Here is a 115,343-nt window from a genome sequence, read left to right as displayed (position 1 = left end):
TTCGTGCCACTCGGGATGGTCAATCAGTAGTTGGCAAGCTACTTGGTGTTTCATTTCGGTTAGAGCCTGCAATTTGGCATCTTCTATTGCCTGCTGCTGCTGGCGAGCTTGCATCTGTTGTTTAGCCTGCTGCCTTGCCTGATCTATTTGTGTATCATTAATATTGTCAGAGGCTGGTAATGGCGTATTGATCATTTTCTGTATATAACCCGCTACATTTTTAATTACTGTCCCTTGTCTTATTTGTTTCAAAGTGTAGCTTATAGCGGTACGTACTTGATCTTCCGAGGTTTTTTGAAGCCAGTTCACTACAACTTCACGTTTAACAAACTGGGCAACAGAAGCATACAATTGATCAGCAATATGCTCAATTCCAGAATCATTAGCTCCAATTATAACTTCTTGCTCTTCTTTAGTAATCTTATTGGCCTCTCTACTCTTACTGACTGAGATAGTGGGTTTGGCTGCTGGAAGTAAGGGTGAGGCTTGGATAGACATATGAAAGATAACGGCAGCAACTTTACGGTTACTACGCTCTTCTTTCATTTCATGAACACGAATATTCGTAAATGTATTTAGATCATTACAAGCTCTAAGTAATACTTTTTGCTTGAAATTTCCGTAAAGCGGATATTCTTTTTCACCAATTTCAAGGACATCTCGAAGCCGCTCCACAGTATAGCGAATAGAGGTCTTTTTTAAGTTCATCTGATGGCGTAGCATCATGTACAAGCGAATAGAAAACTGACTATGCACTCCTGAAAGATTACGTACGTCAAATTCAAGGTATTCCGAGCGAAGTTGAAGCAAATACGGTTTTAATTCAGGATGAAAAGTAACACGAATTGATTCAGACTTAGTATTGCCGATTTGTGAACTAGCACTAGTTAGAAAGGGAATAACTGTACGATACCGGTTACCATCTTCCTTTGTATGATAAAGTACCATTGTTTTGTTTACAAGCCGTTCCGCTGCATCTTTTATGCTTTCGTAACTGCGCCCGTCTCGACTTAAACTGAATAATCGGATAATATCTGCAACGCGTAGTTCATATTCACAGAAGGTTAAATCATCTGGACTAATCATAGTAAGCATTGTGAAAAACACGCGGAATTCCACTACGTCCATACGGTACGTAGCCTCTACGATACCGTTCTTACCCGCTTTCATTCGGGCGATTGTTCGTTCACCTATATCCGAGCGTCTTCGTAATGTAGTCTCCTTCGCCATACCACTAAATTTACTTAAAATTTATATCAACTTACGCTAATATGATTGGACTACAAAAATTTTGAGTTGACTTTTGAAAGCTGATTTAACCTAATTTTTTTAGACATACGTGTTTTAGGTTATGATTACGTGTTACTGGTTATAGTTGAGATGTGAGCACAGTAAGACTAAGTGAATTATTACACCTAGTTTATGTAGGTGCAGGAAAAACTAATGGCAGAAACTAGCTTTTTTGATTCATGGGGTATTCAAACTCATGAATATTAACCCAATTGGCGCTTTAGTGAAGGCGAGATATAGGTTATAAATCTATGTGAATTAGGTTATATTTAAACGAGAATCAGGTTATAGTACTACGAGATATAAGTTATATTTAGACGTGATATAGGTTATCTTTATGTCAATAACTATTTGAATTTCAATGATTTAGTTGCGTCTTAAAAGAAACATTTAGAAAGTAATAAAAAGTAACACACTAAAGAACTTATGTAGATGTTATCCGAAAAGAATTCTGTTATTATTAATGAAAAGTAACGATTTTACTGTGAGAGTTCAGATTATAGACACGTGAATAAGTCCGCAATATTTTGTCTAATCAAATTGCTGATAGACAGTCGGTTATGGGTGTGTTATCATTACATACTTACTCGTGCGGCAATAATATAACTGCGTAGTGGCTACGTGTTATAGGTTATAGTTGATGTTGGTTAAGATAGTTATCTATATGAAATGGGATGCATTAGGTGTATATCGTCAACCGAAAGTGGACAGATGCGGGCGGTCCGCCGCGGCGGTGAAAACAGAAGAGATACTTTTAAGTACTTTGTGTATATCGTCTACCGAAAGTGGACAGATGTGGGTGAAAAGAGAAGAGACGGTTTTAAACACGCTGTAGTTTCTGAAAAATATGACCACAGCGGTGGGCCGCTTTTCCGTCGTTGAGCCATCGTTAGCCGCTTGATTCTTTTACGCTCTGCCATAATTTGCTCTTGACGACCCCAGTAAGCATCGGCGGGACGTACATTCTCAAGTGATTCATGATACCGTTGGTGATTATAGTAATCTACCCACTCGCTTAGACGCTCCCGCAATTCATCGGGACTATAATAATGCTCCAGCAACAGCATGTTTTTCATGGACCGGTGATACCGCTCGATTTTCCCCTGTGTCATGGGATGAAACGGCGCACTGCGAATATGCTCAATGCTTTCCCCTTTCAGATACTCTTTTAAATACCGAGACACATACGCTGAGCCGTTGTCCGACAACATACAGGGCCGCTGATCAGCCGTTAAGCTACTGGCTTTTAGAGCCGCTTGCACGGTTTTCTCCACGTCCGTGGCTTGCATACCAGGACACAGTTCCCACGCCAAGATATAGCGCGAGTAGTCATCCAGCACCGTCGAGAGGTAATACCAACCCCAGTTCTTGATCTTAAAGTACGTAAAGTCTGTTTGCCAGAGTTGGTTAGGGACTGTCGTGGGATTATAGAACTGATCAGCCGCTTCCATAAGTCGGTAAGCTGGGGTTGTGATTAAGCCCCGACTCTTCAGGATACGATAAACCGTAGACTCCGAGACAAACCACCCTTCATTATCAACGACATAGCAGGCCAACTCCCGGCAAGACAGATCGGGGTGCTCTAAGGCTAATTCCACAATGCGGCCCTTTTCAGCGGGTGGCAGTTGGTTCCAGCGCTGGTTCGACGATAAGCCGGATTGGCCAAGCCATCATAGCCATCCTGCAAGTACCGTTTGTACCATTGATAAAAGGTCGATCGATTGATACCTAACTCACGAAGGGTGGTCTTGACACTTAAAGCCGAGTGCTCGACCAGTGTGATGATTTCCATTTTCTCAGACTGAGTCATGTGATGGTAGCGATTAGTCGTCGGCTTTGAGCCGCGATGGCGGACCATCTTTTTTTTAATACCCTACTCTCCAGGCTCAATTCGGCCACCAGTTGTTTAAGGGCTTCATTTTCAGACTTGATCGATTGTACTTCGGGCGCGGTGGCTTCTCGGGTTGTATCGCCCGCCAATCGCTTTTTGCCCGCTTCGAGGAACTCTTTACTCCACCGATAATAAATGTTGGTGTTGAGTCCTTCCCGTCGACAAATCTCGGCTACTGACTGTTCGCCTTGTAGACCTTCCAGCACAATGCGAATCTTTTCTTCAGCGGAGTATTGCCGTCGGGTTTGTCGCTGAATGTCTTTGATAATGGATAAAGCAGGCTTGCGCTCGGTAGAGGTGGGAGATGGCGAGGCTGTGCGCTTGGCTTTGGAGGTTTTAGCCGAATTGGACATAATTAAGGAGGTTTGAGTGAAACAACCGGGTCGCCGGTGCGATTACTGAATTGTCTCTTCCCATTTCCGCCCTTTTTGTCCACTTTCATTTGACGACGTACACCTTTGAGCAAGTAGTCAGCTTGCCACTAGTTTCCACGTGTGCCCTTTACTCCCAAATCGAGACCATTCGCAATATTTATTTTCTGATCAAAAACCTTTACATGGTCGTCCAACATGGCCGCTTACTGGCGGATTAGGTACGCACGCTATCGCGTCATCTTGAAATTCTGATTGAAGGGTTAGACCCTAAGATTAGAGAGGCTGTAATGTCCCATTCATTGGAGGCTGAACAAGAGTAAATTCCATGAGTACTAAACCGCTGGATAAGTTTGTTTCAGTAAGCAACCTTGTCCGACTTATTCGCCGGATGGATGAATATGAAAACTGGAAGAGGGCGGTTTTTTTGCGTGATCGGTTCACCTGTCAGCACTGCGGGGCCAGAAATGGGCGTAAACGGGTTATTGAAGCGGATCATATTGTAAGTATTACCTTACTGGTCAAAGAAAACAAGGTAGATAGTGCAGAGTCGGCTAGTAGTTGTAATGCTCTGTGGGACAAAAATAATGGGCGGACTTTATGCCATACATGCCACGAGCAAACGGAATCCTATCCGGGACGTTTTGTTTCATATACAAGACATTGAAAATAGTTAAGCTAATATGACTAATGGGTAGGCGTTAATAGGCCTACCCATTAGTTAAAGCTGTGTCTATAAATTTAGTTAAGAAAAATGTTCCCAACCGTCGGGCGGCTCTGGACCCTTTGGTTTATCCGGTTTGGGGGGGGGCGTGGAAGAATCAGGCTTAGTCGGTTTCGTGTTCTCAAGCACTAGTTGGCGAACATCTTCCTTTATTTGCCGAAAATTGGCCCGCTTTTCCGCTTCGCTGACCGTCGTAAATGGCTCAATGGTTTTCGCTTTTGATTGGGGAGCCATAAACTGAGTCACAAACTCATTTGTGCTCCCTTCCGCAATGAAGCCCGCAAATTGGCCCGTTTGTAGATCCCGGATTGTTTGCATGGGCAGACGGTCCCGCTGCTGAATGGATGTGCTGGCATTCTGGCTACTGGAGGAACTTCGATCCCCAGTACTCTGACCCGATGAGTAGCTTAGATACTCCACATCTTGTTTGCCAAATAAAGTCGTTACCCGTTGCAACGTTTTGGGGTTGGTTGAGCGGCCATAAAACTGATTGGACAGGTTACCTAGTAACATCTCTGCATGCTGAGGCCCTAATTGACCTTCCATTTGGGAAATATCCTGTACGGCGTACACCGTGGCCACTTTACTAGAGCGAGCGGTGGCGGGTAGCTCGTGAAAGTTCGGAATGAATAGGGTAGGAGCCTCATCCAAAATAATGATACTAGGCAACCTGCCCGGTTTATTCATTCGCTTGGTAGCCGTGGCAATGATGAGGGAAATTAACGGGGAATACGTAGTGGGAAGGTCAGCATCATTGCCGACCACTAAAAAGCTTGGCTTGTCAGGATTGTTTAAATCAAAGGGGACATCATCTCCGCTCATTACCCAAAAGATTTCAGGTGTGTTTAGCACGGCCAAATAGCTTTGAACGGTTGTAAAAATGCTGGCCAGGGTCTTTTCTGAATCCTGACTACTGGTGATGGCAGCCACTAGCCCCCGTACTTCCTCATCTTTTCCTAGTAATTCCAGTAGCGTCTTGGTAGGCGTTTCGATAATAAGACTGCTGGCGTGGGGAAGAGTACAGAACTGAGGGTAGTTATTTCGCAAAAACCAAAGACTGCCGGTTAATAAGGCTTCGGCGGTCTGTAGCCAGATGTCCCGTTTTAAGCTCGATTTGTAATCCAGATTACTAAACGTGGTCAAGGCTGCTTCCCGGGCGTAGCTGGCGTTGATAATGATTTTGGGACTAACGGGATTAATCCGGTGGCTGCGCGTCAAATCCGTAAAATTCACATAGTAATTAGAAACGCTACTGACCCCATAGGCCCCCGCTACTTCATCAGCCAGTGTAGGAAATTTTCGATCATACAAAATACCTGTAAAGTTGGCGGCTGCGGATTGCTGAATAATAGGTTCAATGAGACTTTTGCTTTTGCCGGTGCCCGGACCTCCGCAAATAAAAATACCTCGAAAAATATTACGAAGCTCAAGGATACCGTCTACCGTCATAAACGAAAAGCGGGGCTGATCATCGGGTACCGGCTCGGGTTCGGTTTGCCAGCGAAACAGAGGCTTACCAGTATGTATCCAGTATCCATAAATACCCGTTACCACGAGGGTCATGTAAAACCAGGCTGTAAAAGTGGAACCCTTGCCCAAAAAGAACTTTAAAATAGGGGAAAGCATCATCCCACAAAAAATCATCACAAGGGCTAGTACGCCAAAACGCAACCACAGTTTATTCCAAAGTACGTGGTTATTAAAATGGGTTTTGCGGGTGTAGAAAACCATGCGCAGGGCCAAATCAGGAATAAAATCAATTCCCAATTTCCGAAGAAAACCCATCGCCATCATGATCAAATTTCCCGCAAGTATACCGATACCAATGGCATAAATTAATACAGTCATATAGATACTAAATAATCGTTGAGAAGAAGCTACTAGATAAAGATTATTACAGGGATAGGTCCTCTTTTTTTCGCTGCGGAATCTGTTCTTGTTCGGCTTGCTTGCTCTGTTGGGTAGACGAGTGCGAGAGGAGGTAATTAGGTTGTTGTCGTAGGGCTTCCAGCCGTAACGCGATGCGTTCTTCCTGATTGCCTTTCTGCAACCTGTTCGCGTACTGAAACGATTCGGTTAGGGGTCGGTCATAGCCAAACTGCCGGTCAAACTGGGCTTCGACTGCCTGCTTAAATTCGGTTCGGTCAAACCCCCCTTGCACGGCTCCCTGACTAGCCGCTCGGTGGTTGGTAGCGGGGCTTAGTTTCAGCGGATGCTTCCGGTCAATCTCGCCAGCCTGTTTTTTTTGCTGATACCGGCTTAAATCCTCCGTTCGGCTCACGATAATATGGACGTGGGTTTGGGAGCCTTCCTTGGATTCACCCTCGACGCGCTGTTGTTGTTGAACGGCTTTATCGGTATGAGAGAATGTCCGCGCTTGCTCGATCTTGGCGAACCAAACGAGGTCTCTACTTTCAATCCCCTTTCCAAACTGAGCAGCATATTCGTTCATTGCTCCTCTTGTGTAGGCTTGTAATTTGCCTAGGTCATTGCCTACATGATTTAATTCCGATTGACTCGGACTCAGGATGACTTGATAGTATTTATCGTCCTGTTGCCCTAAGTGCTTCCGATTCGCGTCAATGCTACTCGTTACCTGTGAAGCGTCAATATTCCCCTTGTCATGGGTAAACCAATTACCTTCGCCTTCCTTTTGCAAGTATTGTACTAATCCAATACAGCTTCCTTTACCTCCGTTCGTAATCTTGGCTATCATCTTAGGAAAATATTAGTCGATTAGTTCGTCTTTTTCATCAACTCCTCATAGACGGCCCGAAACCGTTCCGTTTGAAATTCGGGCTTAAACGCCCCACCAATCGTTCGTATCTGCGACTGCCGTAGCGTTTTAGGTAAGTCATGACTCACAAGTTGAAGGAGTAGTTTTATATCGTCGCTAATGGGTCGGAGCAGTTCATTTTCCTGTTGGCGAATAAAGGAGACCAATCGTCTATCCAGTGCTTTTATAGCGTTCGTTGGATTGTCAGCTTTGGGGTCTCGGGGGTCGGCATGGGTCGCTTTGAAGTAGAAAATCATGGCCTCTAACAGCCCTTTTTTTGACAGGCCGTAACTATCGGCCATCCGTTCAAACTCGGCAAACAAATCCGCCGAAATCAATATTTGCTTGTCTTTCTCCTTACTTTTTTCCATAAACTCAGTTAAGAATCAGTTTTTGACAATTGATAATCAGATAGTTAAATCATAAACTCAGTGATGAACTGAGTTTTAAATGCTACTCAATACATTCACATGAGTTTACAGTTCCGGCTAAGCAATTGAAAGTCAGTTCTTTAATAATAGTTCTACCCATGAAAACTGAGCGTGGTACTGTTCCCGCTCGCTCCTTAAATTAGGGAAAATTAGTAGCGGCTTTTACTGGTCTTCACTGTATTCCGGTTCGCTGTTCAGCGCATACGTTTGCTGCAGTTTAGCGAAGGCATCCAAGGTTTGGATGATATCTTCCTCTTCATGCAAGGCCGTTACAATGAGCCGAAGAATCAGGGTCCCTTTTGGCACAACAGGGTACACTACCGGACTACAAAATACCCGGTAGGTATAGCGAAGCTCTCCCAGAAAGGCAGTAGTTGTTTCTTCCGAATAGGTCAAGTAAATAGGGGTTATGGGACTACAGGTATTGCCAATATCGTACCCCAGCGTTTTCAAGCCTTCCTGTAATAACCGAGTATTTTTCCAGAGCTTGTTTCGTCGTTCGGTTCCTTCCTCAGCCAGCAACTTTAATTTGAAAAGCACACTGGCTACGGTTAGTAAGGGTAGGGTTCGACCGAATGTCTGCGAGCGTAAATTGTACTTAAAGTAGTCGATGAACTCTTTACGAGCCGCCACAAAGCCTCCCGTAGTGGCTAGTGCTTTGGCAAAGGTGCTGATGTAAATATCGACTTGGGGCATCAAGTCCCCCACTGATCCCCGTTCTCCAAAGCTCATAAACCCGTGGGCATCGTCTACCAGCAGGGTAAACTCATAGGTCTCTTTTAGCCTGAGAATGTCCGCTACGTTGGCCGTATCTCCTCGCATACTGAACACGCCATCGACTAAAACAAGTACTTCACTACCGGACTGCACTTTAGATAGGAGCCTTTCTAGTTGATGAATGTCATTGTGTTTATAGGAAAACTTTGGCCCCTGATGAAGCCTGACCCCATCAATCAAACTGGCATGTACTTGTTGGTCATAAATGATGGTTTCATGCCGGTCCACTAAGCTATCCACGACGGACATAATACCCTGGTAGCCGAAGTTGAGCAGCAAAACATCCTTGCCGATAAGTTGGCTAATTTCCTGCTCTAACTGTTCGTGGTAAACTGTATTTCCGGTCAGGAGTCGTGACCCGGCGGGGTAGCCAGAACCATATTTTTTAACGATCTCGGTCTCCGCTTGTATGACCTTATCATCCGATTGCAGCCCTAGGTAATCGTTAAAACTCCAGACAATAACCTCCCGGCCTTTGAAGGTCATACGGCTCTTTAAGGGTCCTTCTAGGATAGGATAAATGTATTCGCTTTGATACTGGCCATACGCACTAAGGCCACGGTTTTTACCGGTTAACTTTTCTAGTAAACTCATAGAACGTTGAGATAAAAAGATGGCCCATTTTCAGGATGCACATCAGGCAATATGAACTAACTGCCTTAAGGTCAGCTTTGACTATTTATTGTTAAAGACCCAAAGCTTTTCACATACTCTAAGTTACTAAAAATTGATTAAACGGTAAATAAAAATAGAAAAATAAAAGTGTAAACTATAAAAATAGTTATATAAAAATGACTTTTTGATAGAAGTCATTTATTCCATTTCATACAATTACTGCTTGGATAGGGGAGAGGGTGTACAGGGTCGCTCAAGATGATCGATGAGCTGCATACGCGTATATCTGAATGTTTTCAGATAGGTATGCCACTTCGGGCAAACATGAACGCTGAGGTGAAGAAACTGTACGAGTACCTTACGCAATCGCGTAACGAAACGATTTTATACGGACCTAAAAAGTAGCGACCGTCGCACGGTGGGAAACTGGGTGGCTGATGCCGATGATATGAAAGAATACGCTAATTATACGTTCGTCTTAATCTTGGCAGTAAGTCTCTGGTCCTGTGGTACCAAAGATTCACCCCCTATGCCCCAACTGCCTGGTTACCTCCGAATTCAAGCTACCTTGACCGGCTATGTTGGCTCCGGCCGCATGGCTATGAGCGGTGGCCTAAACCTGCTGGCCGAGGGTCCAGAGGCTCAGGATGCCTCGACAAAAACCTACACGGGTGTATCAGGCAAAATCGTTCTGGGGGATATCACGGCCAATTTCACCGTTGAGCAACCCAGAACGTTTGCGGAATCCTATGCCGTGCCAGCAGCGTATCAATCCAATGGGCAATTACTGGTTATTAACGCCATTGATACCGGCACGCAGACGGATCTGATCCTGAACCTGCCCGGGCCCCAGCTGTACCTGGCCCGATCGGGCACCTTGACAATCTCTGAATCGACGCTCGTTAAAGCCGAAGGCCAAAATAAGCTGTATCGGCTTCAGGGTACATTTCAGGCCGCCCTGTTTGGTACCGGCGTCGGTACTTCGTCAGCGAAGGATTACGCCATTACCGGCACATTTGATTTGCTGTTAGTCGAATAAAATCTCCTTACCCAGACATCGTCATGGTACCTATATTTTTACAAAAACGCCGATGGGGTGGTCCCGTTGCCCGGTTACTTGTGACCCTATGTATTCTCGTATTCGGGGTTGGATTTTCGTTACTGCTTTCGCTGGTTGTCGTCGAACGTAGTCTAAGTCGGAATAGTAAGTTGATCCTGATAACGATTGTTTTAGTTTTAACACTGCCCCTAATAGGTCTTTTTGAACGACTTAGGCGATAGGTAGGAATTCCTTGAAAATCAGTATAGGTTGGACATTGATGCAAATCTGTAACTAATACTGTGATATGAGTTTTAAACTCCAACGATTCTGCAAACTTGTAAATTTATAAAGTTGTTTACTATTCTACTAGTAAACAACTTTATAAATTTACAAGTTTGCAATTTCACAGATAATTCATATTTATGATAATACTGTTAATTGGATAGTTGTGCGGAAAAATTCGGCGCGGATGGTTAGTTCCGGTTCGCGAACCGGCTGCTGCCTCGCAGTGGCGCCCCACCCCCGTTAATACGTAGTTTGCACCAGCAGCGTACAAAGTCGTCTCACTTTGCGAAGCCTTTTATGAGATTGAGGCAAACGGCCATTCTCTGTTACAGGCACCATCCCATTTTCGTACTTTACTTCCCAAAGTACGAAACCAAACTATTGTGAAACAGCAAAATCGTCCCTAAACGCGGATCAGTATATAGTTCAAAAACCTATATTTATGCTATCAGGTAAACATATGGTAGATTATAATAATACCCATTACTAAGCAGCTATAACTGAGACGTACCTACAATGTAATTCCAAGCCTATAAACTATGAAATACCTATTCTTATGCTTATGCTTATGCTTATACGTATGGTTTCTAACATCTTTGCCCACCTTTGGTCAGCAATGGACTGTTAATGACATTAAGCAGCAGGCTCCGCTTATGGTCAATATTTTGGCAGTACCCCTGGGGGATAATAAGTATTATTTAACCGAGCAGTTTGATACGCTATCGCCAAACCCGCTGCTGGCTAAACTGGTGAAGAATCATCTGTTTTACTTAAGCTATCTTCTCAGCAATTACTCCCATATTAACTTTGACAAAATACGTGGATCTTGAATCGCACCAACAAAAGCCAAGGAAACCTTTCATGAAGAGCTGCTAAGTGATACACTGTTTAATCGCTGTTTTGTCGAGTTAGTCACGTATTACCTCCAGGCTCAAGGAGTAGTTGTCAAGGGATACGCACCTCCCACTAAACCAGCTCTTACTAAGCCCGCTTTGATGCAAATAGCGGTTCGCTTTTTTGATCGGTTAGAAGCTCAGGCCAATGAGCTGTTGCCTGGTATATAAATCTTAAAACGAATGCTAACTTTGACAAAACCGTAATCGGGAATCAGCCCTTGATCGAAGCCTTTTGCCATGAAGTTATTATGAAGTGGTCAACTACCTCAAAAAACTTGCGCTATGACAAGGAATTTTATGAAGAAGTTAGAAATCTTTCTAGTCGGGCAGCTTTGGTGACCAGTACAGCTAAGCGACTTCAAGTTGTACGATCTGCAATGCGTCATTTAATGATGAAAAGCAAAGAACTGGAAGAAGTATTACTAAGTGAATATCAACTTTCTAAAGACTGGTTAGGATTTACTCTCGTTCGCTAAACTGCCTGTTTGATTCAGTGTGTAGAGAAGTATTATCCGTTTCGTACTTTAAGAAGAAAGTACGAAAACCGGCACGCGTTTAGTTTCCCAGACCCTCTTGAAACTCGCTATTTGAGGGTACTTAACACATTTGTAGGGTTGTCTCCCCGGCTGGTATTCATTCTTCCGGCCGAATACCACGCCTTGCAAATGATACGGGAAAGCTTCAGCATAGCCACTGTACTGGCCCGCTATGAACGCTACATCGAGAAGTTAAAACGGCACGGGCATCAGGAAGCGATTGAGGTCGCTGAGGAAAGGCTACGAACGGCTAAAATACAGGCTAATAAGCCTTAGTGCCTGGGTACAATGATGGATAGATCTCCTCCTGTAGAATGAATGATCGGGCAGTCGTCGGACAACCCCAAAGCGGAGCCGTGGCACTATAACCTCAGCGTTTCCATCAATTGAGATGTAGTTGCCTGAGGCCATGGAGCTGTTGATTTAACTCATCGAGTTGGTTGGCCTGCCGTTGAATCATTACCCAATGCTCTTTGAGAAGTTGTTCCTGCTCTTGTTGCCTTTGGATGTGAACTAGTCGCTCAGCTTCTAGCCGCTCGGTATAGGCTTTCTTTTCGAGTTGTCGTTCCTGGCGAAGCACCGTATTTCTGGCGCTACATAAGCCACGATGTTCACCAATAGGAAGGCCACCCACTTGTCAAGGGAGGGCATATGGCTCAGGAAGTAGGTCAAAAACTCGTGCATGGTTAGTCTATTTTTAGCCGGTTGTCAAAGTGTACGTTGTTGGTTGTCGATCAATGGCTATGACACCCAGCTATCAATTTCAACCGTACTTCTTGTTTTTTCTCAAAGCTCTCGAAGATACAAGGTTGTGATGCCTTGTCGAAGGTGAATAGGATAGTTTTTCAATTCCCGATCGATCAGTTTATGATCATGGGGTACGGCTTCATTGATGTACTCGGGATCAATAAAGATGATGTTGAGCCGCTCATGGACCTCGTGGCCAACTCGCTCGGTGTGCTTGAGTAAATGTTCACTAGAGGTGGTGGTTTTCAAGGTGGCCAGATCGTCAAAATAGCGGTAGGTGCAATACCAATAGTAATATTTGTGGTGGTAATTGGAAAAGCAGGCCTGGTAGGCATCGGGTTGCTCCCGGATGGTGCGCAGCAATTCGTCGGTTTCCCTGAGTTCTTTGAGTTGGCCTACGCTGAGTTGCTCCATCAGGGATCGGTTTAGTAACTCATCCCGGTAATTCTTGATGTGCTGCACCACATCCCCATGAGTAACACTTCGTTCAATGGAGTATTTATGCTTGTAAAAGAAGGAAAGGGAGATGGCCGGCTTATCGTAATTGACGAGTTTTAGGTTTTTCAAGGGTTTACCGGGCCGGTTGTATGCCTGATACTGCTTCATATATTGCATGGGGATGAAGTAGTATTCTAAGTGGGGGTCCGCTGGGGGCGGATTGCTAATCTGGTTGATTCCCGGAGACAGCGTAACGGCCTGGGTTTTGAGGACGGTGCGCAAGCCCTCCAGGGGGGCTTCGTCGTTTCGTTTGGCGGGTTTTTTAGCCATGATTTCAAGTTCTAGATGTTAGTACTTTATTTACTATAAAAGTAAATAAGTGATTCTGTTTTTGCAAACGCTCTTTTTCCCCTTTTACACGATTCTTTTCGTTTTGATCCTTTATCTCTTTATCAATATTTTATTTGATTGATTTTAGTCCACATAACTATCTATATATCAATAACTTATTCGCAAAAAAACGAGGTTTAGGCGGTATAATAACGAGGTTTAGGCGAGAATATTAACTATCTATAACGAGGTTTAGGCGTGATCAAAACGAGGTTTAAGCGAGATTAAAACGAGGTTTGGGAGGGTTAGTTGTATGAAAAACGAGGTTTAGGCGGAGCAGAGAATTTCCATAATTGGAGCCTAAAATTTATCTCAATTCAGGCTGAATTTTGTCGATTTATTAATCTGTCGGACAAAAACACATGAATATAAGAAAAAAATAGAAGAGAAAAACGAGGTTTGGGCGGTGTACTCAAATGAGAAAAACGAGGTTTAGGCAGCAAAAAATTAAGTAAAAATCTATAAAAACCAGTTTGTAAAAACGAACTGGTTTTTATAGATTTGAACAAACTTACTGATAATCACCTTACTATTTCCGAAAATGCAGCAAAATCCTGAAGATCAGCTGGCCCCTTTATTCACCAAACGTCCGACGAATTACCAGCCAAACTTATTCACGGAATCGAAACAGGAGTTTACCGAGTTGGAAAAGAAGATTGTCGTTCTAGTCGTCAACCAGATAGGCCACATGACCTTGAAAGGAGAATTGCAGGAAAAAGCAAACGTTGTTTTCAGTATTCCATTTTCTGAATTAACCCGTGATCACCACAAACAGATAGCGGACGCGGCCGAATCTCTGCAATCAAAACGACTGATCTATCGTAATGACGCGAAAGGTAAGTTTGATTTTATTACGCCTTTCCCAAGGGTTCGTTCCGAAGTGATTGATGGCAAGCGAGTGATTGAGCTAACTATGTTTGCCGATGTAGTTCCTCATTTTGCTGAGCTTGGCCAGCGTTACACCAAATATGATATTGACGTAATGTTGTCGCTTTCTTCGGTTTACGCACAACGTATGTTCGAAATCGTTAGCATGTACCATAATCGTGGTCAGCGTGAATTCTCATATTCAGTAGACCGCTTGATGATGATGCTTAATTGTCCCAGCCGGTATACCTTCAATGATTTTAAAAAGAATGCCTTAGAAGTAGCCCAGCGTGAATTGCAACAGAAGGCAAACCTTTACCTGGAGTGGTCAGCTGCTAAAAAAGTGGGAAAGAAAATTATTGAATTAGCTTTTATAGTTAAAACCCCCCAACAGTTAGCTGCTGAAGCCGTTAGTCAGGATCAACGGACGGTTAATAACATGTCTATTAATGAAGCGTATACAACAGCATGGCAGTTAATGAAGAACTATAAGCTGAAAGGTTTTCAAAAAGATCGTATTTTGTCGGATCATAGCCTGCTGGATACCTTTTTCCGGATTGATTCTGAATTAGCCAATGGGGTTCGCCAAAATGTCAAGAATCCAACGGCTTATCTGGTCAAGTCGCTGGGTATCGATCAGTTGAAAGATCCCAAACCCAAGACCAAACCGGAGTCTAAAACAGTCCAATCAACGCTTTCACTTTTTCCTGAGGGACCAACCCTTCGAACTGGGTCAGTTAAATCAATAGGGGCCATTTTTGGGGATATGATTATGAATGAATAACTCAATAACGAAAAGAATTATAGAGAAATAGGTGGTCACTAGTACATATAGGACGCTCTATAATGTAAAAAAGCGAGGTAATTCACGCAGAGCTGCCTGAGGGTTCGTCTTGGAGTCGCGTTAAACTTGCGGTCATTTGGGAGAAAAATCAGTCTCACAAACTCAGCGTGGCTGTTGCACAACTCAGTTAAGGTCAAAAAGACTGCCACTGAAGTGTCTATCCTAGTAAATTATAGAGCATCCTGAACTCAAATCGAGCTGATTAGACCCCGACTGGGGGTTGTGCAACAGCCACCAGCGTTTTTTGAGAATAAATAAACTCAGTCTATACATTCTCAAACTCTTCCAATCAATGGTTTGTGAGGCTATTCGCTTCGTATGGACTGTACGGGATTGGCTAAAGCCGCTTTGACACTTTGAAAACTGATGGTTACCAGAGCCGTGCCAACAGCCAACAGACCGGCCCAAACAAATACCCACCAATCGATTGCTATTCGGTAGGCAAAGCTTTGCAACCACCGATGCATAGCATACCAAGCAATCGGGCTCGCCACCATAACAGCAATAAGCGCCAGGATTAGGAAGTCTTTGGCCAACAGGCTGATGATCTGAGTCACCGACGCACCCAATACTTTTCGAACGCCAATCTCCTTCGTCCGTTGTTGCGTGGTAAACGCCATCAAACCGAACACGCCTAAACAGGACAGCAGAATAATTAAGGCCGAAAACCATTGGAGGAGCGTTTCTCCTTTGGCCTCCTGCTGGTATTGTCGATCGAAACTTGTGTCTAGAAAAGCCGCTTCAAAGGGGTATTCGGGAATCAGTGAGGCCCACACCGACCGAACCTCATCCATCGCCGTGGGTTTGAGCCGAACCAGTACGTTCCATGGATTATCCCGTTGATAATATAAAATCAGGGGTTCAACCGAATTATGCAGGGAGGCGAAATGGTAATCCTTGACCACGCCGATCACCTGCTGAGGAAGAGAGTCCGTCGTGGAGGTCTTCACTGTTTGGCCAATGGCCTGATCCATGCGCCAGCCCATCCAATGCACAAAGCGTTCGTTAACCACGACCGCCCGGGATTTGTCACCCTCAGAACGGAAATTTCGCCCAACCCGTAACCGGATTTGTAGCAGCGGCAGATAATCTTCGTCGATATGCGCCGAAAAGACGAGCTGCTCGGTCCGCTGACCGTTTTTCTCCCGGATCACACTGGCTTTGGCTTCGTTGGTGATCGGACTCAAGCCTAGCGATACGGCTTCAATTCGACTGCTTTTTTCCAGGGTTGCCTTGAGAAGGCGCATCTTTTTGCGAATGGATTCGTCGGGGGGTACACCAATGACCAGCACTTGTTCTTTGCTGAAGCCCGGGTCTTTGCTACGCAGGTAATTGGTCTGTTGTCGTACGACTAGCGTACCGACGATAAACGTGACCGAAATCGTGAATTGCAGCACCAGTAGCGACTGGCGGGTCCACCCACGACCTAGTCCATAAGTCTGTCCTTTCAGCACCCGTACCGGTTGAGCGGACGACAAAAATAAGGCCGGATAGAGCCCCGTTAGCAGACCAACCAGTACTAACAGGGTGAGACCACCCGCAATCAATGATCCCTTGGGCAGCATTAGCGGAATGCCAGTTAACTGCTCAAACAAGGGACTAGCCAGGCCGATTATGACCACAGACAGTACACAACTCACCAGCATTAATAAAAGTGCTTCGCCCAGAAACTGACTCATCAACTGCCACTTACCAGCCCCCATTACTTTCCGGATACCCACTTCTTTCTGCCGCTTGGCCGCCTGCACTACGTACAGATTCATATAGTTGATGCAGGCCACCAGCAAAACAAAGGCCGCTATGATGGAAAAGACGACTAAATAGAGTCGATTACCTTTTGGCGTATCATCGAAGAGCCCTTCCACGAAGTGAAGCTCTGTCAGTGGTTGCAGTTGATGGTTAATTTGGATGTCATTGCCTAAGCCCAATGCCTTAATCCGTGGGGCCACCTGTAACTGATCAAATTGGGCCAGTTTCTGCCCAAATCGAACGGCCTGCGCTTGGTCGTTTAATAACACGTAGGTAAAACAAGAAGTATCGAATACGTCTTCAGGGGAGGGGGGGGCATCCTGCCAGGAAAGCAGCATACTAAATTTCAGGTCGGAGTTAACTGGTAGGTCGCGTAGTACGCCGGTGACGGTGTAGGGCTGCTTATTAACTAGTAGCGTCTTCCCCATCGGGTCGCCAGTACCGAAGTATTTGGTGGCCAGTTTCTGAGTGAGTACCAGGCTATAGGGCTTATTTAAAGCGGTCTTACTGCCCGAAAGCAGGTTGTAGGAGAAGACCTCAAATACACGTTTGTCCACTTGATACACATCACTTTCATTAACCAGACCAGTAGCGTTTCGTAGAATAGCCACCGGCGTAGCCTTAAAGCGGACTGTCTTCACTACTTCAGGATAGGTCTGCTGAAGGCGGGGCCCAATATCAGCACTCGACACGGCCAGGCCGTCATCAGAGCCGGTTGTTTTGAAGCGGGTAATTACCCGAAAGATCGAATTGGCCTGTTGGTGAAAATTGTCGAAGGTCAGCTCATTCCAAACGTAAAGCGTGATGAGCCAGCAAGCAGCAATACTGATCGACAAGCCAGTAATATTGATAGCGGTGTAGAGCCGATTTTTTACTAAGGCACGCCAGGCAATTTTGAGATAGTTCTGTAGCATAGAATGTTCATACCTTATAGAGTAACTAAGGTAGGTCTATAGCTAATAGACAAGCTGTTAAAGTTTGTTAAGCCTGTTATGCTACATATGAGAAAAGCCCTCCGTCTCGTGTAGGAGTGTATGGTGAGATAACCTAAAAATCAATTTTACCTTAAAGAAACGAATGAGAACCGCGATCTTTTCTCATTTCACTAAGCTCCGCCCTCCCATCGATCTGTTCATCGTCATCAAGCCGAACCGATCATCAGCTTAGCCGATGCCATTGTTGCCAACCCTGAATGCCTAAAGAGGAGGATGCTGCCAGCCCAGTGCGATTTGAATGGCCTGTTGAAGCGCAAAAAACAGAGAACGTTTGTTAACCTGGACCCCTCGCCACACTCGCAGTTTTGTTCCCTATTGGGTAATTTTTACCTGAATGACGTATCCTTACTCGTCGTGGCAGACCTAAATTTAGGCGTTTAAATGATTAATTTTCCACCCACCGAATGGTTTTACGGTAGCACAAGCTGGACTTCCGTCTTTTGCGGATCCCGGTACCTGTGTTTCCAGCACTAATTCCGAAGAGAGAATGACTTCTTCGATGGTATCCCAGCTAATTCCGCGGAGCGGCACTTTCAATCGCCCTCCCCAGATAGACTCCCTCTGCCCGGCGTAGGTACCGATATCGATATAAATAAATTTTTCCGGCGGAGGGCCCTGGACAAAAGACCCGGAAAAACCCGGTTTCTCATCGGTCTGCCGGTCGCCTTTGACGGTGACGGGGCACTCAAATCGAATGTCCTGCCCACGGGCCTGCTGAACCTGTACCGGTTCATAGGCATGTCCACTGCCCTTCTGGAGCCCGAAATCTACCCCGCCCGGCGGCTTTTGCAGGACAACTCGAACGATCAACTCGTGCTTCATACTAATTTATGACTCTGGTTCAGTACGATGAGAAGTTTTGATGGGATATCATTTACTGATCTCCCTACTGATTTCAATTCCACTCAGGTACGATTTATGTGTTTACCCTATTTTAAGACGGTTTCTAAGGGCGTCATACTGGTACATGGTACAGGGTGAGAAAGTTGTTCTATTCATAGCTTCTTAAAGCGCCCCATTATTGACGTATAGGTATGACGGGTATCTATTCGTCTCAGGCGGGAGGGTATTCTGAGACGTATCACATACAATTTGTGTCAAGAAATTTCAGTTGAAAACTTCCAATTGGGTAGTTGGAAGTCAGTTAAACGAAGCCCTGAACTCCAGCGGACTCTGGTTGGTCTTGGCTTTAAAGAGCTTATTGAATGATTGCGAATGCTCGAATCCCAGTTCATAGGCAATTTCGCTGACAGATAATTCCGTGGTTGTTAGGCGTTCTTTGGCTTTGGCAATCAGCTTTTCGTGGATGAGTTGCTGCGTGGTTTGTCCCGTGAGCTGCTTGAGTAAACTGCTTAAATATTTGGAGGAAATATGCAGCATTTCGGCAATCTGCTGAACCGTGGGCAACCCTTTGGCAATCAGGTTCTCGCCATTGAGGTAATCCGTCAGTATGTCGTCAAGTCGTTCTAAATGCTTACTGTTGGTTATCTTGCGGGTGATAAACTGACGCTCGTAAAACCGCTGCGCATAGGTGAAAAGTACTTCCAGATGAGCAATGATTACGTCCTGACTGAATTTATCGATAGTAGAATTGTACTCCTGTTGGATGGTGTCGATAATGCCCTTGATGAGGGTTTCTTCTTTGTCGGACAGAAACAAGGCTTCGTGGGCAGAGTAACCAAAGTAGTCGTACTGTTTTATTTTTCTGGATAGGGGCGTATTCCACAAAAAGTCAGGGTGAATGAACAGCATCCAACCGTCAAGCTGATGCGGTACACCGCCCTCCTCACCCCGCAGAATCTGACCGGGTGCCATAAAGGCCATCAAGCCCTCATCAAAATCGTATTTTTGCTGCCCATACAGCAGTTTGTCACAACCTCGTTTCATTGCCACTACGTACAGATCTAACATGACGGCCTTGATTTCTGGGGCCGCTTTAAGACTTTTCAGGTCGATTAGACCGATTAAGGGATGATGAGGTTTGGGCAGACCCATCAACCGATGTATTTGCGTAATCGATTCGATTCGATACGGTTTCGGCGTTGCCATGGTGCAAAAGCGGTTTTAGAATTTGAACGGATACGTCAACCAAATCAAAAGCAGCGGCATCGCCAGAAACGGAATTTCGATCAACGCCATCGATGTATTGCCGGCTCGCAGTGACAAAGCCATGATCAGAACAATGGTTACTGCGTTTAGTAGATTACTGATGAAGAAGGTCTGCGGAAAAAGCAACATCAGCCCGATAACGATGGATAATACGCCAAAAAACGGCATAATGGTTTTACGAATGCCTAAATCGGCCATCATTTTGGTTTGTTCGGCATTGGCAGGCTGAAAGGCATCCCAACCGTGTTTAATGCTCAGGAATGCTGAGATTAAAATAAGTACTATGCTTATGACTTTCATCGGTTAACTTGATTTACGGTTTACTGAATTCGTTTAAATTTAATAGTCTTCCCCAAGAGAGAAATGCCTAAGTAGCCACGAAATCCCAATTGGTTGATGCTTTTTATAACCTGATTGGACTGCCCGTTTTATTACTGATATATACAGTTTTTGGGGGGTACAAGATAAAAGCATCATGGAGACTATTCCGATAAAACCTATCCGTTTCATGGTGTTATTTGTGCATTACAAATTGAAAAGGAGAATCCGAAAAGGACTAAAAGTCAACTTTGGCTAGCTCTTGCGATATCTCCCATAATTTCAACGAAACATGTGCATCCTCCGCTTGTGCAGGTATTTTGGCGACAGATGGAAATCCCCGAGTCTCCATCATCTTGTTTGGTCCGTAATACACACCTCCCTCAGCCTCTGGAGCAGTAGCGGCATATAAGGTTGGCAAGGCTCCCTGTGCAGAGGGCTGAAACAAAAATGGAAGAAACGTTCTCGCCATGCCTGCGGCACTCCATCGCCCAGCCCCTGTAATAAGCAGATTGGTGCGGGAAACACCTGGATGGGCAGCCATACTCGTGATCCCCCAACCGTGTTTTTCACTTTGCCGCTGAAATTCTAAAGCAAACATCAGGTTGGCCAGTTTTGATTGACTGTATGCTTTCCCGGGAACATACGAAGAGGTTGACTGAAGGTCATCAAAAATGATTGTTCCTTCCCGATTGGCTACACTTGACAGGGTAACAACACGCGCATCGGGTGATTGACGTAATAAGGGAAGAAGTTGTGCGGTCAGGGCAACGTGACCGATATGGTTCGTGCCGAACTGTAACTCAAAGCCATCGGCCGTTTCGAGTCGTTTAGGTGGCGTCATTACGCCAGCATTATTGATGAGTAGATCGATGGCTTGCCCTTTTGAGATCATTCTCGAAGCAAAGGATCTGATTGATGACAGGTCTGCAAGATCTATTTTTTCAAAACTCACTTTGGCTTTGGGGTTACTCTGTTGAATGCTGGCAATTGATTCCGCTCCTTTTTGAGGATTACGTCCCATCACGATTACATTCCATCCCGCCGATGATAGGGCCAGTGCATCTTCATATCCAATTCCTTCGGTACTCCCTGTAATGATCGCTAAACCGCTGTTTCTTGGAGGAATATCGGCTATTGTCCAATTTTTCACTTTCTGCTGTGTTTACTGTTTTTGTTGAGGCAAAGGTGGGTGACATTAAAAAAACAGCTGTAGCCAAAAGTCGTATTGTTGTAGTGGAATGTACTGCATCAACAAAAACAGCCAATTTTTTGGGATAGCGTATTGACAGACTTGATGCGAGCGAAGTGCAGTATGTAAATTTTGGACAGATTTCCCGCGAACCTGATACCTAGTCGCTTTCAACGATGAACCTGGTTTTCCAAGCAAGGCGTTTTGTCGATGGTCATAGCTGACGGATTTTTGTCAATCTTCCAACAGGCATATTGACATGAGGACCTTTAAAAACGCCCTATTTATGGAGCAGATGTATGATGGCTCTATTGTCTCACTTTTGAGCCTTTAATGAGAATACGTCCCTATTCGTCACAGCACATACGTACGTATACAAAAAGATTGGTAAAATAAATGCCCCGAAGGGCATCTAATTACAGCGTACATGACAGATGTTTCGTGAAAGGAAAGTGAATGTTGCTCAATGCTGCCTATGTTTGCTTATCGCATTATTTATCAGATGATTTATGCGGTGAAATTAGTTGATTGATAAGGGTCATCTGCATCGAGACAATCTTCCATTCATCGTTTCTCTTTTCAAAAACATCAACTCTCCATTTATAATCGGTATCGCCTTTTTTGTATTGGCGAAAGGGTACACTATAGTCTTTGTCAGCAAAAAGGGTTTCTTCCGTGTAGACAATGACTACAGTAGAGGTTAGAAACCGCACTTGTTTAACGTCAAATCGCAAGGAGGTTGGCTCTAAGCAGCATGGACCCAGCAACTTGAAATGGGAAAGAATTTCTTGTTTGCTTTTCCAAATTTCACCCACAAAATTGATCAAGGTTCCATCCTCGGTAAAATAACTGCTCAAGGCTTCCCAATCATGTTTATTCCAGGCAGTCTGTTGTTGTTGAATGATACGCCTAATGGTCATTTCATCTTTTTCGTGGCTTTGGGCTAACACCGCCGTTGTCAGAAAAGCGAATACACAAGCGAAGAAGGTCTGTTTCATACGAGTTGTTTTTAGGACAAAACTAGCTCGGTAGGCTGCTCGCTGACTAGTACAAATACGACATTTTCACCTTAGTGAAATATGCTTTTCACGGCCAGGAAGGACTGCTTTTCAAATTCATCGGAGATGTCTTTGGGATTCGCATTGGCAAATACTTTAAAATCTCGGATCAAGTGCATCTGGTCGAAATAATGGCATTCGTAAGCTACCTGTGTCCAGGTAAGTTGAGGATTCGTTTCCTTGAGCAACCACGCCTTCCCAAATCGAACCAACCGACTATAGAATTTTGGCGAAACCCCCATTCTGTCTTTAAACTGTTAGGTTTGCCTCTCAAACAAAACCCAGAAAGACTGCTGGCCTTTGTCACTAAAAATCAAGACCTTTCAAAGGGTAGTAGGGCGAGCTAATCTTTAAACTAGGGACAGCCCTATCGGTGCGATATAGCTCCTACTAACCTTTGAATGCAGAGCCAGGAACCTATAGGAATTGAGGCATAAGGCCTACCATCACACCGGGCCGCCGGGCGGTTACGTTCAGCTGTCTGCTACTCATAGTGTATCACCTAAATCAGCCCTTACCCATGATCGCTTACAACTACTTTATTGGTACTGATATTGGCAAGACCACTAACGCCATTTGTGTGATTGACCAACTGGAAAATCGGAAGCTCGAACTAACCATTCCCAATTCCAAAACTGGGATGGAGACCTTACTCAAACAACTCAATAAACTGCCTGACTTCAGGCTAGAAACAACTTTGTTTTGTATGGAGCACACCGGGATTTACTGCCAGCCGATGGTTAATTTCTTTTATCCCATCGGCGCTAATCTTTGGTTGCAGTCAGCTGTCCACATCAAACACTCATTGGGTTTGAAACGCGGAAAAACCGACAAAGCGGATGCCCGGTTGATTGCCAAATACTGTATCCGCCATCAGCGAGATCAGAGGCTCTTTAGGCTGACAGATAAAGCATTATCTACGATTCGCCAGCTCGTCCAACAGCGCGAACGGCTGATGGAAATGGCCAAGGCCTTTACTGATTTGAGTCAGGACTATCAGGCGATGGGCCTACTGGCTGAACTGAAACTCCATGAGCAGACTAGTGGGGTAGCCTTAGCGGCCTTACGCAAACAACTCAAGCTGGTAGAGACTCAGATTGAATGCCACATCAAGGCTTCACCTGAATTAAAAACGAATCTGGATCTACTCATGAGCATACCGGGTGTGGGCCGACAAACAGCCCTATTCATGCTCATCTTTACAGGCAATTTTACGCGCTTTACGGACCCTAAAAAGCTGGCTAGTTATGCTGGGGTTGCGCCTTTCGCTTATGAGTCGGGCACGTCGGTAAGGGGCCGAACGAAGGTCAGTCAGATGGCGAATACAAAATTGAAACATCTCCTACATATGGCCGCCTTAGCTGCCGTTAAAGCCAAAGGGGAATTGAGGGATTATTTTGAGCGGAAAGTAGCGGCAGGGAAGCGCAAGATGAGTGTTTACAATGCGATTCGCAACAAATTGGTGCATCGTATGGTATCCGTCATGGATCGAAGAACGGCCTACACGGTGGTATATATAAAATAGAATAATTTTTAGATGACAGGGCTTGTTTTGTTCATAGGAATCGCTCGTTCAAACTGGCGGTTGCTCAGGCAGGCTTTTTTGACAAGGGCATCAATCTTGAGGGTGCCCCCGTACTTGATTAGTTCAGGGATAACGTAATCGATAGAAATAGGCTGTCTAATTTTGGAGAGTAGCGTGAACATAAATTCATCAGCCAACTTTTTCATATCAGTGAAGTCTGTGGTATTCCTTAAGGCGTCCAGAACAGACGTAACGGCGCTTCCAAACACGGCTTCACCATCATAGTCTATTTGGATCATTTCCTGCATCGATTGCCGCAATAACCGATAGAGCGTTCCCGGTTGAAGCCCGATCTTTATCATGAGGTGATTCGGCCCAATGGAGAGAATATGACGTTCGGTTTGAGGTCCACTGATCGTACAGCCATAAAGTGATCGAACTTGTTTTGTCAGGATGTCTTCTACTCTTGGCCTGTCAAAGGGATAAAATAAGATAGAATGTTCCGGTAAGGTGGTTATTTCGGACAAATTGGTTCTGAGCCACTTTTGGTGATGATAGTATGTTCATAAAGTATGCTATCATCCCTCCTGTTGCCATTTCAACTTGAAGTGCAAACGGTAACTTCACAACCTAACCTGGTTATAGTAGCACTAACCAATGCTTCCAGAGCCACTTTGGCTTTAAAGGCAGGCGAGTGCTGCTTGCGTTTTGCTTTCATTTTGAACCACTATTTACAGCTTGTTTTTCAACTTAGCTAGTGGTCCTAATTTGGGGGAGTACTATACTTTTTAAACGAAAAGAGCCAGGGAAGTAGACTTGGGTCAGCAAACGCATTGATCCAACTGTTGTGCATTACGCCTGGATATTCCGTGTACTTTACCTGCTTAGCCCCCTTCTTTTGTAAGGCTTTATATAAATCCCGATTGGGTTGTACAGGAATAACATTGTCGATCTCACCGTGAAAAATCCAAAGCGGGACATGACCTGCATTTTCGGTGTATAAGTTTACGTTGGCTTGGCCGCAAATGGAAAATGCGGCCGCAAAATAATCGGGATAATGAATCACTAAATCATAGGTGCCGAAACCGCCCAGTGAGAGGCCACCGATATACATTCGTTTCTTATTGGCTAGTTTATGGTCGACTAAACTATCCATCAACTGTTTGACCAACCGCTCGGGGGTTGTTAGCCCTGCGATATTTAAGGTACGGTTGTAGGCCTCTGTCGTATCGGATTTAGTGAGGAACCTGTTCCAGGTGCTATCGGTGGGGCATTGGGGGAAAATAATAATAGCCGGAAACTGGTTGCGCAGGGAATCGCTTAAAAATAAAGAGGCCCCCAGATCCAGCTGATGTTCATTATCATTCCCTCTTTCCCCCGCCCCATGCAGGAAAACGACAACCGGGTATCGTTTATTTTTTTTATATTTTTCAGGAAATAACATTCGGTAGCACAAGGTATCGGTCCCCTGAATAAAGACCTCTTTTTTGTATTTGCTGAAATCTTGGGCTTGTGTGAAGTAAATAGATAGTAATAGTATAAGTACAGAGCCGATTTTTTTCATACAATTTAGTTAGCACTACTTTTAAATCTGTTGAATACTTTACTGATAATGAGATGAGTTATTACACGCGGGAAAGTATAGTTCAGCTAACGGGGTTAAACTTCGTCAAATTAATGAGCTCAATTATTTTACCACAGTGGGGCAACGGTTCTGATATGCTCTAAGGAGCCTCTTGTTTGTCGATTCCGTACGATTTCGGACAACTTGACGTGGTAGTGTCCGCTCTACTAATTTGTGATCAATACGACTGGAATACCAGCCTAGTGGTATGTCCCGGTGGGGAACCACAGCTCAGTTCAGTTGATATTTCCCTCGCTAAATTCTGGTAGATTATGGTCTCTTTAAGGGCCCTATTTATGGATCAGATACATGAACACTTCTTCGTCTCAGATATGAGCCTTATTTGAGAATAGCTGATTGATGATATTCGCTCTGGAACGACTTTACTGGATTCACTAAAGCTGCCTTAACGTTCCGTTAACATTCTTTTACTAGCCATTAACAAAAAAGTAGAACAAAATCATATAGGTTTGTTGAAATTCCGTGGTAACTAAAAAAACAAAAAATGATGAAATACGCACCTGTATATGCTTTGCTATTTTTGTTTATTTTTTGCACCGCTTGGAAAGGACAAAACAAAACTGGTCTACCAGCATATCCTAGTAAGTCCGAAATCAAAGACGTAATTTCCTCTCACGGACTAACCAATAGGACTTCAACTCGCGCCAACTTTTCTGGTGAATGGAAATTGAATGAGTCAAAAAGTGAACGTGTTGGCCAGTTTCCACTTTGCATATTCGGAGGAGGGGATCGGATGAGATCCAAAATAATGAAAATAGCCGGTCATGTAGATTTTCTAACGATAGACGTAGCAAGCTCCTCTGTTGATGGGTCGCTGGTTACTAGACAAGAGAAACTGATCTTCGACGGGAAAGAAAGTAAAGCTACTTTTGTTGGAAGCCCAAGGGAGATATCTATGGCAAAGTGGTCAGATGACGGCCAAACGATGACAATTAACTCGGTTAGATTCCTGGATTCAAATCGTGAGAAAGCAGATTTTAAAGTAACAGAGGTTTGGACGTTGATTAATGATGGAAAGTCTATCTCTGTCCAGGTCAATTCGAGCTCAACCTCCCGCGAGAATACGATGAAGCTCGTATACGATAAGCAACTGGCGGCAAATTACCGCTTCTAAGAGGAAGAGTATAATCGGTTTCTAAATATGGTCAAAAGGCAAGCCCGACGTTTAGTGTTGGGCTTGCTTGTTTTAATTCCAAACGGTACCAACACGTCGTTGGTACACCCTATCTCCACCATATTGTCTTCACGTTCCTACTTGATCATAGCCGTGTTCTATTCGGAGTACCTAGATTAGCCGCAGAAAATAGCCCCTAACCCCTGGTATCAAACCAACTAGTCTAGCCATCAGTTCTGTTTGATTATCGGCTCCTGAAACGCCCCATCTAAGAAGCAGATATATGTATAATTCGTCGTATCACTTGGGAGCGTTTTTGTTAGACAGTTGTACAGGCAACATATTTGTTCACTACATCTAACTACTTAGGGACAGAAATCCACAGTAGTTAGTAAAAGCAGCTTTGGTAGTGTCTCCGTTTGATATAAAACAAAGCATGGCTGGTAATGGCCCCAAAAGCACTAACGGATAGTAGACTTAGTCTAGAACATTTTAATAGGATTATAATCTTTTCAATTCGCCAGTATAATTAATTTGTATATAGTATAATACGAGCATAGGCAGTGTGATAGATAATTTGCCGTTGGTACACAAGTAAAGGGATTCATCGCCTGGAGTTAATTATTATTACTGACTTCTCGAATCATTTTCATACTAAACACCTCGGCTGTGAATAAGACTCCTACGATTCGTTCACTGGGTTGGTTAATCGGGTTGATTCTGCTCTTCTCCTGGAACTTACAGGCGAAGAGCAAGCCTCCTCACCATTCAGTTCAATTCACGAAGTTCTTCAACGTACCGACTCCCCCCATCCCTCCTGACCCTGACCCTCCCATCAGCCGGACGGCCACCGTGGGGCAATCTTTTCGGCTAGAGCTGCCTGACTTACTCCCTAACCGAACGAACGAGCATATCGGTGACGGGGATACCCGCCAATGGCCTGCATTTTGAAACGGGCCTTCCGCCAGCCATCCAGGGTGTACCCCTGACCGCCGGGGTGATGAACTTAACCCTGGTCAACGGCACAGCCACTGCCACCGCCTGGCGAGCCATCATCATTACCGTCAACCCTGACCCCAACCCCCCTCTTCCTCCTGACCCTGACCCTCCCATCAGCCGGACGGCCACCGTGGGGCAATCTTTTCGGCTAGAGCTGCCTGACTTACTCCCTAACCGAACGAGCATATCGGTGACGGGGATACCCGCCAATGGCCTGCATTTTGAAACGGGCCTTCCGCCAGCCATCCAGGGTGTACCCCTGACCGCCGGGGTGATGAACTTAACCCTGGTCAACGGCACAGCCACCGCCACCGCCTGGCGAGCCATCATCATTACCGTCAACTCAGGGCCAGGAAGCGCCCTGACGCTGCTGGCCCCCACCTATAACTGTGCCACAGGCGTATTTCACTTCAACACCAGTGGGGGCGATGGTAGCCCCATCACCTTCTTTGCCATTGGCATCACGGGGCCGACGACGAATCCCGATCAGTTTGTGGATACTGATCAGCGCACGGCGAGCGATGCACCTCCTATCCTGCTTCAGGCCATGCAGAACGGCACGACCGTAACCTACCTCTGGGATATTCGCGCTCAGTGCCCGGTCAATCAACCAGGGGGAACGCTGTCACTGCTGGCCCCCACCTACAACTGTGCAACGGGTGGGTTCCGGTTCAATACCAACGGGGGCGATAATAGCCCCATTACCTTCTTTGCCATTGGCATTACCGGCCCAACGACGAATCCCGATCAGTTCGTCGATACGGGTCTGCGCACGGCGGCCGACGCTCAGCCCTTACACCTACAAGCCACTCAGAGCGGGGTGACGGTGACCTATGTCTGGGACATTCGGGCTCAGTGCCCCCTCACGCCCCCTCCGCCGGGGAGCGCTCTGACACTGCTAGCCCCCACCTACAACTGTGCAACGGGTGGGTTCCGGTTCAATACCAGCGGGGGCGATAATAGCCCCATTACCTTCTTTGCCATTGGCATCACGGGACCGACGACGAATCCCGATCAGTTTGTGGACACTGAACTACGCACCGTTAATGATGTTCAACCGATTCTGCTCCAGGCTACCCAGAACGGTACAACGGTGACCTACCTATGGAACCTGAAAGCAGCTTGTGGCCGGGCGCGGCTTAGTGCGTCTGAACCAGAGCGTAGATTGAGTGTTAAGTTATTAGGTAATCCCGTCCTGGGCGAGATGGTGCACATCGAGGTGAGCGGAGCGGAAGGCCAGCCCCTGTTAGTGTCTTTGATCAACCAACAGGGACGCCCCGTTAGCGAGACCCGTATTGTGAAGGCGACTGCCGTTGAGCGACTTGAGGTAAAGCTGGGCCGTTCGCCAGGCGTGCATCTGCTTCAGGTGAGTACTCTCGATCAAACGGAAGTGGTGCGTGTGGTAAAGACTGACTAATTTACCCAGTCTACTTTAGGAGGAAATGCCAAAGCCCGGATCGCTTACCGACTTTAACAGGAAACAGGATCAGAGATAGTATGTATAGCTGTTCCTTTAAACGCCCATTTCTTGAAGCACGTATATGAATCCTCTACCGTCTCACCTGGGAGCATTAATGTAAGACTGTTGGATATAAACAAAAAAAGAGGTGGCTAACCTCTGTCGCCCTACCGATGCTTTGGAAAATTTCCGACCCCTTTGACGGCCCAGCCGGCGACGGTTAGGACGGAACCAGGGGTATTCAAAAAGTCAATCGAGTATCTTAAGGCAAGTAAGGTGTACTGAAATAATCTGTTGATAGAAAAGCCTCGTCCGTTGAAACTGGACGGACGAGGCTTTGACTCGATGAAATACGTGCTGGGGTAATCACCTCATTAAACACCCTGCCTGGCGTTCTAGGGAACACCAGTTTTGTTCATCAAACTTCTGGGTATCATCCGGTCGGCCGGGCGCCAGAAGACGCTTAATCGTCACGAAATCTAGTCCTCAAAGAAAAATGCACTGACTTCGGTCGCCCATAAGGCCGGCACTTCCAGCGCGGCAAAGTGCCCTCCTCTTGGCATCTTCGAGAAACGCTTTACGTTCACCATCCGTTGGGCCCAGTCTTGGGGAGTCGGAGCATCCGCCGGGAAGATGGCCACGCCGGTCGGCACCTTTACATACTGAGTTGATTGGAGCCCCCCTTCGGTTGTATAAGCGGCCAGCATTCCTTCTCGATACGTTCGGATGGATGTATTGATCGTCTGGGTGATCCAATAAATCATGATGTTGGTCAGCAGTTCATCCTTCGTGAAGCTGTTTTCCAGATTACCCTGGGTATCGCTCCACCCGTAAAATTTTTCAACAATCCACGAGGCCAGCCCCACCGGCGAATCGTTCAGTGCGTAGCCAAGCGTCTGCGGCTTGGTCGACTGAATCATATTGTAAGCCCCTTCGGCATACCACCATTGTTGAATGAACTGGCCAAACTCTTGTTCAGCGGGCGACATCGACGACCCGTCTTCGGTGCCCATCGGATAACCCACGTCGGTGAGGTGAATGGCCTGTAGGCGGTCTGGGTATTGATTGGCCAACGATTTGGTAATGCCCATGCCCAGATCGCCACCGGCCGCGACGAACGTGTCATACCCCAACACCTCTGTCATCAACTTCGCCCACAGATTCGCCGTCGCATCCTCGTTGAGCGCGACGCGATCGGAAAACCCGAAACCCGGAATCGACGGCACGACCACATCGAAGGAATGCGCCGGATTTCCCCCGTGAGTCGCCGGGTCGGTTAGCATCGGAATGACTTTGTAGAAACGAACGAAGCTATCCGGCCATCCGTGGCTCAGGATCAGCGGTTTAGGGTTGTCGCCTTTACCCTTCGCGTAGACGAAATGGATGCTGACGCCATTAATAGTCGTTGTAAACTGCGGCAGTTCATTCAGGGCCGCTTCCTGTTTGCGCCAGTCGTAGTTGTTTTGCCAATACGCCACCAACTCACGCAGGCACTCAGGATTGGTACCGTAATTCCAATCCGCATTTTGGGGTTCATCGGTCCACCGGGTACGTGTCAACCGCTGCTGAAGATCGTCCAGTACGTCCTGGGGAACCTGAATGGTAAACGGATTAAGTTGGGCCATGCTCTTAAGGATTGTTATCGATTAAAGATACGGGCTGACTGTGACAACCCTATGTCAGCAGGAACTCGCTGGGAAGCAGAAAATAAACGATACTGGTACGTTGCGTTACGGGTTAAGCTGACCGAAAAACGCCCGCACATCCGACATGTCTCATTCGGGGCTTCCATCGTCGTAATGTGCCCACCCTTGTCGAACTCAGACCAGTGAGGCATGCTTCCATCCCGGTCGACCCACCGGCGAATGGTGTTGTCAGCAGCAAACACGGCGACTCCCATCGGCTTCCTGTTTGCGCCAATCAAATGCATACCGCCAATAAGCCGCCAGTTCCTTTATGTAACCAACCGGTACGCCCCGGCTCCAGTCATCAACGGGAAGCTGATTTGGCCAGCGGGTGTTGTCAAGGCGTTGGGGCAGATCATCGAGGGCAGTTGGGGGAACTTGGAGCGTGAATGGATGTACATTCTGCACAGGTGAAAAGGGTATGAGGTAAGGATTGCATCGGTTGCAACTTACACAGCCCTCAGGCAGACAGAATTGGCATAATGTCGGTTAAAATGGTAGTTTTTGTCCCAGTCCTCTCAGGTTTCAACAATCGGGTAGGTCTTCACTACCGTTTACTGCCTCCGGTACGCTAAGGGCGTCATCCCAACCCGGTTCCGGAACGCTTTGGTGACGTACGACGTATCGGCGTAGCCTAGGTAGTAACAGATTTCCTGAACATTCATGCTGGTCTGGCGGAGCAGGCTTTGGGCTTCCAGAAAAACGGCATCCTCAATAATAGTCTTGGCCGACCGGCCGGTTTGGGCCAGCAACACCTCGCTGAGGTATTTAGGGGTGATACGCAGCCGGGATGCATAGTAGGCAACCTCCTTTTTTGCCAGAAACTCCTGCGCAACCAGCCGGTGAAACTCCTGCACTAATTGGTCCGCAGCCGACAAAGCCGGGTTCTGCCTCCCCAGTTCTCCCTCGTGAATCTTACGCACCAACAGCAACAATGAGTAAGTAAGACTGGCTACGATATCCGGCTCATTGCTAAACTGGTTCAAGACCCGAAAAAGCCCTTTTACTTTAGCGATGTTCTCCTCGTCTAAGATGGTGACATGCTTACCGCCGGGCAGGAAAAAGGGCAACGAAGCCCAAAGTGAAGTAGTGACCAATGGGGTTAATAACTCGGACCGGAACAGAATGGTATCGGCGGGTATGTCAGGCGTGCCGTATTTCCACTGCGAAACGATGCCTGGCCCAATGGTGATCAACGAACCCTGCTGCATTGGATACTGCCGACTACCGACCTCGAACGAACTGCCCGATGCGTAGGTGAGGCCAATGCCATAAAAGAATGTGCGGAACGGAAACCGTATGGCGGCCTCGTGGTAGGTTAGGTGGTCGACCAGGATGTAGCCTTTGTCGGCATCAGATGTATGATTTGTTGTGATGTAGGCATAGACATCAAACGAATCGAGGTCCATTTTTTTATTCATTCGTTCACGGTCAGCTACCAGATTTTAGTACCCGCTTAGCCAACAGTTTACGGAATATCTCCTGTATCGACGTTGTTAAGCAAAAGAAGTAGAGGAAATGACTAAGTCTAAACTGTCTTATTCGTTTATGACATAGTCTGAACCACTCCTAGTTCCAGAGGTAGTTCGGGGGTTGACATATCAAGTGAATCGGCGAATAGGCTGTACAGATTGAATTAAATGAGTATTTCAGCCCAGCTTTCTGTGTTAAGTTCCATCATGTACCTTTTGAATACATACGGCCCACCGCAGTGACCGTTCTGGGTTGGACTCGGAATATTACCGACAGCCCGTACGCCGGAGCTGGCCGGCCGCCTGATTGGTAATGCCCAATAATAAGCGTTGAATAACTGGTAGGATGGCGTCTTCTCAAGCGCCCGAAAATTGAGGCATCACCGTTAGCCTCTTTCGTCTCATATGGGAGCGGTTACTGAGAAAACGCAAAACAGGGGTTACATACCAGGAAAGAACACTGCAAATCTGGTTCGGTAGTCTAATATAAAAGGTGGTTTAAAGGGTGATAAGATAAGTAGAACGAAGGCCCCGTAAAGCATCGAATGACAACGTGCGTTACTGATACCCGTAGATAGTTGTTGCTTTTCCTAGGTTGGCTGTGGTTTTATGAGTAGCTTTTTGTTTATTCGTAGGGCAACCCCTAAGAAGTTGAGATGCGTAGGCGTTCACCCAACCGCTTACAGGCCAGCTAAACGGGTACCCGATTCATTCGAAAAGGAACTGCTTTTCAACTAGCTCTAGGACGATGTTCATTCAGTTCTATCCACCCAAACCCCTGCTGGCTAGCTTTATAAAAGGCTATCAGATTGTGCATGTCCAAACGCCCACTGGCGTGCCCTTGCCAACCCATCCCTTTCCGCCCCATGCAGTACAGAACCTCTCGTTCTATCCCCGCGATCCAATCGAAGTCTTTCACTATGGAACCCGACAGAGGGCTACTGCGCCCAGCTGCATTATTGTAGGGCCACAGCTTTCCCGGGTTGACCTAACTATGGGGCGTGACCTGTTAATCGTGGCTACTTTTTTTCAACCCGGTGGCCTACATCGACTATTGGGTATTCCCATGAGTGAGCTGCTGGATCAGGCCCTGGATGCGTCTCTGCTTTGGAATGCCCAGATTCGACAAGTCGATCAACAACTGCGGGAGACGACCAATTACCCTCAAATGCAGCAGATCGTCGAAGCGTTTTTGATCCGTCGACTCCAGCAAAAACAGGTTGAGATGCGCCCGATTGATGCGATTTTCCGGCTTTTGGAAGACCCCACCCGTCCCGTATCGCTACAGTATCTGGCTAGTCAGGCCTGCTTGAGCCCCCGGCAATTGGAACGGAAATTCTATGAACGGTTGGGGCTGGGACCCAAAACGTTCACGCGCCAGGTACGCTTTAGTCAGGCCATTCGCTTAAAAGAAAAACAGCCTGATTTAGATTGGCTGGAGGTGGCGGTCTGCTGTGGCTACTACGATCTAGCTCACATGCGCCGGGACTTTACCGAATTTGCGGGCTCTACGCCAACCTTACTCTTGCAAGAAGAAACCCAGTCGCTCGTGCGGCCTTATACATCTCACAATTTTTAGGGACAACGATGTCGTTTTTGTACCCCTATGGCCGGCAAGAAGTAGGTAGGTTTGTGCCCATCAAACCTCGATCCATTATGAAACGATTCATTTGTTGGGTTCTACTTGTCATGCTATTTCCACCTGCTTATGGCCAATCGAAAGCAGCCGTGTCAATGGGACTAAACCAAAAAAACAAGGACGATCAACAAGCGATTGAGCGCCAGGTGGAGGCCTTCTTTACAAGTTGGAACAAGCATAATTTTGGGGATATGAAAAACTACATCGCTCCCGATTGTGATTTTGTCAATATTGTGGGGATGCATTGGAAAGGGCGAGCCGACATCCAGTACGCCCATCAAGTGTTTCATGACATCAGCTTTCACGATATACCCTTAGCCAAGCGGGCCGTATCGATTCGGTTCGTTAAGTCCGACGTTGCGATTGTTCATGTGTTGATGCACGTGATGAAGGCATACATTGCGCCCGATGGGTCGAAAGCGGGCGACAATGATGCGTTAGCTACGTTTGTTTTTGTTAAACGAGGGGCTGTCTGGCTGGTTGAGGCCGTCGAAAATGTGGTGGTGAATGAAGGGGCGCAAGCTGGAAACCCCATTACGGTGAGAAATCAATCAAAAAAATAGACCATCCGTGTAGTCTCGACTAAACTCTCTTTCGTTCACCGTAGCTTTAAAATGCCCATTTAGGAGCATATTCATGAACGTTCTGTCGTCTCAACTAGGAGCCTTTTCTAAGAAGCATTCATTGGTGATTCCAAAGAGGGTTTGCATTAGGGGCGAATCTCACCATCTTGGCGGGCTAGTCGATCCAGTACATCGTAATACTGATCCCGTAAACCGTATCGGGTCTGGATGGGAATACCCAGGTCTTGATAGACATTCGTCTTGGCGTTGTAGAGCGGCCAATAGGGCCATTTACGGCCACCCTTAGGACCATTTGGGCTCCCATGTTGGGCAAACGTGATCCAATAATCGCTTAGTGCATCGGCAAGCATGGCGTCATCAGGGGCTTGACCATCATTTACATAAGCTGTCCAACTGGCTGGCACTTGGCCAAACACAAAGGGCAATTCGGAGGTATGAACAGCGGGAATACGATCACTTGAAGCATTGGTAGAAACCCGGGTAAACTGATACAGATAAGCTTGCCCACCGGCACCGATCACCAGCCGAGCAAGTGCGCGAGCCGGAGCCCCGAAGCCCAGATCCCCCACTAGCTGCTGCGATTGGGTTACGAGCTGGGCAGTATCCTCAACCGGATATAAGCTGGCCAATGCCCCGCTTGTATCCCCTAAGTCACCCTGGCCCAGCAGGGTATAGTACCCCGAAAGGCTTTGGGTCGGAGCACGTGGCTGGAAACGGATGCCTTCGGCGGCTGTTGTACCCACCAGAATGGGTACCCGGTTCCAACGCCCCAATTGGATGGCTTTATCGAGGGGTAAAGGCAGCACCCTCCCATCCACGACGGGACCAAACCAGACCTGATAGCCCCGCAGTGGGCCTTGGTGGGGACGTGGGTAGGCGGCCACCAGCCGGTCTGTGGATACAGACCGGAGAGCCGAGGCTGCTGACGCATCGGTACCGTCTATACCTAGCGTTTTAGCGCCCATCAGCGCCAGTGCTTCCGCTTTTTGACGGCGAAGTATGCCATTATGAAGCCCAGTCCCACTCTGCAAAATGGCCCGGTGAAAAAGTCCTTTAGCCAGGGGGCAAGCCAGAAGTTCGCCCACCGCAAACCCGCCGACGGATTCGCCAAAGAGGGTTACATTAGCCGGGTCACCCCCAAACTGAGCAATATTTCGTTGCACCCATTTCAGGGCGGCAATCTGATCCAGAAGCCCATAATTGCTGCTACCTTGTTGGGTGGATTCTGCACCTAGCGCCGGATGGGCCAAATACCCCAAAGCACCCACCCGGTAGTTTATCGTCACCACGACGACGCCTTTGTGGGCCAGTACCCGGCCATCGTAGCCCCGGGCACTGCCCCCCAAATACCCTCCGCCGTGAATCCACACCATAACGGGGCGAGTGGGGCGCTTTGTGGCAGTCGTAAACACATTGAGTGACAGGCAATCCTCGCTGGTAGGTCCCCAACTCTGGGATTGTTGGGGACAAGCGGGACCATATTCGGTGGCCAGTCGCAGCTCCTTCCAGGAAGGAACTGGAAAGGGGGGCTGCCAGCGTCGGTTGCCGACGGGAGCCGCTGCATACGGAATTCCCCGAAAATTAGTTACCCCGCTGGCATCCCGAACACCTTTTACGTGTCCGGTTTCAAGCCTGACCAGGGGATCCGTTTCAGCAGTCGTACGCCAGGCCTTAAAGGGGACAACCCAGAAATCGTCTCCCCGATGATCGGTAAGCAGCAGTAACGGAAAAACAAGCCACCCACAAAGGGCTATCATCGTTCGCATAGGACTAAAAAGGTAAGGTGAGTGGTTGATACGCTTACCGGTTATATCGTGGTAATAAGCCCATATCGCTACGTTTCAGAACCGGAACCATCAAAAAGGCTTGTCAACAACCAGTAGTTTTGAACTCATGGTTCTAGGTATGTACAATCAGGGACTACCTGATTAATGATGAGTAAATCCACCATCGACATTGATCGTTTGGCCCGTAATAAAATCACTGTCCTCCGAGGCCAGAAATACCACAACTCCCGCTAAATCGGTTGGCTGCTGCCGACGTTTGATGATTTGTCCTTCAACCACCATCTGCTGAATATAGCCCACCGTTTCAGGGTCGGCCATTTGCTGCACGCCCTCCGTTACCGTAAAGCCCGGTGTGACGCAGTTCACATTGATGCCCGTGCCCGCTAACTCACGGGCCAGCGCCCGGGTAAACGCCAGGATAGCCCCTTTCGAGGCCACATACGGCAGGAGCATGGGGGTACCGGCCCAGACCGTATCGGACGAGATGTTGATAATCTTCCCTTTTCCCTGCTGGCGCATACTGGGTATCACCGCTTTACTACACAGCCACATGCTTTTCACGTTGGTGGCCATGACCCGGTCCCAAATTGCCTCCGAAACCTGGTCAAAGGCCGTTAATGGAGGAATCAGTGCTGCATTATTGATCAGGATATCAATTCGGTGGTAACGTTGCAGGACCTGGGCTATCATCGCTTCTACCTGTTGCGGCTCCGCTACATCGGCACTTATTTCCAGGGCCTGCCCACCAGCTTGGTGTATCTTGGCAAGCGTATCGGCACAGGATAGGATGTCAATGGCGATCAGTTGAGCCCCCTCGCCAGCGAGGGCCAGACAGTACTGCTGCCCGATACCACGGGCTGCTCCCGTCACAATGGCCACTTGGTTTTTTAGTCGCATGTCAGTTTTCATATAACCGGTAGGATGACCTGACGGCTATCCAATGGCCAATCCATGAGTAGCAACGAGCCAGGAAGTTAACCCAAAAATAAAAGGCGACAGGGCACGGAAATTGGTAAAAAAAGGACTTTCTCGAATCAAAATCGTAAGTCGATCCGCTCCTGGTAGAGTCGGTCCGTTAAGCCCAGTTGTTTCTCGGGGGACTGTGCCTCCAGCCGATGAAAGTCAATGGGTGTTAAGCCGGTAAAGTCTTTGTAATCTTTCGCTAAATGCTGATAATCATAGTAGCCACACAGAAGGGCAATGCTTAGCCAGTCCTTGTCGGGATGGGCATTTTTAAGTTGAAAGGCTTTATCAAAACGAGCCACTCTGGCCAGTAAAGAAGCGGGTATGCCCATCCGCTCCCTGAACTTGCGTTCGAATTGCCGTGGGCATAAACAGGATTGGCTGGCCAGCCAATCCAGGCCGGGCCAATCCATTGAAATTGACTGGGTGTTGTGCAACAGGAGTTTAGCTACTTTATCAATACCATGGGCATTCTTTATAGATCGTCTGATCAGTCTTACGACAAACGACTCTACCCTTTCAAGCATTTCAGCATACGAGTTGGCATTTTTTAACTGTTCCGTGAGCGTTCGTATGTCTGGTGAGAAAACAGCCTCTGCATCGATATAGGTGTTGGTTAGCTCGTAGGCGGGAATGCCCGTTAAGCGGAATAAAACACCGGGTTGAAACTTGATATTGAGATATAAAAATTCCTGTCCAACATGCCGATTAGTCACCAATGTATGTTGACCATGAATGAAAGCCTCTGGTCGTTTGGTTTTATTCGTTTCTCCTGGATATTGAACGTATTCAGGATCCCGGAGAAAAAATTCAATGGAGTCACCGGTTTTTGGAGTATAAGCTTTGACCGGGATGGGTTCATTGGGAGCAAATACCAGATGGACGATACCGATATTTTCGATGTACTCCCGTAAAGCAGGGCTGGGTAAAAAACCTCTCAGGAGCATAGGCCATCCTTGTTGATCAGACCACTAAATTTACATTGTTCGCACCATTTTTTCCCATTAGTATATCGCAACTATAAACGGAGTTTATCGACTCCCTTAGAAATTAATGTCAGTTTACATACTCATGTAAAACCTAGAAAACAAGCTTATTCAGGGACCTATTCCGCGTATCGCGAAACGCCAATTTCTTAAAATAGATATATGAATTTTCTATCATATCATGAAGGAGCGATTATTGAGACGAAGTTAAAAGGTCTACAATTTCCAATTTTTACACTCTTGTTTTGTTAGGCTGTTGAATAAATAGTGTCAAGCCACGCCTTGGGCAATACGATGCTACCAGCAGTGTTTAACTAGTCATGATTTGATTTTTCTAATCAGACTAATGATGGCAAAAATCAACCTCCGTTTAAAACCCAGTACAGGTATCAAGCCATGATGCTTCATAATGTCCTGTAGTTTGTTAAAATCCGGAAGTCCATCGGCATTCAATACCATAGCGATGTCTTCAAAATAGTCAGATCCAAACGCATTACCCGGTGTTGTGCGGCAGAGAAATTCAACCGTTTCATTCGATTTATTTTCAAACATATGGATAGCCCCCAAAGGAATAACAAGCTTTTCACCCGGACCAATGTCTGTCGTTTTGCCGTTTACCGTCCATCTAACAATCCCTTTTTCCCCGTATACAGTTTCCTCAAAACCCTGATGATAATGTGGCATAGGAACTCGGCTTGAGGGCTTGATACAACAACGGAATTCGCAATATTCATCGTTTGTATCTCTGCCCTCCCTAAGGAAGTCAACTGTAATCCCGGCTTTATACACTATACTTTTCATATTGCTTCTTTTGTTTTTATCATTTTATAAAAAGCACAGTAGTTATGTTTATGGCTTCGTGTCTGTAAACATGACTGGTAGCTAGCCGATTGATTACCGCATTTTGTATTGCTTTAGTATTCGGCAGGCCGGCTGCTTTGTCACATGGACGCTGCTCCTCCAACTTAAACCTGACTAATTGGGGCATTTGCTCTGTCAACCACAACCTGTAAATGGAAGCCTGAATTTACCTAACCGGGGTGTTGAATTTGTCGCCGAAACGCTAGCGCTCACGCACTGCTTTTTGGTACACACCCAACCTAGTATTGGGCGCGATTTTGCGGAGCTAGTATTGACTAAATGACTGATAGTTAGTCAACACGAGTGTCGTGTTTTTTACGTCACATTAGATAAATCGGACTCTTACTAGCAAAGAAATCTTTTTTGCAATAGAATGACAAGCTTCCTGAAATTATTGCCATCTTACATCACCTTACCATAAAGTCTCTTTTAACGCCCCATTAAAGGAACAAATGCATTAAGACTTTATCGTCTCAGTTGGGAGCGTTTCGTGAGATGAAGTGACTTGTGGCTACAAATTCAGGGATTCTTCAACTATCAGGTAAAGTCGGGACTTTGACAGTATATACGAACGGTTTCGTATTCAGTCGCAAGCCGCCCAAGAAACGCCATTTAGGCTTAGGTTTTCGTTGCGAGCGGCTCGTTGACAGCAACGGGGTGTTAGCCAGCGTACCAATTGGGTTTTTCCCATTCACCTACTATGGATTGTGAATGAATTGGTGATCGCCGGTGCGAGGCCCAGACTGCACGCTCCACCCTGACCCAACCGTCACCGTCCAGCCCTCGCCACGGATGGTAGTGCCCTCAAGCCGAATTGGTCCAGCCAGCACGCGCTGGCCGTCGTCGCGGATCAGTACGCCCTTCGTTGCCTCCAATGTCCCCCACTCACCCTGGGTGCGGTAGGGCAGGACGAATACCGTCCCGGCTCCAGGAATGGGCGTGGCTCCTACGGCGTTGAACGTCGCCCCACCCCCTGACGGAACCATCAGCACAGGACCCTCCACAAAGCGCTTCCGCAATTCGAGTAGACGGGCTTTTCGCTGTTTGTCGTACTCCTCTTCTGCGGAGCGGATTTCCGAGCCACCATAACGGGATGAGGCCCCGTCCGCATCAGCAGTTGGCCTGATATCGAGAGCGACCATGACCATCTGCCCCAAGTCGGAGTTGCTACGTACATGGCGTCTCCAACCTACTGACACCGCATCAAGAAGCACCCCGTAGGCCGTACCAGTGGCGTAGGCTTGTTGCAGAAACGTCTCGTGTCCTTCGGCTGCGGCCAGGTGCTCGATGGTGCTTGCCACTGCCTCAGCATGGGAGTCAGCCGTGACGACAATACCCGTGTATTGGGCTAGACCTTCCCGAATCTCTTCGACGCGCTCGTTCTCGGCGGCATTGGCAAACTGCGAACGTCGCTTGAGTCGGAAGGCGGCTGCATCGCTCAGTGTACGTTTGCGGTCCTCACCCGACTGAGCCAATGCCCGTGACAAGGCACGCCACTCCAGCCGCAGCCAGATTCTGCCCTCGAACGTATCTAAGTGCGCATTCTGGCCGGAGAGGGGCATCAGCCCTAGCTCCGGTTGAATGCGGTGAAACAGTTCGTGCAACATAAACTCGCGCCGTACGCGCGCCGTTGGCAGGGCCGTGGTGAAGTCCCACATATAGGTGACCCAACGCGAACCACCCCACTCAACGGGTGAATTTGTGAAGCCCAAAACACGCGGCCAGTCGTCTGTCGGACGAGGTTGATTGGTGGCCAGTGTGTGCGTGCGCGCGTCGGCAAATACCATCGGCCCACACAACGAGAGTCCCCACAATCGTCCACTATCCCGTTGGCAGAGGGTGGCAGCCTCCCCAAAATAAACGTCGGCCCGTTGCGGATCAACCTGGCCGATTGTGGCATTGATAAGACACAGTGACAAGAATACAGGGCCCAGCCACGAGGTACAGATACTGAGTTGTCTATTCATGATTATACTGGTAGGAGTACCCTAACGGATGATGGGAAAACTGATCGAATACACCGTTTCACGACCCCGTTTGATTTGCCAATTCGCTATCAGAATAATCATCGAATTAGCCAGGTAGAGCGTCAGAATAATCGGAAGAAACACAAACGGTGAAAGTATATACGATGACTTCCCGAAGAGACTGACGATCCAGATAAAGAGAAAGCCATAGGTAATAAAACACCAGGTGATCTGGAAGTTAATAATACGCCTTCCGAGTTCATAGACGCCCTGCACTTTATCCCGTTTCATCATCCAAAGAATTAGCGGTAGAACCAGGTTGCCCAGTGGAATGACCCAAAACGAAAGTGTCGCTAAGTTCATCAGCTGTAAAAATGCCGGGTCTGCTTGTTTGATAAAATCCAACAATTCGTCAAGGGGTGTCCCTAAGGCCTGGGCGATCAAGCGGAGCGTATTCCCGCGCGGTTCCGTTTGTCCGGCTTCGATTCGTTGCAGGGTTCGCAGATTGATTGACGACTGGTCGGCGAGAGATTCCTGAGTAATGCCTTTGCTTTTTCTGAGCGACTCAATTTTTTCGGCTAACAATCCCTTACTCATTGTTGCGTTATTTTAATCAAATGTAGTTTGGAAAGGACGTTTGTCTGCCGGTTTTAACCTGACATTTCTACGGCATTTATGTCACCAGAAAACAAATTCACTCGTTACTCTCTCCTACGACCCACTAACAGCTCACTCAAGTATAGTTTAGACTAAGCCTCTACTCGTCAAACGTCCACGACGGCATCGCAATGGCCGGTAGGTCAGAGCGGCCCACCTTGGTCATTTAAAAAGTAGATAAATGAACCTGCCTTCGTCTTATGTTGAGGAGCGTTCCTGTGAGATCTTTGTACATTGCTCGGCCTTTTATAGTTTGGGAATTTTTCATCTCGTTAACAACCCCATAATAAAAGCTCAGCACAAAAACGAGTAGGTTTGCGGCCCACCGCAGTGGTTAAATCCATTGGGCCATAAAAAGAAATACTGATGAAGTACGTACCCCTATATGCATTGGTCTTGCTGGTTGCTGTTTACTCATCCAGTAAAGCACTCACCAAAACTGACCTGCCAAAAGACACCATCAAGGCCGAATCCAAACAGCTAAGTACAGCCTATGGACCTAGCCATATCACGCGTACCATCAAGCAAGATCGAAAGGGCAATATTTGGATAGCAACATTTGGTGGGGTGTATCGGTATGATGGAAAATCGTTTACCAATGTGACCAGTCAAGTGAGTTCAGCCCATTTTTTTTCGGTGTTAGAAGATCGAAAAGGAAATTTTTGGTTTAGTACCGTTGGCGAAGGGGTCTATTATTATGATGGGAAATCCTTTCAACAGTTTACCACCAAAGAGGGCCTGGCCCATAATGTGGTGACTAGTATTTATGAAGATAAAGCCGGTACTATTTGGTTTGGTACGGGAGGTGGAGCCAGCCGTTACGATGGGAAATCCTTTCGAAATTATAAAATGAATGAAGGGCTAAATTTAACACCGGACGAAAGACTCTTGCTGAAGGATAATAATGATGTTAATTCGATTATTGAAGATAAAACCGGCAAATTCTGGTTTGCCACCAGGGGCCATGCCTACCTGTATGATGGAAAAACATTTACCGTTCTCACTCATGAGGGCACCCCGTTTATAAATGTTCGTACGATCATCGAAGATAAAAATGGGGCTATCTGGCTGGGGGGGCTGTATGGTCTTTGGCGCTATGACGGCAGTCGCTTTACCAATTTCACCGAGCGTGGTGTTGCGTATGTTTACGAAGATAAAAAAGGCAACATCTGGACGAGTTCACTAACGAATTGGGGTTGGTCACTTTTCCGGTATGATGGCGAAACGTTATCAACCAAAAATCCCACGGTAACCGAAGTAGAATTAGAATCTGACGATACGAAAACCATGCTTTTTGGGATTTTAGAGGCTACTGATGGCCGTATTTGGTTCGGCTCAGGTGGGGCGTATCGGTATGATGGAAAGAGCATTACCGACTTTAAGAAGAAAGAGATTAACTAAAAGATGTATCGCTGTTTCCTAAAACGCCCATTTTCTTGAGACAGGAATAAACTTGCCCGATTTAGCTTTTTCAAATAAAAGTAGCTTTCCCAGAATTGGACTTCTAGTGAATAAGTAGCAAAGTCGTATAAAAATCGCACGTGAAACTTAACAAGCGGCTGTTTTCGTTAAATTTGTGTACTGTTAATCAATTCTAGCTATGGTTGTCTCACCCCGATTAACCAATGCCCAATTGGCCTTGCTTGAACTGTTCAGCTTCGAGATGAGTGAAGTCGAGGTGCTGTCTATGCGTCATGCGCTGATGCAACATTTCCGTACTCGGCTCGAAGAAGAGGCTCAAAAAGCCATTCAGCAAAAAGGCATAACCACTGCACAACTTGAAGAGCAATTGACTTTCGAGAATCGTACCGAGCGGCTAGGCCAAATACGGTCTGCTCAGTGAAAGTGGTTATTGATACAAATGGCCTGCTCCGCTCGATTCCTCGGGATGGATCTTACCGTTGGCTTTATGATGCATTTGCTGACAGGCAGTTTATCTGGGTTGTCAGTACTGAAATCTTGCTTGAATACGCTGAAATGACGAGCTATTATTATAGCTCTGTAGCTGCTGAGCTGGTCACATCGCTTTTGCTAGCGGCTCCCAACCACTTGCGGCAGGAACCTTACTTTCATTTTGGTCAAGTCAGTGCTGATCCAGATGACAACAAATTTGTGGACTGTGCTATTGCTGCTGGTGCCGATTGGTTGGTGTCCGACGATCATCACATTCTTAACTTGTTGCGGGAAACAAATCGGTTTCCACCACTACCCATCTGTTCTTTCGAGGAGTTTAAGAAAATTCTGAATCGATAGTTATTCAAGTAGAATCATGATCGTTGATTGGCTACCACAAATAACCAATGAGTGTTTGTGATACGTCTCATTTTGGGGAGCGTTTGGTGAGAAATTTCCTTTTCAATGGCTGCCTAATATTTTAATTTCTGTCCAGTGGTCCGCTACCCCGGCTCACTCGTCGCACGATCGCTTCGGCCTTTAGGTTTGGCCCCTATAAATATTCCAAGAATAGTATACCTTGGTAGGCTCTCAACTGGAGAGTAAACCAGTTCCAGTGGGGATGCCCTACCGTCTTCGGCTGAGTTAGCGACTCATGCCGGGCGGCCGGTGCCGATCGATTTAGGACCCCACTGGCTTACTAAAGCACTAGACTCAACCGGGTGGCCGGAGCCATAGAAATTCGGGCTGATGACCCATGAGCAAGCGGGGCGCCCCGTGGCGTATTGAGCGTGCAACAGTCAACTGGCTTATGTATTATCATTAACTCCTCCAAAAGTATGGGAAATTTCACGGTTTTCATCGGTATTGACATCTCTAAAGCTACGGCACCGGCCGCCCGGCCTGGACTGGGCCGTTGTCGTCGCCAATAAGTTGTTGTTTCACTATCAGTCGTCGAATGATCAGAAAGGAATTGAAAGCTTTGTAAAGCACTTAAAGCAACAATACCCACAGGCTAGCTTTGATAATAGCCTATATTGTATGGAACACACGGGAATTTACAACAATCACTTACTTAATTTCTTTCAAGATAAACGGGCAAATAGTTGGGTGGAACATCCAATCCATATTAAAGAAAGCTTGGGTATGATTCGTGGTAAAAACGACAAAGTAGATGCCCAACGAATCGCTTTGTACGCCTACAAAAACCGAGATGAAGCTCGTCTATGGACCGCACGGGCGGCCCCGACCCAAGCGGGAGGTCATTCAAAAGTTGGACCGCTTGACAGCCACTCGTAGTCGGCTGGTCAAAGTACGTAAAATTCGGACCGCCGATGCGGCTTCAGTCTCCGCTGACCGATTCGGATGGCTTTATCTGCAGGAAAGAGCATAAAGCGGAGATGTTAGCCTGTCAGAAAACATTAGACGCTCTTGATAGAGATATCAAACAGATCCAGGAAGCTATTGCTGATACGATCCAGAAAGATCCTCAGTTAAAAGAATTATATGGGTATGTGCAATCCGTTAAAGGCGTTGGGCCGGCCATCGCCACCGAGCTCCTGATCATCACCGCCCGGCGGCCCGGCAACGAATTTAAAAGCATCACGGACCCTAAAAAATTAGCGGCTTCGGCCGTCCGATTGCCATGCCGGTGTAGTCCCTTTTGTGTATTCGTCAGGACAATATAGAGGGAAAGCGAAAACTAGCAATAAAGCCAATAAGCCCCTAAAAGCTCTATTACATACGGGAGCTATGTCAGCTATCCAGCATTCTCAGGAGCTAAAGGGCTATTATATCCGTAAGACAGCCGAAGGTAAGAATCAGATGTTGGTCATAAATAATGTTTGTAACAAATTGATTCATCGCGTTTTTGCCTGCGTACGGCGGAAAGAAAAATATAAAGATTTTTATTCCCCCGTTGTTGCTTGAATCATAGAAATTGCTCCGATGGTTTTTAAAAATCGGTGGTACACGATCCATTGATCGGACTAGTCATTAATCACTATTTTTTCACTCTCAACCTAGTTAAGCCACCACCGCTTCGTTTAGTAGGTTTCCATAAACTACGCTTTGTTTGGAAACAATACTCCTTACAGAAGGAATAGGTTATGAACCGAAAATACAACTACGTATTGCCGTTGATATCGTTGATCGTTTTATCAGGATTACAACTAAGTGGCCTTACCGCTTTTGCTCAGGGTCCTGGTCCGGGGCAAAGACTACCCCTACCTCCCATACCGATAAAAGGCGATACGACACATACCCTATCCAAACACTTCACGACGGCTTCTGCTGCCCAAAAAGCACCGGATGCAAAGGGATTTATTCAGCGATGGCTGGTGCTGGAACCGGTAAAGAAAGATATTGTCAGGAATAATATTTTCACCGACAATTACCTCAGAACAACGTTTTCGGCCGATAATTTTTCCACCGATTACACCACAGTCCCCCAAAATGGTGAAACAGTAAACGTGAGAAACCAGGAACTGAAGTGGTATGCGTTGGACAGCAAGTCATTCAACGTTAATTTATACCATTTTACCCACGCCATCAACAAGCCAACATACGGAATACTGGTCTGGCTGGTCACGGTCATCAATTGTCCTGAAGAAATCAAAAACGTCCGGATGGCTGCCGGATGTAATTCCGGCTGCATGTGGTGGTTGAACGGTCAGGAAGCCTTGCTGCTTTCCGGTGACCGGGATATGATTGCCGATAATGGTACCTCGGCCCGTTTAACGCTGAAAAAGGGAAAGAACATCATCCGCGGAGTCGTAATAAACGGGCCGGGTATGGCTAATTTTTGTGTCCGTTTTTTAGATGAAAAAGGATTGCCCGTAAAAAATCTCAGTTTGAGTTACGAATAACAGTGATTAGTCTGCTTAAGCTAATTAAACCAAATTAGTACATGAAAACAGTGAACGTAACCAGCCTGACCACTTTATTGGTTTTATGGCTAACACAGACCGTACTAGCCCAGATCGGAAGACCTTTTATTCATGATCCCTCAACCATCGCTGAATGTGACGGCAAGTTTTACACCTTCGGCACAGGCGGTGGCGGATTAATATCCGAAGATGGCTGGACCTGGCAGGGTGGCGGGGTGAGACCGGGTGGTGGAGCGGCTCCTGATGTCATCAAACTTGGGGATCGTTACCTTCTCATCTATGGCGCAACCGGTGGTTCACCCAACCACAAAGGAGCGATTCTGACCATGTGGAACAAGACATTGGATCCAAAGTCCCCTGATTTTACCTATTCTGAACCGGTTGTGGTGGCAACCTCGGATGGCTATGAAGAGAACGATGCCATTGACCCCGGTGTTATGCTAGACCCGACTACGGGCCGCCTTTGGCTCACCTACGGTACCTATTTTGGCTTCACGCGTCTGATCGAATTAGACCCCAAAACAGGAGGCCTCAAGGCAGGAAATAAACCCGTCGATGTAGCGATCGTCTGTGAAGCCAGCACGTTAGTGTATCGCGACGGTTGGTACTACCTGCTGGCCACGCATGGCAGTTGTTGCGATGGGGCCAACTCGACCTACAATGTGGTGGTGGGGCGTTCCAAAAAAATAACCGGCCCTTACCTCGATAATGTAGGCAGAAGCATGCTGGAAGGGGGTGGTAAACTGGTGGTGGCTACCCGCGGAGGATTAATAGGCCCCGGGCATTTTGGACACCTCATTCTGGAGAAAGGCGTTGAAAAAATGTCCATCCATTATGAAGCTGATTTAGAACAGGGTGGCCGAAGCGTATTAGGCATACTTCCGGTGGTTTGGAAAGATGGGTGGCCTGTTGCCGGTGAGAAGTTTAAAGAAGGCACGTATGAAATCGAATCGGTACGAAGAGGATATGGCTTAGAGTTGGCCGTTGATTTTACACGAATGACCGTTGGACCACGGGGGTTTGGTCAGCCCAGCAATGACCCAATAAAACCCGTTCAGGCTCAGCAATTAGCCGATGTAGTGAAAAACTGGCCAACCGGTCCTATTAAGTTGAGAATAGGCGACTACATGTCCCGTCCCCATCAACAATGGACGATTACCGATGCGGCTGATACGACCGGCTATTTAGGTGGTCCCTATTATAAAATTGTCCTTGCCGGAACCGATCGGGCCTTAGCGGCAACTACCGATGCAGACGTACTAACCGTACCGGCATTTACCGGCTCCCCTGAACAATTATGGCGAATCGATCAATTGACGGATGGCACCTACCGGATAATGCCTAAGATCGTACCGAATTCGGGAAAGAAGTTAGTGCTGGTATCTTCCGGAGACAGCACACCGACCCTGGCAGAATTTGATTTTAACAGCGATAATTCTAAATGGAATTTCAGGGCTCACTAAGGATATTCATCACACGACTGATGCTGTGAGGATTGTCTATTGTGTTACTCTGTTCGTTGCAGAGTAGTTGGTAAGGCTTATTATGAGTGATTTATGAGATAAGTATGGCAAGCAACAACTCCTAATTGCGCGGCTATGCTTATTATATTATCAGAAGTCATCTAACATAAATGCCCCGAAGGGCATCTATTGACAAGTTAAAGCATCGCTGTTGGAAAGCTTCCACCATTAGGTAATCTGAATGACCATCTTTTTGCCCGCTTCGACCTTTTGTGTCCAAGCTTCTTCGATGTTTTCCAAGGTTTCCTGCTGGATATTTATGGCAATTTTTCCCAGAGCCGCTAATTCGAAAATTTCAGGCAAAAATTTGGTTTTGTAGTCGAGTAAATCCTGTTGCGAAAAGCTGCCCAAGCCTGACCCTATTAATTCCAGGGCTGAACTACGCAACACGGCTGAGGGCAAGTGAATTGCCGCCCCGGCCATCTCGCCAACGGCCACCACGCGTGTCCGATGCGGCAAACGATGAATGCCTCCACTCGTAAGGGATCTGATGAGTAATTCAATGGGTTTGCCCCATAAATAGTCAATGACAATATCAATGGGAGTCTGTTGATGAATTGCTTTTATCTGCTCAATAATAGCCTCATCTTTCTGGTTTAACGAAATGATTTCATTGGCACCGGCTTGCTTTAACTGATCTAAGAGATGGGGGTTTCGACCGCTCACAATAAGGGTAGATGCCCCATAGTACTGAGCCAGTTGAAACGCTAAGAGGCCAGTTACACCCGTAGCGCCATTAATGAAAACGGTTTCTCCCTTTTGCAGCTTGGCCCGATTTACTAAGGGCATGGCCGAGCCCATGATGGCATTGGGCAGAGCCGCAGCCAGTGAAAAACTTAGATTATCGGGTAGAGTGGTAACCTGTTTTTTATTAATGATCGATTTTTGGGCTATCATGCCCGTTACGCCTTGTGCATATACTCTTGAACCATCTTCCAGCGTACCAACTCCATCAAATCCAACGACTGTTGGTAGGTTTGAATAGTTAGCATAGTGCTTCCCACTGGCCCGTCCTTTATCAAGATTATGAACAGCCGCTGCTTTCACATGCACGATCAGTTGCTCATCGGTTTGAGGGACAGGCTCGGGAAAATCTGAATAGATGGGCGATGTACCTAATTGATGTAAAACGGCTGCTTTCATTTTTGGTGATTCGTTGAGACGAGATTAATTTATCTGAGGTTCTAAAGTTGGGAGTATTGACAGAATGGTACAGCATGGTTCGCTGTCTTTATGCAATGTTAAATCGGTTTGCACCATCTTCTTGTCAGATACCGGCTATCTTTTGAAAAGCCTGCTTTTACGAGATTAAGTAAACGAGTTTAAAAAGAGTTCAAGCTGAAGCATACGTATTAACTAAAAAACGGACCAAACTCATAGTCCGTTTTGTGCCTGCTTACATTTATCTCTTCAGGCTCATGCCACCATCCATGATCAGTTCAGCACCGGTAATGAAGCTAGCCGCATCACTACTGAAGTAAGCCACCCGTTTACCAACATCCTCGGCTTTACCTATCTGTTTAAGTGGTATACGGTCAATCATCCAATTGTTCAGCTGCTGTAATTGATCATCGGCATTACCCGCCTTCTTAAGAATCTCGGTTTGAGTGGGTCCTGGGCTTATACTGTTTACCCGAATGTGGCGGGGAGCCAGTTCGACAGCCGCAATCCGCATAATGGCATTTAAAGCCGCCTTGCTAGACGAGTAAATAGACGAATTAGCCCCGTCCATACTGACTGTGTTAGACGAAAGAAAGACGACGGATCCACCGTCATTGAGTAAGGGGATAAACCGGCTTAGGGTAAAGTAAGCCCCTTTGAAATTGACGTTAAATACGGTATCAAATGCTTCTTCCGTTGCTTGCACAATACTAGCGCCACCCAGTACACCAGCGTTGATAATGAGAATATCAATTTTTCCGTACCTATCCTTTACAAAAGCAGCCAGTTCGTCTACAGCGGCAAGCTGCCCTTGATCAGCCACTACACCTGTGACGTCTAAGTCGGTAGCGGCCTTCTCAACGGCCTCTTTTCGCCGACCGGTAATGATGACCTGGGCTCCCTGTTGTTTTAATTCGTTAGCTGCGGCATAACCAATGCCACTATTTCCGCCCGTAACCAGCGCTATTTTTCCTGTTAGCGTATTCATAAACTTAACAATTAATTTAATCGAGGCAAAAGTATAGCTTGTTTGGTATAACTTTGTTACCAGTACAACCAAGTATACCAGCTATGCAGGAAGACAAGCGACTAGAGATGGCTAATGAGGTTTTGGCCAATCCCCGGAATCAACGCCAGGAAGTACAGGCTTTACAGGATACAATTTATGTACTTGGCGGCAAGTGGAGACTACCCATCATCAATTCAATATGTAACGGTAACAAACGCTTTCGCGATATTGAGCGGAGTATACCCGGCATCACAACCCGAATGCTCTCGCGCGAACTGAAGGAGATGGAGGCTAATCAATTGATTCGCCGAACGGTGATTCCGACAACGCCAGTGGGGGTTGAGTACACCTCGACAGAATATTGCCAGAGCTTTGGCGACATTATTCTAGAAATGATCAAATGGGGAAAGCAACACCGGGAGCGTATAATAAAACAGTAAATTAAAAAGAAAGCAGTGCGTTAGATAATCTGTTTCGGCAGGGTTCATAAATGCGTCGGATCATTCAGATTAATCTTGTATATGCCTGCGTGTATGCTATTAATCTTTGAAATTCATAAGTCATGCTTTGTTCTTAATACAATGTCAGGACCTGACTGTGACCAATTTTGTGTCATCAAACAACACAGAACCAATCACAACATGAAAACGCTCATCAAAAAAACGTGGCTACTCAGTTTATTACTGGTAGTGAACACGGTAGCACAAGCCCAACGTAGCGAAGCCACCGGGTTCAACATGCCGGCTCTGAATCCCAAAAGTGCTCTCGCGGGTATTAGTGGAAACCACGTCGGCATTCGGGTTCCCGATTATGCTGCGGCCATTAAATGGTATACGGAGAAACTGGATTTCAGAGTCATTCACGAGTGGGATTATGCGGACGAGAAACTCGCCTATCTGGCCCCGGCGAATACGAATGGTTTTTGGATTGAGATTTTGGCGGGTGGTAAGCTAACCCCGAATCAAAAATTCGATGATCTTGGGAAAAGTCTTGAAAACGGCGGTTACCACCATTTTTGTGTTCACGTAACGAATATGAAACAGGTGCTGACCGAGTTGAAAAATCGGGACGTCACCGTTATTGGCCAGCCTTTTTATCTAAAAGCCATAACAAGAAACCTGGCCTTCATCCAGGATCCCTGGGGGAATATGATTGAGCTTGCCGAAGTGGTTAAACAGTAACCTATAAAGATTACTATTTTTGAAAATGCTCCGGTATCTGATCGGAGCATTTTCAATTTGGTACCGTCACAAAGCAAGCCGTCGATTTTTCGGACCCTAGTTCGCTTTTCATTTTGTGCCAAAATGAATAATTGACAAAAACGTAACACCATTTGAGCCATGTCGGGCAGCTTACTGGAACTGATTGAGCAAAGTGAGATAATTCAGGCACTGAATATGGAATTTGCCGCTGTTCGAGACAGAGGGGATCTTCAAAAAGTACTTGCCGAAAAACTGAACGGGTTAGTTGACTTTCATAGCCATTTTATTGAGTTGATCAATCCAGATGAATCGTCCGTTTCGATGTTTTTGGATGACATCCCTTTAGAAACGGATGACGCCACATACCGGGAAAGATTGACGAATAAAGGACTGATGAACAACGAAACAGTCAGTAAAATACTGAACGCTAAAGAGCCCGTCGTTGAGGATGTGACTCAAGTGCTTAGCCATGACGGGAATACTCGTATCTCGCATCAAACTAGTATTAAGCGGCTTATCTGGAGCAAATTATCGATAAGTGATAAGGCCATTGGCATTTGGGGGATCTCCCAACTTGATAATCAATACGCCACTACGAGCCACCTTCGGTTGATTAGGCAGATAGCCAGTATGCTTTCAATTGCGGTCAATAGCATCTTGGCGAACGAAGAAATAAATCGTCGTGAAGAAGAGAAATCAAAAATTCTATCGTTCAGCAATGCCATTGCGTCGGCAAGCGACAAATACACGCTGGGGAAAATAATTGGTCAGCAACTGGATAACTTATTCAACATTCATGAATACTGTATCTATATTATTTCAAGGGATGAAAAATGGCGATGGGCTTACCTATTTGACCGGGACACGGCCATAGCGAAATACCCTGATTTTAAAGACCTGATTGAGTTACCTCAAGATAATAATGACGAGCTTTACCAGGTTGCCAAGAATGCCACCGATGTCTTGCTGCTCACGGCAGAGGAATATTACCAACTGCCCGGAACAGCCCCGTACCGGGAAATGGGAGATGCGATCAATTTTAGGGGTTGGGGCTGTCATACGATCCGTTTAGCGCAGGAAGACGTTGCGGTTTTAACGTTTAATCATAATGACATGAAACCGCAGCTGGGGCTATTTAAAAGCATTTGTTCCCAGCTCGCTATTACAGCATCCAACCTGCTGAGCAGAGACGAACTGGAACGCAGGGAAAACGAGAAAACGATCCTGCTTTCGCTGAGTACCGAAATTGCTTCGCTTAAAAGCCGGGTGGACCTATTTAAAGTGGTGAATGCCAAAATAAAGGATATATTTTCGGTCACTCAGTTTGGTATCGTGAAGGTCGATGAAGATGGAATGACACATAGCGCCTTTATGATGGACCTGGGCCTTTCAGAAACGGATCAGTCAGATTTTGAGCGACTTACCAAACTAAAATATAGCGTAGCGGATTATTTACAGTTTGGTACGCAATCCGCCTTTGGGAAATTTTTCCGCAAACAGACGGGTCTATCGCCAAAATCGTACCGTCAGAAACCGTAAGTTGGACTAGTATTGATGTAGATTATTACGCAAATTGAATTAATATTTTGTCAGCTACATTCAACTGCTTACGCCAATAAAGTATGTCACGCGTAAAAATTAAACGGGCTAGTTCAGTCGTCGACATGCCGGATGTAACGTTCCATTAATTCAAATCGATTCGTTAATCGTCCACGAAAATGTCCTAATAGGATCAACATAGTGTGTGCAATTTTCAGGGCTATATGATACATAAAGTAATACTTCCTGTATTTTAAGAGTATTTTACTGTTTTATTGTATTTTTATTGTTTTTATGGTAAGTTGAAACATGCATTATCCTTTGATAATGTATGTCAAACATTTTGTAAGTGTTCTCCAGTGAGAGCGGCTATTGATTCCTATTATGCCTTTTTCAGAAACTACTGACGATAAGTTATTGTGGCAGGCGTTTAAGCAAGGAGATAAAGGAGCATTCTCGTTGTTATACCAGCGCTATATCCGGGTGCTGTTAAGTTATGGTAACAAAATATCTCAGGACGAACAGGCGGTAGAAGATGCGGTTCAGGATCTGTTTGTCGATTTATGGCAGAGTCGTAGACGCCTGAGCGATGTGGAGTCTGCCCGCTTTTATTTATTTCGTTCACTGCGCCGGAAGATTCACCAATCGATCCGACCTGATCAATCGTTATCTGAAAATTGGGAATCCACGGACGAAGCGTTTTTACCTATCAGCCCAGCCCAGGAAACTGAACTGATCAATGCCGAAACGATACAGCTACAGACGACTGATTTACAGGGTAAAATGAAAAGTTTACCCCTGCGGCAGTACGAAGTCCTTATGCTCTACTATTACCAGGGCTTCAATTACGCTCAGATTGCGTCAATCTTAGCCATCAACGAGCAATCGGTTCGAAATCTACTGCAACGGGGTCTTCATAAACTCCGGCAACTAGCCCATTTAGGGAGTATTTTATTTGTATTGCTATTTTTTTTGCTTGAAGTGAGTTAAATCCACTCTTTATCTCCTCTTTCCTAATATAGGAATCGTTTTATTTATTAGCCAAAAAGTAGCATGGGCTATGCTGATTATAAGTTAGAGAACTTTCTAAAAGATGATTCCTTTACCCAATGGGTCTATCAGCCGACGCCGGAGAACAATACGTTTTGGGAATGTTTTCAGGAAGAGCACCCTGAAATGCTGCCTATAATTGATGATGCACGAACCATTTTATTGTCGATTGAACAGGAAGTCATAGCGAACTATCCAGACGACCGTCAGGTGGAGCGGATATTCAACCAGGTGCAGGAGCGGATACAAACTGTCTCATTTGTTCAATCTCGCTTTGGCTGGCCCTGGCTGGCAGCTGCTTCGGTGCTGCTTTGTCTTGGCCTCTGGTTATATAAGCAGAATCAGATGCCCACCCAATATGAGCAACTCATTGATCAGGCATCTGCTACATTACAGGAAAATAATAATCTATCTACTGTACCCTTGCTGGTTCGTTTACCGGATAAAAGTACTGTTTTGCTGAAACCCAATAGTCGGATCAGTTACGCCAAAGACTTGGATCGTCAGGTCAAACGAGAGGTCTATTTGTCGGGGGAAGCGTTCTTCGAGGTAACCAAAAATCCAGATAAACCGTTCTTTGTTTATGCCGATGAGTTGGTGACTAAAGTGCTGGGCACAAGCTTCTGGATTAAAGCCACCGACGCCAGTAAGCAGGTTGTGGTTCAGGTAAAAACGGGGAAAGTATCGGTCTTTGCACGAAACGATAGCCGAGCCAATGAGATGAAAGCCAATCGGGAACTGGAAGGGGTTGTGCTGACGCCTAATCAGCAAATAACGTTCTCGCGCAGCGATGTGCGAATGAAGAAATCGTTGGTTTCTGCACCCCTTCCTGTTCACCTTCAGCGATTTGAATTTAAAGATGAACCTGTAACACGCATTTTCGTGGCTTTGGAGCAGGCCTACGGAATTGACATTATTTACGATGAAGAGTTACTGGGCAACTGCCTGGTAACGGCATCGCTGGCGGAGGAGCCGCTGTATGAGAAACTTAGATTGCTCTGCAAGGGCATCGAAGGTCAATATGAAGTGGTTGATGCGCAGATTGTTATATCAGCCAAAGGTTGTCAATAAATAAGTTTATGTAGCCCCAAACCCAACTCGTTGAACCCATTTGTTATGAGCCACTAAGCTAGTGTTTCAATTCTTTTTTTGTTACGTATACATATATCCGTTATATGACGGAAAGGAATTTTTATGTCTTTTTTTATCAAATAAAAACCTTTACATACATGAGAAAAACGTTTCCAAACCTGGCTTATTGGCAAACGATTGTGCGAATAAGTTGTCTGCCGCTGGCTATTTCGTTTTTAGTGACCAGTATGGCGCTGGCTACGGGCATTCGAGCGCAAACCATTCTGGATACCCGGATTACGCTTCACCTGCAAAATCAGAACATGAAAACGATTTTGGCGGTTATTGAAGAGCAGACGAACGTAAAATTCCTGTATAGCACGAGCCTGATCCAGGCGGAGCGAAAAATCTCTCTGAATGTTCAGCAGGAAAAGCTGGGAATGGTATTGGAAGAGATGCTTAAGCCGATGAACCTAGGCTATGAAGTGTCGGGAAAACAGATCATTCTAAATCGGTTGCCTTCCACTACTCCTCCTATCAGCCCCAAACCGGCCTCCTCAGAAAGAACGCTATTGAATACGCCTATTGATCATGATGTTTCCGGTACCGTTTTAGATGAAAAAGGCGGAGCGTTGCCTGGTGTTTCAGTGGTTATAAAAGGGAGCCAACGAGGAACCACCTCTGATGGTAATGGCCAATTCCGGTTGACCAACGTACCCGACGGCCCAACGGTACTGGTGTTCAGTTTTGTTGGTTACCAGACGCAGGAAATTTCGGTGGGCAGCCAAACTACCCTTCGAATAGCGATGAGTACTGATGAAAAATCACTGAATGAAGTGGTGGTGGTGGGTTATGGTACCCAAAAGAAACGTGATCTGACCGGGGCCATTTCGTCCATATCCAGCAAGGATATTGCCGAGACACCAGCCTCTAATGTACTATCCAATGCGCAGGGTCGCCTGGCAGGAGTGGATATTGTCCGCGCGGATGGTAATCCCGGCTCCAGTCCGGTGATCCGCATTCGGGGGAACCGGTCAATCAATGCCAGCAATAACCCCCTGTATGTGATTGATGGCATTCCAACCGACGTGAGTATCAGCGATTTCAATCCCAATGATATTGAATCGATGGAGGTGCTGAAAGATGCCAGCGCCGTTGCCATTTATGGTTCACGCGGGGCCAATGGCGTCATTCTGATTACGACGAAGAAAGGAAAGGAAGGGAAGGCAGTCATTAGCTATGATGGCTATTACGGCATTAAGAAAGCCAGAAAGAATTTTCTGTCCATGAACGGAACCGAATTTGCGCGATACGTTCGGGTGTCGCGGGGGCTATCGGCTGAAGATGCCAGTCAGGATGCTACGATTATGAGTCCGGTTGAAGCCGAGAATTTAAAGAACGGCGTTTCAACCAATTGGCTGGATCTGGTGCTGCGTGATGGCGTTCAGCAAAGTCATCAGATCGCGGCCAGCGGAGGGGCAAAAAATACAACCTACTATCTGTCTGGCTCGTTTTTCGACGAAAAAGGCGTTCTCCAGAAAAGCGATTATCGCCGATATTCATTCCGGGCGAATATCAATATGAACGTAACGGAACGGCTGAAAGTAGGTGTCAGCGCGACAGTGTCGACCGATCTGCAAAATGTCATGGTGAACCGGCCTTATACCTATGCACTGGGCTACTCACCCCTGATTACGCCTTACGATGCGGCCGGGAACGTAGTGCCCTACCCGAATCCCAGAGAAGGGTTACAGGCGAACCCGCTCATGGATTACCAGCCCAATCAATACACCGATGAGCGCAAAAAATACCGTGTCTTTGCTACGATGTTTGGGGAGTACAAAATTGCAGATGGCTTTACCTATCGGCTCAACTATGGCCCTGATCTCAGCACCTTTCGGGCCGGAACGTACACGGGCACGTTGACCGGAAGCGTGAACTCCGCCAGCGTCAATAACCAGCAAAACTTTGCCTACACGCTTGAAAACCTCCTAACATTTGACCGGAAATTCGGGCATCATGGCTTAAATGTGGTGGGATTGTTCAGCACCCAGAAGAATCGCTTCGAATCGTCCATGGCCAGTGGGCAAAATATCCCCATCGAAACGGCTTCCTTTTACAACCTGGGCAGTTCGGGCGTGATTACAGGTATCGGTAGTTCGCTGACGCAGTGGGGATTATTATCCTACATGGGTCGCATCAACTATGGTTTTAACAGCCGCTATTTGCTTACGTTAACCGGGCGTGCCGACGGCTCTTCGCGACTCTCCCCCGGTCGAAAATGGGCGTTTTTTCCATCGATATCCGCTGGTTGGGTTATTTCTGACGAAGCTTTCATGAAGGCTAATCCAGTGTTATCATTTCTAAAAATCCGCGCTGGTTACGGGGCTGTCGGCAATACGTCGATCGATCCGTATCAAACGCTGGGTGGATTGACGCGGTCGATTTATGCGTACGGCACCGAGGCCGCTTATGGGTATAGCCTGAGTGTCATTCCCAATCCGGATTTGCGCTGGGAAATCTCCAAAACGCTCAATATTGGTTTAGATTTTGGATTCCTGAATGATCGAATCAGCGGATCGCTGGAACTCTACGATACCCGAACCAGCGACCTGCTACTCAATCGGTTGATTCCAATAACCTCTGGCTACACGTCCATCCTGCAAAACATTGGTGCGACCCAAAACCGGGGCATAGAACTCACGCTTAACGGATCCATTCTGAACACATCGAAAGGGTTTAAATGGGATGCCAGTCTGAATTTCTTTTCGAATAAGGAAGAAATTACCGAATTATTCAACGGACAGACGGACGATGTAGGAAACAAGTGGTTCATTGGCAAGCCGGTCAGCGTTTTTTATAGTTACAAGCAACTGGGCATCTGGCAAACGGGAGAAGTTGATGCGGCCAAAGCCGCTGGCCAGCGGCCAGGCGATATCAAGATTGCCGACGTCAACGGGCGTGATCCGAAAGGAAATTTGACGAAGCAGCCCGATGGCGTTATCAATGCCGACGACCGCACTGTACTGGGTTCGACCGTACCAAAGTGGAGCGGTGGACTTACCAACCGGTTTAGTTATAAGGGAATTGACTTTTCCTTTCTGGTGTATGCCCGGCAGGGCCAGATGCTTCAGAGTGGTTTTCATAACCTGGGCGGAAACCAGTGGCAGGGGCGCTACAACAATATTAATTTCGATTACTGGACTCCAACCAATCCGAGCAATAGCATTCCAATACCCTATACCTCCTCGGCGCCCTTGTATGCCGACGCGGTTAGCTACTTCAACGGTTCGTTTGTCAAAATCCGAAACATCACGCTGGGTTATACCCTGCCGAAGAGCCTGCTGGCTAAGGTTGGCGTTTCAAGCCTGCGTCTATACGGCACTGCCGACAACGCCCTAATTTTCTCGCCTTATAAACTGGTCGATCCAGAGTCCAGCTCCGGTATCGTTGGTGGGGCTACGCCCATGACATCCGCAGTCTACGTATTCGGTATGAATCTCAAATTTTAAGCCCAGCCATGAAAAAAATAAATACCTTTTTATCAACGGCCCTCTTACTCATCAGCCTGTTTTCGTGTCAGGATATTCTGGAAGAGAATCCGGTGGGGCTGGCTGCCGCCGATAGTTATTATGCTACACCAAAAGGAATCAGTGACGCCCTGAATGCCACATATAGCCGTTTACGCGTGTTTTATGGGCAGGAGGATGCCAGCTTTTTAACTGTTCCCGGAACCGATATGTATACCAATGGTTTTGGGGGCGTGACCAATCACCCGGCGGTAAATGATTACTCGACTAACTTTTTAGGCACCGATACGTTCGTTACCTCCGTCTGGAATAACTTCTACGTAGGCATTAACCAGGCGAACGCCGTCATTAACCGCGCTCCGGCGGTGGCCGGATTGAGCGATGCCGAAAAAAACCGAATCCTGGGTGAAGCTCGTTTTCTTCGGGCTCTGTTTTATTTCCATCTGGTGCAACAGTTCGGCGATATCCATTTCTCCCTGCAGGAATCCGTTGGGGTTCAGACCACAGCGAAACGAACCCCTGTTGCCACGATCTATGAGCAGGGCATTGTGCCCGATTTACAGTTTGCCATAGCGAATTTACCGGCTAAAGCGGCCAATTATGGTCGGGCTACCAAAGCCGCATCGGAAGCCCTGTTGGCGAGGGTGCAACTGACACGGGGCAACTGGGCGGAAGCCGAAGCGCTGGCGTCGAACGTCATCAAAAATTACAGCTTCCAGCTTGTCAAACCCTATGCGAATCTGTGGGATATCAACAACGATCAAAACGCAGAAGTGATCTGGTCGGTGCAATTCACGAGCGACGTGCTGACTAACGGCGACGGTAACCAAGCGCACCTGTTTTTTCTGATCGACTATACCCAAAATCCGACCATCGTACGGGATCTGGCCAACGGACGGGCTTACCAGCGATTTATGCCGACAAATTATCTGATCAAGCTCTTCGACCAGACCAAAGACAGCCGGTGGGAAGGTTCTTTCAAAACCGTATTTTTTGCCAATACCAAAGGGACAATCAACGGCAAAACGGTTATGCCCGGCGATACGGCCATCAAGATTGTGACCTATCCCGTTCCCGACAATGTACAAAACACGGCCCCCTACTGGTACATCGACTTTAACGATAAATGGGTAGGGGCTTCTACGATTACCAATAACGAGATTGGTGGAGGCCAGCGTCGACGCTTTCCAGTACTCAAGAAATTTCTCGATCCCCTACGCATCAGCGTCAATGCCGTCGAAGGACGCCGGGACTTTATCGTTCTTCGGCTGGCCGAAATGTATCTCATTGCCGGAGAAGCAGCCTGGCGGCAAAATAAGCTGGCCGAATCGGCCACGTATTTTAATGTGGTTCGCACGCGAGCGGCAATTTCGGGCAAGGAAAAAGACATGCAGGTAAGTGCTGCTGATATCAACCTGGAGTTCATTCTGGATGAGCGGGGGCGCGAACTGGCTGGCGAAGGCTTGCGCTGGTACGATCTAAAACGGACGGGAACATTGCTGACACGGGTGAAACAGTACAACCTCGATGCGGCTCCCAACATCAAGGAAATGCATCTTGTACGCCCGATTCCGCAAACGCAGATTGACCGGGTAACGAATCCGAGTGAGTTTTCCCAAAATCCGGGTTACTAAGAAGTCCCAAACTACCCGGTAATTGTCCACTTTCGGGTAGTTACAACACTTATGTCCTTATGAACTCCAGGCTATTTATCGGAAGTGTAGTTGTTACGACATTGGTTGTCAGTGTATTGTTTATAGGAGCGAGGCAGCATCAACCCGCCCAGCGCCCAAACGTGCTTTTTATTTGCATTGATGACCTGCGGCCTGATTTAGCGTGCTACGGTAATCCGATTATCCATTCTCCGAATCTTGATCGATTGGCGAAGCAGTCAGCCCTGTTTATGCATCAATACGTGACCCAGCCTACTTGCGGGGCTTCTCGGTATAGTCTGCTCACCGGGCGTTTACCGCGCAACACCGTGGAGCTGACAAACGAAGCGATTGAAAAGGAAATCGCCGGAAAACCCCGTGCCGAGGTACCGGAAACGTTCATCGATAATCTGCGCCGGAACGGCTATTACACCGTCGGAATCGGTAAAATCAGCCACTCCGCCGATGGATACGTCTATAAGTACGAGGAGCCGAAAAGCAACGTACTGGAATTGCCCCATAGCTGGGATGAAATGTTGTTTGATCCTGGCAAATGGAAAACAGGCTGGAACGCGTTTTTTGCTTATGCCGACGGCTCCAACCGCCAAAGCCGGAAAGCCCAGGTGAAGCCGTATGAAAGCGCGGAAGTCGATGACGAGGGTTATCCAGACGGATTATCGGCCAAAATAGCCGTAGCCAAACTGAAAGAACTGTCGGCCAGGAAGCAACCATTTTTCCTGAGCGTAGGTTTCTTCAAGCCTCATTTACCCTTCAATGCGCCCAGGAAATACTGGGATTTGTACGACGAAACTAAAATTCCCCTAACGCCCTCCCCAGCTGTTCCCGAAAAGGTTAGCGCGGCCAGTCTGCACGAAAGTGCTGAATTCAACGGATACAAGCAGGGCGATGAGCAGGCTAGCCTGGAAAAGCCGGTTTCGGATGCTTATGCGCGCAAATTGCGCCATGCCTATTACGCCGGCGTGAGTTATACAGATGCGCAGGTGGGTAAGGTACTGGATGCTTTAGCGCAGTCGGGTATGGATAAAAACACGATCGTGATCGTTTGGAGCGATCACGGCTGGCACCTGGGCGATTACCGGGTTTGGGGCAAACACACCATCTTCGATCAGGCCGTCCGGAGCGTCCTGATGGTAAAAACGCCAGCAATGAAAAACGGGTTGGTACGAAAAGAAGTCGTTAGTTCCGTTGATATTTACCCGACGCTTATGGAGTTATGTAACGTGAAAGCACCAACAGCACTGGATGGCAAAAGTTTTGGCAGCCTGCTAAAAAAGGGGAAATTGACGCATTGGGATAATGTGGCCTATAGTTATTTTAAACAGGGCATTACCCTCCGCACGGATCGCTACCGGCTGACCAAATACTTTCGTACTCAGGAACCAACCGTTGAACTATATGATCACCAGAACGACCCGAATGAAAATCACAACGTTGCTGGTGAACACCCGGATCTTGTCAAGCATCTGAGCCCGATTTGGGACAAGGGCAATACCGGCCTGTTCAACTAAGCACAGGTTATAAAGTGCCCCCATTTTAAAAGCCCTTATATTCCCTCACCAAAATGGCAATCAAACTCTTCATTTCGTTTCTGGCCTTATCGCTGCTGTGCTCTCCTACGTTACAATTACCAGAGAAAAAGCCCAATATCATCCTGATTCTGGCCGACGATATGGGCTATTCTGACATTGGCTGCTATGGCTCTGAGATTAAGACGCCAAACCTGGATGATCTGGCCAAAAACGGGCTTCGTATGCCGCAGTTCTATAATGCGTCACGTTGTTGTCCCACCCGGGCGTCACTGTTGACGGGCCTGTTCCAACACCAGGCAGGGGTGGGCGATATGGTGAATACTCGCCCGCAACCGGCTTATCAAGGTTATCTGAATCAGCATTGTGTGACCCTGGCTGAAGCACTGAAGGAAAGTGGCTATAAAACTTACATGGCGGGCAAATGGCATGTGGGTACCAAGCCCGAACACTGGCCTACAAAACGAGGCTTTGATCGCTATTTTGGGTTGATTGACGGGGCGGGTAGTTACTTTGACAATTCGTCGTACCGCCCGAATCAAAAGCTCACCATCGCGCTGGACGATCAGGAGTATACACCCGAAAAAGGGTATTATGCAACGAATGCGTATACGGATCATGCCCTTGACTTCATTGAGCAAAACCCTAAAGACAAACCGTTTTTTCTTTACCTGGCTTTTACCGCTCCCCACTGGCCATTGCATGCCTTACCGGAAGATATTGCCAACTATAAAACAGCGTATCGAAAAGGCTGGGATCAGCTTCGGGAAGAGCGATTTGAGCGCATGAAAACAATGGGCATTCTGGCTAAAGACACCCGGCTTTCACCACGTGATAACAAGATACCAGCCTGGGACTCATTAACTGAAGAACAAAAACAGAGCTGGGAGGACAAGATGGCCGTTTATGCAGCCATGATTGACCGAATGGATCAGAACATCGGTCGAATCCGGCAAAAATTAAAGGCTTCGGGGCAGGACCAAAATACGGTAATTCTGTTTCTTTCGGATAACGGAGCCAGCCATGAGAACATTACAACCGATGGGTTTTTGCCGCAGATTTACGAAAGCAGCAAGAAACCGGCCAGTGATCCTTCTTCCTTTACCGCCTATGGCATGCGAGGGGCTAATTTAAGTAACACGCCCTTTCGGCTATACAAACACTGGGAGTTTGAAGGCGGCACAGCTACACCGTTTATTGCGTACGGGCCATCTATTGTGCAACCAGGTAAAGTTGACCCGCGACCAGGTCATATTACAGATATAATGGTGACGTGTCTTGATCTGGCGGGTGGAACCTACCCAAAAGTCTACAAAGGAAACGATATTACCCCTACAGAAGGCATAAGCCTTGTCCCTGTGTTTCGGGGAAAATCCTGGAAAGGGCATGAAGCGCTCTTTTTTGAGCACGAAGGTAATCGGGCTGTCCGTCAGGGGGACTGGAAACTCGTTTCGGACTATCCGTCTAATCAATGGCAACTCTACAATTTGAAAACGGACCGAACTGAATTACAGGACATGGCTGGGAAAGAGCCCAAACGGGTTAAAGAAATGGAGGCCCTCTATACCTCCTGGTCCAAACGGGCTGGGGTCATACCATATGGAGAATTAACTAAAAAGTAGTTCAGTTATACGTCCGATTCGGAATAAGTCAGAAAATATCCTGTAGCCTTATAAGCTAGCTAAATTGATGATTGACAATAAATCTGGAAAGTTCCTATTAACGGCATAAGCATGACCCTAGGCAATAGGTGAGGAAACTACTTGTTATGATGACTTGTTTCACTTACGTTTGTGACTTAATTCATCTTTCGCATGGCAACTCCAGTTCACCAAGCTCTAAGCTCTAGTCGTTCTTCGCCCTTTGGTGTGATTAATTCTTCCCGTCAGGGAGTCCTGCGCTCTCAAGTTGATGAGGTGGCTGCCCTAGTCGGATTAACCGATCGGGAAATGGCCTATGCTCTTAATATGACACCCCGTAATTTACACCGACTTAAGGATGAGCAACGCTTTAGCGTAGATGCCTCCGAGCGCCTGCTTTTACTGAAGAATCTATTAATACATGCCCTGGATACATTTGAGGGACGCAAAGTAACCGTTTTGCAATGGCTACGAACACCCATTCGGGAATTGGCTAGCCAAGCCCCTCTTCAATTACTCGACACGGTGACAGGCTTTGGTTTAGCCGATGATGTGTTGGGTCGCTTAGATTACGGTTTGCCAGCCTGATTAAGCCCTTATGAGCCTTCTTTATCGCATCATCCGGGACAAATATCGGCAGGAACCCCTATCGGCGGTGGGGAGTCGGTTATTCGGTGGCCGCTGGAATCCCAAAGGTGTCGGTGTGTTGTACGCTACATCAACACCTGAGTTGGGCTTAGTCGAAACCCTAGCCCACGCTCCAGCAGTTCGCTATGAGGACTTACCTACTTATTGGGTGTTTTCTTTAGAAGTGCCCGATGACATCCACTATTATAAGCGGAATGAATTACCTGATTATTGGCAAGACGAAACCTACGAGCGAACCCAAACTTGGTTGAAAGACTGGTTAGCAGTACCCGACCAGTTAGGGGTTGCTGTACCCTCTGTATTAGTACCCCTATCTTATAATGTGCTTTTGCACCCGGCACACCGTTTATTTGAAAAGATTCAAATTGTCAGCCAAGAAATTCAGCCTGTTGACCGACGGCTTTGGCGCTTACCAACTTAGCGTTGCTTGCTCGTTCTCTTGTTTCCCTCTACCCAATCACCGTTCAGTTAAACGTCCGTGACTGTTGCACAACCCTTTTGGGATGAGATAGCCCTTGAAGTAACCCATCCAATAAAGGCAAAAAAAGAGTCCTCTGGCTGCAAAGCCAACACTTGAGTAACCACTTTAGGCCAGCGCTTTGCCAACAGCCACTTCTTGAGGTTGTAGGCTGTTGCCGCCATTACCATCCGCTTGTGAGCACTCGTTTTACCTTTGCCTGGCGCCCGACGCATCCCAAAGTAGTTCAGTAAACTACCAACCGCGACGGCGGACCGTTACAGGCTCAACCACCGCACTCCGTCGCCTTTTCAGCCGCTTCCCTTTCGCACTCGTCAAGCGAGCTTCCATCCGCTCATACTCCCGAATATACATGGTCACACTGAGTGATTTACGATCTCGTTTGCCACAACAACTTTCCTTGATGGGACAATTTTGACAGGCACTCAAGTTGGCAATGTAGTGATAGTTACCATACCCACCGGCCATCTTAAGGCCGTGATTGCGTAAAATGGCTCCGTGATTGCAGCGGTATTATCCTTCTCAGGTTCATACGTAAAGGGCTCACGGACGGGAATGTAACGCCCAAACAAAGGGATATAGACCTCACTATGTCGATTCTCTAAGGCGGCATAGTTTTCGCCTGAGCTAAAGCCGCGACGGCGGCCCGGCCGCATCGGCTAGCACACACTGAAGTGATAAGTTCAAACTTGACAAACGAGCGCGGGTTCGGTCGACTATGTTTACCAAATGGCGTGAATCTTTTTGGTCAGCCGAGTCGGCCTGAATGTGCGTAATCACCTGGTGGTCGGACCGATTTCTATGATCTAAACAAGCGCGGGCGTATACTTTTTGTCATAATTTCGGTCTTCCCGAACGCAGGCAAAAACGCGTAGAACTAACTTGTTGCGGACGTTATTGAGCACCGCCCGGCGGCCCGGTTTGCTTAAATCGGCAGCCATGAAATGGACACCATTCGTTTCGTCTTCCGGCTTGTTTCTTGCCGTAATGATCACCGTTGCCCCCGCTTTCAACAGGCGGTCAGCGATCGCTTTACCCGCACCTTTACTGCCGCCTGTTACCAGTGCGATTTTGCCCACCAGTTCGTTTTCAAATGTAAAGACCATAACCTAGTTGATTTGTTTAGGCCAAATTTGGGGTGTATGGCCGGGGCTGACAAGTACGGACTTACGAATCAAATAGGGATAAATTTATCCCTATTGACCTGCCCAAGGCGTATAGCTACCTTTGTGGTATGTACGAACGAAAGATCTTACCAGAGCTGAACTGCGGGCTTGACCTGATCGGCGAAGTACTGTACGGAAAATGGAAGATGCGGCTTTTGTGGTTTATCAACGAAGGATTTCAACGGCCCAGCGAGCTGCAGCGAAAAATTCCGGGTGCTTCCCGACGCGTGCTGAATGTACAGTTGAAGGAACTGGAAAGCCACGAGTTGGTTGGGAAAGTAATATACCCGGTTGTGCCGCCCAAGGTTGAATATCATCTTACCGATTTCGGCAAATCACTCATCCCTGTTATTGGCGCCATCGGGCAGTGGGGCGATCAGCATGATGGGCGGTTGCGGATGCTCATTCTAAAGAACATCCTACCTTAATCACGATGATGGCTATCCTGGCTAGTTTCTAATGCCTTCCAAACTCCAAGCCGCCGGGAATTGCCCCGCAACGGCTTCTGATCTAATTTGTTTAGTCCAGCAAAGACTAGGGGATTTCTCCGCCGTCACATAAAACCCGAATGAATTCATGAAGCTTGCATCGTCTCATTTGGGAGCATTTTATGAGATTGAAGTTCATCCTCCCTCTGCCCTCGTAGTTAAATCTCTGCAATACCCATTCGGAATGCCAATTGGTTGCCGACAAAATTAGGTAATAAAAAAATTACCCAAACCGATTTGTAGGGTAATAAAAATATTACCTTTGTCGCGTAAACATTTCGTCGATATGAAAACATCAATGCTGATTATAATGCTGGAAAAGGCCGGATGGCAACAGATTAGACAAGTTGAAGGTGATTTCCTTTTCAGCCACTCTAGCCATAGTAAGCTAATATCTATTCCCAACTTAGGAGAACAGCCGCTCAAAGTCGAACTGCTCAATGACATTTTTCAAACGGCAGGTCTTAAAGCGAGGGTTCATAAAGTCGCCTTCAATCCAAGAACTATATGGAATGCCTGGCAACGTCTTTTTAGCTAAATGGTGGGTATGAATAGCGTAGCACAAAAAATTTGCTTACCTGTCCGAATCGAATGGGGCCATAAGGAATTTGTAGCACAACTTAAATCCGATAGCTTTTTATTTACAACCCAATCGGACTCCGTACCAACTATTTTGGTTAAGCTAAAAAACTTGCTTGCGGATTATTTAGCGCATGAAGGCAAACAAGCATCGCCTTGGCAAGACCGCCAAGTTGACGATTTCGAATTTCAATGTGAGTATAATTTAGCGGCCTTCTTCGAGCTTTACCAAGAGCTGAAAATATCGGCAATCGCTGCAAGAGCTGGTATCAATCCCAACCTTTTGCAACAATATGTGTCAGGCAATAAACGGGCGTCCCAAGCCCAAGCCAATAAAATTCAAACAGCGATTCATGACTTAGCCAGTGAGCTACAACAGATATCTGTGTTCTAAAGACTTTTGGAATAGGACCTTGTCTCGCCGAACGCCCATTTCTTGAAGCAGAGTCATGAAGATTCAACCGTCTCGAATAGGAGGGTTTCCTGCGACAGTTCCAGCACTACGATCGTGAGCCTTGTGACAAGTGCGAAATTTAGAGAACAGGGAAGGCTGCTCTAAATCGGACATAGGATGTCCATAATCGGACACATGATAGGTGAATTTCTATATAAATAGGCTGAATTTCAGCCATTTATAGTATATGGCAAACTGTTTGTACTTACCAAGTTTGCCCTATACTATAAGGGCGCTTAAACCTGGGTAGCTTGAACGTTTTTTGGTAAGGATCCCCCATCTATCTCGCTCATAAACGCTCTTTTTATGCTTGGAAATTATCTAACCGTAGCGATCAGGAATATCCTTAAATACAAAGTGTTTTCACTGATCAATGTTTTAGGCCTGGCATTAGCCCTGTCTGTCGGCCTGTTAATCGTGTTGATGCTAGCCGACCAGAAGGAGTATGATCAATTTAACCAGCAGAAGGAGCGGATTTACCGCCTTCTTTCAGATGACGCCAACTCGCCCTTCCCCAATGCAACCTCACCGATTCCCCTGGCTGCGGAGTTGAAGAACCACTATCCCATTGTAGAACAGGCTACAAGGTTGGTGAGAGGGGTTGGAGGAGATGCCATCTATAATCGTAAAACCGCGGAGATTCGCGGTTTTTTTTCAGATCCTTCCTTTTTCGAGGTATTCAGTTTTGACTTGACGAAAGGCGATAAAAGGACGGCCCTTCATGAGCCGAATTCCATGATAATTACCGACAAGGTTGCTCAGACCTTATTTGGTTCTCAAAATCCAATCGGTAAAACAGTTCGCTATTTTGACCGGGGACTGCACTACCTGGGAGGCAACCGGAAAGAAGTGGCCCCAACCGAATGGGGCCACTATACAATCACGGGTGTGATTGCCAGTCAAAATTATAACTGATGTTACGCCAACTCCATTTGTGGATGTTGGCTGAGTTGATTTTTGAGGACGGCCAGTTCCGCAAAAGCCGCTTGCAGGGCTTTGAGGTATAACCGCCCTTTCAAGGCAAAATGATTGGTGGTTATCAACTTGTTAGGGCGAAAAAAGCCCAAAAATATGGTTGCTCAACTAGAAGACTTTGCCGACAAATTCCTAACATTGATTCAGTTCATGAATCAAGAACTGGTTTTATAAGAAAGCCCTGCAGGTCATTATTGATATTAGCTTTACAAGGTGTGTTGTCGGGCGACAGAGAGCACGCTTGTAGGTCAGGCGAACAGCCCAACCCAATGAGGGTGTAAAGGTTAAAGTGCGCCCCGTTTAAGAAATTCCCGTCGTCTCATGCTAGGCTCCCATTTGAGTTGATGGAGTTCTTTTTTAACTGCTTCCTAAATGGAGCTTTTTTTGAGAATAGTTTTAAGCCACTAATAGTTGGCTCAGGTGTAAGCCTATTACCGAACTTCATTTTTTAAATGAAAATAACCACGGCAGCAAATCTGGTTCGGCAAATACGTTGCCCGTAATATCATGTTTTAAGCCTGGATATTCTGTGTATTTCGCATTTTTTGCACCGCTTTGTTGTAACGCTTTTATCAGGCTCCTATCTGGCCAGGGATTAATAACGTCATCAATCGCACCGTGAAAAATCCACACCGGAACATGGGCTGCTCTTTTAGGATACAGCTCTACGTTAGCCTGCCCACATATAGGAAAAGCAGCCGCAAAATAACCGGGATAATGGATGATCAAATCGTAAGTGCCAAAGGCGCCAAGTGAAGTGCCGCCCAGATAAATTCTTTTTCTGTCTGCAATTTTATGTTCCGCTAAACTGTCCATTAAAAGTTTGACCATCCGTTCTGGTGTTGAAAGTGCCAGGGTGTTCATCTTATGGTTAAAGGCTGCTGTTGTATCGTAAGGCGGCCCCGGAGGAATTTTGAACCACATGCTGTCCGCAGGACATTGCGGCAAAACTACCAGAGCAGGAAATTTTTTCCGGACCGAATCATGTAAAAACAAACTACCGCCATCGATGAATTGACGTTCATTATCATTTCCTCTTGCGCCTGCCCCATGCAGGAAAACGACCAAAGGGTATGACTTTGCGGGGTCATAACTTTCAGGATGTAATATTCTGTAACGCAACGTGTCTTTACCTTGGATAAAAAGCGCTTTTTTATAGGCACTGAAATCCTGTGCATGGGAGAAATGAATACAAATCAATAACGTAAGTAGCGATATGAAATTTTTCATTTGAACTATTTAGAAATACGTTTACAAACGTAGTGAATGTGCCTAACAGGACTCAGTTAACGTTTTCCGCAAAGCTAGGGACTCCAAAGATTTTTCAAAATAAGCTTGACGACTGCCTTTCTACGGCATATGAGTGGCATATAATTATTGACCAGACTAATCGTTGTCGAAAAAGCAAGGTAGCTCAATTCGAGCCTATTTTGAGAATTTGTTAGTTCGGCTTTGATAGGCCAGCAGTCGTGAGGATTCTACCAGCTCGTCTTTTTGTAGCCCCAGATAGCGTAGTACAAAATAAAACCAAACAACGGTAGTAACAGCCCATACGCCAGTTTAGGGCTAACCACATCGGTTAAATAGCCATGCAGCAAGGGTAACAAGGCTCCACCCGATATACCCATGATCAACAGGGCTGAGCCCGTTTTGGTAAACCGGCCGAGCCGGTTCAACGCCAGCGGCCAGATAGCAGGCCAAATGGGAGCTAAGCCAAAACCCATCAACGCTACGCACAGCACAGAGCGAAAACCACTAGTGAGCAAAGTAGCTATGGTCAGTACTAGGCTGTAAAGGGCTCCGAAACGCAAAGCTGCCTGCTGTGAGATGAAACGAGGAATCAAAATGATACCTAGTAGATAGCCCCCTAATAGCCCATAAAGTGTGTAGGTGGTGAAATATTTGGCTTCGTCATTAGCAAACCCTAGTGCCCGACCATAATTGATAATAGTGTCCCCGGCGATGACTTCGGCACCGACATAACAAAACAGCGTGATGACGCCTAGCACCAGATTAGGAAATTGCCAAATACTGGTGTGTTCAGATCGGTCGGTTGTACCTGCTGTCACATCGGCCGATGGATCGTCCTGTTCTTCGGAAACTTCGGGCAAATTCGAAAAACGGATCAAACCAGCCAGCCCGACCAATAACCCCGTCAAAATTAGATAAGGCGACACGATCTTCTCCAATGAAGCCGCTCCAGTTACTGTACCAGCTCCCGTTAGCAGTAAGCCGCCAAAAATATATTGGCTGGCAATACCGGCCAGTTTATTGGCAATCCCCATAAAACTGATGCGTTGAGCTGCGCTCTCCCGTGGGCCTAGAATAGTGGCGTATGGATTGGCGGCTGTTTGGAGCACGGTCATACCGATACCCGTTACGAACAGACCGATTAAAAAGAGTGGGTAAGAGACCACTCGAACGGCGGGTACAAACGTTACTGTTCCCGTGGCCATCACTAGTAAACCCAGTGACATTCCCTTCTTGAAGCCAGTCCGCTTTAACACGATGGATGCTGGAACAGCCATCACTGTATAAGAGATCAAAAAGGCAAAGGCGACTAAATTAGACGCTACCGTGCTTAGATTGAATACCTGTTTAAAAAAGGCAATTAGCACGCTGTTGACCCAAGTGAGAAAGCCAAATACGGAAAACAAGATGCCAATGACGAGTAGTGGAGCGAAGTAATTCTGCGTTTTTGGGGGCTGGGAAACCATACGTTGGGGTAGTGAGTAAAATTAGCGCGTAAGGAGAGATCTATACGCACGGGCTAAAAGAGGGTAAGATGCTACATTAAACGTTGGTTCTCAATAGATCGGTAGGTATTTTTTGCAACGAATATATACTAGTAAGGCATGACTCAACCGCTAGGGGCTACTACTCTCTGCAAATATTCTATCGAGTGGGGCCATCAAAAGCAATTTGGTCTCCTCAATCCATGTCGTGAAAAACGCCCTTATTGTTTTCGGTAATAGATGCGAACGGTATCATAGTCCGGATTGAGATAGACCAGCGGAGCACTGGTTTGCATCGTCGTCGCCTTTTGAGTCGCCTCAAAAAAGAATTTGATATAGTAGCGATGGAGCTGGGTACTATCCAGATAACTGGTCAGCATCGTCTTTGATCGAAGATCAATGACATTGGTGAGGTTGGTCGATTGATCGGGATTCAAGCGACAGTTTACCTGTTGATCTTGATAAAAGGTCAGCGTGTCCGCGTCGAAACGACTAGTCCTTAAGGTTTGCGTATGCCCGGTTAACTGTGGTGTTAGGGTACGGGTAGGTGTTACGGTTTTGACCCATTGCCAGCTACCGATTCGATTTTGTCGAAATAAAACGAAGGCCTGATCGGAAGCCAGGTCGGGTCTGGGGCAACTGGTTAACAGCATCAGAGTCAACAAGAAACCGCTCAAATACAGTGTCCGCCTTAGCATCGTTGTTTACTGTTTTTATTGTTGAGCCTTTTTATCACTGATCAGTTGGGTTGATTCGGTTGCCCACTCACGTTTAGGTATAGAAGCACCGAAGCAACCTGATATAATGTAAGTGAGGATTTTACGCCGGGCGGCCGGAGTGTTAAGAAACGGCAAAACGACCGATACTCACCTTCTAGCGATCGATTTGCTAACTAGTGTTCCTTAACCGGTATAGGTCCATTGGGTCTTCTTTTACGTTGTCAACTCACCTTGGTCATTTCTCCCATTGAGTACCCGACCCTGTTTCATATATGCCTGACTTTGTGTCGTACAATTGTACTGTGTCCTTCGTGCGTGGCGTGCTCTACCGAGAGAAACCGGAACCGGAAATTAAAAGTAAAAACAACAACTTCTTGATCTATAATGTATTAACTAAAAATTGTGTGAAAAACAGCGTTCAAAACCGTTGCAAATCTGCTACGCCTTTTCACTGCTATAACATTGATTATCAATTCGATTGTACCTAAAAAGGCGAACAAATAAATAATTATTCATCTATTGGCTTTTTGAGCTATGATGAAGGGTATTTTTGAAAATGCCATTTAATTTTCTAGAATCTTCTTACATAGTTATCGTAACTAACAAAGCAGTGTTTGCGCCGACTAAACCTTGTTATTCAGCTCGTATCAGAAAAGAATGAAAGCTTTGGTGGATAGCTTCAGCGTATAAATTCTTAACGCAGGTTAATCTGGCTCAACTCACGTAATTTGCTGTATAGCGTTTGTATAGCAAGAAGTACAACGTTTGTTGCACAGGCATCAGCATAGTTATACGGATAACCTCACTCACCAATGGAATTAAAGCAACGGATTCTCACAGATCGCTCAAAAGGTATAACCCATGTTGACCTAGAAAAGGGCGTTATATGCGGCTATTTAGCGGCCTTTAATGAAGCCGATCCGGAGAGGTTTATGCTTTGTCCAGGTGCGTTTTTTAAGACAGTAGCAGCCAATGGGCCAACGGCTATAAAGCCTAGGATCACTCATGATCTGGGATTTAATAATACTGTTGTTCTTGGTAAACTAACTATACTGAGGGAGGATAACTATGGACTTTATTATGAGTCACAGGTGCTTAAAAACACAAGGGGGCTGGAGTTTTCTACCCACTATATAATCAACTGCTTATGAAGTAAAATAAGCACTATTTAAGTAGTTTCTGTTACTCTGTTCTCTGGCTTTAACGACTAACTCGCAAGTAAACAATCATGTTATATGATCCAGATCTATCTATCCAGCATCCGTTGTGTTAGTGATACTTCCGAGCTAACCCCTGATGAACCTTATGTACTTGTTACAGTCGTTAATCTGGCTGCCACACCAGTTCCAACTTTTGATGTAACTCTTTATGCTTTTGATGGTGTGAGCAGTCGGGAAACGCATTATTCCCAAGGCATTTCATCCTCTTTTTGGGGAATCAATGCTCGTCCTGCCCAATTGACTGATCCAAACAATGTCATCTTTTTGGTGACACTGATGGAGAATGATGATGGTAATCCGCAAGCGCTTAGAAGTATTGTGAAAGGCATCGTTGGATCATCAATCCTTGGATCGCTTAGTCTTGACCGGACTAATAAAGTTATGGCCCTACTTCGGGATGTCAATTCAGCTTCTGGAACGCCAACTGGGGGTCCCAATTATGATGATAAAATCGGACCCTCTCAAGAATTAGTCTTCTCAATGGAGGATCTAGCTCGTGCGGAACGGGGAGAACTCATCCAGAAGACGACTTGGAGCCGCGGTGATGGCGGCAGTTATACAATGACATTCGAAGCAGTAAACGAATTCGGTGTATTTGGGGCTATTCGTGACAAATGGGTAGCAGCAGGTCGGGTATCTGGACGGTTAGGTAAACCCGTCTCTGATGAAATTCCAACTTATGACGGAATCGGCCGGTACAGAAATTTTGTAGGTGGCATTATCTCCTGGCATCCTGAAACTGAAGCTCATATTGTCTGGGGGTCAATAGGCGCGCGCTGGCTTCAGATTGGGAGAGAAAAATTTGGTTACCCAATTAACGATGAATCTCCGACGTCGGACGGGCGTGGCCGATATAATCATTTCCGAGCTATTCACTTACCGAACAAACCAGAATCATCAATTCATTGGACACCTGAAACCGGAGCTCACGAAACCTATGGCGCTATCCGTGATAAATGGAGTTCGATGAATTGGGAACGAAGTCATCTCGGTTATCCCATTGAAGCAGAACACGATCATGCAGGTGGTCGACTACAAAGATTCCAGGGCGGATCGCTTTTTTGGACACCAGGTGGTGGTGTTGTTGTACAATGACACTTCAGTAGCCTTAATTGCTTACCAAATTTACTCAAGTGCTCAGTTCTAATGGTTTTGTCGATTACCGTAGGGCTTTTTTGTGAATTGTCGGGCATTAATGGGGAGATTATCATTACAATCTTCTCATAAATGCTTTATTGGAGTCGCCAATTGAGTTAGCCCCTTGGTTAGCAAACAGGCTTCTTATTTTGTTGTATAGCCTATTTTACAATTAGCTAAACCCCTGTTTAAACAAAATACAACCCAAGAGACGATTTTTGCACAAAGTGGCAAAACTACCTATACCCTGGGTGAGTATCGAAAAGAAATTACTGATTTATTCTTGGTCCGCCTAACTCGCGGCTTCGGTGCTGCTTGGGTAAATTCATCTGTATCTTTATCCATGCCTCTGTTTTTAGCTGCTTATGCAATTTTGGGTTGCGAGGTACAAACGTTCTCGATTTACCTGGACTTTAGCTCCCAATACTTTGCGTCTGAGGTGTCAGGAACTGAGGTATAAACCGACTTATTCATTGCGGTAATCATTTATATAAATATATACGCAATTTAGCATATACCTTTCAATTGAAACAGGAATGGGTAGTTTTGCCGTTTCGTACAAAATCCGTCGCTTAATGTGATGATCTCAACAGCGCGGACGTATAAGCGGAGAGTTATTCCTGTGATAATCTTTGAATCCATTCTTTAAATGGGTTCCCGTTGCAACCGGGCAGGAATTATTGCCGGGCCGTCGGGCGGTTGCAAACCTCGGCCGTGGACGGTGAGATTTATAGTTTGTAGCTACTATTTTCTTTTCTCACTTTGGGGAGCTTTTTGTGAGACGCTTATTTTTTGGGCAATTAAGTCAATGCTAACCCGTTGCATATGGCATTGGTTAACTGCCCAATTGGTAATCTTGACTATACCCGCCTTAATTGGTTAACTTATGATGAGTGAAAAAAAACTGTTAACTGCTGGTTCACCTCTTGTAAGTCGAACGCCTTAGCATCATAGTCCCCGCCGAGCCATTCCAGCATTTCCTGCCGCTCGGGGTGTCCTTCGTCATTCACAATGCGTAGCAGCTCGTAGAAACCGGGAATCCCACCACAGTCTTCGGGTGGACAGTTTAGCTTGCCACCTGTACACATAGGATACCGTATAGCAGCATCAACAGGAAGCCATTTCTCCACGACAAGGGTATGCTCCCAACTATCCCCGAAATCATAGGTATAGTCAACCCTTTGAGTACCATTTGTCAGCACGCTTTCCAGGGTAACCGTTGTTTCGTCGATCAACTTTTCGCCGTAATCCATGTCAAACTCATCTAGTGGCTGACCAATCCGTACTCCATCTGCGGTAAACTCGTGCCGATGCGAGTTGGTCCAGCCCATGGCGATTTGGATGACCTCATGCAGTGCTTCAAACGTACCAGTCTTTTCCACCAGTATGCGTCGCCAGATGAGTGGTTTGGTGCCGCGCAGGCTGATTTTAACTTGAATGATGTTATCCATTAGATAAGCCTACAAATAAAACAGGGCCATATTCAATACATTGAATAGTTTGATGAACGTAATTGTGCAATTAATGTGCAATTGCTGTGCAATTTGTGCAATTACCCTACTGTCTTATTACATAGTAAGAGCCTGCCCCTTTGGTGCCCTGGTGCTTGAGCCAATTCTGTTGAACCAGTCCTTTCAAGTCAGCACTAGCCGTGTTGCGCGAACAATCATTGAGCCGCTGATAGTCAGCGTTCGTGATCCGTCCCTGCTGCTTGGCATAAAGAACACCTTTCATCTGTCGCTCATTCAACCCGGCTTGTCGTAACAACACTTCCTGATAGCGATCGGCAAAGAAGGTTACCCAGAATCCACCTTGTTTGTCTTCAAACAAAGGGTCCGGCAGCCCCCACGCCCGACATTCAGCAATCATCTTCAATGTACCACGACCCCAGGTTTCCACCAGACCGCCCCGAAACATGGCCATTGCCAGAGTAGGGTTACGACGACGAGAGGAATGAGGCTGTTGCAGATCATCCAGAGTTAAGCCCTCAATTAACGAGCCGTCGTTGAAGAACACCAGCCGGTCATCATACACCCACACAAAGATAGGACCGCCAAAGTAGTCCTTGTGCATGATGGCGTTGAGCAAGGCCTCGCGAATGGCATCGGGTGGGTATGGCAACCGCTCTTGGCGATATAAGCCCTGATAAGAGACCAGGCCAGGTAGGTACTTACTATCCAGCAGTTGTAGGGTGCGTTCGGCCAGCCGGAACCCATCGCCACTCAACTCATCCTGAAACTTCAGATCGGTGGCATCTTGGCCAAAGCGGCCGATCTTGATGTGAGCCCCTAAGATAAAGCGCATCGGGTGTTTGCCAAATAAGATTAATGCCGCTCGCTTCAATCCCCCTTCGCCGTCGGTTAGATTGAGATTGTCCAGGAAGGTTGACAAACCGATCTGTAGGGGTTCATGTTGATCCAGCCGCTGTCGTTCCATAACCCGTTGCCCAAAGGCTTGTATAGCTTCGGGATCAAGATCTTCCAATCTCACATTGGGTTCGACGACATCATCAAAAGTCTTACCCAAGCGTTTGAGCAAAAACTGCTGCAAGGCGTTACCTTTGAGCACCTGCTTCGTACTACCGCTTCGTAGGTGATACTCCCCGTGATAGGCGACGGGCATCTCATAAGGCTGGGTAACGATCTCGATATAAGCCTGTCCTGCTTGCTCGCGCAGGTTTACGTCGGCGATGATGCCCAGTGCATTCTGAATCTTGTTAGGGAGATCTTCCAGCAGCCGTTTGGCATTATCAAGGCCAACAACCTGCCCTTTGTCATTGACACCAATCAACAACGTGCCGCCCTGCGCATTGGCAAAACCGGCGATCCATTTGAGGTATTCGTCACGCCAGCTTTCTTTGTATTCAATGAATTGGTTTTCAGCCATAGTAAAGTGTAAAGATACACTTTATATGAGCATTGAGGAAAAGTACATTACCAGCTATACGGGCTAATTTAGCGTAACTTACTGAGAGCAAATGTCGAAGCGAGACGCCAGCGCAAATGGAAGCCATTACCGAAGCGAGTATCTCTATCTATGCCCAGTTTATAAAGCAGATACATGAATACTTCTTCGTCTCAAGTGGGAGGGATTTGTGAGAATTTATAAAATCAAGGGTAAAGTACAGTCTAAAGAATCGTGAAGGTGCCTAATGAGCGGCTTACAAGGGTGTTGTTACGCCAGCTAGTAAAGGAATTTACTATCCTCTATCATGGACGGGTAAGCAAAACACCTTCCTTGGGTTCTCGCAATAGAATACTCTTTTCGTTAATCAACGCTTTCAGCGGCTCATTGGCTAAGGTATCCAACAATCGATACCGCAATTGATAGGTCTTTACTCGATTCGCAGTATGAATCCATTTCATGATCTTACAGTGACAGTTCGCGTTTTCAGCTGTATTGGTAACTTCTTCAAGCGAGCCACCTTTTCCCTGTTTTATAAATACATTCCGAATCCCAATCATCTCGTTGGCATCACCTGTATCGAAACTCCAGGTGGTGGCAATGCTGGTCAGATATTTCTTGCCTTTATCCAGCCGTAGGAGTGCATGAATGGGCGACTCTACTTTGCCCGTTGTATTCTTGATCCGCGAGTAAATCGAGACCAAACCCGGTGATTCAAACTGCATATAGCCAACATGATCAATATTGGCTCCATGCCGATAATACAGGAAATAGCCATCCTTGTACGTTATTTCTACCAAGTTATTGGCTACCTGATGATACCGATTCGGATCGTTGATTCTAGCCTGAGGTGCCCCCGTATAATACAACCAGATACCCGACAAACTGTCAATCTCTGCCTGCGTTGGCTGATAAGGAAGAAGGTTTAGGTCGTGCCGTACCGTTGCCCACTCGTTTCGTTCCGTCACCCAACGTGCGCTAACAAAGACCAGTAGTACCACACAAAGAAGCAGACTACTCAGCCAAACTATAGTCTTTTTTCGGCTTGAATTTTTTAGTCGACGACTCAATAATTCGTTTTCCTGCTGACAGTCTGCCAATTGCTGCTGAAGCGCTTTCTGCTCATCGAGCCGGACTCTAACTGACGCATCTACCCCCTCAATGAGGTTATCATCCATTGGATGTTGCTCAAAACCTTGACGACCAACGCCGTACAGATAGATATAGCAGGCATCAAGCAGAAACGGACGGGGATTGGCCACGAGCCCGTTATACGCATCTTTTACCTGAACGCCCGTAATGTCATACTTTCGATGCGGATAGTCTACCTGTCTGGGGTTCGGATCAGGGGAGTAAGGTACGTGTTTTAATGTTTGAGCTGTATTGGGCAACTCGTGACTGATGGAGCTGAGCTGTTTCGCGATGTCTTCGTAGTTTTTGGGGCTGGTATTCCGTATAATTTGTTGACCCGTTGCCAGTTGGTACGCGTCAATGACTTTTTCGAGTAAATAACTGATCTCCTCTTTCCCCGTCTTAATTTTCATTTAACTGTCTATTCGCTAGGCGTTTATAAAATTTAATTAAGGCTTACTAAATTTTCCTAAAAATACGAGTCATTTAGTAAGCTCGGAAGGTACTTATAATCAGGCTTGGCAAGAAGATTCAACACGAAGCAATTCTATATTTGCCAGAGTCATCGTTTTGTCCAAGTGAATATCGATAAATCAACAGAAAATAACCCTTACCATCAACCTTGTCAGTCTATCAGCTGGCAACTCACTATTGCCATGCACGTTTTGAAACCGCTTAAAACTCTATTCCCCAAAATTGTCTTTCTGGTTAGTTTTCTGCTAACCTCAGCTCTTTATGCTGCCAAAGTAGATTCACTGGACATACCCAGCGCGGTTATGAAGAAAGCGATGCGGGCCGTTGTTGTTTTGCCCAATTCGTATCAGTCAACCGATAAAAGTAAAACGACTTACCCGGTACTGTATTTACTCCACGGTGGCTATGGCCATTTTAATGACTGGATCACCAAAACACCCGACAAAACGCTGCTGCACCGCCTTGCCGACCAATACAACATCCTGATCGTATTACCGGAAGGAGAGATTTTTAGTTATTATCTGGACAGTCCCGTCATAAAAGACAGCCAGTTTGAGACCTACCTAACCAAAGAAGTTATTGACAAAATCGACAACTCCTACCGAACTATTCGGTCAAGCAAAGGTCGGGTAATTACGGGCCTTTCGATGGGCGGCTACGGGTCGTTGTATCTGGCTACGCGCCATCCCGAGCTATACTGTGCGGCTGGCAGTATGAGTGGTGCCCTCAACGTAGACATGAATGCCTGGAAACTGCCACCCGATGCGGCTAAGGGTATTCGAGCGGAATTTGAAAAGATCTTAGGACCTTTTTCTCAGTCACCAGACGGCTGGGCGTCTTATTCAGTGGTAGGCATGGCCGACAGAATGAAGACCAATGGGCTAAAACTAGTCTTTGATTGTGGCGTTGATGATTTTCTGATCGAGCCCAACCGGGAATTGCACCGTCGGCTGGTATTTAATAATACGCCACACGATTATGGCGAACGGCCCGGTGGGCATAGCTGGGAGTACTGGCAAAACTCGCTTCCTTATCAGGTACTATTTTTCAGTAAGGTCCTGATCGAGAATGGCGTCATGATTCGCTAAGGCAAAACGCTTACCTGTGCTTCCAATCTTTATAAACCGAATTACCAACCTATTGTCTTTATGAAAATCAAACTAATTCTCCTTTCCTTATTTATTCTCGCGGTGCCCCTTTTTTCTATTGGGCAAGCCAAAGATCCAATCGTAGCCGGCAAAGGGATCGCCACCGTCTCGACCGCATCGGGTGATGTTCGGGGCTACATTCACAATGGTACGTTTACGTTCAAGGGAATTCCTTACGCCAAGGCCGAGCGATTTATGGCTCCCTCAAAACCCGATTCGTGGACGGGCGTTCGATCCTCAATGACGTACGGACCTGTTTGCCCAATGGACCCAACCACGAGCACTTATGATGAGATTGAATTTCCGTTTAACCACAATTGGGGCTATACCAACGAAAATTGCCTGAGCTTGAATGTCTGGACGCCCGAAATCAGCAAAGCCAAAAAGCGCCCGGTCATGGTCTGGTTGCACGGTGGCGGGTTTACGGCCGGTTCTTCGGTGGAGTTACCGTCGTACGATGGCGAAAATCTGACCAAAAAGGGCGACGTAGTGGTGGTGACGGTGAATCATCGGCTAAATATCCTGGGCTTCCTCGATTTGTCGGGCTATGGCGAGAAATACAAAAACTCAGCGAATGCAGGTCTGATGGATTTAGTATCGGCTTTGCAATGGGTGAACCAAAATATCGATCAGTTTGGCGGTGATCCGGGTAATGTAACCATTTTTGGTCAGTCAGGCGGGGGCGGTAAAGTAACGAGCCTGATGAATGCGCCTTCGGCAAAAGGCTTATTCCAGAAGGCCATCGTACAAAGTGGTAGCTACATAACCAGTTTTGCAGAAAGCGATCTGATGAAGAAAGTAAGTGCGGCCCTGCTTGAAGAACTAAAACTGCAACCTAGCCAGGTCGATTCGCTCCAGAAAATATCCTACGAGCGGTTAAATGCGGCTGGTAAAAAGGCGCTGCGAAAAGTATCGGATGCGATGAAAGCCGAAGGAAAGCCAGCTTTTGGATTAGGTTGGGGGCCGATTCATGACGGTAATATACTGCCCTACCAACCGACAGAACCAGCGTCAATTGCTCTGTCTAAAGATATTCCGTTACTGGTTGGTTCGACAAAAAATGAGTTTACGCCCTTCAACCCGGCTAGTCGCAACATGTCGATGGAAGGTGCCAAAGCCAACCTGCAAAAAAAGTACGGTGATAAAACAGATGCATATCTGGCCGCTGTGAAAAAAGCCTATCCCGAAACAGTGAAGCCATCCGATTACATTGATATCGACTTAAATTTCCGGCCACTTACCGTTAGGCAGGCTAATGCCAAAGCGATTCCGGGGGCGGCTCCAGTGTATATGTATCTGTTCACTTGGCAATCGCCGGTAATGGATGGAATCTATAAAGCCATGCACTGTATGGAAATTCCGTTCGTGTTTGACAACATCAGCCGCTGTGAGGAAATGACCGGAGGTGGTAAAGAAGCGCATATCTTGGCTGATAAAATGAGTCGGGCGTGGATTGCCTTCGCCCGAACCGGAAACCCGAACCACAAAGGGCTGCCGTCCTGGCCGCAATACACCGCCGAAAACGGGGCCACCATGATTTTTGACAACGTAAATCAGGTGAAAAACAACCCGGATAAGGAGCTGTTACAGATGGCTGCCGGCAAACAGATGTAGACTCGTATAGACAGGATAAGAGAGGATTTTTTATTATTTAATACTGTCTTATCCTGTCTATACCTAATTTTTATACTTCATGGCCTTTCGTCTACGCTACTGTCTATTCGCTTTTCTAAGTTTTGGCCTATTTCTTTCTGGCTTTCCTGTCCAAGCCAAAATTGTAAAACTTGTCATTACAAAAACTGAACCTTACGCGGGAGGACGGGCATTTGGGAAGACTGGAACGTATGAACGGGTATATGGACAGGCCTACGGAGAAGTCGATCCCAAACTGGCTCCAAATAAAATTATTCAGGATTTACAATTGGCTCCTCGCAATAATCGGGGTTTTGTCGAATACGTTTCCGAGTTTATCCTATTGCGCCCTACCGATATGGGCAAGAGCAACGGACTACTGTTTTTTAGCCTACCCAATCGGGGGAACGTATTTCCGGCAGATACGGCACTGCTTAAACGAGGGTATGTGTATTTGTGGAGTGCCTGGCAGGGGGATGTATTAGCCGGAAATTCTCGACTAACGATTAGGGTACCGGTTGCGACGGAAAATGGCCGTGAAATCACGGGGAAGGTTCGGGCGGAATTCCAGGTTTTTGCGCCTGCGCAAACGCAGCTTTTGAGCAGTGGACCATTTAGTGGAGCCACGCATCACCCCTACGAAACCGTCAGCCTGGACAACACGGGACTTCAGCTTACCAAACGCGTTCACGAAGCCGATCCACACATCCCCATTCCGAATAGTGACTGGGCTTTTTCGGATTGTACGACAAAACCATTTCCCGGCACGCCTAGTACGACGCAACTTTCCATAAAAGGCGGTTTTGATCCGAACTATATTTATGAGTTGGTGTACACCGCTAAAAATCCACTGGTGATGGGCCTGGGATTTGCCGCCATCCGGGACATCGCGTCGTTTTTGCGGAACCAGGCCACCGACGAAGCCAGCAACCGAAATCCCTTGTTGCCGACAGATACCCAAACAATTCCGATCCGGTCGACTATTCTACAGGGCGTATCACAGTGCAGTAACTTCTGCCGGACGTTTCTACAATTGGGTTTTAATCAGGATGAAAGCGGTAAGCGGGTATTTGATGGTATCAACGCGCACATTGCCACTCGGCGTAATTCGCTGAATGTTCGTTTCGGCAGACCGGGCGGTGGTGGTCTTCAACACGAAGATCATTTGTTTCCTAGCAACGAGGCTCCGTTTACCTGGCAGATCACGAAAGATCCTGTTTCGGGAATTACTGGAGGAATTCTGGAAGCCTGTTCGCCGATGGGCAATTGCCCGAAAATTATGCAAACGCTCAGTTCCTCGGAATACCGGCAAATACGGGCATCGCTACCGACCACTGATCCGTCTGGTAAAAAAGACCTGGCGATTCCCGACAACGTGCGTATTTATTTCATCACCGGAACCCAGCACTCACCCAACGGCGCGAAGGACCCCTTAAGTGGTTTCCAGATGAACTACAATTCAACCCAACCGACGTTACGAGCCTTGCTGATTGCGCTGGAACAGTGGGTGATGGCAGATAAACTACCACCTGCCAGCGCTTACCCAACGATTAAGGCAAAAACGCTCGTGCTGCCTGATGCAAAAAGTATCGGTTGGCCGTCAATTCCAGGCGTAGTATATAACGGTCAATTCAACAACGTCCCGTTGCTCGATTTTGGACCAGCGTTCAACAGCCACTTCATTACGGGGATTGTGACAAATGAGCCGCCGAAAGTGGTTAAAGAGAATGTCTACGCCGTTTTAGTGCCGAAAGTTGATCAGGATGGCAACGAGGTAGCGGGCATTCGAAACACGACCATGCGGGTACCGCTTGGCACGTATACGGGCTGGGCATTACGGCAAGCCGGTTACGGAGAAGGGGATTTAGCTTCGCTCAATGGCATGTTCATCCCGTTCAAAAAAACGAAGGTTGAGCGGTTAGCAGAAGGCGATCCTCGTTTGTCGCTTGAAGAGCGGTATAAAACGCACGAAGTGTACGTAAGCGCTGTCCGTAAAGCTGCTGACGAATTAATAAAAGAAGGTTTTTTATCGCCAGAAGATGCTCAGAACGAGGTGAATATGGCCCAGAAAAGTAACGTATTGAAATAGCCTCGAAACCTACACTATGCTTTCTCTCCTTGGTTTTGCCACGATTGGGCTTTTTCTGATTCTTATTATAACCAAGCGATTGTCGGTCGTTACAGCGCTGATCTTAGTGCCTTTAATCATGGGGTTACTGGCCGGATTCAGCCCGAAGGAACTGGGCGAAATGATTCTGGCGGGTATTAAACAGGTAGCTCCAACGGGTATTTTGCTCATGTTCGCGGTGCTCTATTTTGCGACTATGCTCGATGCGGGTCTGTTCGATCCGATCATTGCCGGAATCATTCGGTACGTCAAAGGCGATCCGCTTAAAGTAATTGTCGGAACGGCTATCCTGACCATGATTGTCCACCTAGATGGTGACGGTACGGCTACGTTTATGATTGTTATGTCGGCCTTTTTACCTATCTATAAACGACTAAAAATTAATCGGCTGATATTGCCCGGCATTGTCGCGCTAAGCGTTGGGCCGTTGCACTTGGTTCCCTGGTCTGGTACATCGGCGCGAGCAATTTCGACATTGAAGACCGACGCTACGCAGCTTTTTAACCCAAATATTCCGGCCATCATCGCTGGCATCGGCTGGGTACTTTTTGTAGCTTACTGGTTTGGTCAGAAAGAACGAAAACGACTAGGTATTACTGACCTGGCTTATGCGCATCACGAAAATTTAACCGAGCAACAGCAGCAGCTACGACGGCCCAAGCTATTCTGGATCAACGCCCTACTAACGATTGGACTCATTGTTACGTTGATGAAGAGCTGGGTCCCTACGCCCGCCTTATTTATAGTAGCTGCCGCAGTTGCGCTACTGATTAATTATCCCAAGCTAGCCGATCAGCAAAAAGTACTCCGAAGTCACGGTAACAATATTTTTATGGTGTCGAGTATGATCTTTGCGGCAGGGGTGTTTTCGGGCATCCTGACCGGCTCGAAAATGATCGACGCGATGGCAACCTCCTTGGTTTCACTCATCCCCCAGCAACACGCAGCCTGGTTACCAACACTTACGGCCATTACCAGCATGCCAGCCAGTTTATTGTTTACACCAGATGCCTATTATTTTGGGGTTGTACCCATTTTGAGTCAGACAGCCACGCAGTTTGGTATCGATCCTCTTGAAATCGGTCGGGCTGCATTGCTGGGTCAGATGACAGTTGGTTTTCCAGTGAGTCCGCTGACCGCTTCGACGTTCCTGCTGGTTGGGTTGGCTGAAGTCGATCTGGGCGATCATCAGAAATTCATTTTGAAATGGGCTTTCGGAACGACGCTCGTGATGACATTAGCCGCGCTACTCACCGGATCAATTCACCTATGAACGGCAAGATGTTATGAAAGAAACCATTCGCATCGGCTGCGGAGCCGGTTTTTCCGGCGACCGGCTGGAACCAGCGATTATCCTGGCGCAGCAGGGACAATTGGATTATCTGGTGCTGGAGTGCCTGGCCGAACGAACAATTGCCCTGGCTCAAAAGCGGAAACGGCAAAATCCAGCACTCGGCTACGATCCGCTGCTGGAACGACGTATTGAATGTTTATTGCCCCATTTGCTGGCTAACAATGTTCGTCTGATTACAAACATGGGCGCAGCGAATCCGTTGGCGGCTGCCGAGGTTATTGTCAGCATTGCGAAGCGTCTTGGCTTAAATATAACTATTGCTGTCGTAACGGGTGACGATATATTTGGCTTGCTTACAGGTCATGAGATTTCGTTGGAAACGAGCAAACCCTTACGCGAAGCTGGCCCATTAATTTCAGCGAATGCGTATCTGGGTGCCGACGCTATTTTACCGGCCTTAGCAACCAGTGCCAGCATCATCATTACAGGTCGTGTGGCTGATCCATCGCTGTTTGTCGCTCCGTTGGTTCACGAGTTTGGCTGGTCGCTGGATGAAGCAGATCGGATTGGACAGGCTACGGTCATTGGGCATTTGCTGGAATGTGCGGGCCAGTTGACGGGTGGTTATTTTGCCGATCCTGGCAAGAAAGACATTCCAGACATGGCGCATCTAGGGCATCCCTTTGCTGATGTTTCGACCGATGGCACAGCCATTTTTGGTAAAGTGGCCGGAACAGGTGGAACGTTAAACGTGGCAACGGCCAAAGAGCAACTGCTCTATGAAGTGATGGACCCAAGCCGATACATGACTCCCGACGTAGTGGCCGATTTTACCAAGGTAAGTCTGGAGGAAATTGGTCCTAACCAAGTGAAAGCGACGGGTGGACAGGGACAATCCCGACCGAACACGCTAAAGGTAAGCGTAGGCTATAACGCTGGATTTGTTGGCGAAGGAGAAATTTCCTACGCAGGATCGAATGCGCTGGGTCGGGCGAAACTGGCAGGATCAATTATTCAGGAACGATTACAGAACCAATTCACTGACCTTCGCATTGATTTCATGGGCAGTACGTCGGTTCATCGCACTAGCTTTGGAGAACATCCAGACCAGTATGAAATCCGTCTTCGGGTTGCTGGTAAAGCGGCCACATTTGAGCAGGCCTCTTTGGTGGGCGAGGAAGTCGAAGCGCTTTACACCAATGGGCCAGCGGGTGGTGGTGGCGCCCGAAAATATGTCCATGAAGTGGTAGGTATTGTGTCGACTTTCCTAGGTCGCGATCGAATCAATCCTCAAGTTACACTTTTTCAATCATGACCATCAAACTCTATGATATCGCTCATAGCCGAGCAGGGGACAAAGGCAACACACTGACCTTATCGTTGATTCCTTATAAACCAGAGGATTACCCGTTAATATGCGAAAAAGTAACAGCTTCTGCGGTTAGCTATCACTTTCGCGATCTGGTACTGGGCGAAATCACCCGGTATGAATTACCAAATCTGCCCGCCCTTCAATTTGTTTGCCAACAAGCGTTGAGTGGTGGCGTGACTACCTCTTTAACGATCGACACGCACGGTAAAAGCTTGAGTTATGCACTGCTGGAGATGAGCATCGATAATGAGCTGTAGCAAAACACGCACTTTGACTCTTATTTAGGGAGCAAGAAATTAGGTTACCATCGACTACAAACCTGTTGTTGGAAGCATGAAATGTCCAGTAGAAGGGGCCAAGTTATGCTTTTCGTAGAAATAATACTTAGTACAAACACAATTGGCTATGAACAGAAAATACAACTATGTATTGCCGTTTATATCATGTATCGTTTTATCAGGATTATTACTTAGTGGCCTTACTGCTTTTGCACAGGGCCCAGGGCCGGGGCAACGAATACCCCTGCCTCCTATCCCTATAAAAGGCGATACAACCCACACCCTCTCCAAACACTTCACACCAGCCTCAGCGGCCCTAAAATCACCAGATGCACTAGGGTTTATTCAACGCTGGCTGGTGCTGGAACCCGTAAAGAAAGACATTGTCCGGAATAATATTTTTACCGACAACTACCTCCGAACAACCTTTTCAACCGATAATTTTTCCGGCGATTACACGGTCGTTCCACGCAATGGGGAAACGGTAACCGTAGGCAATCAGACCCGGAAGTGGTATGCACTGGACAGCAAGGCATTCAATTTTAATTTATACCAGTTTACCTACGCCCTTAACCAGCCAAAATTCGGAATCCTTGTCTGGCTGGTCACGGTTATCGATTGCCCGGAAGAAATCCAAAACGTCAGGCTGGCGGCAGGCTGTAATTCCGGTAGCATGTGGTGGTTAAATGGGCAGGAAGCCTTGTTGCTGTCGGGTGACCGCGATATGATTGCCGATAATGGCACCTCGGCCCGTTTAACGCTGAAAAAGGGAAAGAACATCATCCGTGGGGCCGTCATCAACGGACCGGGCATGGCTAATTTCTGTATGCGTTTTTTAGATGAAAAAGGATCGCCCGTAACAAATCTCAGTATTGGTTACCAAGATTAAGTAGCCGTCTGTTTACGCCAAAACAAGCTCTTACATGAACAGAATGCTGATAACCTTATTTGCTTTATTATTAACACCGACGGTACTCGCTCAAGTCGGAAGACCATTTATCCATGACCCCTCAACCGTCACCGAATGCGACGGCAAGTATTACACATTCGGCACGGGCGGTGGTGGATTAATGTCCAACGATGGCTGGACCTGGTATGGTGGCGGGGTGAGACCGGGTGGTGGAGCCGCCCCGGATGTCATCAAACTGGGGGATCGTTACCTGGTCATCTATGGCGCAACTGGTGGCTCACCCAACCACAAAGGCGCGATTCTGACCATGTGGAACAAGACTTTGGATCCAAAGTCGCCTGATTTTAAGTATTCGGAACCGGTTGTGGTGGCTACCTCGGATGGCTATGAAGAGAACGACGCCATTGACCCCGGCGTTATGTTAGATCCGACTACCGGACGCCTTTGGCTCACCTACGGCACCTATTTTGGCTTTACTCGCCTAATCGAATTAGACCCCAAAACAGGAGGCCTTAAAGCCGGAAATAAACCCGTCGATGTAGCCATCGTCTGTGAAGCCAGCACGTTAGTTTATCGCGAGGGTTGGTACTACCTGCTGGCTACACATGGCAGTTGTTGCGATGGGGCTAACTCGACCTACAATGTGGTGGTGGGTCGGTCAAAGAAAATATCCGGCCCTTACCTCGATAATGTAGGCAGAAGCATGTTGCAGGGGGGTGGTAAGCTGGTGGTGGCTACCCGTGGTGGATTAATAGGCCCCGGCCATTTTGGCCACATCGTTCTGGAGAAAGGGGTGGAAAAAATGTCCCTCCATTATGAAGCTGATTTAGAGCAGGGTGGCCGAAGCGTATTAGGTATCCTTCCGGTGGTTTGGAGAGATGGCTGGCCGGTTGCCGGCGAAAAGTTTAAAGAAGGCACCTATGAAATTGAATCCGTACGAAGAGGCTACAGCTTAGAATTGGCCGTTGATTTTACCAGAATGGCCGTTGGTCTACGCGGATTTGGCCCGCCCACCAATGAGCCCATAAAGCCCGTTCCGGCTCAGCAGTTAGCCGATGTAGTAAACAACTGGCCGACAGGAACGATTACCTTGAGAATCGGTGATTATATGGCTCGGCCCCATCAACAATGGACCATTACTGATGCGCCAGATACGACCGGCTATTTAGGGGGTCCCTATTATAAAATTGTCCTGGCTGGCACAGATCGGGCCTTGGCTGCCACGGCCGATGCCGAAGTCATTACTGTACCGGCCTTTACCGGCGTACCTGAACAGTTATGGCGAATCGATCAACTGACGGATGGCACTTACCGAATCCTGCCTAAGCTCGTACCGAATTCGGGGAGGAAGCTAGCACTGGTATCTTCTGGAGATAGCACACCGACCCTGGCAGAATTTGATGTTAACAGCGATAATTCGAAGTGGAATTTTAGGGCTCCCTAAGGGGATCATTGGACCGTTGAAGATGTGAGGATCGTTTATTGAATTACCCACTTCAACCCTCTGTTCATGGCTGAGAGTTGTGCAACAGCAACGCCCCATTTATGAGGTTGACACAAGAACGCTCCTTCGTCTCAGTTGGGAGCATTTTCTGAGATTGCACCACTTTTTGAGACAGGTCGGAAAAGTTGTATTCACAAACGAAAACCGACGCCTTCATAGGAATAATGGCCTGACTTTCCGCTAGTAGAGCCTGTCAACTCTTTATCATCGCAGTCCGAAAATGCCGACCCCAAAGCCGTAGTTCGACTAACAAACCCTTTAATGAAATGCCTAGGGGCGTCAGCGAGTATTCGACCGAAACAGGTATACTCTCAGCCAACAGTTTACGCCTAATAAGCTGATTAGCTTCCAGTGCTTTCAATTCCTGAGATAACATCTTTGGCGAGATATCACCAATATCTCGTTGAATCTCCCCAAATCGTTTTGTCCCATAGGTCAAGGAGATGATAATAGGAATGCGCCATTTGCCCTGAATCACTTCCAGTGCATCTCGGGCCGCCAGCAGTTCATATTGGCAAGCCGGTTCTGAAGATTCCATCCGCTTAGCTTGATTGATGGTTACTCGCAGGTAACTAGTTACTCACAGGTAACGACTAACTTTTCGAAAGCGAAGATAGCGAACTTTGTTCAGTTGTTAATCATCAGCTATACCAATTATGAACAAACTAGTGTTGATTCTTGCCCTCATGGCTTCCTCAACTGTTTATGCCCAAACTCATCAGCCCCGCACGTTTCTACTAGTACATGGGGCCTGGTCGGGTGGCTGGGACTATGCCAAGGTTGAGACCGTTCTACGAGCCAACGGCGACAAGGTGTACCGGCCTACGTTGACCGGTTTGGGGGAGCGGGTTCACCTAGCCAACCCGAACATCAACTTGACTACCTTCATTAGCGACATCGTCAACGTGATTAAGTTTGAAGATTTGCACAACGTCATTCTAGTCGGACACAGCTTTGGGGGCATGGTCATTTCTGGAGTAGCCGAGCAGCTGCCCGAGCGAATCAGTCACCTGGTTTATTTGGATGCCATGGTACCCAATGATGGGGAGAGTGCCAAGATGGTTTGCGGTGATTTATGGAATAGCCTCATGGCTTCCCACGTGAAGGATGGCTTTATGCAATATCCGTTTGGGCCGGTCAGATCAACTCCCCCACTGGATGTGGCTCAGTCCTTGAAAACGTTTACCGAGCCGCTACCCATTCGCAATCCGTTAGTCAAGAGTATCCCCACCGCTTTTATTGTGATGACCAAGAACGGACAAAGCCAAGCCGCCAATGACCGAATGGGCTTAGTCAAAGCTCGACAACGGCACTGGCGGATCGCTACACTGGAAGGCGGGCATTATGCCATGCGCGAACAGCCCGAACAGCTGGTGAAGAAGTTGGAGGAAGTCCTGAACTAAATCGCCGTTTGTCGATCTACACACTAAACCTATTAACTAGTTTTAGTGTGTAGATCTGACCGTGTATTAAGCTACGAGCGAATTATGAGACATCCATTTTAACACCTGTCACCCCCCTGCGGACCGGCCTTCAGTCACATACGCATTGCCAGAAACTAACCTGATTTTACGGATTTACCGATTAATTAAACAGGCATTGGCCTAAGAAAATAGTGCCTATTTGGCTCGTACCTGAAGGGGTCACCCCTTCAGGACAACCTTTCGTTAAGGTTTTACGCGTTTGGCGGTCGCGTCGAACGTCGATAAAGTACCTGTCAGATTATCATCATTCACTTTGGTGAGCTCAATGGGCACCTCCCCGCCCTGAGACGAGTCAAAGTACATCATCAGCTTATCGCCCTTCTCCTCGACCCGCATGAGGGGGCGTTTGGCCTGACTGGGATCGGTCGTATTGGTCAAGGCTCCCGTCAGTTTACCCGCCTTGCGGACTAAATCCGTTGTAAATTTCACATCGCCCACGGGGCTGCCTACGACACTAATTTCCCAGTTGCCCGCAAAGTAATTAGGCGGAGTCGCCAGTTGCGAAAAACCGGCATGGGCCATCCCGACCAGCAGGAACAGAAGAAGGATACGTACGTTTTCTTCGCCGTTAAACGGTAAAAGGGTATACAGTTTTCTTTCGAGTTGGGGTTCATTGCTATTCAACAATGACCCGGACCCGGTCCAGATTCTGGATGCGGGTAAACCGTGTTTTCGCATCGCCTTCCCGTTGAGCCGCTACGCGAAGGGTTGGGAAGTAAGTACCTGGTTTGGTAAAGGTGTAGGTAGACGTCACCCGGGCATGAGAACCGGTTTTATCGGATGGCTTGGGTTGGGTAGATACGGGGAAGACAGCCGAGCTGTCAAAATTCCAGCCATGAAGATCACTGAAGGTAAAGTCACTTGGTAACCCCTCAAAATTCCAGACCGCCTTCACGACTTTACCCTTGTTTTTAGGCACGGCAACCTCGGCGGTAAAGCGAACCGCTTGCCCCACTTTTACCACCGCCCGTTTGCCCCCATTGGCCAGCACGTTAACCACCGGCTGAATACCTCCGCGCTCGTCTGCTGTAGAGGGAATGACAACCTGTCCGTCGACGATCGTATAGCGGGTCGTGGCGGCAGGTTCGATGCCTTGCTCAACCCAGGCGCTTAGGTCCAGCAACGCCTGCTGTAGGACGCCCAGATAACTCACCGTCCGGGTGGGGTCATCCTCAATGGCCACATCCCCGTGCAGGGCGTGGTCGGTGTACCAGAGTCGAAAATGCTGATCGGTTTGGTCGCCTAGATTCGCCTGTACCCGGGCCCGGTACCAATCCGCCTGCCACCCGAACGCTTCCCGATCCCAGCGTGATTCGAGTAAAATCATCTTTCCCTTGAACTTACCCGTCGGCAATACACCAGCCGCTCCCTGGGTAAACAGGGGTCCCAGAAGCATAGGGCGCTGGGGGTAAATCGGTTTTCCAGTGGCATCCCTGAACTGGTCGTATACCGCATACTCTTTACCGGGCACTTGGTGTCGGTGATAGGTTTGAACCGCCAGGAAGTTTGAATTGTCTACCTGTACGCTGTCACCCGGCTTTACCAGCGTCAACAGCGCCGGATCTACCGGGCCAAGAACGACCTTGTCACCCGAAATTTTGGTGAGCTGTAGGCTCTTACCGGCTGCCGCCCCGCTTTTAATGAGCAGGTCTCCTCCCAAAAAGTCAATATCAGGTAATTGGTTTTGCAACTGAAACCCAACGGGCATGGCCCCTTCCACCCCGCCCAGACTTTTCCAGGCGGCATCGGCTGTGCCCCGGTCCTGCGCGGACATCGCCTTCATTAAGCCTGACGCCACGGCCTGGTCAGGGGTGACACCGGCCTTTATGATACTTTTCTGCTGGATACGCGCTTTTAACAGGGAGGCCGGTGCGGTGGCTCCCAAATAGCCAGGGGTGTTCCAGAAATCCTTCTCGAAATAGGCCCGATCGATGCCAACCACACTTCGATACAGCACCAGAAACCCGTGGATACCCATGGTCTTGTAGCCAAACCACGACTGGGGCGGAAAGCCCATTTTGGTAACCTCCTGCAACGCTTCTTTTTCTTCGGGATTCAGCCCCGCATACATATCGCCACTACCACCCGGTTCGAGGGCATCGATGATCTGAGGGAATTTATCGTGCAATACCCGCATGGCATGCATTCGAACCGTAAAAACGTTGGGAATGGCCATGGGTGAACCCAGCACATAGGGCACGACCCCATCCCAAACCCCCTCCGTATTCTCGATACCGCCAACCGTCCGATAGGCACCCCCGCTGCCCCCGAAGGCGTAACCGAACGGACGCTTCCCCCCGTAGAGTTGGGCCGCGATCACCCGGGAATACTGCGCTGAGGCCGCATTGGCCCGGTAGGCGCCAATGCTCGCATCCCGGGCTTGTGGGCGGGCAAAGTCAATCTTGCCGCCTTCATTGGTTTCAACAAAATAGGCTCCATGCGAGACCGCAAAGCCAATCTTGTCTTCCTCGCCGGAGGCACCCTGGGACAAATTTTCATTGTCGGGAAAGGGCGTGATATACTGGAAAAAGTGGCCCTGGTAGGTTTCTTTCGGCGGGAAGTAAAACGAGAAACGGGCGTCCGTCCCCGTAAAACCACCATGTACGTACCGGTGGCGCACCGGCTTTTCCCGCCACTCATCCTTATCCACGTAAGGCTGGCTAAACAGCGTGTCTTTGGTGGTGTATTGTTTGGCGAGCACCGCGCTTTGCTGTGGCAGATTATTTTGCGCCTGGCTAACCGAAGAAGCAGCCATTGTCAGACAAAACAGGATGTGACGAAAACGGTTTGATGGCATAGGTACTGGCATTTCAGCAGTTTTGAATTAGTGAGAAGAGCCCATTGGCAATGGGGCTATAGGGGTTGTCAACGACGCTTGTATATGCTCATCAAGGGCTTTAAGTCCGCCGGGTGTGCAAAGACTTCGGATGTACTGACCGATCGTTTGGATCATTAAGGCTTGGGCCGATAAACCGAACCGGTTAAACGCCCCGCCCCGAACAACAGCCTGGTGAAGTACCAGCACACTTTGTAAAGCAACGGGGGGAAGAATGTCGTCTCTAAAGGCCCCCTGGTCTATGGCCTGGTGAATGACGGCCAGAAAGTACTGCTCAAATTTTGGCCCAATTACGGCATTCACCTTCTGTTCCAGCTCGGGGTAGTAATCGTGCAGATCTTCGTAGAAGACTTTATTGATCTGGTACTCCTTGTCAATAGCCGTTTGCCAGATCGTGAAAAACAGACAGGCCGCGTTTTCCCCAACTGGAAGTTTTTCCAACAGTTGGTACTGCTCGCCATGGTAGCGATACAAGACTGCTTCAAGGAGCTCTTCTTTATTTGTAAAGTACTTATAAACTGTTTTGGTGGAGATAGTTAAGGACTCAACGAGCTTCTGGATGGACATTTGCCGAATGCCATACTGTAAGCACAGCTGTAAGGATGCCTGTACTATTTGGTTCTTCATAGAAGCTGGCTATGGAAAATATTAGCCTAACTATATTTTCCATAGCAAAGGAAACGGAAAATATTCTTGCAAACAAATTTTCCTTACGATTTTGAGTAGCTTTTTGGCTGCTACTAATGTGCACTGGATGCAGATCGGCACCCATGAATCTGAAGGCGATTCTTCGTGTCTGAACAGATGGCCTTACTACAAGTTTGACCTACTTTCAAGTGTTTTTGAGACTACTGGATGTCACTTTTGGTAATCTCGTTAAACGCCCGAATTATTGATACTCCTTCGTCACACCTAGTGGGGTATTTTGAAACGTTGGAACAAATAGTCCTAAATAGGTTTCCAAAGGATCATTGACTAGAGGTGGTTCGTTCACCGATAACCCCCATATTTCTTCCGGTATTCAACGGGTGATAAGTCCGTCACCTTCCGAAAGACCTTCCGAAAGGCATCAAGGTCAATGTAACCGGTCGCATAGACGATTTCATTGATCGTCTTCTGACCCCCTTCTAACTGCTTTTTGGCAAACTCCACCTTTACCCGCTGCACGTATTCGACTAGTGTATTGGTGGTGCGAGCTTTAAACCGCCTTTCAAAGCTTCGCCTACCGATGCATAGCTTTTGGCACAACCTATCTACCGTCCAGTTGGCCCCTGGATCCTCCTCGATCAGTTCCTGGGCTTTTAGTACCAGTTCATCACCATGCTGTTTCTGGCCTATGAAGATTGCATAGGCGTTCTGACTTTTGCGGTCAAGATCAATTTCAAACATCTTAGCGGCCAGAATGGCGATGTCTCGACCCAGCTGTTTTTCGAACAGATAAAGGAGTAAATTCAGGTACGAGAAACCACCGCCACACGTATAAATACCACGCTCGTCGGTAATGAGTACATTGTCCACAACGTTAACAGCTGGGAAGAGTTGTTTGAATTCATTGACAGCTGCCCAATGCACAGCGCATTTCCGGCCATCCAACAAGCCAGTTGAGGCTAAGTAAAACGAGCCCACGCACAGACACAGTATTTCTGCCCCCTGACGATACTGACCAATCAGCCAGTCCGTATACGGCAGATTCAAGTGGATAGCCCGTTTAAACTCACTACAAAGTAGCGGCAAAACAATGACATCCGTTTTGTCAAGCTCGTCAATGAGTCTATCGGTCTGTATGCTATAGCGTCCACTGGCTAGTTTCGTATGTTTGGTCAGTCCAACAACCTCAATTTGGTAAACAGGGGGTTTTCCCTGGTAGTGCATAAAGTCGTTTATGCGACTGAAAAGTTGGTGCGTGGTGTCTATGCTGGCGAGTGTTGCCTCATAAAGCGGTAGGATAGAAATGTGCTTCATTGGGGTCAGGGTTTGTCGCAAAGCTAGAAAATTGGTCTGTCGCATTCAACCGGTAAGAATGTCGTTTTCACCCGGTGATTAACCTCGGTGGAGACGATAGATTTGCGTTTTCACCATAAATCGTAGCTCATGAAATCAATCGAAATCATTATGCTGCCGGTAGCCGACCGGCAGCAAGCAAAAGAGTTTTACCTCAAACTGGGCTTTCAGGTGGTAGTGGAAGCCTCTGATGCACACGGGCAAACGTGGCTACAGATGGGGCTACCCGGTACCAGTACATCTATTTCCCTGGCAACATTTCAAGGGATTATCTGTGAAACGGCGGATATAGAAGCCGACATCAATGCGTTGAGGGAGCAAGGAATCGATGTTGAACCAATTAATAAAACCCCTTGGGGACAGTTCGCGTGGCTGAAGGATGTAGATGGGAATCGATTGTGCCTGCATCAACAGTAACTTATGGGGGAGAATCCTACTGGCCGTCTGTTGGTATCAGTGAAGCCTATAGGAGTGGTCTATGAGGTTGACAACAGTCCATCAAAATTGGCGAGGCAAAGTTTCCCTTTTTGATGGACATCCCCATTTCGAGCGGGGCTGATTTTAATGAATAGAAATGGTTCGGCCCTACAAATCAATCAATAATGAGGATTTGAAGTGAAGACAGGCTACGAATGGTTTAGTGGCAATAGGCACTAAGTTCTTTCAAATACCTACACAGCTCCGTTGATTTTGCGAATAGCAGGAACTTAATCTTCCTTTACCATAGAGCTATAAATAGAACCGCTGGTGTAGTATGTATAGTATAGTACTATGTTATACATTAATTATGAAGACAATTCTACTTATTCCCCTAATTACTATTCGTATGCTATTCGTTAAAGGTGTCCTATTGGCTAGTTTGTTGCTGCTCGCTAGGCTCTCCGTTGCTCAGACCTTCCATGGACAAATAGGTGATAACCTGACTTATAAACCATTACCCGAGGCTAGTCTTTGGGTAAAAGACAAACCTATTCGCGTCCAGGTAGACTCAACTGGTAACTTTGAGATGGACCTGTCATCGGTCGCAGACACTGATTTAGTACTGATTAGTTGTTCAGGGTATCTATCTAAAGTCCTGCTGAAACAAGAGCTTATTGATGCCTGGTATGACATTAAGCTAAGTCCGGTTAAGACGCTGGACGTAGCTGGGCTCAATGCCGAGAAACCTGAAGGTTTATCTACCAAGCGATCCCTGAAGGTTTCTTGGTATCAATCCGGGAGCGTTTCAGGAGACAGTGATTTTAATAACTGTCCTACAAAATCTGGAGATTTCAGTGCCTTTGGTTCTGAGCCACTTTGGGTGATACTAGAATGGTCATCCGATGCGGGTTCGACAACGGGAGGAGTAAATCGGAGTTCTGACTAAGGTCTCGATCGGTTCACAGAAACCTTGAAAAGCAAAACTAGCCTAAAATAAAGGATCGGGAACTTGGTTTCACCCAAAGTGGCTCAGAACCCTCTCCCAAATACACACGGCTGATCACTGCACCAACTGCAGCCGCCCGCCAGCGTTATAAAGCAATCGGCCGGCCTGATCGTAAAGCAACAAAGTCACAAACGCCGGATAACTCCCAGGAATCGTAATGGCGTGTTTGAGCCGCGCCCGGTCGCCAGGTTGGGGCAGACGGTTCACGTTCCAAACGGTCGGATCGTTCCAGGGGCCGGGTTTGACCGTAAACAGCTCGTCCTGAAACTCCAGCGGCCCCATATCCAGCCTACCCACAACGCGTGGCAGGCCCGCCAAATCGGTACGACCAACCGTTGCGGTAGTGGTGGAGGGGTCGGCCGTGTTGATGGCCGGCGAGCCGGTCCGTAGCCGGGTGGTGGCGGTGCTGGCAAAGGGGGTGGTGGTGGTGGTCAGGTTGCCGGTGACGCTGGTGTAACCCGTCACGCTGGCATCGAACAAACTATACCGGGCCACCACCATCGACCCAGAGAAATTGACAATCGCGCTGCTGCCCCCATTGTTCCACAGTACCGAGTTGGTTAGCAAGGGGCTACTGCTGCCCCGGTCTCCATAATTGACCATTGCCCCCCCGCCATTGGTGGCCGAGTTGCCTTGAAGCGAGCAGTTGGTTAGCCCAGGACTACTGCTGCCCCGCTCCCCATTATTGACCATTGCCCCACCGGAGGTGGCCGAGTTACTTTGGAATGAGCAGTTGGTTAGGACCAGATTACTGCTGCCCGAAAATGAACCATCGTTATACATCGCCCCGCCAGTAGTGGCCGAGTTACTCACCAAAGCGCAATTGGTCAGTAGGGGGCTACTGCTGCCCGAAAGTGAACCATCGTTATAGACAGCTCCGCCGAAGCTGGCCGAGTTGGTCTGAAAGGTGCAGTTTCGGAAGGAGGGCTGGCAGGTGTTGCCGCTCCCACTGCCCCCGTTGTAAACCCCTCCGCCACCACTGTCATGGGGGGAACTCCCATTGGCATTGCCCCCGCTGATGACTACACCATCGAGCAGGGCGGTGGGGGTCAGGCTGAGGCTGGCCGGGTTGCTGATGACATGGTAGCTGTTGTTGGTCCGCGTTCCGTCGTTGTCAATATCCCCCGACAGGGTCGTCGAGGAGGGCTGCCCTACCATGCCGGGTTCCGCTACGGGGTTGATGGGGGGCCGCTGGCTCAGGGCGGTTTCGGTGCCTGCAAACCCGCCATAGATGCCCACCCCGTTCCGCATCGTGAAGCTGACGCTGCGGTCGGTGGTGATGCTGGTGGGTTTGTAGGTGCCGCCCGCTACCCAAACCTGAGCCTGACAACCCGGAGCCTGATCAATGGCTATCTGGAGGGCCGCTCCTACGTAAGCGTTGGCCCAGCTACTGCCGTTCCGCAACCCATTCCCCGCCGGCGTTACATATAACACAGGTGACACGATGCCGGTAAACTCCACCGCGCCCATGTCCACGCGTCCGCCCACAATACGCGGACCGCCCATCAGGTCGGTGGCGGGCAGGGCCGTTTCGGAGTACGGGGGACTGCTCGTTGTGACACTGGTCGGGTTGCCGGCGTTGATGGCGGGCGAGCAGGCATACAGGGCTACGGAAGTAGCCGACACAAACGGAGAGACGGTGGTCGTGAGATTATCGGAGCCGCTATAGCCCGTAACGGTGTTGTCGAAGAGGCTGTAGCGAGCCACCAACGCCCCATAGAAATTAACAATCGAGTTACTGCCCCCATTGTTCCACAGCACCGAGTTGGTCAGCAGGGGACTACTGCTGCCACTATTTGCCCCATAGTTGTACATCGCCCCGCCGGAGGTGGTGGCCGAGTTGCTTTGGAACGAGCAGTTGGTCAGTTGAGGGTTAGTGGTCCCATAATTACTTTCGTTATACATGGCCCCGCCGTTATTGGCTGAATTACTCTGGAAAGAGCAGTTGGTCAGTTGAGAGCTACTGGTTCCCTGACGGTTAACGTTGTATATGGCCCCGCCGCCAGAGGTGGCTGAGTTACTCTGAAAGACGCAGTTGGTTAGTTGAGGGTTACTGATGCCAGTACTTGTTCCATAGTTTTCCATTGCCCCGCCGGCGGTGGCTGAGTTACTCTGAAAGACGCAGTTGGTTAGTTGAGGGCTACTGCTGCCATTATTTTCAGCATCGTTGCCTATCGCCCCGCCGGTGGTGGCTGAGTTACTCTGAAAGACGCAGTTGGTCAGTTGAGGGCTACTGCTACCATTATATAACCCAAAATTGAAAAGTGCCCCGCCGGAGGTGGCCGAGTTACTCTGAAAGACGCAGTTGGTCAGTTGAGGGCTACTGCTGCCCCGATCTCCATAGTTATACATGGCCCCACCGTAGGCAGCCGAGTTGCTGAACAAGGCGCAGTTGGTCAGCAGGGGGCTGCTGCTGCCTAGAGACCCATAGTTGAACAGGGCACCGCCGTAGGTGGCTACGTTGGTCTGAAAGGTGCAGTTTTGGAAGGTGGGCTGGCAGGTGTTGCCGCTGCCATCATTATGGATTCCTCCGCCCCTGTTATTTGAGGCAGTCCCATTCGCATTGCCCCCGCTGACAACAACGCCATCGAGCAGGGCGGTGGGAGTCAGGCTCAGGCTGGCCGGGTTGCTGATAACGTGGTAGCTGTTGTTGGCCCATGTGCCGTCGTTGTCAATATCCCCTGATAACGTAGTGGTGGAGGGCTGCGATACCACGCCGGGCCCACCTACGGGGTTGATGGGGGGCCGCTGGCTCAGGGCGGTTTCGGTGCCTGCAAACCCGCCGTAGATGGCTACCCCGTTTTTCATGGCAAAACTCACCGTGCGGTCGGTGGTACTGGTGGGTTTGTAGGTTCCACCCGCTACCCACACCTGATCACCCGAAGCACTGGCGTTGATGATGGCCTGCAAGCTGGCGGAGGCATTGGCCCAGGAGGAGCCATTGGCGGAGCCGGATGCGGTGGGTTTGACGTAGCGGATGGTCTGAGCCAGTAGCGGTGGATCGATCAGGTTGACCGTCAGTAAGACGCACAGCCCCAGGAGTCGGTGCGTGATGTGGAATTTCATGATGATGAAGTCTTGTTTACGCAACGCGTTGACTAAACGAGCCTTAGCGCCGAAGTTAGGTATTTACACGGTTCGTGTCAATCAGCCGGCCGAGTGATTTTGTTGACTCAGCCATCCCGCCTAAACCTAGCGCTAGTCGGATCGGTTAGCTGCCCCTGAGCATTCTGACCATTCAGTAGGGTTGTGCGCTGGTTTTGTCGTTGGGTGAAACCTGACTAGGTCGTTGAGTTGTCGCCGTAGTGGCTATCCAACGGCCTGATTAGGCCTGTATGCAGTTGGTCCTTTTGGGCGTCCTTCCAGGATAATCTTGTGCCACTTATGTTCGTCATGACTTCAACGGATCCTATTCTCGTCTTGCCAAACGCCCGAATTATCGATACGTAAATCGCTTCTCGTCTCAGTAGGGAGCGTTTTAGGAGATTGTAACATCATTGGCTACTAATACTTAGAAATCAGGGTTTTCCATGAGGCATTTTACTGGTAAACCCGGAGTGCTTGGTTACAGGAAGTCATCGATCTTTGTCATCTCACTTAAAATGCTACCTTTAGTAGCTGACCTGCTAATTGTTGAAAGATGGCCGGACGACCCGTCAAGCTCTTATTGGTCGACGACCACCAGATCATTCTGGATGGCCTGCGCTTTTTGTTTTCTTCCATCGAAAACGTCGAGGTGACGGCTACCTTCACCGATAGCCGACAAATACTGCCTTACCTGCAAACTCATCCGGTCGACATCCTAGTGGCGGATCTACACATGCCACATCTGACCGGAATCGATTTAACCTTACAGGTGCGCCCGCTATTTCCCGAATTGAAGATCCTCTTACTCACCATGGCCGAAGATGCCGCCCACATCCGCGAAGCCGTTAGAGCAGGTGTCCATGGGTACGTCCTTAAAAAAGCCAACAAAGCAGATCTCGAGAAAGCCCTGATGTACGTACTGGCGGGGCAACGGTTTTACAGCGACGAGGTGATTAACGAACTGGCCCAGGCCCCCACCGATAACTTGAACCTGATGACCCCCGCCACGATTCAGCACCTGACCGGTCGGGAAGTCGAAATCCTGAAACTGATCTCAGAAGAACAGTCTACCGCCGAGATTGCTGACAAACTCTGCATCAGTGTCCCCACGGTGGAAACCCATCGCCGGAATCTGATGATCAAACTCAACGCTAAAAATGTGGTAGGACTGGTAAAATACGCCCTGAAGCACGGCCTGGTCTGAGCCTACGCAGACACCAAAACGACGATTTACTGGAAGAAACATTTCCTGCATCTTAAGGCCTACAGGTCCTTAATGTCCTGGACTTTCACTCCTACAAGCTAGGGTTTGGCCTTAAGTTGCTTGTCAAGTTTTGCCATGTCAGGATAGCCCGTATGACTTTTTACCTTTCCATTTTCCATGGCAAAAAAGAATATCTCCCTAATTTCCAATTTATTTCCTAATGGCTGATACCCCCAAAATTCCCCTTGGTGGGTGGCTCTGGCAGTCGCTTTGATAAAAACTTTATCTCCTTCGGCAACGACATCCTCTACGGTATAGGTAATATCGGGAAATGCTTTAAAAAAATAGGTTAGGAAGGCTTCCAGTCTTTTTAAATGACCCGATTCTTTTCCATCGATCATTTGAATATCATCAGTAAATACTTCCTTTAATAATTCGGGTCTTTTACGACTGATAATTTCTTCCAAATATTTCCTCGCTACTGTCTTATTATCAGCAATTGAAATTGGATTAACCTCTAATATAGGGGTATGCTGGGAGGAGGCAAACATCCACTTCCCATTCTGTTTTTTGAACGTATAGGTGAATGCCGATTTCGTGGCAGGATCTCCAATCCAATGAAGACCATTGGCAATAATTAAGTCTCCGGATTTAAAGGTTTTCAGGTCAGACACCCTACTTTCGAGGCTGGAGCGGCCTTCACTGTCTTTTAGGACTTTGGCATAGTCTTCCAACTCTCCTTTTCGATTGATATATCTAAAGTCACTGGTTGCCCGATTTTTGAAGAAATTGTAAGGGTTCTGATTGTATTCAGCCACCAACACCTGTACCACTTTTTCAGGGTCATCAGCAACCTCTTTTTGGGAAAATGCGGCCTGACAATTCCCTAAAATTATCAAGATACTCAATACCTTTTTGGCTACATATAAAGATTTCATTGGCTTAAAGTTTAGTGATTTGACCAGGGCAAAGGAACAGCAATGGTCCAAAAAAAAAGCTCATGGTTTTCTAGGGTTTTACCTCATGGAAAACCATGAGCTTTTTACGGAATCTTGGAAATAGGCCCCAAATGAGTGAAATTAACACTCCGTAACCTCGTAGAAGATGTTTAACTGGCTGACGTTTCTACTTTTGCTGAGCACTAGAGCTGTACTTGCTCAAACAAATAGCTTTCATCTCGATAGCCAGTCGGAACTGGGAATTGTCCTTACCGAAGGTTGGAAATGGCATAAAGGTGATCATCAAGTCTGGGCAAAACCGGATTTTGACGACTCGAGATGGGAAATGATTGACCCAACAAAAGATATGGGCGATCTACCCCAACTGCGGCCAGGGGTAACAGGTTGGTTTAGGATTCGATTTGAGGTTGACAGCAGTTTACTCAATATGCCCCTGGCATTTCAGGTGTACCAATCCATTGCTTCCGAAATTTATCTGAATGGAAACCTCCTGCAGAAATATGGGGTAGTCGGTCCAACCGGACAAGAAGCAGTAGGGTATCAACCCCATTATGAGCCCGAAGGGATTATTTTTCAAAAGACACAACAAGTACTGGCAGTACGTTTCTCCCTTCAGCCTGATTTACCTTATTTTTACTATATTCGACCTTATAAGGTCTTTGAATTTCGGCTCAATTCTGTAAAATCTGCGGCTTACATACGAAGTTTGGAAGTAAAGCATTTTGGGTTAAATTGTTTTGAAGCCGGAATGTTTTTGTTGTTAGCTTTAATTCATCTGATTTTCTTTCTGAACTACCCAAAGCAGAAAGCAAATCTTTATTTTGCGTTTTCGGCTTTTTCAATTGGTATTGGTCATCTTTTCTTTGGGTTTATTCTAAAGTCCACTTCGCTGGCTTTTAAGGCCTATGCTGCAGCCATTGATTACCCGCTAATTATGCCCGTTTATGGTATATTTTTGTACCTGACTATCTGGGATTTATTTTCTCAGAAGCGAACTCCATACTTTTGGTTTCTGCTTACTTACACCGCAATTGGCTCGTTAACATTTACCAGGCTTTACCACTCGGGTTATCTGTGGGGCGTCGTTCTTCCACTTTTCCTGGCCAATGCCGAATCGTTACGCATCAGTTTTGATGCCTTTCGTAAAAAACAAAGTGGAGTACTGGCTATCATCATTGGCCTTGCTGCCTATTTCATCTTCTTTTCATGGTTCATGCTCATCGTGGTGGATAGTATCCCCAATCAACAAATCATTCAGGAGTATGACTTGGCCAGTGTGTTGTATAATGGAAGTCTTTTTTGCGCTCCGATTTCATTTTCGATCTATCTATCAAGAAAATTCGCCGGCACGAGCAAAGCCTTAGAAAGTAAGTTCAAGGAAGTTCAGCAACTTTCTACCGAAAAAGAAGCCACCCTGCTCCGCCAAAACGCTGAGCTCCAGGCCGCACTGCTGGAAGGTCAAACCACCGAGCGTAAACGGGTAGCCGCTGATCTGCATGATAATCTGGGTAGTACTCTTTCCTCTTTGAGATGGAGCTTAGGAGCCATTGATAAAAATAAACTCAGCCTGCATGAGCAGGAAGTATACCGGCATGTACAAAATAGCATTGAGCTTTCCTATGATCAGGTTCGCCTGCTGGCTCATAATCTGCTACCGGAAGAATTGGAGAAACAGGGTCTTTGGGTAGCTCTTGAGCAACTGACCCGAAAACTCAATAAAAATACGCCGGTCACCTTTACTCTGCACCTACCTGAAAAGAAAGAAAGGCTGAAGGCTAAAATTGCATTTGAGTTGTACAGCATTTGCCTTGAACTCATTAATAACATTCTTAAACATGCTCAAGCGACCGAAGCAAGAATTGCTGTTGAAGAGGTGAATAATGAGATAAAATTAACGGTCATTGACAATGGGAAAGGTATCTCTGAAAAGGATCCCAACGGGAAAGGACTGCGTAACATCGCTGAACGAGTCAAGTCACTGGATGGCTCCTGGAGGGTAACTTCAAATGAAGGGAAAGGCACTTTGTCTGTGATTTCTATTAACAACGGATCTGAAAGATACTGTAAATAATGTTGAATTCTTGCTTCATAAAACGCCCATTTCTTGGCGCGGACGCATGAAGATTCTATCGTTTCAAGTAGGAGGGATTTGTGAGATTACAGTTGTTACATTTCTAGACAAATGTTACTTAGCTCCATGCTCAGTAAAAGGTAGCAAGTCCATTTTAATATGTACCGAATTAAAAGAAAGAAACGAAACGGGGTTTGAGAAGGGAGATAGATCGTCTCGATGGTTCTAATTTTCTAAAAAATCGGATGATCTCTTTTTGAACCTCGGCGTTGGGCAGCATGTCTTCATGCCCCGCATTTTCTACCCTTAGTTGCCGCCCCTTAGAAAACCAGGGGAGCAATTCTTCAACATTGGAAACTGGCGTATTGCTATCAAGTGTGCCACTGACGAACAACGTCGGCAGCTCGCACCTGAAAGGTGTACGGAACCCATCGCCAAGATCAACATGTTGCCATCCTCCATAGATATCCGGGGTGTTCACGCTGGTTCCCAGAACTGCGGTTTTCCCTTGACTTTTGATTTGGGCATATCTGTCGGGTGTTGCTCCGGATGCCTGACGCATGGCAGATATGCCTGAACCGTATCTCCCGTTAAACTGATTGTAACGCCTTTCGACATACCGTTGCAGGATTCGGTAGTCTCCTTGCTGCATCCCATACAACAGGGCCGGAAAGTAAATAAAGTCATTGCTGTCGCCGGTATCTAACCTCAAAATCAGCTGAAGGCCAAATTTCCCGATGGGAACGTGTACAACCTTTTTAAATCGCTGGTCTTTTATAGGAATGACAACAGGATGTGCCTCCAGTTTTTTTAGCTGACTTTTCAACAGTGCCATCATGTCAGGTACGTAGCCATTGATCGCCGAATCCTGTGCAGCCAAAGCGGAGATACGAATTAATTGTTTGTCATAGGTAACTGGCAGGTGGTGCATGTGATTCGGTCCTGAGGTTCCAATGAGGATCATCTGGTCGATGCAGGAAGCATGTTCCCGCGCCAAGGCGAGGGCAAGATGAGTGCCGTAACTGTAAGCAAGTAAATTTAGTTTCTCGGTCTGCAAGGCAATCCTTAGGTCATTCAGGTCTTCGGCATTTTGAACGGTATTGTACCCTTTGATGTCGATCCCCCTTTTTTTGAAATCGGCGAGTCCGGCAGCCGCAGCCTCATTGTGAAGCTTTATTGCCCTTTTTTCATCCAGGAAAATAGTTTTGTTATCCGCGTCCGATAAGGGAAATCCCAAACTGGGCGTGGACCTGCCCGAACCGCGCTGATCCAGTAAAATAATGTCATGATCGTCCTGGAGGTCAAAAATAAGCGCTTGGAAATAGTCTTCCTGAATGTAACTGATACCTGATTGGCCGGGTCCGCCTGACAAAAACAGGATTGGGGAGCGTGTGGTTGGATTTTTGGCTTTCAACCTCAATACAGCGAGCTCAATGTCGCGGGTCCCGGTGACCTTCCGGTTCTCAGGAACCTTCAGCAAACCGTACTCGTACGATACGCTGTCTCCAATGGAAGGTTTAAACTTCAATGTCTTGAAGACAATATTTTTAGCTGTCATTCCGACAGGTTGTGAATGAGCCAGCCCGATGCAACAAATCAATGTGACGATCAGCGTATACATCATGCATTTGGCTTTCATAAATTTCGAGGTTCAATCACGCTAAGAAAGCACCTATTATATTGAGATTTATTAGGAACAATTTTAGAATAGAGTTCTCAGAAAGTGTTTCTTACTGCTAGACGTGAATTTTTATTCTATGTCACTATCTCTTTAAACGCCCATTTCTTGAAGCAGATATATGAAGATTCTATCGTCTCAACTAGGAGGGTTATTTGAGATACTTGTGACAATCCCTACAAGATCTAACGGAGGATCATCTTGTCAGGCGAATTCGTTTCAGCACACCGATCAAGCAAGTTTGTTCGATACCGCCCTACATGTGCGGTATCGAACAGGTGAAATAGCCTTCTGTCTTGCTATTGTGCTCTGTATAAAGCATTTATTGTTGGCATACTATTCGTTTCAGAAAATGTATTTTGAATCAGAAGCTGCCTAATAGGGTGTCGTGTGTAGGCGCTCCAGATTTAAATCAATCAGCAATAAAATATGAATCAAAATCATGAAGACTATTTAGGGTACCCAATCCAAGAGGCCAACTTTATCCCCGCAAAATAAGGCGGTAGACCAAGCAAGTCACCCCCTGAATGTGGTGGAGGGGTGTCCGCCTATGTACAGTAGGTGTCCACAAGCGGACACCCGTCCACCACGATAACCATGTTCTATTTCATTAAAATAGCTTTTAGGACGTTGGCAATCTATTTGCAATCCAAATGAGGAGAATAAGGCACATTCATCCAGAAAAGCTACCCAAGTAAATGAATAGAGGGCAAACGCTCGGCTCCACTGATGCACAAGAGCAATGGTGTAGAAGAGTTTAGTCAGCTGGATCAATTGCCGGGACATTCCTTAGCGGGTAGATACCTAACTAGCGTGTTAACCTGGTCACAACTCGTGAAGTGCAACCAATCGCAACAACAACTACTTTTTTTCACGTTTAAACGCTTACGGCCATGCCTATTAATGGACTCTTTGCCCCAAGTTGGCTCATTAACCCCTTTATATTTTCGCTGTTTCTCTTTGGTGTACCAAGGGCTCAGAGTCAGCCAAACGTCCAGGACGCAGCGGTGCTTCCCGATTCGGCAAAAGGATATTGGCGAGTATATACCGACTACAACACTGGTTTGACTCGCATCAGCTTTTACACAACTGAGCATGAACTGCTCTATCAGGAAAAAATGAAAGACCGCTACATTAAATTGACCAAACGAACCATAGCCCAGTTTAACGAATTACTGGCGAAGCTAGTGGATGGTCATTTGGTGGCAGATCGGATTAAATCGTATGATTTACTCGTAAGCACCCATGGGATCGATCCACCCCGCTTTTTGCTTCCTGAGGTTGATGAGCCACCTACAGACTCACCCCAAACTCCTTCTAATCAACTTTTGGTAAACTTACTACCGGTTCAGGATAAAAAAGTAAGACTGTGCTATAGCAACCCGGCTCAGCAACATCTCCTAGTCAGTATTAAAGATGAGTTTTCCCACTATATGTACCGAGCGAGAAGCCTCGCAAAAACGAATAGTGAATTGTTCAATCTGAGTCAGCTTCCCCCGGGTCGTTATCGATTTGACATCGACAGTGGACAAAACACCATTCAATATAGCCTAGTCATTCCGGAAGGGGACGACCGTATCGAACTAAATAGGGTTTCCTCCCCCTCAACCGGTTTAACCCAACCGAAAGCGCATCTGCCCTAATATGGGCTGCATCTGGTTGACAGTTTGCGAACCAATCCAGATATACGATCATTAATCGTCGATAACCCGGTTAAATTTCATCTCACTGATTTTGTATCAGCCTGAACTAGCATTTTTGTTCATAACTAGACGAACAGTTGTTTTTAGAACAAAAAAGAAGAATCCTGCATCCTGTGTGCGAAAAAAGAGCGTTTTGCGAGATTATGTAGCAATTGGTTACACAGAGTCATGCTGAGTAAAAAATAATGTCAGCTAAAATCGTGACCCTTACAACGATTGAGAAGGCTAAGAAAAAAATACTATCAATTATGGGTTAGTGCGATTTTTTAAGAATCAGGCTTGGAGCATCCACAATCATCCACTTCCTTCGGCGAGGTAAAGACGGAATCTTAATGGTAACATTCAGGCAGTCTTTTTGCTAATGAACAATAGGAAAATCAGGCACCAAATCCGCATTAAAGACAACTGAGTTATTGCCGCCTTGCAATTTCTGCGGTAAACGTTAAGCTGTTTGACAACCTGTGTTTGGGTCTAGGCTAATGCCCACCGGCTGTTTTGGCTAAAACAAAAGGCAGTTTGATTAAACCTGTTTTTCAGGCAGTGGCGACCTTTGTATCGTCAACAAAAACAAAATAGCTTCTAATGAAAGCAGTCAGAATTCATACATTTGGCGGACCTGAGGTGATGAAAGTAGAAGACGTAGCACGGCCTGTGCCAGCCGCCGATGAGATTTTGGTGAACGTGTATGCAAGTGGCGTAAACCCGGTAGACTGGGCAATTCGGGAAGGGGCAAATATAAGGATGAGGTCTTTTTTGACCTTGCCACTGACCTTAGGTTGGGATGCGGCCGGCATTGTGGCTGAAATTGGCAGCGAGGTAACCGCCTTTCAGAAAGGCAATGCTGTGTACGGGGTTCCGAATTTTCCCGGCAATGGCAGCTACGCCGAGTATTGTGCGGCCAAAGCCAGTCAATTTGCGCTTAAGCCAAAAAGCATCGGCTTTACGGGGGCAGCGGGGGTGCCGCTGGCCAGCCTCACCGCTTGGACTGCTCTCTTTGAACACGGAAAATTGCAGGCCGGTCAACGCGTTTTAATTCAGGGGGCCTCGGGTGGAGTGGGGAGTTTCGCCGTGCAATTTGCCAAGGCAAAAGGGGCATATGTTATTGGAACCGCTTCGGCCGCCAACCTGGCTTATCTAAAGACGCTAGGGGCCGATGAGGTAATGGATTACCAAAGTCAGACGGTTGAAGAGCTGTTGAACGAGGTAGACGTAGTGGTTGAAGCTTCGCCCCTTCGCGACAACTCGGAACGATTGAAATCGGTGACCGTATTGAAGGCGGGTGGCCTATTTGTGAGCGTCAATACAGATTTTCCGTTTGATGAGGAGGTGCTGGCCGCGCTGGCCGGGAAACAGGCCAAAGGCGAACTCGCCGTGAACCAACCCCGGCAGGACTGGTTAACCGAAATTGCCCAGCTGATTGACGAAGGCAAGGTGAAGGTTCTCATCAGCAACGTGTTTCCGCTGGAGCAGGTGGCGGAAGCCCACCGCGAAAGCGCAACCTGGCATGTGCGGGGTAAGCTGGTCTTGGAAATAAGAAAAGAAGATAAGCTTGTATGAGGCATTTTAAAACGATAAGCGAATTTCATGCGTTTGTGCAGTTGCCTAAACCGCAACATCCACTTATTAGTGTAGTAGATGTTGAAACCGTTCCGCACAGGGATAGCGTTGAACCAATTACGATGCTACTGGATTTTTATGCTATTTCTGTAAAAAGAATGCATAACGTCAAATTAAAATACGGGCAGCATCCATTTGACTTTACTGAAGGCATTCTGTCTTTTATGTCGCCCAACCAGGTATTTAGTATTGCGGTTGATAACAAAGATAAAGAAGTAGAAAAATCAGGCTGGGTGATCTATATTCATCCTGATTTTATCTGGAATACGCCCTTAGCCAAAACCATAAAGCAATACGATTTTTGGGATTATTCTCTCAGTGAAGCCTTATTTCTTTCTGCAAAAGAAGAAGCGACCATCACTACTATTATTCTCGCTATTCAACAGGAGTATTATTCCACTATTGACAGGTTTAGTAAGCAAATCATTGTCTCACATGTTGAAAGTTTGCTGAATTATGGTGACCGGTTTTATGATCGCCAGTTCATAACACGAGAAAAGGCCAACCATCAAGTACTCGAACGGCTAGAATTACTGCTTCATGATTATTTCAACAGCGATGATTTGGTAGAAAGAGGCTTACCAACTGTTCAGTCAATTGCGGAACAATTATGTCTCTCTCCAAAGTATTTAAGTAATCTATTGCGGGTATTAACAGGGCAAAACACACAGCAGCATATTCATGCTAAGCTAATAGCTAAAGCCAAAGAAAAATTATCGACCACTAACCTGACGGTTAGCGAAATTGCTTACGAGCTGGGTTTTGAACATTTGCAATCATTCAGCAAGCTGTTTAAGACAAAAACTAAACTGTCGCCATTGGAGTTTAGGACTTCTTTTAATTGACAAAAAGCGGTCTCATTCAACGCCCCATTTCCTGAAGCATAAAAATGAAAGTTCCTTTGTCTCAGGAAGGAGCAATTTTTGAGACAAAGTTAAAAGGTCTACAATTTCCAGTTTGTACACTCCTGTTTTGTTAGGCTGCTGAATCAATAGGGTCAAGCCCCCCTTTGGGCAATACGATGCTACCAGCAGTGGTAAACGAGTCAGGATTTGATTTTTCTAATCAGATTAATGATGGCAAAAATCAACCTGCGTTTTAAACCCACTACAGGGATCAAGCCATACTGCTTCATAATGTCCTGTAGTTTGTTAAAATCCGGAAGCCCGTCCGCATTCAATACTGTAGCGATGTCTTCAAAATAGTCAGATCCAAATGCATTCCCCGGTGTGGTGCGGCAGAGAAATTCAACCGTTTCATTGGATTTATTTTCAAACATATGGATAGCCCCCACAGGAATAACAAGCTTTTCACCCGGACCAATGTCGGTCGTTTTGCCATTTACCGTCCAGCTAACAATGCCTTTTTCCCCGTATACTATTTCCTCGAACCCCTGATGATAATGGGGCATAGGAACTCGGCTTGAGGGCTTGATCGAACAACGGAATTCGCAATACTCATCGTTGGTATCCCTGCCCTCCCTCAGGAAGTCAACTGTAATCCCGGCTTTATACACTATAGTTTTCATATGGCTTCTTTTATTTTTATTATTTTATAAAAAGCCCATTAAGTATGTTGATGGCTTCGTGTGTGTAAACATGACGGGTAGCTAGCCGATTGACTGCCGTATTTTGCTGTGCTATAGTATTCGGCGTCCTTGACTGGCTTAGCGGCTACCATGTCACACGGACGCTGCTCCTCAAGCCTAGACCTGACTAATCGGGGCATTTGCTCGGTCAACTACAACCTGTAAATGGAAGACTGAATTTTCCTAACCGGGGTATTGAGTTTGTCGCCGAAACGCTAGCACTCACGTACTGCTTTTTGGTGCCCACCCAACCTAGTATTGACTAAATGACTGATCGTTAGCCAATACTAGTTACGTATTTTTTGTCTCATTCGGTAAATCTGACACTTACTAGCAACGAAATCTCTTTTGCGATAGCATGACAAGCTTCATGCTATTGCCATTGTACATCACTTTACTATAAACTCAAAACGCCCCAATTCTGAAACAGATATATGAATGCTCCTTCGTCTCAAGCAGGAGGGTATTTTGAGAATATAAAATATGTACTCGTAATCTGTTTTGAACATAACAAAGTCCCGTTGAATCCTATCTAACCACCTTTAGGGTAAAAGCAGCCTGTTACTCTAAGCCAGAATAATTATAGGCTTACTCAGTAAAAATACCTACCACTTAATCAGTTCGTAGATAAATTCTTTGAAATGGAAAAATATATATACTTATTTACTGAAAACCGTTACCAACATACTGAAAATCTGTAAGATGTATCTCCAGCATTCAATATTCACAAACCAGACATTAACCATGAAGATGCGTTTCCTGCTTCTAGTCTTTTTGGTGACATCGATCCCATTTTTAGCCTGTGCTCAGTCCGCTGAGGAGACAGCTGTTCGCAAAGTGAGCGCCTTGGAGGTTACGGCTTTTTTATCGAACGATACCGCTAGTTTAGCCAAGTTATGGTCACCTAACTATGTGGTGATGAATCCGTTTAATAAAATTGTTTCCTTCAATGAAATCAAGGTATTGATGAGAAACGCCAAAATCAATCAAATTCGATTTGATCGAATCATCGAAAAAATCACCATTAATCAGAATCTGGCAATTGAAATGGGTCAAGAAATTCCCGATGAAAAAAGCGCTGTTTCCGGTGTTCCTAAAAGTGTGACTAGCCCACGACGATTTACCAATATTTGGCAGAATAGTAATGGAAGCTGGCAATTAATAGCCCGTCAAGCCACTAACGTAAGTCAATAGATTAAAACATTATTGCATTTATAACATCATGCAAAATTCAAAAAGAGCCCTGCTTTCTTTATTGCTCTGCGTAGCCGTAGCTCATATTGGTCATGCACAGACCGATGAAAAAGCAATAGAAAATCAGGTTGATAAGTTGGTTTCAGACTGGAATACTCACTCTTTCAAAAATATGGATACTTATACAACAGAAGATGTTGAATGGGTAAATATTGTTGGAATGTGGTGGAAAGGAAGAACAGAAGTAAAATCGGCTCACCAACGAATATTTGACACAATATTCAAAGGTGTACCTTTTACAAAAAAGAGCGTAAAAATTCGTTCTTTGACCCCTGAAGTGGCCGTTGCTAATCTAATTTGTCATGTTGGTGAGTTTTTCCCACCTGACGGAGTGAATCACGGCACTAATCGCATGCCCGAAGCAGATGACTTATTGACTTTGGTGTTTGTAAAGAGAAATGGGGTGTGGTTGCTTTCAGCTGGCCAAAACACGGTTATAGACTCACGAGCGGCCAATGGTGACAGTAAAAAATAAGGAGCGTTATTGTGAGATTGAGTGAATTGTCTCTTCCCATTCCCACCTCAACGGCGACTACTCACATCTGTCCACTGTTGGCTGACGACGTACAATTATAGCAGGCATAGTATCTGAAATCGATTTATCGGACCAACAAAACAGTTCCATTTTTAATAAAAGGATTAATCTGCTTGGACAAAAATTTATTTTGACAAACGATTTGCCATGTATAATTATCCGGTGGACAATCAATCCCTTTAAAGCGACCATCCCAAAATTGCCTATTCTCCAGTGTTTCGTTTAAGTAAATTATGGCACCCCACCGATTGTAAATAGTTATTGAACAGCCAGATAAATTGCCTTTTATTTCGAACACATTATTCATGGGATGACTATCTGGTGTAAAGGCCCCTGGTACAAATATCTTCCAGTCACTTGCACAATCCGTCTCATCAACAACTAGAACAGAGTCTCTAAATACACAGTTATTAAAGGTTGATTGTAGCCAGTAAAGGCCGACATTTTTGATCAATAAAGTAGGAGATGTCGTATTGTCTGACCAGACGTAGTCTGCCTTGGAAGAACTTGGTTGAGGGATTGTTAATGTTATCGTACTATCACTGCATATTGCTTTGGTAGGCCCTAAATCGAATACCTCTCTCTCTCTAGTTATTATTGTAATCGTATCACTACCAGTACAACCTGATAATGATGCTAAAACCGCGTATTGACCGGAACTAGTAACTAGAAACTCATTGCCCTGTGAACCATCCTGCCAGCGATAAATTGCGCCTAATAAATTTGGACGAAGATAAAAGCGTTCCCCTTGACAGATTGACGTATCAGGGCCCAAGTTTACAACCGGTTTTGAAAGCAATCTAACGTAGACCTCAACACTCTGTGAACAAAAAGTTTGCCTATTGGTAACTACAAGCGTATAATTTCCACTTATTGATGCCGTGATTTCTCGTTGATTAATAGACTTTCCAGTAGGGAGAAGCCAAACATATTGATCGTAATCCTGTGAAATCGGTGGTGTTAGCTTAAGGCTATCCTGACAAACCGTTGTTGACGTTGGCACAAACATATAGGTAGGGACAATCGGGAAATTTACGTCAACTTGCCGTTCGACATAGCAACTTGTGTCCGCCTGTGAAGGATAAATGCGCAACGTATAGACTACTTTCCCACTTCCAATTACCGTTATTGTATCCTGGCGACCTTTGGAAGGAAGAATACCAGGACCAATCCAGTGGCTAATATTTCCTTCGCCTGCACCAGCTTTCAGTAAAGCCTGATTACACTTACTAATTGTGACAGAATGATTATATGATGGAAAATTTACGATTTGTTCAGCTGAGCGGGCAGCCAGATCATGACAGGGTGACGTTTCTGTAATTAAAACGGAGTATTTTCCGGTTGTTATTGGTTTAATTGTGGCAGTTGTATCGCTGAGTGGGCGGCCATCTAAAAACCATGTATACTTAGGCTTCTGAAGTGTGAAATTGGCTTCTGCCGTTAAGGAGCGATTCGTACATAAACCGTTGTTGCTTGATATGATAACGCTAGCTTTTAGGCTCTCGGGTTTTATTTGGTATAAAGCAGCCATTTCAGTTTCGGATAGCTCTCGATTGTACAATCGTAACTCATCAAATAACCCACGAAAATCAGGATCTAAATAACACCAATTCGACTTTCCCCAAAAATTCTTTGTACGCTCAATATTCTGGATGGGGTGAATATCCTTGCTATTCTCCTCCATCTTGCGACCATCAATATAAATTCTGATAACGCCCGTAGGTGAGACTGTGGCTGCATAATGGTGCAACTCATTGCCGTATACCCCCTGTTTGACATTCAGTGAGCTTATATGTCTTCGATCTTTATCAAGCCAATTTTCAACCCGAAGATCACTTGTTGTACCGTCCCTGCCAAACAAGAAGTTTTTGCCAGTGGGATCACTCTGGCTATCACCTTCGCCATTACCAATCTCAATAATCCGTTCGAAATTCCTGTTAATGGGCCCAAACTTGACCCAAGCACTAACTGTTAATCCCTGTTGCCAAATAGGGCCTAAAGTCGGCATTTGGATGTAATCGCCACCACTTTTATTACAGTTATTAAGTCGGCTGGCATCACAATTCAAAAAAAGCCCATTATATACAGAAATCGGAGACCCTATTACCTGACCATCTAGTCCATTTCTACTATCGTCATTGACCTTCCTGTCAACAACACCTTTATCTAGAGAGTAATAGAGAACCAGACCCTGATTAAGATCTTGCGCTTGGATAGAAAAATTAATTAGGAAGAAAATTAGACCGATATGAATAAAAACAGTGGACATAGTAGTAAATCTCTTTTGTACTAATATAGCTATTACCATCTATAATAAACGCCTAATGTTCTGAACCCTTGAAAGTGAGCCTAGGTAAAAAATCCCAGGCTACCTACTGTGAATTATCTGTATTATTATACGCCCGAATTATAGATACTCAAATCACCTTTCGTCTCAAGTAGGAGGGATTTGTGAGATGTAGTTAATAAGTGGGTTGAAAAGCAGGAGCCTCGCTAAGCTAACAGTCGTATGCAAGCCCGCCGTTACGTTATTCGTCATTCCATCCACCCAACACCCCTGAGGGTTGATGGATGATGAGACCAATCAAAACCACGGACGTAACGTCAACCTTTACACCCTGAGTTTGTTGGGCTAAAAGCATTGACTTTGCGGCCTGATTCCTATAGCCCGACCATCTGCAATATCGGTTGATATTTCACTAATTTCCACCCTCATTACCAGAGTTTCTAAGGCGTTTTTTCTCTATACTCAGCACGGATACTTTCAGTTTGGGTACCAATCTCTTGGATCATTTGAACAAATCTCACAATGGAGATGTCCCTCGGGCGAATTTCATTTAAGGCATTAATAGCTTGCTTGGCCCGGTCTGTAAGCTCTTCCTTACCAGTTGCAGGATTAACGCCTTTCTTGATAAGTAACTTTATGTCATACAGATTATCAAACCAAACAGAGCCCAATACATTTGTTGCGATGGTGTAAAAATCACTTTCCGTAAGTTCATCAACTTTACAGGGCTTTCTTATAAAACCAGTTCTTGATTCATGAACTGAATCAATGTTAGGAATTTGTCGGCAAAGTCTTCTAGTTGAGCAACCATATTTTTGGGCTTTTTTCGCCCTAACAAGTTGATAACCAT

99 protein-coding genes and 4 pseudogenes (1 of these 103 cut by a window edge) are annotated in these 115,343 nt (G+C 46.8%); 54 read left to right on the top strand and 49 right to left on the bottom strand.

Going from position 1 to position 115,343, the window contains the following annotated elements; translation table 11 throughout:
* Window positions 1-1,170, bottom strand: the 5' portion of a protein-coding gene (locus GJR95_RS37340; RefSeq protein ID WP_162390711.1) for a replication initiation protein. The gene continues 153 nt to the left of window position 1, outside the view; only the first 1,170 of its 1,323 coding nucleotides appear in the window; the start codon lies at window positions 1,168-1,170; the stop codon falls past the left edge of the window.
* 992 nt (window positions 1,171-2,162) lie between these two features.
* A pseudogene (locus GJR95_RS37335) lies at window positions 2,163-3,534 on the bottom strand (IS3 family transposase); the annotation flags it as partial.
* Between the two features lie 346 nt (window positions 3,535-3,880).
* Between GJR95_RS37335 and GJR95_RS37330 the strand changes: the two are divergent.
* Entirely contained in the window at window positions 3,881-4,219 is a 339-nt protein-coding gene (locus tag GJR95_RS37330; RefSeq protein WP_162390710.1) for an HNH endonuclease, read from the top strand.
* A 78-nt stretch (window positions 4,220-4,297) separates the two neighbouring features.
* On the opposite strand, the gene GJR95_RS37325 is transcribed toward GJR95_RS37330, so the two are convergent.
* The 4 genes from GJR95_RS37325 to GJR95_RS37310 form a co-directional block, all read right to left on the bottom strand.
* Window positions 4,298-6,124, bottom strand: coding sequence for a type IV secretory system conjugative DNA transfer family protein (locus GJR95_RS37325; RefSeq protein ID WP_162390709.1), 1,827 nt, complete (start codon window positions 6,122-6,124; stop codon window positions 4,298-4,300).
* Between the two features lie 46 nt (window positions 6,125-6,170).
* Complete coding sequence (locus GJR95_RS37320) at window positions 6,171-6,992, bottom strand: DUF5712 family protein (RefSeq protein WP_162390708.1); 822 nt, start codon at window positions 6,990-6,992, stop codon at window positions 6,171-6,173.
* A gap of 20 nt (window positions 6,993-7,012) precedes the next feature.
* Entirely contained in the window at window positions 7,013-7,423 is a 411-nt protein-coding gene (locus GJR95_RS37315) for a BfmA/BtgA family mobilization protein (RefSeq protein ID WP_162390707.1), read from the bottom strand.
* Window positions 7,424-7,645: 222 nt separating this feature from the next.
* Window positions 7,646-8,854 (bottom strand): aminotransferase class I/II-fold pyridoxal phosphate-dependent enzyme, encoded by a 1,209-nt coding sequence (locus tag GJR95_RS37310; RefSeq protein WP_162390706.1) that lies wholly within the window; start codon window positions 8,852-8,854, stop codon window positions 7,646-7,648.
* Between the two features lie 550 nt (window positions 8,855-9,404).
* On the opposite strand from GJR95_RS37310, the gene GJR95_RS37305 reads away from it, so the two are divergent.
* The 3 genes from GJR95_RS37305 (at window position 9,405) to GJR95_RS37295 (ending at window position 11,910) form a co-directional block, all read left to right on the top strand.
* Window positions 9,405-9,914, top strand: coding sequence for a hypothetical protein (locus tag GJR95_RS37305; protein WP_162390705.1), 510 nt, complete (start codon window positions 9,405-9,407; stop codon window positions 9,912-9,914).
* Window positions 9,915-11,316: 1,402 nt separating this feature from the next.
* Window positions 11,317-11,574, top strand: a complete 258-nt coding sequence (locus GJR95_RS37300; RefSeq protein ID WP_232540983.1) for a hypothetical protein — start codon at window positions 11,317-11,319, stop codon at window positions 11,572-11,574.
* A gap of 189 nt (window positions 11,575-11,763) precedes the next feature.
* Window positions 11,764-11,910, top strand: a complete 147-nt coding sequence (locus GJR95_RS37295) for a hypothetical protein (protein WP_198424776.1) — start codon at window positions 11,764-11,766, stop codon at window positions 11,908-11,910.
* Window positions 11,911-12,016: 106 nt separating this feature from the next.
* On the opposite strand, the gene GJR95_RS37290 is transcribed toward GJR95_RS37295, so the two are convergent.
* Both GJR95_RS37290 and GJR95_RS37285 read right to left on the bottom strand, forming a co-directional pair.
* A complete protein-coding gene (locus GJR95_RS37290; protein WP_232540982.1) occupies window positions 12,017-12,268 on the bottom strand; it encodes a hypothetical protein in 252 nt (83 codons plus the stop codon).
* 152 nt (window positions 12,269-12,420) lie between these two features.
* Window positions 12,421-13,149, bottom strand: coding sequence for an NUDIX hydrolase (locus GJR95_RS37285; protein WP_162390703.1), 729 nt, complete (start codon window positions 13,147-13,149; stop codon window positions 12,421-12,423).
* A gap of 601 nt (window positions 13,150-13,750) precedes the next feature.
* On the opposite strand from GJR95_RS37285, the gene GJR95_RS37280 reads away from it, so the two are divergent.
* Complete coding sequence (locus GJR95_RS37280) at window positions 13,751-14,860, top strand: replication initiation protein (RefSeq protein ID WP_162390702.1); 1,110 nt, start codon at window positions 13,751-13,753, stop codon at window positions 14,858-14,860.
* A gap of 365 nt (window positions 14,861-15,225) precedes the next feature.
* On the opposite strand, the gene GJR95_RS37275 is transcribed toward GJR95_RS37280, so the two are convergent.
* The 7 genes from GJR95_RS37275 to GJR95_RS37245 all read right to left on the bottom strand — a co-directional run bounded on the left by GJR95_RS37275 (window position 15,226) and on the right by GJR95_RS37245 (window position 22,583).
* Entirely contained in the window at window positions 15,226-17,583 is a 2,358-nt protein-coding gene (locus GJR95_RS37275; protein WP_162390701.1) for an ABC transporter permease, read from the bottom strand.
* Window positions 17,584-18,033: 450 nt separating this feature from the next.
* Window positions 18,034-18,486: a DUF5990 family protein gene (locus GJR95_RS37270; RefSeq protein ID WP_162390700.1), complete on the bottom strand. Its 453-nt coding sequence runs from the start codon at window positions 18,484-18,486 to the stop codon at window positions 18,034-18,036.
* 318 nt (window positions 18,487-18,804) lie between these two features.
* Window positions 18,805-19,713 (bottom strand): helix-turn-helix domain-containing protein, encoded by a 909-nt coding sequence (locus GJR95_RS37265; protein WP_162390699.1) that lies wholly within the window; start codon window positions 19,711-19,713, stop codon window positions 18,805-18,807.
* Between the two features lie 15 nt (window positions 19,714-19,728).
* A complete protein-coding gene (locus GJR95_RS37260) occupies window positions 19,729-20,073 on the bottom strand; it encodes a hypothetical protein (RefSeq protein ID WP_162390698.1) in 345 nt (114 codons plus the stop codon).
* Between the two features lie 256 nt (window positions 20,074-20,329).
* Window positions 20,330-21,244, bottom strand: coding sequence for an SDR family oxidoreductase (locus GJR95_RS37255; RefSeq protein WP_162390697.1), 915 nt, complete (start codon window positions 21,242-21,244; stop codon window positions 20,330-20,332).
* A gap of 530 nt (window positions 21,245-21,774) precedes the next feature.
* Window positions 21,775-22,281, bottom strand: coding sequence for an SgcJ/EcaC family oxidoreductase (locus GJR95_RS37250; protein ID WP_162390696.1), 507 nt, complete (start codon window positions 22,279-22,281; stop codon window positions 21,775-21,777).
* Between the two features lie 71 nt (window positions 22,282-22,352).
* Window positions 22,353-22,583: a helix-turn-helix transcriptional regulator gene (locus tag GJR95_RS37245; RefSeq protein ID WP_162390695.1), complete on the bottom strand. Its 231-nt coding sequence runs from the start codon at window positions 22,581-22,583 to the stop codon at window positions 22,353-22,355.
* Window positions 22,584-22,861: 278 nt separating this feature from the next.
* Here GJR95_RS37245 and GJR95_RS37240 point away from each other — a divergent pair, with 278 nt between their 5' ends.
* Window positions 22,862-23,866 (top strand): IS110 family RNA-guided transposase, encoded by a 1,005-nt coding sequence (locus GJR95_RS37240; protein ID WP_162390694.1) that lies wholly within the window; start codon window positions 22,862-22,864, stop codon window positions 23,864-23,866.
* Window positions 23,867-23,874: 8 nt separating this feature from the next.
* Here GJR95_RS37240 and GJR95_RS37235 read toward each other — a convergent pair whose 3' ends face one another.
* Both GJR95_RS37235 and GJR95_RS37230 read right to left on the bottom strand, forming a co-directional pair.
* Window positions 23,875-24,228, bottom strand: a complete 354-nt coding sequence (locus GJR95_RS37235) for a hypothetical protein (RefSeq protein ID WP_162390693.1) — start codon at window positions 24,226-24,228, stop codon at window positions 23,875-23,877.
* Window positions 24,229-24,629: 401 nt separating this feature from the next.
* Window positions 24,630-25,430: a carboxylesterase family protein gene (locus GJR95_RS37230; RefSeq protein WP_162390692.1), complete on the bottom strand. Its 801-nt coding sequence runs from the start codon at window positions 25,428-25,430 to the stop codon at window positions 24,630-24,632.
* A 565-nt stretch (window positions 25,431-25,995) separates the two neighbouring features.
* On the opposite strand from GJR95_RS37230, the gene GJR95_RS37225 reads away from it, so the two are divergent.
* From GJR95_RS37225 to GJR95_RS37215, 3 genes are all read left to right on the top strand, one after another.
* Complete coding sequence (locus GJR95_RS37225; RefSeq protein WP_162390691.1) at window positions 25,996-26,625, top strand: hypothetical protein; 630 nt, start codon at window positions 25,996-25,998, stop codon at window positions 26,623-26,625.
* Between the two features lie 669 nt (window positions 26,626-27,294).
* Window positions 27,295-27,576 (top strand): hypothetical protein, encoded by a 282-nt coding sequence (locus GJR95_RS37220; protein WP_162390690.1) that lies wholly within the window; start codon window positions 27,295-27,297, stop codon window positions 27,574-27,576.
* Entirely contained in the window at window positions 27,542-29,041 is a 1,500-nt protein-coding gene (locus tag GJR95_RS37215) for a T9SS type A sorting domain-containing protein (protein ID WP_162390689.1), read from the top strand. The genes GJR95_RS37220 and GJR95_RS37215 overlap by 35 nt, the downstream gene beginning before the upstream one ends.
* A gap of 521 nt (window positions 29,042-29,562) precedes the next feature.
* Here GJR95_RS37215 and GJR95_RS37210 read toward each other — a convergent pair.
* The 4 genes from GJR95_RS37210 to GJR95_RS37195 form a co-directional block, all read right to left on the bottom strand.
* Entirely contained in the window at window positions 29,563-30,708 is a 1,146-nt protein-coding gene (locus GJR95_RS37210) for an epoxide hydrolase family protein (protein ID WP_162390688.1), read from the bottom strand.
* A 14-nt stretch (window positions 30,709-30,722) separates the two neighbouring features.
* Window positions 30,723-30,983 (bottom strand): hypothetical protein, encoded by a 261-nt coding sequence (locus GJR95_RS37205; protein WP_162390687.1) that lies wholly within the window; start codon window positions 30,981-30,983, stop codon window positions 30,723-30,725.
* A complete protein-coding gene (locus tag GJR95_RS37200; protein WP_232540980.1) occupies window positions 30,958-31,176 on the bottom strand; it encodes an epoxide hydrolase N-terminal domain-containing protein in 219 nt (72 codons plus the stop codon). The genes GJR95_RS37205 and GJR95_RS37200 overlap by 26 nt, the downstream gene beginning before the upstream one ends.
* Before the next feature lie 146 nt (window positions 31,177-31,322).
* The gene (locus GJR95_RS37195) at window positions 31,323-32,189 is read right to left on the bottom strand and encodes a helix-turn-helix domain-containing protein (RefSeq protein ID WP_162390686.1); all 867 of its coding nucleotides are present in this window, start codon (window positions 32,187-32,189) and stop codon (window positions 31,323-31,325) included.
* A gap of 799 nt (window positions 32,190-32,988) precedes the next feature.
* Here GJR95_RS37195 and GJR95_RS37190 point away from each other — a divergent pair.
* Window positions 32,989-33,819 carry a helix-turn-helix domain-containing protein gene (locus GJR95_RS37190; RefSeq protein WP_162390685.1) on the top strand — a complete coding sequence of 277 codons (831 nt, stop codon included), beginning with the start codon at window positions 32,989-32,991 and terminating at the stop codon, window positions 33,817-33,819.
* A 77-nt stretch (window positions 33,820-33,896) separates the two neighbouring features.
* Complete coding sequence (locus GJR95_RS37185) at window positions 33,897-34,442, top strand: SgcJ/EcaC family oxidoreductase (RefSeq protein ID WP_162390684.1); 546 nt, start codon at window positions 33,897-33,899, stop codon at window positions 34,440-34,442.
* 146 nt (window positions 34,443-34,588) lie between these two features.
* Here the strand turns inward: GJR95_RS37185 and GJR95_RS37180 are convergent, their stop codons facing one another.
* From GJR95_RS37180 to GJR95_RS37155, 6 genes are all read right to left on the bottom strand, one after another.
* Window positions 34,589-36,229 carry a carboxylesterase/lipase family protein gene (locus GJR95_RS37180; RefSeq protein WP_162390683.1) on the bottom strand — a complete coding sequence of 547 codons (1,641 nt, stop codon included), beginning with the start codon at window positions 36,227-36,229 and terminating at the stop codon, window positions 34,589-34,591.
* A 162-nt stretch (window positions 36,230-36,391) separates the two neighbouring features.
* The gene (locus GJR95_RS37175; protein WP_162390682.1) at window positions 36,392-37,159 is read right to left on the bottom strand and encodes an SDR family NAD(P)-dependent oxidoreductase; all 768 of its coding nucleotides are present in this window, start codon (window positions 37,157-37,159) and stop codon (window positions 36,392-36,394) included.
* Between the two features lie 125 nt (window positions 37,160-37,284).
* Entirely contained in the window at window positions 37,285-38,160 is an 876-nt protein-coding gene (locus GJR95_RS37170) for a helix-turn-helix domain-containing protein (protein WP_162390681.1), read from the bottom strand.
* A 357-nt stretch (window positions 38,161-38,517) separates the two neighbouring features.
* On the bottom strand, window positions 38,518-39,000 hold the full coding sequence (locus GJR95_RS37165; RefSeq protein WP_162390680.1) for a cupin domain-containing protein: 483 nt from the start codon (window positions 38,998-39,000) through the stop codon (window positions 38,518-38,520).
* A 758-nt stretch (window positions 39,001-39,758) separates the two neighbouring features.
* A complete protein-coding gene (locus tag GJR95_RS37160; RefSeq protein ID WP_162390679.1) occupies window positions 39,759-40,202 on the bottom strand; it encodes a hypothetical protein in 444 nt (147 codons plus the stop codon).
* An 846-nt stretch (window positions 40,203-41,048) separates the two neighbouring features.
* Window positions 41,049-41,624, bottom strand: coding sequence for a helix-turn-helix domain-containing protein (locus GJR95_RS37155; RefSeq protein ID WP_162390678.1), 576 nt, complete (start codon window positions 41,622-41,624; stop codon window positions 41,049-41,051).
* Between the two features lie 426 nt (window positions 41,625-42,050).
* Between GJR95_RS37155 and GJR95_RS37150 the strand changes: the two genes are divergently transcribed.
* The 8 genes from GJR95_RS37150 (at window position 42,051) to GJR95_RS37125 (ending at window position 47,928) form a co-directional block, all read left to right on the top strand.
* Entirely contained in the window at window positions 42,051-43,085 is a 1,035-nt protein-coding gene (locus tag GJR95_RS37150; protein ID WP_162390677.1) for a ligand-binding sensor domain-containing protein, read from the top strand.
* 199 nt (window positions 43,086-43,284) lie between these two features.
* Window positions 43,285-43,527: a hypothetical protein gene (locus GJR95_RS37145; RefSeq protein ID WP_162390676.1), complete on the top strand. Its 243-nt coding sequence runs from the start codon at window positions 43,285-43,287 to the stop codon at window positions 43,525-43,527.
* Window positions 43,524-43,937, top strand: a complete 414-nt coding sequence (locus GJR95_RS37140) for a putative toxin-antitoxin system toxin component, PIN family (protein WP_162390675.1) — start codon at window positions 43,524-43,526, stop codon at window positions 43,935-43,937. The genes GJR95_RS37145 and GJR95_RS37140 overlap by 4 nt, the downstream gene beginning before the upstream one ends.
* Before the next feature lie 507 nt (window positions 43,938-44,444).
* Entirely contained in the window at window positions 44,445-44,876 is a 432-nt protein-coding gene (locus tag GJR95_RS42400; RefSeq protein WP_317167028.1) for an IS110 family transposase, read from the top strand.
* A 35-nt stretch (window positions 44,877-44,911) separates the two neighbouring features.
* A complete protein-coding gene (locus GJR95_RS42395; RefSeq protein ID WP_232540979.1) occupies window positions 44,912-45,265 on the top strand; it encodes a hypothetical protein in 354 nt (117 codons plus the stop codon).
* Entirely contained in the window at window positions 45,243-45,506 is a 264-nt protein-coding gene (locus GJR95_RS42390) for a transposase (protein ID WP_232540978.1), read from the top strand. The genes GJR95_RS42395 and GJR95_RS42390 overlap by 23 nt, the downstream gene beginning before the upstream one ends.
* Window positions 45,507-45,685: 179 nt before the next feature.
* Window positions 45,686-46,444, top strand: a complete 759-nt coding sequence (locus GJR95_RS37130) for an acetylxylan esterase (protein ID WP_162390674.1) — start codon at window positions 45,686-45,688, stop codon at window positions 46,442-46,444.
* Window positions 46,445-46,485: 41 nt separating this feature from the next.
* A complete protein-coding gene (locus GJR95_RS37125; RefSeq protein WP_162390673.1) occupies window positions 46,486-47,928 on the top strand; it encodes a family 43 glycosylhydrolase in 1,443 nt (480 codons plus the stop codon).
* A 228-nt stretch (window positions 47,929-48,156) separates the two neighbouring features.
* Here GJR95_RS37125 and GJR95_RS37120 read toward each other — a convergent pair whose 3' ends face one another.
* The gene (locus GJR95_RS37120; protein ID WP_162390672.1) at window positions 48,157-49,131 is read right to left on the bottom strand and encodes a quinone oxidoreductase family protein; all 975 of its coding nucleotides are present in this window, start codon (window positions 49,129-49,131) and stop codon (window positions 48,157-48,159) included.
* 259 nt (window positions 49,132-49,390) lie between these two features.
* On the bottom strand, window positions 49,391-50,137 hold the full coding sequence (locus GJR95_RS37115) for an SDR family NAD(P)-dependent oxidoreductase (RefSeq protein WP_162390671.1): 747 nt from the start codon (window positions 50,135-50,137) through the stop codon (window positions 49,391-49,393).
* Window positions 50,138-50,220: 83 nt separating this feature from the next.
* On the opposite strand from GJR95_RS37115, the gene GJR95_RS37110 reads away from it, so the two are divergent.
* The 11 genes from GJR95_RS37110 to GJR95_RS37060 all read left to right on the top strand — a co-directional run bounded on the left by GJR95_RS37110 (window position 50,221) and on the right by GJR95_RS37060 (window position 64,458).
* On the top strand, window positions 50,221-50,598 hold the full coding sequence (locus GJR95_RS37110) for a winged helix-turn-helix transcriptional regulator (protein WP_162390670.1): 378 nt from the start codon (window positions 50,221-50,223) through the stop codon (window positions 50,596-50,598).
* 201 nt (window positions 50,599-50,799) lie between these two features.
* The gene (locus tag GJR95_RS37105) at window positions 50,800-51,339 is read left to right on the top strand and encodes a VOC family protein (protein WP_162390669.1); all 540 of its coding nucleotides are present in this window, start codon (window positions 50,800-50,802) and stop codon (window positions 51,337-51,339) included.
* A gap of 159 nt (window positions 51,340-51,498) precedes the next feature.
* A complete protein-coding gene (locus GJR95_RS37100; protein ID WP_162390668.1) occupies window positions 51,499-52,899 on the top strand; it encodes a hypothetical protein in 1,401 nt (466 codons plus the stop codon).
* A 384-nt stretch (window positions 52,900-53,283) separates the two neighbouring features.
* Window positions 53,284-53,889 (top strand): RNA polymerase sigma factor, encoded by a 606-nt coding sequence (locus GJR95_RS37095; RefSeq protein WP_162390667.1) that lies wholly within the window; start codon window positions 53,284-53,286, stop codon window positions 53,887-53,889.
* Between the two features lie 63 nt (window positions 53,890-53,952).
* Window positions 53,953-55,020 carry a FecR family protein gene (locus GJR95_RS37090; protein ID WP_162390666.1) on the top strand — a complete coding sequence of 356 codons (1,068 nt, stop codon included), beginning with the start codon at window positions 53,953-53,955 and terminating at the stop codon, window positions 55,018-55,020.
* Between the two features lie 158 nt (window positions 55,021-55,178).
* Complete coding sequence (locus GJR95_RS37085; RefSeq protein ID WP_162390665.1) at window positions 55,179-58,532, top strand: TonB-dependent receptor; 3,354 nt, start codon at window positions 55,179-55,181, stop codon at window positions 58,530-58,532.
* Between the two features lie 8 nt (window positions 58,533-58,540).
* Window positions 58,541-60,184 carry a RagB/SusD family nutrient uptake outer membrane protein gene (locus tag GJR95_RS37080; protein WP_162390664.1) on the top strand — a complete coding sequence of 548 codons (1,644 nt, stop codon included), beginning with the start codon at window positions 58,541-58,543 and terminating at the stop codon, window positions 60,182-60,184.
* A 59-nt stretch (window positions 60,185-60,243) separates the two neighbouring features.
* Window positions 60,244-61,731 (top strand): sulfatase, encoded by a 1,488-nt coding sequence (locus GJR95_RS37075; protein ID WP_162390663.1) that lies wholly within the window; start codon window positions 60,244-60,246, stop codon window positions 61,729-61,731.
* Window positions 61,732-61,784: 53 nt separating this feature from the next.
* Window positions 61,785-63,371 (top strand): arylsulfatase, encoded by a 1,587-nt coding sequence (locus GJR95_RS37070; RefSeq protein ID WP_162390662.1) that lies wholly within the window; start codon window positions 61,785-61,787, stop codon window positions 63,369-63,371.
* A gap of 192 nt (window positions 63,372-63,563) precedes the next feature.
* Window positions 63,564-63,977 carry an antitoxin Xre-like helix-turn-helix domain-containing protein gene (locus tag GJR95_RS37065; RefSeq protein ID WP_162390661.1) on the top strand — a complete coding sequence of 138 codons (414 nt, stop codon included), beginning with the start codon at window positions 63,564-63,566 and terminating at the stop codon, window positions 63,975-63,977.
* Between the two features lie 10 nt (window positions 63,978-63,987).
* Window positions 63,988-64,458: an RES family NAD+ phosphorylase gene (locus tag GJR95_RS37060; RefSeq protein WP_162390660.1), complete on the top strand. Its 471-nt coding sequence runs from the start codon at window positions 63,988-63,990 to the stop codon at window positions 64,456-64,458.
* A 291-nt stretch (window positions 64,459-64,749) separates the two neighbouring features.
* Here GJR95_RS37060 and GJR95_RS42910 read toward each other — a convergent pair.
* Both GJR95_RS42910 and GJR95_RS42995 read right to left on the bottom strand, forming a co-directional pair.
* Window positions 64,750-65,010 (bottom strand): annotated as a pseudogene (locus GJR95_RS42910) (transposase); the annotation flags it as partial.
* Between the two features lie 479 nt (window positions 65,011-65,489).
* Window positions 65,490-65,621 (bottom strand): annotated as a pseudogene (locus GJR95_RS42995) (SDR family NAD(P)-dependent oxidoreductase); the annotation flags it as partial.
* Between the two features lie 128 nt (window positions 65,622-65,749).
* On the opposite strand from GJR95_RS42995, the gene GJR95_RS37045 reads away from it, so the two are divergent.
* The 4 genes from GJR95_RS37045 (at window position 65,750) to GJR95_RS37030 (ending at window position 68,117) form a co-directional block, all read left to right on the top strand.
* Complete coding sequence (locus tag GJR95_RS37045) at window positions 65,750-66,109, top strand: winged helix-turn-helix transcriptional regulator (protein WP_162390657.1); 360 nt, start codon at window positions 65,750-65,752, stop codon at window positions 66,107-66,109.
* Window positions 66,110-66,455: 346 nt separating this feature from the next.
* A complete protein-coding gene (locus GJR95_RS37040) occupies window positions 66,456-66,707 on the top strand; it encodes a type II toxin-antitoxin system HicA family toxin (RefSeq protein ID WP_162390656.1) in 252 nt (83 codons plus the stop codon).
* Between the two features lie 9 nt (window positions 66,708-66,716).
* Window positions 66,717-67,142, top strand: a complete 426-nt coding sequence (locus tag GJR95_RS37035; RefSeq protein WP_162390655.1) for a hypothetical protein — start codon at window positions 66,717-66,719, stop codon at window positions 67,140-67,142.
* 366 nt (window positions 67,143-67,508) lie between these two features.
* Complete coding sequence (locus GJR95_RS37030; protein ID WP_162390654.1) at window positions 67,509-68,117, top strand: ABC transporter permease; 609 nt, start codon at window positions 67,509-67,511, stop codon at window positions 68,115-68,117.
* A gap of 2 nt (window positions 68,118-68,119) precedes the next feature.
* On the opposite strand, the pseudogene GJR95_RS42625 reads toward GJR95_RS37030, so the two are convergent.
* From GJR95_RS42625 to GJR95_RS37015, 4 genes and pseudogenes are all read right to left on the bottom strand, one after another.
* A pseudogene (locus tag GJR95_RS42625) lies at window positions 68,120-68,236 on the bottom strand (IS701 family transposase); the annotation flags it as partial.
* Between the two features lie 382 nt (window positions 68,237-68,618).
* Entirely contained in the window at window positions 68,619-69,407 is a 789-nt protein-coding gene (locus GJR95_RS37025) for a carboxylesterase family protein (protein WP_162390653.1), read from the bottom strand.
* Between the two features lie 248 nt (window positions 69,408-69,655).
* The gene (gene gluP, locus GJR95_RS37020; RefSeq protein WP_162390652.1) at window positions 69,656-70,894 is read right to left on the bottom strand and encodes a glucose/galactose MFS transporter; all 1,239 of its coding nucleotides are present in this window, start codon (window positions 70,892-70,894) and stop codon (window positions 69,656-69,658) included.
* 239 nt (window positions 70,895-71,133) lie between these two features.
* The gene (locus tag GJR95_RS37015; protein WP_162390651.1) at window positions 71,134-71,610 is read right to left on the bottom strand and encodes a hypothetical protein; all 477 of its coding nucleotides are present in this window, start codon (window positions 71,608-71,610) and stop codon (window positions 71,134-71,136) included.
* Window positions 71,611-72,443: 833 nt separating this feature from the next.
* Here GJR95_RS37015 and GJR95_RS37010 point away from each other — a divergent pair.
* Both GJR95_RS37010 and GJR95_RS37005 read left to right on the top strand, forming a co-directional pair.
* Window positions 72,444-72,782, top strand: coding sequence for an HK97 family phage prohead protease (locus GJR95_RS37010; RefSeq protein ID WP_162390650.1), 339 nt, complete (start codon window positions 72,444-72,446; stop codon window positions 72,780-72,782).
* Between the two features lie 84 nt (window positions 72,783-72,866).
* On the top strand, window positions 72,867-73,946 hold the full coding sequence (locus GJR95_RS37005) for an LGFP repeat-containing protein (RefSeq protein ID WP_162390649.1): 1,080 nt from the start codon (window positions 72,867-72,869) through the stop codon (window positions 73,944-73,946).
* 926 nt (window positions 73,947-74,872) lie between these two features.
* Here the strand turns inward: GJR95_RS37005 and GJR95_RS37000 are convergent.
* From GJR95_RS37000 to GJR95_RS36990, 3 genes are all read right to left on the bottom strand, one after another.
* The gene (locus tag GJR95_RS37000; protein ID WP_162390648.1) at window positions 74,873-75,439 is read right to left on the bottom strand and encodes a plasmid pRiA4b ORF-3 family protein; all 567 of its coding nucleotides are present in this window, start codon (window positions 75,437-75,439) and stop codon (window positions 74,873-74,875) included.
* 106 nt (window positions 75,440-75,545) lie between these two features.
* A complete protein-coding gene (locus GJR95_RS36995) occupies window positions 75,546-76,874 on the bottom strand; it encodes an ATP-binding protein (protein ID WP_162390647.1) in 1,329 nt (442 codons plus the stop codon).
* A 323-nt stretch (window positions 76,875-77,197) separates the two neighbouring features.
* Window positions 77,198-78,436, bottom strand: coding sequence for a hypothetical protein (locus GJR95_RS36990; protein ID WP_162390646.1), 1,239 nt, complete (start codon window positions 78,434-78,436; stop codon window positions 77,198-77,200).
* Between the two features lie 243 nt (window positions 78,437-78,679).
* Here GJR95_RS36990 and GJR95_RS36985 point away from each other — a divergent pair, with 243 nt between their 5' ends.
* From GJR95_RS36985 to GJR95_RS36950, 8 genes are all read left to right on the top strand, one after another.
* Window positions 78,680-79,585 (top strand): alpha/beta hydrolase, encoded by a 906-nt coding sequence (locus GJR95_RS36985; protein WP_162390645.1) that lies wholly within the window; start codon window positions 78,680-78,682, stop codon window positions 79,583-79,585.
* Between the two features lie 60 nt (window positions 79,586-79,645).
* Window positions 79,646-81,259: a carboxylesterase/lipase family protein gene (locus GJR95_RS36980; protein ID WP_162390644.1), complete on the top strand. Its 1,614-nt coding sequence runs from the start codon at window positions 79,646-79,648 to the stop codon at window positions 81,257-81,259.
* A 79-nt stretch (window positions 81,260-81,338) separates the two neighbouring features.
* Entirely contained in the window at window positions 81,339-83,366 is a 2,028-nt protein-coding gene (locus tag GJR95_RS36975) for an alpha/beta hydrolase domain-containing protein (protein WP_162390643.1), read from the top strand.
* A 16-nt stretch (window positions 83,367-83,382) separates the two neighbouring features.
* Window positions 83,383-84,678, top strand: coding sequence for a CitMHS family transporter (locus GJR95_RS36970; protein WP_162390642.1), 1,296 nt, complete (start codon window positions 83,383-83,385; stop codon window positions 84,676-84,678).
* Window positions 84,679-84,691: 13 nt separating this feature from the next.
* Complete coding sequence (locus GJR95_RS36965; RefSeq protein ID WP_162390641.1) at window positions 84,692-86,014, top strand: acyclic terpene utilization AtuA family protein; 1,323 nt, start codon at window positions 84,692-84,694, stop codon at window positions 86,012-86,014.
* Window positions 86,011-86,328 carry an AtuA-related protein gene (locus GJR95_RS36960; protein ID WP_162390640.1) on the top strand — a complete coding sequence of 106 codons (318 nt, stop codon included), beginning with the start codon at window positions 86,011-86,013 and terminating at the stop codon, window positions 86,326-86,328. The genes GJR95_RS36965 and GJR95_RS36960 overlap by 4 nt, the downstream gene beginning before the upstream one ends.
* A 148-nt stretch (window positions 86,329-86,476) precedes the next feature.
* Window positions 86,477-87,238, top strand: a complete 762-nt coding sequence (locus GJR95_RS36955; RefSeq protein WP_162390639.1) for an acetylxylan esterase — start codon at window positions 86,477-86,479, stop codon at window positions 87,236-87,238.
* A gap of 34 nt (window positions 87,239-87,272) precedes the next feature.
* On the top strand, window positions 87,273-88,703 hold the full coding sequence (locus tag GJR95_RS36950; RefSeq protein ID WP_162390638.1) for a family 43 glycosylhydrolase: 1,431 nt from the start codon (window positions 87,273-87,275) through the stop codon (window positions 88,701-88,703).
* A 253-nt stretch (window positions 88,704-88,956) separates the two neighbouring features.
* Here the strand turns inward: GJR95_RS36950 and GJR95_RS36945 are convergent, their stop codons facing one another.
* Window positions 88,957-89,301, bottom strand: a complete 345-nt coding sequence (locus tag GJR95_RS36945; protein WP_162390637.1) for a winged helix-turn-helix transcriptional regulator — start codon at window positions 89,299-89,301, stop codon at window positions 88,957-88,959.
* Between the two features lie 118 nt (window positions 89,302-89,419).
* Between GJR95_RS36945 and GJR95_RS36940 the strand changes: the two genes are divergently transcribed.
* Window positions 89,420-90,166, top strand: coding sequence for an alpha/beta fold hydrolase (locus GJR95_RS36940; RefSeq protein ID WP_162390636.1), 747 nt, complete (start codon window positions 89,420-89,422; stop codon window positions 90,164-90,166).
* Window positions 90,167-90,430: 264 nt separating this feature from the next.
* Here the strand turns inward: GJR95_RS36940 and GJR95_RS36935 are convergent, their stop codons facing one another.
* The 4 genes from GJR95_RS36935 to GJR95_RS36920 all read right to left on the bottom strand — a co-directional run bounded on the left by GJR95_RS36935 (window position 90,431) and on the right by GJR95_RS36920 (window position 95,045).
* Window positions 90,431-90,925: a hypothetical protein gene (locus GJR95_RS36935; RefSeq protein WP_232540977.1), complete on the bottom strand. Its 495-nt coding sequence runs from the start codon at window positions 90,923-90,925 to the stop codon at window positions 90,431-90,433.
* Window positions 90,864-93,044 carry a hypothetical protein gene (locus tag GJR95_RS36930; RefSeq protein ID WP_162390635.1) on the bottom strand — a complete coding sequence of 727 codons (2,181 nt, stop codon included), beginning with the start codon at window positions 93,042-93,044 and terminating at the stop codon, window positions 90,864-90,866. Before GJR95_RS36930 ends, GJR95_RS36935 begins: the two co-directional genes overlap by 62 nt.
* A 27-nt stretch (window positions 93,045-93,071) precedes the next feature.
* Entirely contained in the window at window positions 93,072-93,710 is a 639-nt protein-coding gene (locus GJR95_RS36925) for a TetR/AcrR family transcriptional regulator (RefSeq protein WP_162390634.1), read from the bottom strand.
* Window positions 93,711-94,073: 363 nt separating this feature from the next.
* Window positions 94,074-95,045: a GlxA family transcriptional regulator gene (locus GJR95_RS36920; RefSeq protein WP_162390633.1), complete on the bottom strand. Its 972-nt coding sequence runs from the start codon at window positions 95,043-95,045 to the stop codon at window positions 94,074-94,076.
* 129 nt (window positions 95,046-95,174) lie between these two features.
* On the opposite strand from GJR95_RS36920, the gene GJR95_RS36915 reads away from it, so the two are divergent.
* Both GJR95_RS36915 and GJR95_RS36910 read left to right on the top strand, forming a co-directional pair.
* The gene (locus GJR95_RS36915) at window positions 95,175-95,501 is read left to right on the top strand and encodes a VOC family protein (RefSeq protein ID WP_162390632.1); all 327 of its coding nucleotides are present in this window, start codon (window positions 95,175-95,177) and stop codon (window positions 95,499-95,501) included.
* Window positions 95,502-95,871: 370 nt separating this feature from the next.
* Window positions 95,872-96,450, top strand: a complete 579-nt coding sequence (locus tag GJR95_RS36910; RefSeq protein ID WP_162390631.1) for a carboxypeptidase-like regulatory domain-containing protein — start codon at window positions 95,872-95,874, stop codon at window positions 96,448-96,450.
* Between the two features lie 114 nt (window positions 96,451-96,564).
* Here the strand turns inward: GJR95_RS36910 and GJR95_RS36905 are convergent, their stop codons facing one another.
* The gene (locus GJR95_RS36905) at window positions 96,565-99,576 is read right to left on the bottom strand and encodes a choice-of-anchor Q domain-containing protein (protein WP_162390630.1); all 3,012 of its coding nucleotides are present in this window, start codon (window positions 99,574-99,576) and stop codon (window positions 96,565-96,567) included.
* Window positions 99,577-100,150: 574 nt separating this feature from the next.
* Between GJR95_RS36905 and GJR95_RS36900 the strand changes: the two genes are divergently transcribed.
* Window positions 100,151-100,801: a response regulator gene (locus GJR95_RS36900; protein WP_162390629.1), complete on the top strand. Its 651-nt coding sequence runs from the start codon at window positions 100,151-100,153 to the stop codon at window positions 100,799-100,801.
* A 98-nt stretch (window positions 100,802-100,899) separates the two neighbouring features.
* Here the strand turns inward: GJR95_RS36900 and GJR95_RS36895 are convergent, their stop codons facing one another.
* Window positions 100,900-101,739: an ester cyclase family protein gene (locus tag GJR95_RS36895; protein ID WP_162390628.1), complete on the bottom strand. Its 840-nt coding sequence runs from the start codon at window positions 101,737-101,739 to the stop codon at window positions 100,900-100,902.
* A 166-nt stretch (window positions 101,740-101,905) separates the two neighbouring features.
* On the opposite strand from GJR95_RS36895, the gene GJR95_RS36890 reads away from it, so the two are divergent.
* A complete protein-coding gene (locus GJR95_RS36890) occupies window positions 101,906-103,831 on the top strand; it encodes a sensor histidine kinase (protein ID WP_162390627.1) in 1,926 nt (641 codons plus the stop codon).
* Between the two features lie 169 nt (window positions 103,832-104,000).
* On the opposite strand, the gene GJR95_RS36885 is transcribed toward GJR95_RS36890, so the two are convergent.
* Window positions 104,001-105,470, bottom strand: coding sequence for an alpha/beta fold hydrolase (locus tag GJR95_RS36885; RefSeq protein WP_162390626.1), 1,470 nt, complete (start codon window positions 105,468-105,470; stop codon window positions 104,001-104,003).
* A 932-nt stretch (window positions 105,471-106,402) separates the two neighbouring features.
* On the opposite strand from GJR95_RS36885, the gene GJR95_RS36880 reads away from it, so the two are divergent.
* The 3 genes from GJR95_RS36880 (at window position 106,403) to GJR95_RS36870 (ending at window position 109,674) form a co-directional block, all read left to right on the top strand.
* Complete coding sequence (locus GJR95_RS36880; RefSeq protein WP_162390625.1) at window positions 106,403-107,152, top strand: hypothetical protein; 750 nt, start codon at window positions 106,403-106,405, stop codon at window positions 107,150-107,152.
* 642 nt (window positions 107,153-107,794) lie between these two features.
* Window positions 107,795-108,769, top strand: coding sequence for an NADP-dependent oxidoreductase (locus GJR95_RS36875; protein ID WP_162390624.1), 975 nt, complete (start codon window positions 107,795-107,797; stop codon window positions 108,767-108,769).
* Entirely contained in the window at window positions 108,766-109,674 is a 909-nt protein-coding gene (locus tag GJR95_RS36870) for a helix-turn-helix domain-containing protein (RefSeq protein ID WP_162390623.1), read from the top strand. Before GJR95_RS36875 ends, GJR95_RS36870 begins: the two co-directional genes overlap by 4 nt.
* Before the next feature lie 200 nt (window positions 109,675-109,874).
* Here GJR95_RS36870 and GJR95_RS36865 read toward each other — a convergent pair whose 3' ends face one another.
* A complete protein-coding gene (locus GJR95_RS36865; protein WP_162390622.1) occupies window positions 109,875-110,357 on the bottom strand; it encodes a cupin domain-containing protein in 483 nt (160 codons plus the stop codon).
* 804 nt (window positions 110,358-111,161) lie between these two features.
* Here GJR95_RS36865 and GJR95_RS36860 point away from each other — a divergent pair.
* A complete protein-coding gene (locus GJR95_RS36860; protein ID WP_162390621.1) occupies window positions 111,162-111,611 on the top strand; it encodes a nuclear transport factor 2 family protein in 450 nt (149 codons plus the stop codon).
* Between the two features lie 28 nt (window positions 111,612-111,639).
* Window positions 111,640-112,146: an SgcJ/EcaC family oxidoreductase gene (locus tag GJR95_RS36855; protein ID WP_162390620.1), complete on the top strand. Its 507-nt coding sequence runs from the start codon at window positions 111,640-111,642 to the stop codon at window positions 112,144-112,146.
* Between the two features lie 124 nt (window positions 112,147-112,270).
* Here the strand turns inward: GJR95_RS36855 and GJR95_RS36850 are convergent, their stop codons facing one another.
* Together GJR95_RS36850 and GJR95_RS41925 are read right to left on the bottom strand one after the other, a co-directional pair.
* Window positions 112,271-114,475 (bottom strand): LamG-like jellyroll fold domain-containing protein, encoded by a 2,205-nt coding sequence (locus GJR95_RS36850; RefSeq protein ID WP_162390619.1) that lies wholly within the window; start codon window positions 114,473-114,475, stop codon window positions 112,271-112,273.
* A 458-nt stretch (window positions 114,476-114,933) separates the two neighbouring features.
* Window positions 114,934-115,343, bottom strand: a 410-nt coding sequence (locus GJR95_RS41925) for a hypothetical protein (protein WP_198424775.1), incomplete at its 5' end; no start/stop codon positions are given.

The organism is Spirosoma endbachense (genome assembly GCF_010233585.1).
Lineage (GTDB): Bacteria > Bacteroidota > Bacteroidia > Cytophagales > Spirosomataceae > Spirosoma > Spirosoma endbachense.
Note: the sequence above shows the minus strand (reverse complement) of the source record. Positions and strands in the feature narration are given on the sequence as shown.

Bases quoted from the DNA above. Each gene is read 5' to 3' on its own strand.
- GJR95_RS37155 (WP_162390678.1), bottom strand. From the start codon at position 41,624: ATGAGTAAGGGATTGTTAGCCGAAAAAATTGAGTCGCTCAGAAAAAGC.
- GJR95_RS37010 (WP_162390650.1), top strand. From the start codon at position 72,444: ATGGAATTAAAGCAACGGATTCTCACAGATCGCTCAAAAGGTATAACC.
- GJR95_RS37320 (WP_162390708.1), bottom strand. From the start codon at position 6,992: ATGATAGCCAAGATTACGAACGGAGGTAAAGGAAGCTGTATTGGATTA.
- GJR95_RS36925 (WP_162390634.1), bottom strand. From the start codon at position 93,710: ATGAAGAACCAAATAGTACAGGCATCCTTACAGCTGTGCTTACAGTAT.
- GJR95_RS37245 (WP_162390695.1), bottom strand. From the start codon at position 22,583: ATGGGGGTTTCGCCAAAATTCTATAGTCGGTTGGTTCGATTTGGGAAG.
- GJR95_RS36955 (WP_162390639.1), top strand. From the start codon at position 86,477: ATGAACAGAAAATACAACTATGTATTGCCGTTTATATCATGTATCGTT.
- GJR95_RS37310 (WP_162390706.1), bottom strand. From the start codon at position 8,854: ATGAGTTTACTAGAAAAGTTAACCGGTAAAAACCGTGGCCTTAGTGCG.
- GJR95_RS37100 (WP_162390668.1), top strand. From the start codon at position 51,499: ATGTCGGGCAGCTTACTGGAACTGATTGAGCAAAGTGAGATAATTCAG.
- GJR95_RS36970 (WP_162390642.1), top strand. From the start codon at position 83,383: ATGCTTTCTCTCCTTGGTTTTGCCACGATTGGGCTTTTTCTGATTCTT.
- GJR95_RS36920 (WP_162390633.1), bottom strand. From the start codon at position 95,045: ATGAAGCACATTTCTATCCTACCGCTTTATGAGGCAACACTCGCCAGC.
- GJR95_RS37230 (WP_162390692.1), bottom strand. From the start codon at position 25,430: ATGAAAAAAATCGGCTCTGTACTTATACTATTACTATCTATTTACTTC.
- GJR95_RS36945 (WP_162390637.1), bottom strand. From the start codon at position 89,301: ATGGAATCTTCAGAACCGGCTTGCCAATATGAACTGCTGGCGGCCCGA.
- GJR95_RS37070 (WP_162390662.1), top strand. From the start codon at position 61,785: ATGGCAATCAAACTCTTCATTTCGTTTCTGGCCTTATCGCTGCTGTGC.
- GJR95_RS36975 (WP_162390643.1), top strand. From the start codon at position 81,339: ATGGCCTTTCGTCTACGCTACTGTCTATTCGCTTTTCTAAGTTTTGGC.
- GJR95_RS37285 (WP_162390703.1), bottom strand. From the start codon at position 13,149: ATGGCTAAAAAACCCGCCAAACGAAACGACGAAGCCCCCCTGGAGGGC.
- GJR95_RS37110 (WP_162390670.1), top strand. From the start codon at position 50,221: ATGCAGGAAGACAAGCGACTAGAGATGGCTAATGAGGTTTTGGCCAAT.
- GJR95_RS36875 (WP_162390624.1), top strand. From the start codon at position 107,795: ATGAAAGCAGTCAGAATTCATACATTTGGCGGACCTGAGGTGATGAAA.
- GJR95_RS37085 (WP_162390665.1), top strand. From the start codon at position 55,179: ATGAGAAAAACGTTTCCAAACCTGGCTTATTGGCAAACGATTGTGCGA.
- GJR95_RS37195 (WP_162390686.1), bottom strand. From the start codon at position 32,189: ATGAATAAAAAAATGGACCTCGATTCGTTTGATGTCTATGCCTACATC.
- GJR95_RS37235 (WP_162390693.1), bottom strand. From the start codon at position 24,228: ATGATAAAGATCGGGCTTCAACCGGGAACGCTCTATCGGTTATTGCGG.
- GJR95_RS37005 (WP_162390649.1), top strand. From the start codon at position 72,867: ATGATCCAGATCTATCTATCCAGCATCCGTTGTGTTAGTGATACTTCC.
- GJR95_RS37250 (WP_162390696.1), bottom strand. From the start codon at position 22,281: ATGAAACAGACCTTCTTCGCTTGTGTATTCGCTTTTCTGACAACGGCG.
- GJR95_RS36910 (WP_162390631.1), top strand. From the start codon at position 95,872: ATGAAGACAATTCTACTTATTCCCCTAATTACTATTCGTATGCTATTC.
- GJR95_RS36860 (WP_162390621.1), top strand. From the start codon at position 111,162: ATGAAGATGCGTTTCCTGCTTCTAGTCTTTTTGGTGACATCGATCCCA.
- GJR95_RS37075 (WP_162390663.1), top strand. From the start codon at position 60,244: ATGAACTCCAGGCTATTTATCGGAAGTGTAGTTGTTACGACATTGGTT.
- GJR95_RS37240 (WP_162390694.1), top strand. From the start codon at position 22,862: ATGATCGCTTACAACTACTTTATTGGTACTGATATTGGCAAGACCACT.
- GJR95_RS37060 (WP_162390660.1), top strand. From the start codon at position 63,988: ATGAGCCTTCTTTATCGCATCATCCGGGACAAATATCGGCAGGAACCC.
- GJR95_RS37305 (WP_162390705.1), top strand. From the start codon at position 9,405: ATGCCCCAACTGCCTGGTTACCTCCGAATTCAAGCTACCTTGACCGGC.
- GJR95_RS37175 (WP_162390682.1), bottom strand. From the start codon at position 37,159: ATGAAAACTGACATGCGACTAAAAAACCAAGTGGCCATTGTGACGGGA.
- gluP (WP_162390652.1), bottom strand. From the start codon at position 70,894: ATGGTTTCCCAGCCCCCAAAAACGCAGAATTACTTCGCTCCACTACTC.
- GJR95_RS37265 (WP_162390699.1), bottom strand. From the start codon at position 19,713: ATGGCAACGCCGAAACCGTATCGAATCGAATCGATTACGCAAATACAT.
- GJR95_RS37120 (WP_162390672.1), bottom strand. From the start codon at position 49,131: ATGAAAGCAGCCGTTTTACATCAATTAGGTACATCGCCCATCTATTCA.
- GJR95_RS37090 (WP_162390666.1), top strand. From the start codon at position 53,953: ATGGGCTATGCTGATTATAAGTTAGAGAACTTTCTAAAAGATGATTCC.
- GJR95_RS37210 (WP_162390688.1), bottom strand. From the start codon at position 30,708: ATGGCCCAACTTAATCCGTTTACCATTCAGGTTCCCCAGGACGTACTG.
- GJR95_RS37115 (WP_162390671.1), bottom strand. From the start codon at position 50,137: ATGAATACGCTAACAGGAAAAATAGCGCTGGTTACGGGCGGAAATAGT.
- GJR95_RS36915 (WP_162390632.1), top strand. From the start codon at position 95,175: ATGAAATCAATCGAAATCATTATGCTGCCGGTAGCCGACCGGCAGCAA.
- GJR95_RS36855 (WP_162390620.1), top strand. From the start codon at position 111,640: ATGCAAAATTCAAAAAGAGCCCTGCTTTCTTTATTGCTCTGCGTAGCC.
- GJR95_RS37015 (WP_162390651.1), bottom strand. From the start codon at position 71,610: ATGCTAAGGCGGACACTGTATTTGAGCGGTTTCTTGTTGACTCTGATG.
- GJR95_RS37080 (WP_162390664.1), top strand. From the start codon at position 58,541: ATGAAAAAAATAAATACCTTTTTATCAACGGCCCTCTTACTCATCAGC.
- GJR95_RS36850 (WP_162390619.1), bottom strand. From the start codon at position 114,475: ATGTCCACTGTTTTTATTCATATCGGTCTAATTTTCTTCCTAATTAAT.
- GJR95_RS37165 (WP_162390680.1), bottom strand. From the start codon at position 39,000: ATGAAAAGTATAGTGTATAAAGCCGGGATTACAGTTGACTTCCTTAGG.
- GJR95_RS36880 (WP_162390625.1), top strand. From the start codon at position 106,403: ATGCCTATTAATGGACTCTTTGCCCCAAGTTGGCTCATTAACCCCTTT.
- GJR95_RS37130 (WP_162390674.1), top strand. From the start codon at position 45,686: ATGAACCGAAAATACAACTACGTATTGCCGTTGATATCGTTGATCGTT.
- GJR95_RS36900 (WP_162390629.1), top strand. From the start codon at position 100,151: ATGGCCGGACGACCCGTCAAGCTCTTATTGGTCGACGACCACCAGATC.
- GJR95_RS36865 (WP_162390622.1), bottom strand. From the start codon at position 110,357: ATGAAAACTATAGTGTATAAAGCCGGGATTACAGTTGACTTCCTGAGG.
- GJR95_RS36985 (WP_162390645.1), top strand. From the start codon at position 78,680: ATGCACGTTTTGAAACCGCTTAAAACTCTATTCCCCAAAATTGTCTTT.
- GJR95_RS37025 (WP_162390653.1), bottom strand. From the start codon at position 69,407: ATGAAAAATTTCATATCGCTACTTACGTTATTGATTTGTATTCATTTC.
- GJR95_RS37035 (WP_162390655.1), top strand. From the start codon at position 66,717: ATGAATAGCGTAGCACAAAAAATTTGCTTACCTGTCCGAATCGAATGG.
- GJR95_RS37045 (WP_162390657.1), top strand. From the start codon at position 65,750: ATGTACGAACGAAAGATCTTACCAGAGCTGAACTGCGGGCTTGACCTG.
- GJR95_RS36990 (WP_162390646.1), bottom strand. From the start codon at position 78,436: ATGAAAATTAAGACGGGGAAAGAGGAGATCAGTTATTTACTCGAAAAA.
- GJR95_RS37150 (WP_162390677.1), top strand. From the start codon at position 42,051: ATGAAGTACGTACCCCTATATGCATTGGTCTTGCTGGTTGCTGTTTAC.
- GJR95_RS36940 (WP_162390636.1), top strand. From the start codon at position 89,420: ATGAACAAACTAGTGTTGATTCTTGCCCTCATGGCTTCCTCAACTGTT.
- GJR95_RS37145 (WP_162390676.1), top strand. From the start codon at position 43,285: ATGGTTGTCTCACCCCGATTAACCAATGCCCAATTGGCCTTGCTTGAA.
- GJR95_RS37315 (WP_162390707.1), bottom strand. From the start codon at position 7,423: ATGGAAAAAAGTAAGGAGAAAGACAAGCAAATATTGATTTCGGCGGAT.
- GJR95_RS37000 (WP_162390648.1), bottom strand. From the start codon at position 75,439: ATGGATAACATCATTCAAGTTAAAATCAGCCTGCGCGGCACCAAACCA.
- GJR95_RS37205 (WP_162390687.1), bottom strand. From the start codon at position 30,983: ATGGGAGTCGCCGTGTTTGCTGCTGACAACACCATTCGCCGGTGGGTC.
- GJR95_RS37325 (WP_162390709.1), bottom strand. From the start codon at position 6,124: ATGACTGTATTAATTTATGCCATTGGTATCGGTATACTTGCGGGAAAT.
- GJR95_RS36870 (WP_162390623.1), top strand. From the start codon at position 108,766: ATGAGGCATTTTAAAACGATAAGCGAATTTCATGCGTTTGTGCAGTTG.
- GJR95_RS36890 (WP_162390627.1), top strand. From the start codon at position 101,906: ATGTTTAACTGGCTGACGTTTCTACTTTTGCTGAGCACTAGAGCTGTA.
- GJR95_RS42395 (WP_232540979.1), top strand. From the start codon at position 44,912: ATGCGGCTTCAGTCTCCGCTGACCGATTCGGATGGCTTTATCTGCAGG.
- GJR95_RS37260 (WP_162390698.1), bottom strand. From the start codon at position 20,073: ATGAAAGTCATAAGCATAGTACTTATTTTAATCTCAGCATTCCTGAGC.
- GJR95_RS37280 (WP_162390702.1), top strand. From the start codon at position 13,751: ATGCAGCAAAATCCTGAAGATCAGCTGGCCCCTTTATTCACCAAACGT.
- GJR95_RS36980 (WP_162390644.1), top strand. From the start codon at position 79,646: ATGAAAATCAAACTAATTCTCCTTTCCTTATTTATTCTCGCGGTGCCC.
- GJR95_RS36995 (WP_162390647.1), bottom strand. From the start codon at position 76,874: ATGGCTGAAAACCAATTCATTGAATACAAAGAAAGCTGGCGTGACGAA.
- GJR95_RS37160 (WP_162390679.1), bottom strand. From the start codon at position 40,202: ATGGTCGCTCTCGATATCAGGCCAACTGCTGATGCGGACGGGGCCTCA.
- GJR95_RS37190 (WP_162390685.1), top strand. From the start codon at position 32,989: ATGTTCATTCAGTTCTATCCACCCAAACCCCTGCTGGCTAGCTTTATA.
- GJR95_RS37180 (WP_162390683.1), bottom strand. From the start codon at position 36,229: ATGCGAACGATGATAGCCCTTTGTGGGTGGCTTGTTTTTCCGTTACTG.
- GJR95_RS36965 (WP_162390641.1), top strand. From the start codon at position 84,692: ATGAAAGAAACCATTCGCATCGGCTGCGGAGCCGGTTTTTCCGGCGAC.
- GJR95_RS37065 (WP_162390661.1), top strand. From the start codon at position 63,564: ATGGCAACTCCAGTTCACCAAGCTCTAAGCTCTAGTCGTTCTTCGCCC.
- GJR95_RS37275 (WP_162390701.1), bottom strand. From the start codon at position 17,583: ATGCTACAGAACTATCTCAAAATTGCCTGGCGTGCCTTAGTAAAAAAT.
- GJR95_RS37225 (WP_162390691.1), top strand. From the start codon at position 25,996: ATGATGAAATACGCACCTGTATATGCTTTGCTATTTTTGTTTATTTTT.
- GJR95_RS37270 (WP_162390700.1), bottom strand. From the start codon at position 18,486: ATGAAGCACGAGTTGATCGTTCGAGTTGTCCTGCAAAAGCCGCCGGGC.
- GJR95_RS36885 (WP_162390626.1), bottom strand. From the start codon at position 105,470: ATGAAAGCCAAATGCATGATGTATACGCTGATCGTCACATTGATTTGT.
- GJR95_RS37330 (WP_162390710.1), top strand. From the start codon at position 3,881: ATGAGTACTAAACCGCTGGATAAGTTTGTTTCAGTAAGCAACCTTGTC.
- GJR95_RS36895 (WP_162390628.1), bottom strand. From the start codon at position 101,739: ATGAAATCTTTATATGTAGCCAAAAAGGTATTGAGTATCTTGATAATT.
- GJR95_RS37095 (WP_162390667.1), top strand. From the start codon at position 53,284: ATGCCTTTTTCAGAAACTACTGACGATAAGTTATTGTGGCAGGCGTTT.
- GJR95_RS37125 (WP_162390673.1), top strand. From the start codon at position 46,486: ATGAAAACAGTGAACGTAACCAGCCTGACCACTTTATTGGTTTTATGG.
- GJR95_RS36935 (WP_232540977.1), bottom strand. From the start codon at position 90,925: ATGCGAAAACACGGTTTACCCGCATCCAGAATCTGGACCGGGTCCGGG.
- GJR95_RS36930 (WP_162390635.1), bottom strand. From the start codon at position 93,044: ATGCCATCAAACCGTTTTCGTCACATCCTGTTTTGTCTGACAATGGCT.
- GJR95_RS36905 (WP_162390630.1), bottom strand. From the start codon at position 99,576: ATGAAATTCCACATCACGCACCGACTCCTGGGGCTGTGCGTCTTACTG.
- GJR95_RS37040 (WP_162390656.1), top strand. From the start codon at position 66,456: ATGAAAACATCAATGCTGATTATAATGCTGGAAAAGGCCGGATGGCAA.
- GJR95_RS37105 (WP_162390669.1), top strand. From the start codon at position 50,800: ATGAAAACGCTCATCAAAAAAACGTGGCTACTCAGTTTATTACTGGTA.
- GJR95_RS37185 (WP_162390684.1), top strand. From the start codon at position 33,897: ATGAAACGATTCATTTGTTGGGTTCTACTTGTCATGCTATTTCCACCT.
- GJR95_RS37030 (WP_162390654.1), top strand. From the start codon at position 67,509: ATGCTTGGAAATTATCTAACCGTAGCGATCAGGAATATCCTTAAATAC.
- GJR95_RS36950 (WP_162390638.1), top strand. From the start codon at position 87,273: ATGAACAGAATGCTGATAACCTTATTTGCTTTATTATTAACACCGACG.
- GJR95_RS37295 (WP_198424776.1), top strand. From the start codon at position 11,764: ATGATACGGGAAAGCTTCAGCATAGCCACTGTACTGGCCCGCTATGAA.
- GJR95_RS37170 (WP_162390681.1), bottom strand. From the start codon at position 38,160: ATGCTCCTGAGAGGTTTTTTACCCAGCCCTGCTTTACGGGAGTACATC.
- GJR95_RS36960 (WP_162390640.1), top strand. From the start codon at position 86,011: ATGACCATCAAACTCTATGATATCGCTCATAGCCGAGCAGGGGACAAA.